Origin of the sequence: Aliidiomarina celeris (assembly GCF_003316875.1) — a bacterium.
Classification (GTDB): Bacteria; Pseudomonadota; Gammaproteobacteria; order Enterobacterales; family Alteromonadaceae; genus Aliidiomarina; species Aliidiomarina celeris.
Genome location: NZ_QMIL01000003.1, coordinates 173,015 through 265,242, shown reverse-complemented (window position 1 = coordinate 265,242; position 92,228 = coordinate 173,015). Strand labels below are relative to the sequence as shown.

99 protein-coding genes, 5 tRNA genes and 1 pseudogene (1 of these 105 cut by a window edge) are annotated in these 92,228 nt (G+C 49.0%); 43 read left to right on the top strand and 62 right to left on the bottom strand.

Going from position 1 to position 92,228, the window contains the following annotated elements:
• Positions 1-184 precede the first annotated feature (184 nt).
• From DQW12_RS08865 to DQW12_RS08820, 9 genes are all read right to left on the bottom strand, one after another.
• Positions 185-724: a hypothetical protein gene (locus DQW12_RS08865; RefSeq protein WP_113907496.1), complete on the bottom strand. Its 540-nt coding sequence runs from the start codon at positions 722-724 to the stop codon at positions 185-187.
• A gap of 108 nt (positions 725-832) precedes the next feature.
• Positions 833-1,240 carry a GFA family protein gene (locus DQW12_RS08860; protein WP_113907495.1) on the bottom strand — a complete coding sequence of 136 codons (408 nt, stop codon included), beginning with the start codon at positions 1,238-1,240 and terminating at the stop codon, positions 833-835.
• Positions 1,241-1,388: 148 nt separating this feature from the next.
• On the bottom strand, positions 1,389-3,140 hold the full coding sequence (locus DQW12_RS08855; protein ID WP_113907494.1) for a hypothetical protein: 1,752 nt from the start codon (positions 3,138-3,140) through the stop codon (positions 1,389-1,391).
• A gap of 97 nt (positions 3,141-3,237) precedes the next feature.
• Entirely contained in the window at positions 3,238-4,068 is an 831-nt protein-coding gene (locus tag DQW12_RS08850; RefSeq protein WP_113907493.1) for a hypothetical protein, read from the bottom strand.
• Positions 4,069-4,536: 468 nt separating this feature from the next.
• Positions 4,537-4,761: a hypothetical protein gene (locus DQW12_RS08840; RefSeq protein WP_113907491.1), complete on the bottom strand. Its 225-nt coding sequence runs from the start codon at positions 4,759-4,761 to the stop codon at positions 4,537-4,539.
• Between the two features lie 578 nt (positions 4,762-5,339).
• The gene (locus DQW12_RS08835; protein WP_113907490.1) at positions 5,340-6,272 is read right to left on the bottom strand and encodes a COG2958 family protein; all 933 of its coding nucleotides are present in this window, start codon (positions 6,270-6,272) and stop codon (positions 5,340-5,342) included.
• Complete coding sequence (locus DQW12_RS08830) at positions 6,269-7,642, bottom strand: restriction endonuclease subunit S (protein WP_113907489.1); 1,374 nt, start codon at positions 7,640-7,642, stop codon at positions 6,269-6,271. Before DQW12_RS08830 ends, DQW12_RS08835 begins: the two co-directional genes overlap by 4 nt.
• A complete protein-coding gene (locus DQW12_RS08825; protein ID WP_113907509.1) occupies positions 7,632-9,347 on the bottom strand; it encodes a class I SAM-dependent DNA methyltransferase in 1,716 nt (571 codons plus the stop codon). Before DQW12_RS08825 ends, DQW12_RS08830 begins: the two co-directional genes overlap by 11 nt.
• A gap of 63 nt (positions 9,348-9,410) precedes the next feature.
• Positions 9,411-10,286: a WYL domain-containing protein gene (locus DQW12_RS08820; protein ID WP_113907488.1), complete on the bottom strand. Its 876-nt coding sequence runs from the start codon at positions 10,284-10,286 to the stop codon at positions 9,411-9,413.
• A 266-nt stretch (positions 10,287-10,552) separates the two neighbouring features.
• On the opposite strand from DQW12_RS08820, the gene DQW12_RS08815 reads away from it, so the two are divergent.
• From DQW12_RS08815 to DQW12_RS08805, 3 genes are all read left to right on the top strand, one after another.
• Positions 10,553-10,918: a helix-turn-helix transcriptional regulator gene (locus tag DQW12_RS08815; RefSeq protein WP_232819934.1), complete on the top strand. Its 366-nt coding sequence runs from the start codon at positions 10,553-10,555 to the stop codon at positions 10,916-10,918.
• Positions 10,915-12,183 (top strand): type II toxin-antitoxin system HipA family toxin, encoded by a 1,269-nt coding sequence (locus DQW12_RS08810; RefSeq protein WP_113907487.1) that lies wholly within the window; start codon positions 10,915-10,917, stop codon positions 12,181-12,183. Before DQW12_RS08815 ends, DQW12_RS08810 begins: the two co-directional genes overlap by 4 nt.
• A 118-nt stretch (positions 12,184-12,301) precedes the next feature.
• Complete coding sequence (locus DQW12_RS08805; RefSeq protein ID WP_113907486.1) at positions 12,302-13,504, top strand: S41 family peptidase; 1,203 nt, start codon at positions 12,302-12,304, stop codon at positions 13,502-13,504.
• A gap of 45 nt (positions 13,505-13,549) precedes the next feature.
• Here the strand turns inward: DQW12_RS08805 and DQW12_RS08800 are convergent, their stop codons facing one another.
• Both DQW12_RS08800 and DQW12_RS08795 read right to left on the bottom strand, forming a co-directional pair.
• Positions 13,550-14,731, bottom strand: coding sequence for a thiolase family protein (locus tag DQW12_RS08800; RefSeq protein WP_113907485.1), 1,182 nt, complete (start codon positions 14,729-14,731; stop codon positions 13,550-13,552).
• Positions 14,732-14,857: 126 nt separating this feature from the next.
• Positions 14,858-15,103: a VF530 family protein gene (locus tag DQW12_RS08795; RefSeq protein ID WP_113907484.1), complete on the bottom strand. Its 246-nt coding sequence runs from the start codon at positions 15,101-15,103 to the stop codon at positions 14,858-14,860.
• A 286-nt stretch (positions 15,104-15,389) separates the two neighbouring features.
• Here DQW12_RS08795 and DQW12_RS08790 point away from each other — a divergent pair, with 286 nt between their 5' ends.
• Positions 15,390-16,487: a metal-dependent hydrolase family protein gene (locus tag DQW12_RS08790; RefSeq protein ID WP_198683935.1), complete on the top strand. Its 1,098-nt coding sequence runs from the start codon at positions 15,390-15,392 to the stop codon at positions 16,485-16,487.
• Positions 16,488-16,543: 56 nt separating this feature from the next.
• Here DQW12_RS08790 and DQW12_RS08785 read toward each other — a convergent pair whose 3' ends face one another.
• Together DQW12_RS08785 and DQW12_RS08780 are read right to left on the bottom strand one after the other, a co-directional pair.
• Complete coding sequence (locus DQW12_RS08785) at positions 16,544-17,077, bottom strand: GNAT family N-acetyltransferase (protein WP_113907482.1); 534 nt, start codon at positions 17,075-17,077, stop codon at positions 16,544-16,546.
• Entirely contained in the window at positions 17,074-17,343 is a 270-nt protein-coding gene (locus DQW12_RS08780) for a type II toxin-antitoxin system TacA family antitoxin (protein ID WP_113907481.1), read from the bottom strand. The genes DQW12_RS08785 and DQW12_RS08780 overlap by 4 nt, the downstream gene beginning before the upstream one ends.
• A gap of 253 nt (positions 17,344-17,596) precedes the next feature.
• On the opposite strand from DQW12_RS08780, the gene DQW12_RS08775 reads away from it, so the two are divergent.
• Positions 17,597-17,842, top strand: a complete 246-nt coding sequence (locus DQW12_RS08775; RefSeq protein WP_113907480.1) for a type II toxin-antitoxin system CcdA family antitoxin — start codon at positions 17,597-17,599, stop codon at positions 17,840-17,842.
• Entirely contained in the window at positions 17,842-18,159 is a 318-nt protein-coding gene (locus DQW12_RS08770) for a CcdB family protein (protein ID WP_113907479.1), read from the top strand. Before DQW12_RS08775 ends, DQW12_RS08770 begins: the two co-directional genes overlap by 1 nt.
• A gap of 7 nt (positions 18,160-18,166) precedes the next feature.
• Here DQW12_RS08770 and brnA read toward each other — a convergent pair whose 3' ends face one another.
• From brnA to DQW12_RS13825, 9 genes and pseudogenes are all read right to left on the bottom strand, one after another.
• Positions 18,167-18,436, bottom strand: a complete 270-nt coding sequence (gene brnA / locus DQW12_RS08765) for a type II toxin-antitoxin system BrnA family antitoxin (RefSeq protein WP_110076040.1) — start codon at positions 18,434-18,436, stop codon at positions 18,167-18,169.
• Positions 18,426-18,689, bottom strand: coding sequence for a BrnT family toxin (locus DQW12_RS08760; RefSeq protein ID WP_113907478.1), 264 nt, complete (start codon positions 18,687-18,689; stop codon positions 18,426-18,428). The genes brnA and DQW12_RS08760 overlap by 11 nt, the downstream gene beginning before the upstream one ends.
• Before the next feature lie 1,193 nt (positions 18,690-19,882).
• Positions 19,883-20,152 (bottom strand): DUF2442 domain-containing protein, encoded by a 270-nt coding sequence (locus tag DQW12_RS08750; protein WP_113907476.1) that lies wholly within the window; start codon positions 20,150-20,152, stop codon positions 19,883-19,885.
• 3 nt (positions 20,153-20,155) lie between these two features.
• A complete protein-coding gene (locus tag DQW12_RS08745) occupies positions 20,156-20,383 on the bottom strand; it encodes a DUF4160 domain-containing protein (RefSeq protein ID WP_306418744.1) in 228 nt (75 codons plus the stop codon).
• Between the two features lie 166 nt (positions 20,384-20,549).
• Positions 20,550-20,864, bottom strand: coding sequence for a HigA family addiction module antitoxin (locus DQW12_RS08740; RefSeq protein WP_008174257.1), 315 nt, complete (start codon positions 20,862-20,864; stop codon positions 20,550-20,552).
• 14 nt (positions 20,865-20,878) lie between these two features.
• Positions 20,879-21,160 (bottom strand): type II toxin-antitoxin system RelE/ParE family toxin, encoded by a 282-nt coding sequence (locus tag DQW12_RS08735; RefSeq protein WP_113907475.1) that lies wholly within the window; start codon positions 21,158-21,160, stop codon positions 20,879-20,881.
• A 134-nt stretch (positions 21,161-21,294) separates the two neighbouring features.
• Entirely contained in the window at positions 21,295-21,588 is a 294-nt protein-coding gene (locus DQW12_RS08730) for a type II toxin-antitoxin system RelE/ParE family toxin (RefSeq protein WP_113907474.1), read from the bottom strand.
• Complete coding sequence (locus tag DQW12_RS08725; protein WP_113907473.1) at positions 21,585-21,809, bottom strand: addiction module protein; 225 nt, start codon at positions 21,807-21,809, stop codon at positions 21,585-21,587. The genes DQW12_RS08730 and DQW12_RS08725 overlap by 4 nt, the downstream gene beginning before the upstream one ends.
• A 316-nt stretch (positions 21,810-22,125) precedes the next feature.
• Positions 22,126-22,958 (bottom strand): annotated as a pseudogene (locus tag DQW12_RS13825) (integron integrase).
• A gap of 422 nt (positions 22,959-23,380) precedes the next feature.
• Between DQW12_RS13825 and DQW12_RS08715 the strand changes: the two are divergent.
• From DQW12_RS08715 to DQW12_RS08695, 5 genes are all read left to right on the top strand, one after another.
• Entirely contained in the window at positions 23,381-23,881 is a 501-nt protein-coding gene (locus DQW12_RS08715) for a hypothetical protein (protein WP_157957887.1), read from the top strand.
• A gap of 138 nt (positions 23,882-24,019) precedes the next feature.
• The gene (locus tag DQW12_RS08710; protein ID WP_113907471.1) at positions 24,020-24,289 is read left to right on the top strand and encodes a type II toxin-antitoxin system Phd/YefM family antitoxin; all 270 of its coding nucleotides are present in this window, start codon (positions 24,020-24,022) and stop codon (positions 24,287-24,289) included.
• Between the two features lie 15 nt (positions 24,290-24,304).
• Positions 24,305-24,604 (top strand): type II toxin-antitoxin system RelE/ParE family toxin, encoded by a 300-nt coding sequence (locus tag DQW12_RS08705; RefSeq protein ID WP_113907470.1) that lies wholly within the window; start codon positions 24,305-24,307, stop codon positions 24,602-24,604.
• A gap of 139 nt (positions 24,605-24,743) precedes the next feature.
• A complete protein-coding gene (locus DQW12_RS08700) occupies positions 24,744-25,007 on the top strand; it encodes a CopG family ribbon-helix-helix protein (protein ID WP_113907469.1) in 264 nt (87 codons plus the stop codon).
• Positions 25,004-25,294 (top strand): type II toxin-antitoxin system RelE/ParE family toxin, encoded by a 291-nt coding sequence (locus tag DQW12_RS08695; protein WP_113907468.1) that lies wholly within the window; start codon positions 25,004-25,006, stop codon positions 25,292-25,294. The genes DQW12_RS08700 and DQW12_RS08695 overlap by 4 nt, the downstream gene beginning before the upstream one ends.
• Positions 25,295-25,339: 45 nt before the next feature.
• On the opposite strand, the gene DQW12_RS08690 is transcribed toward DQW12_RS08695, so the two are convergent.
• Complete coding sequence (locus tag DQW12_RS08690; protein ID WP_113907467.1) at positions 25,340-25,639, bottom strand: type II toxin-antitoxin system RelE/ParE family toxin; 300 nt, start codon at positions 25,637-25,639, stop codon at positions 25,340-25,342.
• Positions 25,636-25,878, bottom strand: coding sequence for a type II toxin-antitoxin system ParD family antitoxin (locus DQW12_RS08685; protein ID WP_113907466.1), 243 nt, complete (start codon positions 25,876-25,878; stop codon positions 25,636-25,638). Before DQW12_RS08685 ends, DQW12_RS08690 begins: the two co-directional genes overlap by 4 nt.
• A gap of 274 nt (positions 25,879-26,152) precedes the next feature.
• Between DQW12_RS08685 and DQW12_RS08680 the strand changes: the two genes are divergently transcribed.
• The 13 genes from DQW12_RS08680 (at position 26,153) to DQW12_RS08620 (ending at position 43,092) form a co-directional block, all read left to right on the top strand.
• Positions 26,153-26,665, top strand: coding sequence for a class I SAM-dependent methyltransferase (locus tag DQW12_RS08680; RefSeq protein ID WP_157957886.1), 513 nt, complete (start codon positions 26,153-26,155; stop codon positions 26,663-26,665).
• Between the two features lie 122 nt (positions 26,666-26,787).
• Positions 26,788-27,207, top strand: a complete 420-nt coding sequence (locus DQW12_RS08675) for a MerR family transcriptional regulator (protein ID WP_113907464.1) — start codon at positions 26,788-26,790, stop codon at positions 27,205-27,207.
• Between the two features lie 21 nt (positions 27,208-27,228).
• Positions 27,229-28,401 (top strand): isovaleryl-CoA dehydrogenase, encoded by a 1,173-nt coding sequence (locus tag DQW12_RS08670; protein ID WP_113907463.1) that lies wholly within the window; start codon positions 27,229-27,231, stop codon positions 28,399-28,401.
• Positions 28,402-28,426: 25 nt separating this feature from the next.
• Positions 28,427-30,034, top strand: a complete 1,608-nt coding sequence (locus tag DQW12_RS08665) for a carboxyl transferase domain-containing protein (protein ID WP_113907462.1) — start codon at positions 28,427-28,429, stop codon at positions 30,032-30,034.
• A gap of 9 nt (positions 30,035-30,043) precedes the next feature.
• Positions 30,044-30,850: an enoyl-CoA hydratase-related protein gene (locus DQW12_RS08660; protein ID WP_113907461.1), complete on the top strand. Its 807-nt coding sequence runs from the start codon at positions 30,044-30,046 to the stop codon at positions 30,848-30,850.
• Positions 30,847-32,832, top strand: a complete 1,986-nt coding sequence (locus tag DQW12_RS08655) for an acetyl/propionyl/methylcrotonyl-CoA carboxylase subunit alpha (protein ID WP_113907460.1) — start codon at positions 30,847-30,849, stop codon at positions 32,830-32,832. The genes DQW12_RS08660 and DQW12_RS08655 overlap by 4 nt, the downstream gene beginning before the upstream one ends.
• A gap of 21 nt (positions 32,833-32,853) precedes the next feature.
• Positions 32,854-33,762, top strand: coding sequence for a hydroxymethylglutaryl-CoA lyase (locus tag DQW12_RS08650; RefSeq protein WP_113907459.1), 909 nt, complete (start codon positions 32,854-32,856; stop codon positions 33,760-33,762).
• Between the two features lie 35 nt (positions 33,763-33,797).
• Positions 33,798-35,759, top strand: a complete 1,962-nt coding sequence (locus tag DQW12_RS08645) for an acetoacetate--CoA ligase (RefSeq protein ID WP_198683933.1) — start codon at positions 33,798-33,800, stop codon at positions 35,757-35,759.
• Positions 35,760-35,839: 80 nt separating this feature from the next.
• Positions 35,840-38,059, top strand: coding sequence for a putative bifunctional diguanylate cyclase/phosphodiesterase (locus DQW12_RS08640; RefSeq protein ID WP_113907458.1), 2,220 nt, complete (start codon positions 35,840-35,842; stop codon positions 38,057-38,059).
• The gene (locus DQW12_RS08635) at positions 38,032-39,729 is read left to right on the top strand and encodes an electron transfer flavoprotein-ubiquinone oxidoreductase (RefSeq protein WP_113907457.1); all 1,698 of its coding nucleotides are present in this window, start codon (positions 38,032-38,034) and stop codon (positions 39,727-39,729) included. Before DQW12_RS08640 ends, DQW12_RS08635 begins: the two co-directional genes overlap by 28 nt.
• Positions 39,730-40,164: 435 nt before the next feature.
• Positions 40,165-40,575: an H-NS family histone-like protein gene (locus DQW12_RS08630; RefSeq protein WP_113907456.1), complete on the top strand. Its 411-nt coding sequence runs from the start codon at positions 40,165-40,167 to the stop codon at positions 40,573-40,575.
• Positions 40,576-40,590: 15 nt separating this feature from the next.
• Positions 40,591-41,295 carry a tRNA (N6-threonylcarbamoyladenosine(37)-N6)-methyltransferase TrmO gene (gene tsaA / locus DQW12_RS08625; protein WP_113907455.1) on the top strand — a complete coding sequence of 235 codons (705 nt, stop codon included), beginning with the start codon at positions 40,591-40,593 and terminating at the stop codon, positions 41,293-41,295.
• 81 nt (positions 41,296-41,376) lie between these two features.
• Positions 41,377-43,092 (top strand): proline--tRNA ligase, encoded by a 1,716-nt coding sequence (locus tag DQW12_RS08620; RefSeq protein ID WP_113907454.1) that lies wholly within the window; start codon positions 41,377-41,379, stop codon positions 43,090-43,092.
• Positions 43,093-43,187: 95 nt separating this feature from the next.
• On the opposite strand, the gene DQW12_RS08615 is transcribed toward DQW12_RS08620, so the two are convergent.
• Positions 43,188-43,508 (bottom strand): 2Fe-2S iron-sulfur cluster-binding protein, encoded by a 321-nt coding sequence (locus tag DQW12_RS08615; RefSeq protein WP_113907453.1) that lies wholly within the window; start codon positions 43,506-43,508, stop codon positions 43,188-43,190.
• A 113-nt stretch (positions 43,509-43,621) separates the two neighbouring features.
• Between DQW12_RS08615 and gpt the strand changes: the two genes are divergently transcribed.
• A complete protein-coding gene (gene gpt, locus DQW12_RS08610; RefSeq protein ID WP_113907452.1) occupies positions 43,622-44,104 on the top strand; it encodes a xanthine phosphoribosyltransferase in 483 nt (160 codons plus the stop codon).
• Positions 44,105-44,125: 21 nt separating this feature from the next.
• On the opposite strand, the gene DQW12_RS08605 is transcribed toward gpt, so the two are convergent.
• The 9 genes from DQW12_RS08605 to DQW12_RS08565 form a co-directional block, all read right to left on the bottom strand.
• A complete protein-coding gene (locus DQW12_RS08605; protein ID WP_370444359.1) occupies positions 44,126-45,259 on the bottom strand; it encodes an ATP-NAD kinase family protein in 1,134 nt (377 codons plus the stop codon).
• Entirely contained in the window at positions 45,256-45,843 is a 588-nt protein-coding gene (locus tag DQW12_RS08600) for an elongation factor P hydroxylase (protein WP_113907450.1), read from the bottom strand. The genes DQW12_RS08605 and DQW12_RS08600 overlap by 4 nt, the downstream gene beginning before the upstream one ends.
• Entirely contained in the window at positions 45,836-48,622 is a 2,787-nt protein-coding gene (locus DQW12_RS08595; protein WP_157957885.1) for a S9 family peptidase, read from the bottom strand. The genes DQW12_RS08600 and DQW12_RS08595 overlap by 8 nt, the downstream gene beginning before the upstream one ends.
• Positions 48,623-48,704: 82 nt before the next feature.
• Positions 48,705-49,898, bottom strand: a complete 1,194-nt coding sequence (locus tag DQW12_RS08590; RefSeq protein WP_113907448.1) for an MFS transporter — start codon at positions 49,896-49,898, stop codon at positions 48,705-48,707.
• Complete coding sequence (gene aroC, locus DQW12_RS08585) at positions 49,898-50,992, bottom strand: chorismate synthase (RefSeq protein WP_113907447.1); 1,095 nt, start codon at positions 50,990-50,992, stop codon at positions 49,898-49,900. The genes DQW12_RS08590 and aroC overlap by 1 nt, the downstream gene beginning before the upstream one ends.
• A 4-nt stretch (positions 50,993-50,996) precedes the next feature.
• Positions 50,997-51,941: a 50S ribosomal protein L3 N(5)-glutamine methyltransferase gene (gene prmB / locus DQW12_RS08580; RefSeq protein WP_113907446.1), complete on the bottom strand. Its 945-nt coding sequence runs from the start codon at positions 51,939-51,941 to the stop codon at positions 50,997-50,999.
• Positions 51,942-51,954: 13 nt separating this feature from the next.
• Complete coding sequence (gene sixA, locus DQW12_RS08575) at positions 51,955-52,437, bottom strand: phosphohistidine phosphatase SixA (protein ID WP_113907445.1); 483 nt, start codon at positions 52,435-52,437, stop codon at positions 51,955-51,957.
• Entirely contained in the window at positions 52,434-52,805 is a 372-nt protein-coding gene (locus tag DQW12_RS08570; RefSeq protein ID WP_113907444.1) for an RnfH family protein, read from the bottom strand. Before DQW12_RS08570 ends, sixA begins: the two co-directional genes overlap by 4 nt.
• Positions 52,802-53,242 (bottom strand): type II toxin-antitoxin system RatA family toxin, encoded by a 441-nt coding sequence (locus tag DQW12_RS08565; RefSeq protein ID WP_113907443.1) that lies wholly within the window; start codon positions 53,240-53,242, stop codon positions 52,802-52,804. Before DQW12_RS08565 ends, DQW12_RS08570 begins: the two co-directional genes overlap by 4 nt.
• A 171-nt stretch (positions 53,243-53,413) precedes the next feature.
• Between DQW12_RS08565 and smpB the strand changes: the two genes are divergently transcribed.
• A complete protein-coding gene (gene smpB, locus DQW12_RS08560; protein ID WP_113907442.1) occupies positions 53,414-53,887 on the top strand; it encodes an SsrA-binding protein SmpB in 474 nt (157 codons plus the stop codon).
• Between the two features lie 52 nt (positions 53,888-53,939).
• Here smpB and DQW12_RS08555 read toward each other — a convergent pair whose 3' ends face one another.
• From DQW12_RS08555 to queE, 13 genes are all read right to left on the bottom strand, one after another.
• On the bottom strand, positions 53,940-55,418 hold the full coding sequence (locus tag DQW12_RS08555) for a hypothetical protein (RefSeq protein ID WP_113907441.1): 1,479 nt from the start codon (positions 55,416-55,418) through the stop codon (positions 53,940-53,942).
• Positions 55,415-55,858, bottom strand: a complete 444-nt coding sequence (locus tag DQW12_RS08550; protein ID WP_113907440.1) for a tetratricopeptide repeat protein — start codon at positions 55,856-55,858, stop codon at positions 55,415-55,417. The genes DQW12_RS08555 and DQW12_RS08550 overlap by 4 nt, the downstream gene beginning before the upstream one ends.
• Complete coding sequence (locus DQW12_RS13845) at positions 55,782-56,213, bottom strand: DUF192 domain-containing protein (protein ID WP_113907439.1); 432 nt, start codon at positions 56,211-56,213, stop codon at positions 55,782-55,784. Before DQW12_RS13845 ends, DQW12_RS08550 begins: the two co-directional genes overlap by 77 nt.
• Positions 56,213-57,010, bottom strand: coding sequence for a type II secretion system F family protein (locus DQW12_RS08540; protein WP_113907438.1), 798 nt, complete (start codon positions 57,008-57,010; stop codon positions 56,213-56,215). Before DQW12_RS08540 ends, DQW12_RS13845 begins: the two co-directional genes overlap by 1 nt.
• Positions 57,010-57,867: a type II secretion system F family protein gene (locus tag DQW12_RS08535; RefSeq protein WP_113907437.1), complete on the bottom strand. Its 858-nt coding sequence runs from the start codon at positions 57,865-57,867 to the stop codon at positions 57,010-57,012. Before DQW12_RS08535 ends, DQW12_RS08540 begins: the two co-directional genes overlap by 1 nt.
• Positions 57,864-59,132, bottom strand: a complete 1,269-nt coding sequence (locus DQW12_RS08530; RefSeq protein ID WP_113907436.1) for a TadA family conjugal transfer-associated ATPase — start codon at positions 59,130-59,132, stop codon at positions 57,864-57,866. The genes DQW12_RS08535 and DQW12_RS08530 overlap by 4 nt, the downstream gene beginning before the upstream one ends.
• A 13-nt stretch (positions 59,133-59,145) precedes the next feature.
• Positions 59,146-60,447, bottom strand: coding sequence for a secretin GspD/PilQ domain-containing protein (locus DQW12_RS08525; protein WP_113907435.1), 1,302 nt, complete (start codon positions 60,445-60,447; stop codon positions 59,146-59,148).
• A gap of 58 nt (positions 60,448-60,505) precedes the next feature.
• The gene (gene cpaB, locus DQW12_RS08520) at positions 60,506-61,216 is read right to left on the bottom strand and encodes a Flp pilus assembly protein CpaB (protein ID WP_113907434.1); all 711 of its coding nucleotides are present in this window, start codon (positions 61,214-61,216) and stop codon (positions 60,506-60,508) included.
• Between the two features lie 25 nt (positions 61,217-61,241).
• Complete coding sequence (locus DQW12_RS08515; RefSeq protein WP_113907433.1) at positions 61,242-61,772, bottom strand: hypothetical protein; 531 nt, start codon at positions 61,770-61,772, stop codon at positions 61,242-61,244.
• Positions 61,765-62,433 carry a hypothetical protein gene (locus DQW12_RS08510; RefSeq protein WP_113907432.1) on the bottom strand — a complete coding sequence of 223 codons (669 nt, stop codon included), beginning with the start codon at positions 62,431-62,433 and terminating at the stop codon, positions 61,765-61,767. The genes DQW12_RS08515 and DQW12_RS08510 overlap by 8 nt, the downstream gene beginning before the upstream one ends.
• Positions 62,433-63,641 (bottom strand): hypothetical protein, encoded by a 1,209-nt coding sequence (locus DQW12_RS08505; RefSeq protein ID WP_113907431.1) that lies wholly within the window; start codon positions 63,639-63,641, stop codon positions 62,433-62,435. Before DQW12_RS08505 ends, DQW12_RS08510 begins: the two co-directional genes overlap by 1 nt.
• A gap of 34 nt (positions 63,642-63,675) precedes the next feature.
• Complete coding sequence (locus DQW12_RS08500) at positions 63,676-63,942, bottom strand: Flp family type IVb pilin (protein WP_113907430.1); 267 nt, start codon at positions 63,940-63,942, stop codon at positions 63,676-63,678.
• 94 nt (positions 63,943-64,036) lie between these two features.
• Positions 64,037-64,729, bottom strand: coding sequence for a 7-carboxy-7-deazaguanine synthase QueE (queE, locus tag DQW12_RS08495; RefSeq protein WP_113907429.1), 693 nt, complete (start codon positions 64,727-64,729; stop codon positions 64,037-64,039).
• Between the two features lie 157 nt (positions 64,730-64,886).
• On the opposite strand from queE, the gene queC reads away from it, so the two are divergent.
• Positions 64,887-65,561, top strand: a complete 675-nt coding sequence (gene queC, locus DQW12_RS08490; protein ID WP_113907428.1) for a 7-cyano-7-deazaguanine synthase QueC — start codon at positions 64,887-64,889, stop codon at positions 65,559-65,561.
• On the opposite strand, the gene nagZ is transcribed toward queC, so the two are convergent.
• Positions 65,552-66,538: a beta-N-acetylhexosaminidase gene (gene nagZ / locus DQW12_RS08485; protein WP_113907427.1), complete on the bottom strand. Its 987-nt coding sequence runs from the start codon at positions 66,536-66,538 to the stop codon at positions 65,552-65,554. The genes queC and nagZ overlap by 10 nt on opposite strands.
• Positions 66,539-66,625: 87 nt before the next feature.
• Here nagZ and DQW12_RS08480 point away from each other — a divergent pair, with 87 nt between their 5' ends.
• Entirely contained in the window at positions 66,626-67,945 is a 1,320-nt protein-coding gene (locus tag DQW12_RS08480) for a S41 family peptidase (RefSeq protein WP_113907426.1), read from the top strand.
• Positions 67,946-68,011: 66 nt separating this feature from the next.
• On the opposite strand, the gene DQW12_RS08475 is transcribed toward DQW12_RS08480, so the two are convergent.
• From DQW12_RS08475 to hemA, 8 genes are all read right to left on the bottom strand, one after another.
• The gene (locus DQW12_RS08475; protein ID WP_113907425.1) at positions 68,012-70,324 is read right to left on the bottom strand and encodes an acyl-CoA dehydrogenase; all 2,313 of its coding nucleotides are present in this window, start codon (positions 70,322-70,324) and stop codon (positions 68,012-68,014) included.
• Between the two features lie 33 nt (positions 70,325-70,357).
• Positions 70,358-71,032: a TetR/AcrR family transcriptional regulator gene (locus tag DQW12_RS08470; RefSeq protein WP_113907424.1), complete on the bottom strand. Its 675-nt coding sequence runs from the start codon at positions 71,030-71,032 to the stop codon at positions 70,358-70,360.
• 108 nt (positions 71,033-71,140) lie between these two features.
• On the bottom strand, positions 71,141-71,986 hold the full coding sequence (gene kdsA, locus DQW12_RS08465) for a 3-deoxy-8-phosphooctulonate synthase (protein WP_113907423.1): 846 nt from the start codon (positions 71,984-71,986) through the stop codon (positions 71,141-71,143).
• Positions 71,987-72,001: 15 nt separating this feature from the next.
• Positions 72,002-72,397: a SirB2 family protein gene (locus DQW12_RS08460; protein ID WP_113907422.1), complete on the bottom strand. Its 396-nt coding sequence runs from the start codon at positions 72,395-72,397 to the stop codon at positions 72,002-72,004.
• 91 nt (positions 72,398-72,488) lie between these two features.
• A complete protein-coding gene (locus tag DQW12_RS08455; protein ID WP_113907421.1) occupies positions 72,489-73,988 on the bottom strand; it encodes a response regulator in 1,500 nt (499 codons plus the stop codon).
• Positions 73,989-74,133: 145 nt separating this feature from the next.
• Positions 74,134-74,994: a peptide chain release factor N(5)-glutamine methyltransferase gene (gene prmC / locus DQW12_RS08450; RefSeq protein ID WP_113907420.1), complete on the bottom strand. Its 861-nt coding sequence runs from the start codon at positions 74,992-74,994 to the stop codon at positions 74,134-74,136.
• Positions 74,991-76,079 (bottom strand): peptide chain release factor 1, encoded by a 1,089-nt coding sequence (prfA, locus tag DQW12_RS08445; RefSeq protein ID WP_113907419.1) that lies wholly within the window; start codon positions 76,077-76,079, stop codon positions 74,991-74,993. The genes prmC and prfA overlap by 4 nt, the downstream gene beginning before the upstream one ends.
• Positions 76,080-76,081: 2 nt before the next feature.
• Positions 76,082-77,341: a glutamyl-tRNA reductase gene (hemA, locus tag DQW12_RS08440; RefSeq protein WP_113907418.1), complete on the bottom strand. Its 1,260-nt coding sequence runs from the start codon at positions 77,339-77,341 to the stop codon at positions 76,082-76,084.
• 129 nt (positions 77,342-77,470) lie between these two features.
• Between hemA and lolB the strand changes: the two genes are divergently transcribed.
• The 3 genes from lolB to DQW12_RS08425 are packed head-to-tail and all read left to right on the top strand — an operon-like array spanning position 77,471 to position 80,049.
• Positions 77,471-78,157: a lipoprotein insertase outer membrane protein LolB gene (gene lolB / locus DQW12_RS08435; RefSeq protein WP_113907417.1), complete on the top strand. Its 687-nt coding sequence runs from the start codon at positions 77,471-77,473 to the stop codon at positions 78,155-78,157.
• Complete coding sequence (gene ispE / locus DQW12_RS08430; RefSeq protein ID WP_113907506.1) at positions 78,154-79,053, top strand: 4-(cytidine 5'-diphospho)-2-C-methyl-D-erythritol kinase; 900 nt, start codon at positions 78,154-78,156, stop codon at positions 79,051-79,053. Before lolB ends, ispE begins: the two co-directional genes overlap by 4 nt.
• Before the next feature lie 48 nt (positions 79,054-79,101).
• On the top strand, positions 79,102-80,049 hold the full coding sequence (locus DQW12_RS08425) for a ribose-phosphate pyrophosphokinase (protein WP_113907416.1): 948 nt from the start codon (positions 79,102-79,104) through the stop codon (positions 80,047-80,049).
• A gap of 94 nt (positions 80,050-80,143) precedes the next feature.
• Here the strand turns inward: DQW12_RS08425 and DQW12_RS08420 are convergent, their stop codons facing one another.
• Entirely contained in the window at positions 80,144-80,671 is a 528-nt protein-coding gene (locus DQW12_RS08420; RefSeq protein ID WP_113907415.1) for a DUF1543 domain-containing protein, read from the bottom strand.
• Between the two features lie 183 nt (positions 80,672-80,854).
• Between DQW12_RS08420 and DQW12_RS08415 the strand changes: the two genes are divergently transcribed.
• The 5 genes from DQW12_RS08415 (at position 80,855) to ychF (ending at position 84,833) form a co-directional block, all read left to right on the top strand.
• Positions 80,855-81,898 (top strand): alkene reductase, encoded by a 1,044-nt coding sequence (locus DQW12_RS08415; RefSeq protein ID WP_113907414.1) that lies wholly within the window; start codon positions 80,855-80,857, stop codon positions 81,896-81,898.
• Positions 81,899-82,054: 156 nt separating this feature from the next.
• Positions 82,055-82,336, top strand: a complete 282-nt coding sequence (locus DQW12_RS08410; protein WP_113907413.1) for a hypothetical protein — start codon at positions 82,055-82,057, stop codon at positions 82,334-82,336.
• 137 nt (positions 82,337-82,473) lie between these two features.
• Positions 82,474-83,106, top strand: coding sequence for a 50S ribosomal protein L25/general stress protein Ctc (locus DQW12_RS08405; protein ID WP_113907412.1), 633 nt, complete (start codon positions 82,474-82,476; stop codon positions 83,104-83,106).
• 14 nt (positions 83,107-83,120) lie between these two features.
• Positions 83,121-83,705, top strand: coding sequence for an aminoacyl-tRNA hydrolase (gene pth, locus DQW12_RS08400; protein ID WP_113907411.1), 585 nt, complete (start codon positions 83,121-83,123; stop codon positions 83,703-83,705).
• 36 nt (positions 83,706-83,741) lie between these two features.
• Positions 83,742-84,833, top strand: coding sequence for a redox-regulated ATPase YchF (gene ychF / locus DQW12_RS08395; protein WP_113907410.1), 1,092 nt, complete (start codon positions 83,742-83,744; stop codon positions 84,831-84,833).
• A 52-nt stretch (positions 84,834-84,885) separates the two neighbouring features.
• Here ychF and DQW12_RS08390 read toward each other — a convergent pair whose 3' ends face one another.
• Genes DQW12_RS08390 through DQW12_RS08375 form a run of 4 tightly spaced genes read right to left on the bottom strand, consistent with a single transcriptional unit; the run spans position 84,886 to position 89,209 of the window.
• Positions 84,886-85,302, bottom strand: coding sequence for a group I truncated hemoglobin (locus DQW12_RS08390; RefSeq protein ID WP_113907409.1), 417 nt, complete (start codon positions 85,300-85,302; stop codon positions 84,886-84,888).
• A gap of 11 nt (positions 85,303-85,313) precedes the next feature.
• Entirely contained in the window at positions 85,314-86,168 is an 855-nt protein-coding gene (locus tag DQW12_RS08385; protein ID WP_232819931.1) for a DUF3034 family protein, read from the bottom strand.
• Positions 86,169-86,211: 43 nt separating this feature from the next.
• Complete coding sequence (locus DQW12_RS08380) at positions 86,212-88,545, bottom strand: putative bifunctional diguanylate cyclase/phosphodiesterase (protein WP_113907408.1); 2,334 nt, start codon at positions 88,543-88,545, stop codon at positions 86,212-86,214.
• On the bottom strand, positions 88,532-89,209 hold the full coding sequence (locus tag DQW12_RS08375) for a methylamine utilization protein (protein ID WP_157957884.1): 678 nt from the start codon (positions 89,207-89,209) through the stop codon (positions 88,532-88,534). Before DQW12_RS08375 ends, DQW12_RS08380 begins: the two co-directional genes overlap by 14 nt.
• 186 nt (positions 89,210-89,395) lie before the next feature.
• On the opposite strand from DQW12_RS08375, the gene DQW12_RS08370 reads away from it, so the two are divergent.
• The 7 genes from DQW12_RS08370 to DQW12_RS08340 all read left to right on the top strand — a co-directional run bounded on the left by DQW12_RS08370 (position 89,396) and on the right by DQW12_RS08340 (position 92,188).
• Complete coding sequence (locus DQW12_RS08370; protein WP_113907406.1) at positions 89,396-90,781, top strand: class II fumarate hydratase; 1,386 nt, start codon at positions 89,396-89,398, stop codon at positions 90,779-90,781.
• A 12-nt stretch (positions 90,782-90,793) separates the two neighbouring features.
• Entirely contained in the window at positions 90,794-91,471 is a 678-nt protein-coding gene (locus DQW12_RS08365) for an SDR family oxidoreductase (RefSeq protein WP_113907405.1), read from the top strand.
• A 188-nt stretch (positions 91,472-91,659) separates the two neighbouring features.
• Positions 91,660-91,736 (top strand) — tRNA-Met (locus DQW12_RS08360).
• Between the two features lie 14 nt (positions 91,737-91,750).
• Positions 91,751-91,835, top strand: a tRNA-Leu gene (locus DQW12_RS08355).
• 15 nt (positions 91,836-91,850) lie between these two features.
• Positions 91,851-91,925, top strand: a tRNA-Gln gene (locus DQW12_RS08350).
• A 64-nt stretch (positions 91,926-91,989) separates the two neighbouring features.
• Positions 91,990-92,064: transfer RNA gene (locus DQW12_RS08345), tRNA-Gln, on the top strand.
• 37 nt (positions 92,065-92,101) lie between these two features.
• Positions 92,102-92,188, top strand: a tRNA-Leu gene (locus DQW12_RS08340).
• A gap of 27 nt (positions 92,189-92,215) precedes the next feature.
• On the opposite strand, the gene DQW12_RS08335 is transcribed toward DQW12_RS08340, so the two are convergent.
• Positions 92,216-92,228 carry the 3' portion of an FAD-dependent oxidoreductase gene (locus tag DQW12_RS08335; protein ID WP_157957883.1) on the bottom strand. The gene runs 1,247 nt beyond the window's last position, so the window shows 13 of its 1,260 coding nt (coding positions 1,248-1,260); the start codon falls outside the window, past its right edge; it ends in the stop codon at positions 92,216-92,218.

Below are 92,228 nucleotides of genomic sequence, written 5' to 3'. Positions count from 1 at the left end.
CAAAAGAAGACGGCTTCATTTTGGTTGTAGCTGTACTCGGTCAATCACAACTACCTGAAAATCATTTGTAATTTAATATATCACCCGAGATCTAGAGTTAGAGTAATGAGCCTTATTGGTAAGCTAACGCCCTTGTTAATGGGCTGGGCGTAAGCCGAGTCCTTTATTGAATTAATTGTTAGGGCTACTCGACCTCAACACCAACTACTTGAAGCAGGTTGTTGCGAGTACGAACCCACCACGTTTCATTGTCTATGTCTATCAGATCTAGCGCCCGAGAAAGAATTGGGAGAGCTTCTTCTTCTCTACCAAGTTTTAATAAGCACTCACCTTGCATTGCATAGGCGATATTGCGTTTCTGCTTGTAGGAGTTTGCGAGCGATTCTAGTGGTATAAGGGGTTGCAATCTCGATGTAGGAAAGTCTTGTCTGTCGTCATAGCTTGCGCTGTAGTAAGGCTCTAATGTTTGAGCAATAACATTTGCAAGCGCATTAGATTTGCGGGCGTACTCGTCCAAGACCGGAACCGCAGCTACGCAATCTCCTGAATTAAACAATTCTCTCGATCTTTCTTCTAAAGCATCAACGGCCGGCTGTTTTACGACACCAAGCTCTTCAATCTCGGATTGGCGCTCAGAGACATCGAATGGATCGTCGATTTCTCCATCTTGCGAAAGTGCCGAGATTGAAAACGTCAGCAACAAAAAGGTTGTTATTATTTTCATGATTGCCTCTGAATTATCTAAGGAGCCCTAACGCCCGGTTAAGCGGTGAGCCACGCAGTGGCGAGTCCGGCGACCAACGGAAGCGAACTTGAACCGCTTGTTATGTGTTTATTCATTGCTTTCAAAGTGAGCAAATACTTCGGCTCCAGTCATGTTTTGAGTTTCGTTTGAGAAGCTATAGTATTGAGGTTTTTCGTCAATGAAAATTTGATGACTCAGTTTGTAGTCTGAACCATCATCTAACAGCCCGATCGGAAAGTGATAATGATTAGCTGGCTTTAAAAAGTAAAATAAATGTGTGCCGCATTTAGAGCAGAAACCCCTCTCTGCCCACTCAGATGATTGATAGCGTGTTACAAGCGATTCGTTTGATATGCTTTTTAGTTCGCCGCTGTCGATAGCTAGCATTGGGCCACCAGACCATTTCCGACACATACTGCAATGACACGCAGCTACTTCAGTATTTGATAGTTCGACCTCAAGCTCAACCGCACCACATAAACATTTGCTTTTCATTTTCTCAATCTCTCACTTTTCAGACAGTTGTATGACAAGCCGCACAAGACACATAACGCCGGCTCACCGAGCAAATTTTTGATGGCGGCTTTTGTGCATCTTTTTGCACAAAAGGTGACAGCGGAAATTTGTCCGGTGCAGCCGTTTGTTATGCCATCTCACAGTTTGATATTGCAGTCTCAAGCAGCCGTTTCACGCTATCTTTGAAATCCTTGACTCGTTCAGATGTTGAAAACGGGGGGACGGAGCGTTTTAAGATCGCCTCGATATCTGCTCTACGCAATGATGTTGACCCACGCCCGCTGTAACAATACGCGGCATTCCATTCCTGGTGAGGAACCTTGATGATTTCGTGACGTGCGAAGTCGATCACCAATTTATTGAACTGCCTACGAATGCTATTTAAGCTTTCTCTTTGTAGAGTATCACTTACCTCCTGCTTCCAAGCGATAGGCTTTGCTATGAAGCTCTCCATCTCCTCATTCAATTTTTCTTCAAAATCGGTTATTGGAGTAAACATCCTAAAGCCGTCAATACCCATATCCATCCGCCGATTGAAAGCCTCAACTGTCTTCCAGTGCTGTGCGGACAACATATCGCGATACAAGTCATTAAATTTCTTTGTTGACTCAACAATGAAAGCAGAAAGCATTTCGAAATCGTAGACTGGAGCCACAAAGGATTGCCGGAAGCGCGACATCTCATGCGCCTGCTCGAAAACCTGATTTACCTGCTGCCCCCCTGCTTCATACATTCCTTCATTTTGAAGACTTCCAAGGAATAAAATCTTTTTTTCGTCTGGCTCAATATCAAGGCCATCATCCCGTAAAGAAGCCAGAACATTTGCCAAGCCATCTCTGACATCCTCAATTCGATCCTTATCAGTGGGGTCTTCCGAATCGTATGGTTCAACTTCGTCGAGCTTAGTGAAAAGCAAAAAAAGCTTGTCACCATACCCACGCTGAAAAATACTTTTCAAGGCGCTCTTCCCTCCGGCGACAAAAGGCTTTTTGCTCTCTTCAATTAAAAGAATCGCATCGGAATCATAAAAATAATCGTAGTGCCTAGAATCTAATTGCCCAGCCTCTTTCGTATCGTGACCAATACCCTCACCATCAATAACGATTGCTTCTACGCCTTCTCGTAGCCAAGGAGCCCTTAAGTTCCCACGTATCCGAGCGTATTCAATGACAGGTGATATTGAGTCGATTTCGCTTGACAGCAACTCTTTGCATTTTTTTACGAAATGCTCTCTTGTCGTTGTTTCGTACTTATAGAGCCTCCATTCTGATTCCAGCGTTTCTCCTTCACATGATGCTGCAGTAAGTCTTTGGATCTCTGTTATTACGGCATTGCGAATGTCAGAATATGGGATGCCAAGTTCTGATATTACAAATTCAACGAAGATACCGATTTCGTCATTGTCTTCCGGAAAGTCTTGTTGATAAGCTCGAACGCCATCTTCTAAAGCTGGAAGTAGGTTGGCTATTTGATCGGCTATTTGTCCTGAAAATTCCGTTGAAAGAAGATAATACAGACGGAATCTTTGGTCGCTGGTTTGACGGATATTTTTGACTATTTTCTCTTTGGCCCGATCTTTGTAAAACTTGCCAATGGCATCTTTGAGAATTTCATCTACGTAGCCCTCTATTTCCGAGAGTGGTTTCAGTACGACCGTAAGATCGAAGCCTGTTCCGTTTCGTATTACGTATTCAGTTGGTGCTACCGTTGTTCGTTTTTGACGGGTGGTTGGGAATTTATTTTCCTCTGTGCCAAGAAGCTTTCTGATGATTGTGGTCTTGCCAGCGCCGGTGTCACCAAGAAAATACAATTTTGGCAAATCAAGGGGCGCAGGACTTACCGCATTTAACTCGTTCTGGATTTCCTGGTATCGGCTCATGGTTCTACGCTCCTTTGATGCATTGTTTTTTAGGCATAACGCCAGAATAAGCCGCCGTTTGGAGCGCCAGCGCAAAACGGTCGGCTTGATTCACTGGTTAAATGTTCTCAGCTGCCACGTCCCTGAAAAATTGAATCCCCTTAGACGTGAGTAGAAAATCTCGATCTAGCACGCCCCCGTTGCGCAAGTCCTTTAGGTAGACTCTGGGCAATTCATCTTTTATCAGCATCCAACTATTATAGATATCTTCATCATCTGCCGATTCAAAATCATCGATATCGAGCAACCGCACTACTTTTCTTTGAGTATGTTTTATTGCTCTAACTAAAACCCCATTTATCGTAGCTTCTGCGTCTTCAGCGTCCCGCAATTTGTGCTGAAGCCTTCTCATCACTCGTTCAGCTCTGTTCAGCTGAGTTTCACTTTGCTGTAGCCGAGCAAACAACTCCTTCTTTTCCTCTTCCTGAAGATTTGCCCTTTCGGCTAATTCGTTTAACAGCTCTTCTTTTTCAGACTTAAGCTTGACCACCTCAGCCTTTTCATCTTCAACCTTTTCTCGCGTTTTTCCTAAATCTAAAGGTAGCTTGTCGAATTTATCCCTTAAACCAGTATACCCTTGATCCAAATGCCTAAGCTGTTCCCCAAAACCAGCCTCCATTCGACCTAATAATTCGGAGTTGTCCTTGGTGAATTTGTACATATTGTCATAAAACATGTTGCTGATCTCATTGGCTTTAACAAAGAAGGCAACTGAAAGCCCAATTGCAAATAGAGCTAGAAGAAGCGATAACAAGTCGCTAGTTCTTATATTCTCAAAGGTGAAAGAAAAGTCAGCTGTAACTATTTTCCACCCTACTATGAGTATTATCGCTATTACGGCAATGTCTTTAATCGTGCCGGTGGATACTCTGAACTCTGGTTTTCTCATAGCAACCCTTTGACATTTAACGCCCGCAGCATGCGCGGCTTTGGAATGGAGGCGAAGCCGCAATGGAAAAGACGTCGCCATGCCTGCGATTGTTAGCACAGCAGATCACTTGAACCAACGCTCGTATAATAAAGAATGGCAACGTGACGCGATGCAGCCAAAATACCATACAATAGCCGAATACCCGCCCAAGAGCAGCCATATCCCAATTGCCAGCGGAGGGAGACCATGCTCATTTGTCGCTTTCACCATATCTGGGACGACTGTCGACAACATAAGCCCCCAATAACCCGCTATAAGAAATGATCCTGAACCTATGATCGCTAGGATTCCCGAATTTAACTCAGATAATGTTTTTGCTTTTCGCCGAGTGATTATTTGAGCAAGCTTGTCCAACTGCGCCATTACCTTTCCTTTCTGATACCGTATAGCCGCGCCCGGCCTTGTTGTAAGAAGTTAACTCCAGTTTCATGCGTGACGTTCACCTACATATGGTACGACTTTCCATTCTTCCTCTTCGTTTTTGCGTGAATAAACTTCTCGGTCGGTGCCCTCTGAGTTCGGAATGCTAATACATTGCTCCGCATCATCGTCGCTGCATATCACCGGCTGGTGTTCAGCTGAAGACCCTGCATATTTATTGTTCTTCACTTTATCCCAGATTTGGCTTATTTCTTTTTGGGTATGTTTCATTGATGTAGCTCCTTGGGTGCTAACATTTGAATACTAAGCATGCACGGTGTATCAAGAACGAGACACGGCTTGTAGGGTCGATGAATACTGAGGATTTCATGAATAGCTCCCTGTGTTCGCATGGTACGAAACGCGTATGCTTGTTTGCATTCCATGCTTGCTTATTATTGATTCGTTGAAGTAAACCATAAACGGCTTTAGGCCATTGAGCAAGTTGATAGTGTGTAGTGAGTCGAGCTGATACGCAGCTGCTTGCAGCGCGCCATTAATTTTGTCTACGAGTTCATTTTATCGGCGTAGTGCAGGCGCATTATTTTCATAAAAGTGATACTTCCCAGTCACCCTCAGCAAACCAAGCCTGCCAATTAAAAACTTATGTGACTGCTGTCTAGGTTCACTTATACTTCTGACTAATACGCCCGACGCCTCTTCATTACTTCGGTAATGTACGCGTCGGCTCTCATTCCGAGTCCAAGTCGGCCAAACCTCCCCTCATTTAACCACTCCAAACTCTGCAATTCGCTAGCATTGCTTTTTGTGATTGCAGTCTCGTTGCCAGAAAACAATTTGTGAAATCCTTACTTATTCCACGCACTTTTAACCACTTTCCCGGTTTGGTTATAAATGCCGACTTGTTCGATGTAGTGATGAAAGTCGCTGTTTTCGGCGACGATTCGGTTTGCGGATTGCCAGTCGACGGTTGTGCGCTCGCGAGCAGGTATGAGTATTTGGCTATCGAAGAGCGATTCGGTGTTGAGCAGCAGAACGCCTATTCCGTGAAGGCTGGCTAACATTTGTAGTTCACCTTCTACGTCGCTGTTTAAACCAGTTGCAACGAGGTAACCAAAGTTTGCCCAGCTTGAGTTTGAAACGGCTTGGAAAAATGACTTTCGCACATTGCCTTTCGTCAGGTGCTTTTTTACTTCAAACGACCACAAACGCACAGCACTTTGGTTGCCCGTCCGCACACAATCTTTCACAACTACTTCCCAGCCCATATCTAGAGCTTCGAGGGCAACAATATCGGGGTGCAACCAATGGTTACCGCCGCTGCCGTGTACGTTTTTTGATTTCCGCTCATCGATACGTTGGCAATATAAACCATGCTCTTTATTCAAAAACTCGATGAGCAAAGGGTACAAATCATGCTCACTCAAGCCAGGTGTTGTTAACGGCGTGTCAACAACTACGTCATCAGGATCATCATCAAACTCTGTAAGTTGCTGCGCTAACTCTGGGGTTGGCTCCCAATAATAAATACGTGGGCGAGGTTTATCACGCGTCGCTACATTCGGGCATTTCTCTATAGCCTTTCTCAATCGACTCCCCCCGACTTCGGCGGCTAATTGCGCAATAAGCTTTTCTTCAGTGTTATAACGAGGGTTCTGCTGCTTCTCGGCAATCTCAGCTGGATAACGCTCTATGAAATACATCGCCAACTCACGAGCTGTGAATTTCTTCTCCGGATTCGCTTTTAGCGTTTCAATGATCATGTCGACGCGTGTTGTCATGAGCCGGTCTCCTCACCTGATTCGCATGTAGCAATGTTTAGCTCTCCAGATAATAATCTAGGCAGAAGTGCATCTCTGATTTGCTCTAATTCACAATTTGATTCGAAGTGACTTCGCAACAGTGTAAAAATTGGCTTTAACAGTTTGTAGAAGCATTCGTTAATTACCAAGGGAGCTTTAAGAAAAGGAATGCTGTTCATATTTTTCTGGTTAAGTTTTAATTGAACAGCCCCAGTGACATAAGGCGCGATATTCTGCTCTCGCAGAAATAAAAGAAGTTGTTCTGTCGAAACACCACCACGACCTTGAATTACATGAGCATGATTATTGACCCAAGATTTACCCCAAATATATTGAAGAAAAGGCGTATTGTCTGCCCTCAAAACCGAACCATCCTCACCCATCAATAAATAGATTCCATCAAAGATATGTTGATCAACATATCCCATAATAGAAGTTGCACCATAATATGGGATCGATCCTTTTCTGGCTTCTCTTTGTGCCTTTGAGAGTGGCACTCGAAGTCTGTCAAAGCATTCCGAAACAGAACCGAAATTACTCACCTCCCACCCCTCTGGTATCTCCCCTAACTCGCTGTCTTGCATGGCGGAGGGGAAGAGTTCGGCGGTGGTGCGGAGTTCGTTGTATTTCTCTGGGTTTTCGGCTTGGAGTTGGCTGAGTTGTGCTTGGTCTTTGCCTGAAATGGCTTGCATGGCCGCGGTTAGGGCGTCTTCTTTGGTGCCGCCGGCTTCTAATGCTGCAATTTTGGCTTTCACAGGCTCGAAATCAACAAACCAGCTTTTGAAAATGGCTTGCGCCATTTGTTCTAGGGTTTGGTTGATTTGTTGATTGGTTTCAATCTTTTGGTCGAGACTGCCCAGCGCAGTGGATATCCATATTTGAGCCTCATAAGGGGGAATTAAAAGCTCAAATTTTGGGATATCTGCGCATTTAAGACTGTTAAAAACAGCACCAACATTTAAATATTGATTAACTTGGACCCACCATTCTGGACCCTGTGTTAACCATCTGAGAAAAGGAGGATATATATAGGTGCCGTTCGATCTCAGTAGAACCAAGTTCTGACCCAACGCGATTTCTAATCCATTCGGAACAAACGCCGATTCTCCCGGATTACATCTCCGAGAAAGAATCACATCATGCGTTGTCGGCTTCGCTTTTCTTCTCCAATGCTCGAAATCTTCTTCGGAAATCAGCCGTGCCCCGTCTAACGATAATCTTCCTTCTTTCATCTGTGGGATACCGACATAGGGGCGCCCGGTGGTTTGAGCTTTTGGTGTTTTGTGATCACAGTCGATCAATACGACTCCAGCATCAGCTAATGAGAGCGTTGCCCAATCAGATATCATACCCCAGCCCTCCAAGATTACGCTTAATCTCAGCTTCCAACCGCTCACTCTCTGCGAACTGTTCACTCAGCTGCGCGGTGAGCCGTGCCATCTTTTCTGCGAATGGTTCGCCGTCATCCTCCTGCGCGACTGCGCCGACATAACGGCCTGGGGTTAGTACATAATCATGTTTTTTGATGTCGTCTAAGTTTGCCGATTTGCAGAAACCTGCCTCATCTTCGTAACCATCACCTCGCTGCCATGCGTGCAAGGTGTCGGCTACTTTGGCGATGTCGTCGTTGGTGAAGTCACGCAGCACGCGGTCGCGCATGTAGCCTAAATTACGGGCATCAATAAATAGGAACTCGTTGCGACGATCGCGTTTTTTCTCGCTCCGTACCATGCCGTTCGTTTTGTCTTTGGTGAAAAACCAAATACAGGCGGGTATTTGCGTATTGGTGAACAACTGCCCTGGTAAGGCCACCATGCATTCCACCAGATCTTCTTCAATAAGGCGCTTGCGAATTTCACCTTCGTTGTTGGTGTTTGAACTCATGGAGCCATTGGCCAATAAAATTGCCATGCTGCCTGTGGGTGCCAAGTGGTGCAGCATGTGTTGCACCCATGCGAAGTTGGCGTTACCTTTTGGAGGCGTGCCATATTGCCAGCGCACATCTTCAGCGAGCGATTCGCTCCACCAATCCTTCACGTTAAAAGGCGGGTTGGCCATTACGAAATCGGCGCGTAAATCTGGGTGCTGATCATCTAAAAAGGTGTCGGCGTTTTTCTTACCAAAGTTAAAGTCAATTCCGCGAATCGCCATGTTCATGGCCGCAAGCTTCCATGTGGTCGGGTTCGATTCCTGCCCATACACGGAAATATGTTTTTTCTGCTCGCTGGCGTCGTAGTGTTGCTCGCTGGCGTGCTCTTCAATGAATTTGTCGCTGGAGACGAAAAATCCGCCCGAGCCCATGGCTGGATCGTACACTCGCCCTGAATAAGGTTCGAGCATTTCCACAATGAGCGTGACGATACTTTTCGGCGTGTAATACTGACCGCCCTGCTTGCCTTCGGCTAAGGCAAATTGACCGAGGAAGTATTCGTACACATGGCCGAGAATGTCTTTGCTTTTTAATTGCAGTCGCTCGCCTTCCAACACTGGCTTGGTAAAAGAAGTGTCGGAAAAGGTGTTAATGAGGCCAATAAGTTTGTCGTTTTCAAGCTGATATTGGCTAATGCGGTTCAAAATGCCTTTCAGTTTGGCGTTGCTCTTTTCAATTTCTTCTAAAGCGTTGTCGATTAACCAGGACACTGAGCGCAACTTTACTTCACTGCCGGTACTGTCTTTCCAAAGTACAGCACCAATCGGCAACACAGCTTTCTCTTTAATGGTGTTCCAACGTGCTTCCTTCGGCACCCAAAACACATTGGCTTCGCGGTAATAATCGAGAATTTCCAGCTCTTCTTGCAATGCTTGTTGGTAGTCTTCTTCGCTATCAAAGTCGTCGCGCGGCATGAAGTACAGATTGTCGTCACTTTCCGTGCGAAACAGCTCGATGAGTTGCTCTTGGCGCTCTTCAAAAGCGTCGGAAACATACTTCAAGAAAATCAGCCCCAATACCACGTGCTTGTAGTTTGCGGCGTCTAAGTTAGCGCGCAGCTTATCTGCAGCTTTCCAAAGTTTGTCGTCTAAATCTTTTAAGAACTTTTGTTCCGTATTGTCCATTTTCTTTGTCCGTTTTTTGGTGTTCTGTTTGTTGTTTTGCATTCACGCGCGGCAGTGCCGCGCCTACATCCCCAACACCCCATACCCCGGCGCAATCGCCAAATTAGGCGTATCCACCAATGTCACGCGGTTGCGGAGCCATAATTGATACTCTGGGCCTTTTAGGTCGGCGTTTTCGGTGCAGTCGACGTTCCAGCGGCGCAGCAGGTACCCGGCCATGGCGGCGCGTACTTCTATGGTGAGCAGTCCTTTTTCCATGCCGTAGTCGCGCTCTATGGCGCTTTTGTGCTTGATATTGTGCGGGTGCGGCACCAGTTGCAGCGGAATGAGTCGCTGCCAGTCGTGATCGTTTTCGCTGCTTTCGAATTCTTCGGCGCTTTCGCCGAGCTCCACGCTTTGAACACGCGTGAGTACAAAGTCGCGAAAGCTTTGCGATTTGCGGTCGTAAGCCCGCACATGCCAACGTAAGCCGTTGTCTACTATGGCGTGCGGTACCAGCTCGCGCTCGGTGTTACCGCTGCTGAGCGAGGTGTACTCGGCGCGTATGGCTCTATTGTTTAATATGGCTTGCACTACCTTTGCCACAATAAAGATATCAGGCACGTTTAAGCGCGAACTCGACTCTACCGGGAAATGAATATCACCAATGGCATCAAACCCATCGGAAATATCATGGGCGAGTTTCACCAACGTGCGCTGTGGGTCGTGGGTAAAAATCGGCTGAAAGCTTTCGGTTTGAAAATATCGCTTTTGTTGTTGGTCGTAACGCAGGTTATTGGGTGCTAATTCTTTGTACAGGTTAAAGTCTCGCGAGCCTGCAGAGAGCCCCACTTCGAAACGGTTAATTAAATCGTTCCGATAAATAGAGCCCCGAAACAGCAAGCAAAAGTCGATGTAAGCGAGCCGCTGTTTTTGTGCGTAGGAAATGGTGTCGAGCATGTGGTGAACCCAGCTCCTTGGTTATTGTTATTTTATTGTGTTGGCCAGTGTGGTTTATTTTGGTGCGGTTGTAAAGCCCTTCACGGATTAGCAAACACCGTATGCGCGGCAGTGCCGACGCTTACAAGACCTTTGCGCGGCAATGCCGCGCATACCAAACACTAACGCTCTAAATCTCGGCTGCGCCAGCGATTAAAGCAACAGATAAATTGCTTTTATAGATTAAAGAAACTAATATGTTTCTATTTCATATAAAAGAAACATATATGTTTACTATGAAGAATTCTATACTCCAGCAAATAAAGCAGCGGCGATTAGCTCTTGAGCTCAAACAGAGCGATATGAACTTACGGGTCGGCGTATCGCGTCAGCAATATCAGCGCCTAGAATCGAAAGGAAACCCGAGGCTAGATACCTTGGAATTGATCGCCAAGGGCTTGAATAGCGAACTGATGCTCATACCAAAGGAAAAGCTTGGCGCGGTTATGGCGCTGCTTGAACAAGAGAGTTCCGAGCTTACTGCAGGTACAGGTAAAGATTATTCTTCTGCGGCGATTAACCCTGCAAAAGAAGCGGCAAACAAGAAGCTTTCCGATGATCCCTGGCAGGGCTTGCTGGGAGATGAATCATGAGCGATGGCGCTATTGATGAGATAAAAGTGCTTAAGTTAAGCCTGTACGGAAGGCTCGTGGGTTATTTGGTAGGCTTTCAAGGCGGTAAAAATGTGCTGAGTTTTGCCGAAGAGTTTAAGCATGATTCCAGCCGCCCTACTTTCAGTTTGATTACCCATCCAGCGTTTCCTCGTTCTGAGAAAATAATGGCGGAACCGTGGGCAAGAAACCAAAAATTGCATCCCACATTATCTAACTTACTTCCGGAGGGAGCCTTACGCGAGTTAATGGCGCAAGGGCTCAAAGTTCACGTTGATAATGAGTTCGATATTTTCTCCCATTTAGGTGCCGACCTTCCAGGTGCCTTGGTGGCTGAGCCGCTGGACCCAGAAAGCGTTCCCGAGAGTATTCTTAATGCTCACGGTAAAGCCCGAGCAATAAAGTTCGACAAACTATCAACGGAAAACAAATTTTCGTTGGCCGGCGTTCAGATGAAGTTTTCCATGAAGGAAAAAGATGGACGCTACACGCTTGGTAAAAACAATGTGTTGGGTGATTGGATTGTAAAAACCCCTTCCACCACACATAAAGATGTTCCGGCGAACGAATTCACCGCAATGAAACTTGCGGAACTAGTTGGCGTTAACATTCCAGACATTAAACTTGTTGAGTTGACTAAACTCGATAACCTTCCTCCGATAAATCTACCCGCTGAACAATTAGCCTTCGCCATAAAGCGTTTTGATCGCAGGAATAGCGCGCGTATTCACATGGAAGATTTTGCCCAGATTCTGGTTAAATATGCCCATGAAAAATATAACTCGGCAAACTATGAGCAAATTGGGCGTATTATTCACAGTTATTCCGGTGATGGTTTGGCCGATGTACAACAATTCGCAAGACGATTGCTCGTTAACATTCTCCTCGCCAATGGCGACGCGCATCTCAAGAATTGGAGCTTAATTTACCCAGATAGAGTTACTCCAAAACTTTCACCAGCATACGATATCGTTACCACGAGCGTATATATCGAAGGTGAACGGCGTATGGCGCTTAATCTAGCAAAAACGAAAGAGTGGTATGAGGTTTCTTTGGCTAATTTTCAGCTGTGGTCTGAGCGATCCGGCGTTCCATGGAGAGCAATCAAGCCTCACTTAGATGATGCTATGGATAAGGCGAGAGAACTTTGGCCAGAGGCACTCAACGCGCTTCCAATGAATGAGGCCCACAAACACAAACTCAAGGCGCATTGGCAAAATTTACACAAAGATTTTCAAGTTAAATAGCGTGCAGAGGCGGGCTTGGATAACTGCGCGGCAATGCACACCTACAAAACCAAATAATTCGTGCGTTTCGCCCTGAATCTGTATATATAGTAAACAAACCATTCACGGAATTTTTGCTATGAACACTTCTACTCTTGCGGCGTTAACCCTCGGCTCGGTTCTTTGTATTGCGTTAACAGGGTGTGTCGACACAAGGCCCATGCAACAGCGGGCGGCCATGCAAGCGCTGGCGAATATGGCAAACTCAAGCTCAACCTTACCCGGCGGTAAAGACCAACCTGTTTTAACGGCGGCTGAACAAGCGCAGTACCAAGCGGTGGTGGCGCACTATCGCGCTTTTGCAAATAGCAAAAACACCTTTAACACCAGCAATGCTATTCCATGCAACGTGAGCCAAAACACCGCCAATATTATTGCCCAGAATGCCCCGCTCAATGTGAGCAAAAGCCAAATGCGGTCCGACGCCATGACCACAAACCAGCGCACTACCATGTCGCCTATTACGTTTTATTTGCTGGCGGGAAACTGCAATGGCGGTAACCTTTCTGGGCCTTTCGAGGCTATTGTTCGCTATTCAACCCATACCGTGTTGCCCACCAATACCGAGCAAAATACCACCTATACCGCGCGTATTCAGGGCGATCTTGCGGGCGACACCCAGCGTGGGCAATGGCAGTCTGTTTCTATGACACAAAGCCAATCTGAGTATTTTGGCACCAACGACACCAGTTGGGCGGCGCAGCGTTATCAGTTCAGCAACGGGCAAATAAGCGGCACTCAAATGATTTATGCAGAGTTTCCGCAATTTAATAGCTTAACCGTGCGAGACAGCCCGTATGGCAATGAAATGCGACGGGTAAGAACCTTTGCGGGCTCGAACATGAGCAACATGTACACCATGTTCCAAAACGCTATTTACGGTTGGTTCTACACCTACAATAACAATCAGCTTTTGGGAACCTCGTGCATGTGGATGAACCAAACTGTGGCCCAAAACGTTTGTCAAAGCTTTTCCGCAGCGGCACCGCTGAATGAATTCGTGGGCGTGGGCATAACTTTGCCAAGAGAGGCTCGTGGGCGTTTTCAGGTGCGTGGGCTTATTCACCCCAGCGCGGCGTCTAAGGCAGGCTTAACTGTAGGCGACACCATACTGGCAATCGACGGTGTCGCGTTAACCGAACAACACGACAACGCCTTTATTATTGAGCGCTTGCGCGGCCCTGAAGGCAGCACGGTAACCCTTACCGTGCTGTTTGAAAACGCCACCCAAAGTGAAAACATAGCGCTTACCCGAACAACCGTTCGCATGCCGGGCTATTAACGCCCGGCTTACGTTTTTATTGCAGCGCCTTGCGCGGTGTTGTTTTTAAATTGCTTCCACTGCCAGAGCGACGGCTTCGCCACCACCAATGCACAATGACGTTACGCCTTTTTTCAAGCCACGGGCTTTTAGTGCGTGCAGTAAGGTTACCAACAAACGCGCGCCGGAAGCGCCGATGGGGTGGCCGAGTGCGCAAGCGCCGCCATTTACGTTTACTTTTTCTGGGTCGAGTTCCATGTCTTTAATGGCGATCATGGTAACCATGGCAAAGGCTTCGTTGATTTCCCACAAGTCCACCTCATCTTTGCTCCAGCCCGCTTTTTCAAGGGCTTTGTTCATGGCTCCAACTGGCGCCATGGTAAACTCCGACGGCAGTTGCGAATGCGTAGCATGGCTTACAATGTGCGCTAATGGCTTAAGCCCGCGCTTTTCAGCTTCCGCTTCGCTCATTACCACCAGCGCCGCCGCCCCGTCGGAAATTGAGCTCGAATTGGCCGCTGTTACTGTGCCGTCTTTTGCAAACGCTGGGCGTAGTGTAGGAATTTTGTCCAGGCGCGCTTTGCCGGGTTGTTCGTCGATAGCAACCGTTACCTCGCCCTTGCGGGTGCTATAGGTTAACGGCTCAATTTCTTCAGCAAAGGCGCCGCTTTCTATTGCGTGTTGCGCGCGCGTTAGCGAACGAATAGCAAAGTCGTCCATATTTTCCCGCGTAAAACCGTAGCTGTCGGCGGTGTCTTGAGCATAGCAACCCATGGCTTTGCCTTCGTAAGCGTCTTGCAAGCCGTCGAACATCATGTGGTCGATTACCTGCCCGTGCCCCATGCGGTAGCCACTGCGTGCTTTATCAAGCAAATACGGCGCGTTAGACATGCTTTCCATACCACCGGCAACCACTACATCGGCGCTGCCGGCTTTAATTAAGTCGTGCGCCATCATTACGGTTTTAAGCCCCGAACCACACACTTTGTTGACCGTTGTTGCCCCGGTACCGTAAGGCAAACCCGCACCGAGCATGGCTTGGCGTGCAGGTGCTTGCTTGAGCCCTGCTGGCAATACACAGCCCATGAGCACTTCGCTTACGTCGCTGCCGTTGATACCCGCGCGGGTTAACGCCGCCTTAATGGCATGCGCGCCCAATTCCGTTGCCGAAACGTCGCTTAACTCACCCTGAAAGCCACCCATAGGCGTGCGGGCTGCAGAAACAATTACAATAGCGTTTGAAGTCACGGTTTAATCCTCTTTGCTGATTTTAATCTCGCTTTTTGAATGGCGGGCATTCTCGCACATGTGCGCTTTAAAAAAAATAAGCCATCCGCCCAGCGAATAGAGGCTCACGCACACTAACTGCGTACACTAATTAAAGGTGCTGACATATAAAGCTTCAACTTTGTCACGCGCCCATTGCGTTCGTCGTAAAAACTTTAATGACGACTTAATCGACGGCTCATGGGCAAAGCAATTTACCCTCACGCGTTGGTAAAGCCCTTCCCAGCCATAATGTGCAACGAGTTCGGTGAGAATTCTTTCAAGCGTAAGGCCGTGCAGTGGATTATTAGGCTGCGTTGCGGGTCGCTTGGGTTGTAGCGGTTGTTGGGTCATTAATTCGGTCACTTTTATTAAGCCAAGAGCCTCTACTATACCGAATTATTTTTAACGATTGCATTGAGTTTATATGCCCGACGCGGTAAATGAGCCTACGGTGGAAAAATCTTATCAATATGTTTTGTTTGAAAATGTGCGAATTTTCGATGGCACCAGTTCCACGCTCTCAGCCCCGTCAAATGTGCTCGTACATAGAAATAAGATTGAGCAAATTTCAACACAGCCCATTTCACCGCCCCGTGAGGACAATACTCATGTCATTCAAGGTGAAGGTCGCACACTCATGCCAGGGCTAATCGACGTTCATGTACACATGACCTTTGGTGCATTGAGTATGGCAGAGCTTATGTCTCCTGAGCTCACACCGGCAAAAGCCGGCCAAGCAGCGGCTCGAAATGCACAAGAAACCTTATTACGAGGCTTCACCAGTGTACGCGACGCTGGTGGTCCTATTTTTGAGCTCAAAGCCGCTATAGATGCGGAACGTATTCTCGGCCCTCGAATTTGGCCGTCTGGTGCCACCGTGAGCCAAACCGCGGGCCACGGCGACTTTCGTGCTCCCAATGAGCGCTCGCGCCGCTTTTTTGGTGAGGTTTCGCGCGCCGAACAACTTGGCGCAACGTTTATTGCCGACGGGCGCGACGAGGTATTAACCGCAGTGCGGGAAAACCTGCGGTTCGGTGCTAGCCAAATTAAATTAATGGCCGGTGGCGGTACGTCTTCTGCTTACGACCCTATTGACGTAACGCAGTACACCTTCGACGAAATGCGCGCTGCAGTTGAAGCAGCCGAAGACTGGGGCACTTACGTTATGGTACACGCATACACCCCTCGAGCAGTGCAGCGCGCAATTACCGCTGGGGTGAAAGTTATCGACCATGGGCAAATGTTAGACGAAGAAACGCTCAACATGATGGTTGCAAACGATGTGTGGTTATCGACACAAGTGCTACGTGCAAGTACTCCAGACATGGACCCTCAGCGTGTGGCGAAACGCGCACCAGTGCTTGAGGGGCAAGCACGCCTTTGGCCATTAGCGAAAAGCCTTGGCGTAAAATTGGCTTGGGGAACAGACTTCTTGTTCGAGCCCGACTTGAATAAAGAGCAGAATGCATACATTCCGCCCCTTGCTGAGTGGTTCTTACCCGCAGAAATTTTGCGAATGATTACCCACGACAACGCCCAGCTTTTAGCACTCTCTGGCCTACGCAGCCCCTACCCCGGAACCCTCGGCGTAGTTAAAGAAGGCGCATTAGCCGATTTACTGCTAGTGAACGGCAACCCGCTAGCGGACATTCAGATCATCGCCGACCCCGAAAACAATTTTGTGGTGATTATGAAGAACGGCGAGATCGTAAAAAACACAGCTATGGCGCCATGAGGTCTGTGAGATGACATTGCCGCTGCGAAGTTAGGCAAAAAGTTTAACTTCGTAGCCTATTGATTAAAAAGTTGTTCTACCGTTTTTATTGGTAAGAACATACGAATACGCCCATTATGTTCACACAATACTTCAAAGCCAAACTTCGTATAGAACGCTTGAGCGGAGTCGGTAAGACAGTCCACAACAATTGCGTATGCCCGCATGTGATTATTAACTTCCCACAAGTATTTCAGGGCACGAATAAGACTAACCTTTCCGAGCCCAGAGCCATGAAACTCTTTGTGCACTGCTAATTGAGCCAAAACAAAAACAGGGATTGGATATCTAGGAAGTTTCTTTGCTAGTGGTGCCGGTAATGTCTCTCGGCTGATTGAGCTCGGTGCAACACTATAAAAGGCACAAATAGCGAATTTTTGATTTAGCATTGGCTGAGCACTAGGTAAAACCATTGTTCGGCTGATGCCTGCTTGCATGTGCTTTGCAGCTTGAGTTTTGATAAATGTGTTTACCTCTTGCTCACCACAATCAAATGAGTTGCGGTCATGCTTTGATTTACTCAGTTCTACGAACGCTTTACCCCAACTCACTTAATGCCACTTTCATCTGTCAATTTAGCAGCATCACGCAAAGCTTGATTCGGAGCTTTCGCTTTATTACACGCAGCCATAAACTCGTCAAAGACACTGTCTTTGACCATAATACTTTCATGCTCTGCAATTACATGAGTCGCATCTTCGTCCATAAGTCTCACAACATATTCAGTAAGACTTTTTAAACCAAGTAAAGCCGATGCTTTTTCGGCTTTTGCCTTGATCTCTTCTTCAAGGCGGATATCTAAACGTGCCGTTGCCATAACCCCTCCTGTGTACGGATACATTCCGTAACTCTAGAGATTATAGTGCAAACTTAAAGCACATTCAATTTGTACGGAATTTTTACGGAACGAAAAAGAATATAAGGCCCGGCTTTAGGGCGGAATTGTAGCCGCGCAGCGACGAAAAGGCCGTCGCAGCCCCGCAGGGGCGACAACAGCCGTTTGTTATATACTTTGCCCTTTACGCCATATGCGCATATGATATACGCATTGCCCGTATGGAGGAGCGACTATGAACCATGCATACAACGCCCAAGCGCCCAAAAAGCCTACTAATGTCAGTATAAACAGTGACTTACTTGAAAAAGCTCAAGGACTTAACATCAACTTGTCCGCAACACTGGAGCAAGCATTAGCCGAACAATTACGAAACGAGCAACGGGCACAATGGCTGCGCGAGAACGCCGACGCCATTAAGGCCTACAATAAATTTGTTGAATCCAGCGGCACGTTCAGTGACAGTGTAAGGAAGTTCTAATGGCACAATTTTTTGCATATAAGAACTCTAATCCCGGAACACGAAAACAATACCCCTACTTGCTGGATATTCAAAGCGATTTGCTGAGCGAGCTGAAAACGACTGTAGTCATACCGCTCTGTCCTGCTAAAGTCGCGGCACCGATGAGCCTGACAAGACTAAACCCGTCTTTCTCCCTCGATGGCGAGACGTTTATTGCAATAACCCAAGACATTGCCGGGATTGATCGCAGCCAGCTCCGGGGTCATGATTATGATCTATCAGCATATCGCTCTGAAATTATTGCCGCAGTCGATTTTGTACTCTCTGGTATATAACGCTTTGCTACTGTGCGCCGCTTGCGGTGTCACTTTTGAGCGGCTTGTTAGCAGCTTCAGCTCGCAAACGCTCCACCAGCCAAACTTTAATGATTGATTGTCGAGTAACACCAATTCGAGCAGCTTCGCGATCAAGTGACTCAACTACCCAAGCCGGAAAGTCTACGTTAATACGTTTCGCTTCCTGGTTTACCCGTCGTGCGCTCTTAACATCCAGATCATCAATGATGTCATCTGCACCTTCATCAAACTTCGTGTCAAAATCTTTAGCTTTCATACAACTCTACCTCTCTCTTACGCGAGCGTCGTACCCAAATAAGACGAATCTTCTCATCTCGATAAGTGACAACAGCAGACCAGTGCTTCATCCCTATAAGACCAATAACCAAGTAACGAGGTTCATCGGATGATTTCGCCCGAACTTCCAATAGGTCTTGGTCTTCCCATAACGCTTGGGCGTCATGGAAGTCGATTCCATGCTTATGGCGATTCGCCTGACTTTTCGCGTCATCAAACTCGAAAATATCCATGAGTATAAATTCTTCCTTTTTTTACTCATTTGGCAAGGTAGGTGGAGGGAATTGCTAACGCCCACCACACACGCGAGCAACTTGTTGAGAGTCGAAGCGCCCAACGGGTGCGTTTTTGATGGCGTTTGTTATGCATTAATTAATCTTTAACTATTCTCTATCAGAGAGAGCACACAGTATCACCTTCTTTGACGTTAACACCCTGCACATGGGCCAGTAAAACTGAGTGTCCTTCTTTGGTTTTAAAGGTTATTGAGCTGGCCCGCCCAGGCGTCATAATGCCAGGCTGATTAGTAATTGAGTTGATATGGATTTTTTCTACTTTACAGTCACAAGGCGACAAGACGTCTTTGTCAAAGCCAAACCAATCTTTATTGCTAAAGCCATCATTAACATAAGTTCTTTGAAATAATCTTTTCTCGTCTTCATACCAACCACCAATTACGCAATCAGTACCTAAAGCATCACTAGCATATTGGAACTGCCCCTCATAATGCTCTGTGCACGCAAAAGTTTCTTTATGAATGGCATGAATAAGTATTGAATTTTTCGGCTGTCGCTTTAAAGCAAAAGATTAAAGGTACTAACGATAAGAGATATTTAAATTTCATCTTGAGTTTCCATTACTGCATAACGCCAATATTCAGCGGCGCCCTGACAAGGGCGCCTGGTGGAGGCCGCAGGCCGGAACGAACTGGAATAACTGGTTATGCATGTTGAGGCGTCCTGCGGAGCAGAAGACGCCACCGAAACTGCCGATAGCGATAAAAAATATTCGCATATAGCCACACCAAAAGCGTCAGCACCCCTGCCTTAACCTCCACATCATCAGTGTACTTGCAGGTTCCACTTTGCTCAGGGGTAACCTGAATAAGGTGATTCCAAACCGGAACCAAGCCACCGCCCTCTTTGGTAAAAAGCACCCGCTTACTGTCGTCAATCTCTTGGAAGGTTATCGAGTGCCTCCACGCCGGAATAAGCCCGAAGAACATCAGACGAGTGTTTTCTGTGGAGCCCTCTCGCCACTCCGATGGAAACCGGTGTGACCCCGAAAATCCAAGAAATCCACGGGCGACGAATAGCAAGGTGTCGCTCCTTCTGACTAGAGCCCAAACCTTGTCGGCAGATGAATTAAAGGTAGTTGATACTTTTACTCGCAACTTACGATCCTTGTCAGTTTCAGTGCATAACGCTCAAAGCAGCTGCGCGGCACGCGTCGGCTGGCTTTGCTTGTTATGCAGCCCTTTGAGAAACTCTGGAGCCAGATCTGCTCCGTTCGGCCAGACAACCGTTTCAAGCTCAGGATCGACCGATACCTTCTGGAAAATAGCGATTTCTTTCAGCGGTTCAAATACCGGCCCGTGCAGCTCGCCATTTAGATCGATTTCGCCAGAGGTGCCATCATCAAATGCAACCCAAATTGTGTAATTAGCAACGTATTTTGCAGACTTAATATGCAACATAATTTACTCCAGTGGTGCTATGTAATTCAGAGGTTCCCCTGCTCTGGCTCGACGCCAGTTTTCTTCCAGCTCAATTTTGTGTATTCCTATCCACTCCCGAACAAAAGTAGTTGCTCGCTTAGGCAATTCCCCTTCCAGTATGGTTCCATCAAATGCAAATAGCGCTTCATATCCAGAATATTTTGCATGAAAATGCGGTGGATTATGATCGTTAAAATACATAGCAATCAAGATTCCCTAAAATCGGCTAATTACTGGCATAGCATTTATCTCATCGAAAAGCACAAGCTTCATCATATTGCATCAACGCGAGGAGTCAAATCCGGCATAACGCCTGCCGTCACCGGTGACAAAACCAGAGCGAAGCGGAGGTTTTGGCATCCAGTGCACGGCTTGGTTATGCAGCATGTAGCGGCTTGATTCGATCCACTTCTTCCTTGACCGACTGCGCAGCAGTCCAAAGATCAACAGACCGCTGCGCGTTCAGCCAGAATTCCGGCGAATTACCAAACAAACGCGCAAGCCGGAGCGCCATTTCAGGACTTACAGCACGACGCTCGCGCAGTAACTCATTAACTGACTGACGAGAGACGCCCAGAGATTCAGCCAACCCCGAAACGGTAAGGCCATAGTCCGGAAGAAAGTCTTCCCTCAGCATTTCGCCAGGATGAGTCGGTTTGCGCTGCATACCGGCAGTATTAAGAATAGCCATAGTCATCACCTCACTCAGTGGTAGTCACACACTTCGACTTCATACGCATCGCCATCTTCAAAACGAAAACAGATACGCCACTGATCATTGATTGAAATTGCGTGCTGCCCCTGCCTGTTTCCCGACAGTGGGTGAAGGCGGTTGCCGGGCGGCACTTTCAAATCCTCAAGCTGTACGGCCAGATCCACGTATTCAAGTTTTCTAGCGGCTCTCGGTGCAACATCCGCAAGAAATTTCTTTGACTTGCCCTTGGCGTAGAGTTCTTGGGTTCGTTTGTCAGCGAAGGATTTGATCATGAAACAAAGTGTATTGTGTCACGTGACACTTGTCAACGAGGCGTGGGAATGACTGCATAACGCCTGCATAAACGGCACCCGACTAGGGCGTCCGGTGGACGGCCGTCAGGCCGGGAACGAATTTGATGCACTTGTTAAAGCCTTGGTAGCCAATACAACGGCCTTCTACGATCATGCGCAACTGCCAACACTTGAATTACAGATTGTTTTTCTCTGTAAATTATTGAGAAAGGAAATCGTCGTAGTGGTGCTCTTCGAATATCAGGTTTTCGCTCGATTTTCCTTTGTTTTGGTGATTCACAGACTAATTTGGCAATAACCTCAAACTCGTCAATAAATGCTGAGCCTAACCCTTTAACTTTAGATTCATAGAAACCAACAGACTCTAAAAACTCTGCCTCTGCATTAGGGTGAAACTCATACTTCATTTCGCGAGTGCTCGAGCCTTTTTTAATACCTCATCACCTGAAACAAGCGTTACTAGACCGTCATCAATTTCCTTTGCTCTACTTTGTGCTTCCAGCAACCAGTCGTCTCTTAGCTCTTCAGGCGTTGGTGTATCAAAACTCAGAACCAATTTCTGAATTAATGTTGCCCGCTCACCTTTAGGTAAGTGAAGAGCTTCATTCTCAATTTTCTGGAGGTTCATAATGTATACCTATGATTATTTCTTGTTTTACATTCTGCCACAGAGTTATAAAAGATTGCCATTGGTTTGATCTATATGAGCTTTAACATTTAAATACTAAGCATGCGCGGTGTATTGACGGCGAGGAACTACGTGTGTGGTCGATGAATACTGATGATTTCATGAACGGCTCCCTGTGTTCGCGTATTACAAAATGCGCATGCTCGTTTGTGTTCGCATGCTTGCTTATTATTTATTCCATAAAGTAGACCATAAACGGCTTGTAGCCATTAAGCAAGTTGATAATGTGCGGTCCATGACGCAGATACGCGGCCGCTTACAGTGCACCTTTTATCCTGTCTAACGGGCTCATGGTACCCGCATAATGCTGTCCGAGCACGTGAGTGTATATTTGAGCGGTTTTTACGTCATTGTGGCCAAGTAGCTCTTGCACGGTTCGAATGTCACAACCATTCTGTAGTAAGTGCGTTGCGAATGAGTGCCGAAACGTATGGCAATTTACTTTCTTATGAACACCAGCTGCAGATACCGCGGGCTTTAATGCCTTTCGAACAACGCTGTCGTGCAGGTGGTGACGACAAAGTTCCCCAGTGATTGGATGCGCGCACAGGCCTGAAGATGGGAAAATGAACATCCACCCAGGGCTTTTGTAGGCACTCGGGTACTTGCGCGCTAATGTGACAGGCATCGAGGGGCCAATGCCGCGGTTATCAATTTGGTTAATGGTGCAACAAGTTGTTGGCTTAGAATACTTTGTCGGTCTTTGTTGCCTTTACCACCCCGAATGGTGACGGCAAAGGATTTCAAACAAATATCTTGCACACGTAGGGCTAAACATTCGTTTACCCGCAAGCCACTGCCATACAGCATTTCCACAATGGTCTTGTTACGACCATCCAGTTTCGCCAATATTTTCAAGACTTCTTCTGGCGTTAAAACAATCGGCAAACGGCGTTGCTTCTGAGCTAACTTAAAGTCCAATTCGCCAAGATCTTGTTTTAGTACCTTGTGATACATAAAGACCAAGGCGTTCAGGGCTACTTTTTGGGTGTTCACGGCAACGTAGCGCTCACATGCTAACCAAGATAAGAATGACTTAACGTGTTCAGCCCCCATGTCACTGGGGTGCCTCAATTTATGAAAGCGTATGTATTAGCGAATCCAGTAAAGATAAGACTTCTCGGTACGCAGCGAATTACCACGCAGGCGCATTTCTGAGCGCAGCATTTCCATAAAAGGGCTTTGCGGCATGAGCTAACATCCGTTGTTATTGGCTAGTTAAATGATCGTAGACCAAAACCACGCTAAATGAATGCTCAGTTTGCTGCACAATCGCGCATATTATCCGCTTGCCGATCGTCCTCAAGCACGCTAGAGTCGAAACATTGAACAGAAAACGAGCGACAATAATGTCGCCATCATCAGAATAAATAAGCACGCACGGTTTGTGCCATATGAATGTAGGGAGCACGTTATGACATCAGCAGTAACCATAAGCCCTCCCGCACGATTCATCCGTCCAATACACCGCGCATGCTTAGTATTCAAATGTTGTGTTTCAAGGAGAGATGGTGCGTAAGCCGCTAATATTTATACTTTTGCTTCTCCCAACGGCTGCTTACGCAAATGTTGTTTGGCCGGCACTCTATTTAGAAACACGCCTTTTTTCATGGTGGGCAATTAGCATTGGTCTGTTAGTTGAGTTTTTCTTTATAAAATGGCTTTTTACCCTTCCTACCCAAAAGGCTTCAATCGCTACCGTATCTGCAAACGCCGTTTCTGCTGTTGCGGGTATAATTTTGATTCCGTTAGCTGGCATAGCATGGGAGCTATTTCCAGGATCAGTCATAAACTGGGCCTTTAGCTGGGGCACGTTTAATCCAATTACATGGGGTGCTACCTTTGTTCTAGGCTGTTTGGTTAATGGTCTACTTGAGGGTGCGGTCTATAAAAAGTGGTTTTATCCACAGTTCAGATTTAAAAGCAAAGCATTTTTCTGGTTGCTGGTGGCTAATTCCCTCAGCGTAGGTGCTGCATTTATTAGCCTTTGGTTAAGGCCGGTGCAGCTATGAAACATAACAAGTCAATTAACTACGCGCCTTCGGCGCCGGACGCAGCAAAGCTGCGCCGGTTATTGAGGCGTTATGCTTCTTGACCGCACCTGTTAACTGGTGCTATTAATGGTACTAATTGTTGACTAGGTAACCACTATGCAAGTGAAATTTTCCGAGGATGTCATTCCTCTATCAGATCTGAAGATCAATCCCGGAAAGGTGGTTGGCCGAGCACAGGATACGCATCGCCCAATTCTGCTTACAAGTCGTGGTCGCGGCGTAGCGGTTGTTCAGGGGCTCGAGGATTATGAGAAAACCGCAGAGGAATTGCGCTTTGTAAAGGCGGTGGCGCAGGGGCTTATAGATGTTCGCGAGGGCAACACCGTATCGTTGGAGGACGCCAAGAAAACCCTCGGCATCAAATAAATGGGCATCAAGTAAATGGAATTACGCATCGCACAGTCCGCACTTGAAGACCTACAGGCTATTCAGGAGCATTACAAAGAGCAGGATGTGCCACATATCGGTGATGATTTCGTGGCTGCGATCTTGGAGCATAGCGAAATACTTCAGCTCCACCCTGATGCTGGCCGTGTTGTTCCTGAATTCAACATGGATCATATTCGCGAATTGATTCACGCGCCATTTCGAGTTGTCTATCTCAGTCAGGCTAAAGAGGTTGTGCTCATACGAGTCTGGCGGAGTGAGAGGCAGCTCGAATTACCAGCAAACGAAACATAACCAGGCCATGCACAGGATGCCAAACCCTCCGCATCGCTGCGGTTTTGTCGCCGATGATGGCGGGTGTTATAAATCACTCTAGCCTTGAGTGCTCCCATGTACTAAAATGTATTACAAACTAGTACAGGAGAGCGTTTCAATGGGTATTACAAGTATTCGGCTAGCAGATGACATAGATAAGCCACTTGAATTTTTAGCTAGCAAGCTAGATAGAAGCAAGAATTACCTTATAAATCAAGCGATTAAAGAATTCTTGGCAAGGCAGTCCGTAGAGGAGTCTCGGTGGGCAGACACTCTGGCGGCTCTAGAGTCTATTAAAGCAGGTAAATCCATTGCTGAAGCAGATGTGAATGCCTGGCTAAACAGCTGGGGCACTGGTGAGCGCAAAGAGCCACCGAAATGATAGAAGTTGAATATTCCCCAGAGTCGATGAAAGACCTTCAACGGGTTGTCGAGTTTGTTGAGGTTAAGAATCCTTACGCCGCACGAAGAATCGCAATTGATCTTCAAGAAGGAATTTTCAAACTAAAGCAATTCCCTGAAATTGGCTTGCCGGTCATAAAAGCGCCTGATCCTGAAAAAATCCGAGATCTATATATTGGTGATTACACCGTCCGGTATTTAATCACCAGTGGTATTGTTTATATTTTGAGAGTTTGGCACAGCAAGGAAAATGAGAAAAAGTTATAACAAAACAAAGTAGCGGATTCGCTATGCTCCCCGCTGTTTGTGGCGTTATGCGCCAAAGGTCGGATTAACATCCATACTCTTATGTAAAATACGGACGACTCTAATCTGTTGGCTGCCCGTTTGCTGATAAAAAATCACATGGCTACCTTGAGGAAATTTACGGTAACCATCTCTAATTTCATCACATGATTTGCCGATGTCGGGATTTTTAGCCAAAAGCCAAAATGAATCGTCAAATTGCTTTAAGTAGATGTTTCGCTGCTCTTTGCCCCAACGGCGTTGAGTAAATAAAGCGATATCAAGCAAATCGGTTTTGGCTGCAGTTGTAAGAATAAATGGTTTCAACTATTAGTTTCACTATCAAGTTCATTGATGAAACTATCAAGGTCATAATCAGCGTCACCACTTTGTTCACCTTCAACAAGTAGTTGACGGAGAGTCTGCAGTTTAGTCTCTTGGTTTTCGAGTAAACGCAAAGCTGAGCGAATAACTTCACTTGCAGAGCCATAACGCCCACTTTGAATTTGGTTTGTAATAAAACCATCAAAGTGTTCACCAAGGGTAATACTTGTGTTCTTAGCCATAAATTTCATCTCCAAAGTACCAAGAAGTACCTAATTATGGTATTAAGTAACTTCAAAGGCAAGGCGCATAACAAACGCTTCAAGAGGTACACCATGGCGGGCATTACTGCTACCGAGGCGCGCAGCAACCTCTATCGATTGATCGATACTGTTGCGGGTCAATTTCTTTTAGCATGTGCTTTGATTAGTTGAATCTAGGTTGGGCTCGTTGCTTATTACTTAGGGCGCCGCAAAACTGAAACCCCTGCTCTTGCTGGCGTACTTGGTTTTGTTCTTGGTCTTATACGCATCCGAGCCTATTATTGATGCTGGGGGCGGCGCATCGGTTCTGGTGGACCACTTGCTAGCGATGGGTCAGCGCAATATCTCTGTGCTGGATGTTTCCGGGGCTGCATTGACGGCTTCGCGCGTACGTCTTGGCTCTGAAGCCAGTACGATTGATTGGATTGAGTCCGATATTAGGGCCTTCTCACCGACTCGCCAGTATGGGCTCTGGCACGATCGCGCGGTGTTTCACTTTTTAGTGAACGCCGAAGATCGTCAAAGGTACGCAAAGGCTTTAAAAAATGCACTACCTGTAAGTGGGCACCTTATTCTTGCGTCCTTTGCTATCGGAGGACCGGAAAAGTGCAGTGGCTTGCCGGTAATTCAATATGACGCTGAGAAGTTGAAAGCTGAGCTTGGACCCGGCTTTAAGTTGCTAGAGGAACGCACTGAAGCGCACATCACTCCAGCTCAGAAGATTCAAGAATTCGCCTACTTTCGCTTTAAACGCGTGAACACTTAATCCCCCTCCCCGCAACTCGCCTACTTTACCAGCAACCTGCCGCTCGACACTTTACGTTAACGTCAACTTCAACTAAGCTAGGCTCATCGTCCGTTGGGGCTGCTTACTTGAGAGAATTCATCATGGAATTTGCCACGAACCCTGAGCGCGTGCGGCGCACACAAGACCACTTTAGCATTGGCGATTTAGCGCGTGAGTTCGACATTACCACACGTAGCATTCGCTTTTATGAAGATCAGGGTCTTCTTACCCCAGAACGGCGCGGCCAAACCCGCATTTATCACCAGAAAGATCGGGTTCGCTTAAAACTTATTCTTCGCGGTAAACGTTTAGGCTTTACCTTAGCGGAAACCCGCACCCTTTTCGACATGTATGACCGCGATGGCAGCAGCGTGAATCAGTTACAAACCATGCTAAAGCTCATTGAAGATAAAAAATCAGCCCTTCATCAACAGCTCGACGACATTAAGGTGGTCCTGCATGAACTCACTGCAGTGGAAGCCGGTTGTCGCGCTGAACTCGAATTAAAAACTTTAAAATAAGCCGTATGTTAGGAGCCAGTAATGATTAGCCAATTTAAATCTCTCAACTTCGATTTGGGTGAAACCGCAGATATGCTGCGCGAAGCCGTAAACGGGTTCGCTCGTGAAGAAATCGCCCCGCGCGCTGCTGCCATAGACGAAGCCAATGAATTCCCTGCGGATCTATGGCGCAAGTTTGGCGATATGGGCTTGCTGGGCATTACGGTTCCGGAAGAGTTTGGCGGCTCAGGCATGGGTTACCTTGAGCATGTGATTGCTATGGAAGAGATCAGTCGTGCTTCTGCTTCTGTCGGCTTGAGCTATGGCGCTCACTCCAACCTCTGCGTGAACCAAATTAAAATTAACGGCACCCAAGCACAAAAAGAAAAGTATTTACCGAAGTTGGTGACCGGCGAGCATGTGGGCGCGCTGGCCATGAGTGAGCCGAATGCAGGCTCTGATGTAGTGAGCATGAAGCTGCATGCAAAGAAAGACGGCGATCACTATATTTTGAACGGTAATAAAATGTGGATCACCAATGGTCCTGACGCTGACATTCTGGTGGTGTACGCAAAAACAGAGCCGAGCGCGGGCTCAAAAGGTATTACCGCCTTTATTATTGAAAAAGCCAACACACCGGGTTTTAGCACGGCGCAAAAGCTCGACAAACTCGGTATGCGCGGATCGAACACCTGTGAGCTAGTATTCGAAGACGCGCGCGTTCCTGCCGAGAATATTCTCGGTGGTTTAAATGAGGGCGTGAAGGTACTCATGAGCGGTTTGGACTATGAGCGTGCCGTTCTGGCTGCTGGCCCACTGGGTATTATGCAAGCCTGTATGGACATTGTGGTGCCTTATGTTCACGAGCGCACACAGTTTGGTCAAGAAATTGGCCAGTTCCAGTTGGTGCAAGGCAAACTTGCCGACATGTATACGCAAATGAACGCTGCACGCGCTTATGTATATGCGGTTGCTAAGTCTTGCGACCGTGGCGAAACCACCCGCAAAGACGCTGCCGGCGCTATTCTTTACGCAGCAGAACTTGCCACGAAAATGGCATTAGACGCAATTCAGCTGTTAGGCGGTAATGGCTACATTAACGAATACGCCACGGGCCGGTTATTGCGAGATGCTAAACTCTATGAAATTGGTGCTGGCACGTCGGAAATTCGCCGTATGTTAATTGGTCGCGAGTTGTTCAACGAAAGCAAATAACGCATACGAATAAGGGAGTAACGCAGTGGCGATTCTTCAAAGCAAAGTAAATGTACGAGACGAAGCTTTCCTTGCAAACCACGAAGCCATGAGCAAAGTGGTTGCCGACCTTAACGAGAAGGCCGAACAAATTCGTCAAGGCGGCGGTAAAAGCTACCAAGAGCGCCATGTTGCGCGCGGTAAGTTATTGGCGCGCGATCGTATTCAGCGCTTAATCGACCCTGGCTCGCCGTTTTTAGAAATCGGTCAGTTCGCTGCTTGGGACGTATACGATGACTACGTACCTGCAGCCGGTGTGGTTGCTGGTATTGGTCGAGTACAAGGCACCGAGTGCATGATTGTTGCGAACGACGCTACGGTGAAAGGCGGAACCTATTATCCGCTGACGGTGAAGAAGCATTTACGTGCACAAGAAATCGCCGAGCGTTGCCACTTGCCCTGTATTTATCTGGTCGATTCTGGTGGTGCCAACCTGCCCCGCCAAGACGATGTATTTCCTGATCGCGATCATTTTGGCAGGATTTTCTTTAACCAAGCCAATATGTCGGCCAAAGGCATTCCACAAATCGCAGTGGTAATGGGTTTATGTACCGCCGGTGGTGCCTATGTTCCTGCCATGGCCGATGAGTCCATTATTGTGAAAGAGCAAGGCACCATTTTCCTCGCTGGCCCGCCATTGGTGAAAGCCGCTACGGGTGAAGAAGTGAGCGCGGAAGAGCTCGGCGGTGCCGACGTACATACCCGCATTTCCGGTGTTGCCGACCACTTCGCTATAAACGACGAGCATGCCTTAGATTTAGCCCGTAAAGCGGTAAGCCGTTTAAACCGAGGTGAGCGTACCAAGCTGGACGAAGCGCCCGTTAAAGCGCCCCGCTATGCTCCGGAAGAAATTTACGGCATTGTTGGTACCGACCTACGCAAACCTTACGATGTACGGGAAGTGATTGCCCGCGTGGTAGACGACTCTGACTTTGACGAGTTTAAACAAAACTACGGCAACACCTTAGTCACTGGTTTTGCGCGCATTCATGGCTTCCCTGTGGGGATTGTCGCCAACAACGGTATTTTGTTCTCCGAGTCGGCGCAAAAAGGTGCGCACTTCATCGAGCTTTGTGCCCAGCGCAAAATTCCTTTGGTGTTCTTGCAGAACATCACGGGCTTTATGGTGGGTAAAAAATACGAAGCTGAAGGTATTGCAAAGCATGGCGCCAAAATGGTTACCGCGGTGAGCTGTGCCAAAGTACCGAAGTTTACCGTGTTAATTGGTGGTAGCTATGGTGCCGGTAATTACGGTATGTGTGGCCGCGCTTACGACCCTACCCTCATGTTCATGTGGCCTAACGCCCGCATTTCGGTGATGGGTGGAGAGCAGGCAGCGGGTGTAATGGCGCAAGTAACCCGCGACGGTAAAGCGCGCAAAGGTGAAGACTGGAGCGCTGAAGATGAAGCTAAATTTAAACAGCCCATTATCGACACTTATGAGCGCCAAGGGCACCCTTATTATGCGTCGGGCCGGTTATGGGACGACGGCATAATTGACCCGAAAGAAACGCGCAACGTGTTGGGTTTGAGCATTGCAGCGGCATTAAATGCACCTATTGAAGAAACACGTTTCGGCGTGTTCCGCATGTAAGGAGGCGTTATGAGCTATGTTGATTTAACTATTGACGCACGCGGTGTCGCGACCTTAACCATGAATCGTCCAGAGGTACACAATGCTTTTGACGACAGCATGATCCGCGAACTCAGAGCCGCACTTGCGCAGGTGCGCATGAAAAATCAGGCTCGAGTGTTGGTATTGCGTTCAGAAGGGAAAAGTTTTTCTGCGGGTGCCGACTTGAACTGGATGCGCTCCATGGCCAGCAAAAACTACCAAGAAAACGTGGAAGACGCGGGTGAGCTGGGTGCGCTCATGTGGGAGCTAGATCAACTGACAGTTCCCACCATCGCGTTGGTGCAAGGCGCTGCTTTTGGCGGTGCCGTTGGTCTTGCCGCCTGTTGTGACCTCGTCGTTGCTACGGAACGGGCGAGTTTTTGTTTGTCGGAAGTAAAAATTGGCTTAATTCCAGCAGTGATCAGCCCCTATGTTGTGCGTGCCATGGGCAACCCTGCAGCGCGTCGTTATATGCTTACAGCAGAGCGTTTCTCCGCCGCCGAAGCGTATCGTTTAGGCTTAGTACACGAGGTGGTAGCAGACGAAAATGCCGCGCAACAGCAAGTGGCAAACTGGTTAGACATCCTGCTGCAAAACAGCCCTGCCGCGGTCGCCGCTGCAAAAAAATTAGTGCATGACGTGACCAATCTCCCTTTGAACCAAGACACCGTTGCCGAAACGGTACGCCGTATTGCAGAAATTCGTGTGTCGCCGGAAGGCCAAGAAGGATTAGGTTCATTTTTAGAAAAGCGCACCCCAAACTGGGTAGCCAGCAAAAGCGAGCAAGGTTCATGATTAATAAAGTATTGATTGCTAACCGTGGCGAAATTGCCTGCCGGATTATTCACACGGCTAAAGAAATGGGTATTAAAACCGTTGCTGTTTATTCCGACGCCGACCGTAATGCCCAGCATGTCTTGCAAGCCGATGAAGCGGTTCATATCGGCGGCTCGGCAAGCGCCGACTCCTATTTGCGTGCTGAGCGTATTATTGAAGCTGCACAGCGCACGGGCGCAGATGCCGTTCACCCGGGCTATGGTTTTTTATCTGAAAACGAAACCTTTGCCGAAGCCCTTGCACACGCAGGACTCATTTTTGTCGGACCGCCAGTTGCAGCCATTCAAGCCATGGGCTCAAAAAGTGCAGCAAAAACCATTATGGAAAAAGCCGGTGTACCTTTGGTGCCTGGCTACCATGGTGACGACCAAAGCGATGCCCTTTTACGCGCTGAAACCGAGAAAATGGGTTACCCCGTGCTGTTAAAAGCAGCCTATGGCGGTGGTGGTAAGGGCATGCGTATTGTGAATAGCGCTGCCGAATTTGATGAAGCCCTCGCCTCGGCTCGCCGTGAAGCAAAAGCGGCTTTTAGCAACGACAAAATGCTGGTGGAAAAATACATTCGCCAACCGCGCCATGTGGAAATTCAAGTGTTCTGCGATCAACACGGCAATGCGCTGTATTTAGCAGAGCGCGACTGTTCGGTTCAACGCCGTCACCAAAAAGTGATTGAAGAAGCGCCGGCGCCAGGGCTTTCAGCTGAAACCCGTAAAGCCATGGGTGAATCGGCAGTTCGTGCAGCGCAAGCAATTGATTATGTAGGTGCAGGCACCGTGGAGTTTCTACTCGACGCGGATGAGAATTTCTACTTTATGGAAATGAACACCCGCTTACAGGTTGAACACCCAGTAACCGAACTGATTACCGGCATCGACTTAGTGGATTGGCAACTGCGCGTAGCTGGTGGTGAAGCATTACCGCTGCAGCAAGACGAAATTGAGCTTGACGGCCACGCCTTTGAAGCTCGCATTTACGCAGAAAATGCCGACGACAACTTTATGCCAAGCACGGGCGTGCTGAAGCATTTAGCGTTCCCGGCTGAATCGCCTTACGTGCGCATCGACACGGGGGTGGTGCAAGGCGACGAGGTAACCACCTATTACGATCCGATGATCGCTAAGCTAATTGTTTGGGACGAAGATCGCGACAGCGCGCTGCGCCGTTTACAGCTCGCCTTGCGTGACACTCATATTGTGGGTGTGACCACCAACACGGACTATTTGCACCGTATTGCCAGTCACCCTGAGTTTAAAAAAGCTAATGTCAGCACTCATTTTATTGAAGAATACCAAAGCGATTTAGCAACACAGCGGCATGAAGCAGAAGTTTTAGACGCGCTTGCAATTGCTGCCGTTGCGTCAGTTCAGCACGACTTAGATGTTACGGACCCTTCGCCTTGGGCAGCCTCGACAGCGCCGGGTTTAAACGGCTGGCAAATGAATTCACCTGCACAGCGTTTTGTAGCCCTCAGAAACGGCGAGGATCTGCATCAGCTAACTCTATCTGCTATGGTGCACTCGGGCTCCGCTAGCTTCATGGTTGAAGAACTGCAACGCGAGGTATCCCTCAATACGGATCAAACTGCTGTGGTTCAAGGCCGTCGCCTTGGCGCACAGACCGTGATTACCGACACTGAGGTAGTGGTGTTTACCGCCGAAGGTCGGTACGCGTTTGAGCGCTTTGACCCGCTTGCGGAACTGGCCCATGAAGAAGAAGCCGGTACTATGACAGCCCCTATGAATGGTACCATTGTTGCGGTCAACGTGGCTGCCGGCGATGCTGTGAAAGAAGGTCAAGCCTTGGTGGTTATGGAAGCCATGAAAATGGAGTACACCATACGCGCGCCTTTTGACGGTACGGTTGAACAAGTATTTTTCCAAGCCGGAGAATTGGTCAGTGACGGTGCCGAGCTGGTGTCTTTGTCTGAACATGACGCCTAAGCGAACTGTAACGAGGTAATGATGAGTCTTCCAAGTCAGGTACGCATTGTTGAAGTGGGCCCACGTGACGGCTTACAAAACGAAAAAGCAGTGTCTACCGAAGCGAAAGTAGCATTGATCAATGCCTTGTCGAAAACAGGTTTGCGCACCATTGAAGCCGGCAGCTTTGTAAGCCCCAAATGGGTGCCGCAAATGGCAGACAGTAGTGAAGTGCTGAGCCAGATTGAACGGGCTCAGGGCGTCACCTACTCAGCGCTCACACCGAACCTCAAAGGTTTCGACTTTGCCCTCGCCGCAAAAGCAGATGAAGTAGCAATTTTTGGCGCGGCCTCTGAAGCGTTCAGCCAAAAGAATATTAACTGCTCCATTGCGGAGTCCATTGAGCGTTTTGCGCCTGTGGTGGAAGCGGCCAAAGCGCAAGGCATTCCCGTGCGCGGTTATGTGTCTTGCGTGTTGGGCTGCCCCTATCAAGGCGAGGTTGACATTGCAGACGTGGTTCGCGTTTCCAAACTTTTGCATGAACTCGGCTGCTATGAAATTTCTCTTGGCGACACTATTGGTACGGGCACACCGCTAAAAGCACAACAAATGCTGAGTGCCGTTGCGGAGCAAATACCCATGGAGCAACTCGCGCTGCACTTTCATAACACCTATGGCCAAGCCCTTGCCAATATAATGGCGTGTTTGCCCTTGGGGGTAAGCGTTCTCGACAGTGCCGTAGCGGGATTAGGCGGCTGCCCTTATGCCAAAGGCGCGAGCGGCAACGTGGCGAGCGAAGACGTTCTGTACATGCTAAACGGTATGGGTATTGAAACAGGGGTTAACCTCAATGCTATGATTGAGGCCGGCCACGCCATTTGCACAGCGCTTGGGCAAAAACCGCGCTCGAACGTAAGCTTAGCCGCGCTCGCTGCCAAAACCGCTGTGTAATTCATTCATTTTTTCAACGTATAAGAATAAGAGCCATGACTGATATGTTAACGCCATTATGGTCACCCAGTGCCGAGCAAATTGCTGCTAGCCGCATGCTAGACTTTATGCACTACGTAAATGTGCAAACCGAAGGAACGCCAGAACAGCAATATAAAGCACTGCATGACTGGTCGGTAGCCAATAAGGAGCAGTTTTGGCTATCGATTTGGCGCTATTTCGACGTTATTGGGCGTATGCCAGAGCATGGCCCTGTACTTTTGCATGGCAACAAAATGCCAGGCGCAGAATGGTTTCCGGGTGCACAGCTTAATTTTGCCGAGAACTTACTGCGCTACCGCGACACCCGCCCTGCCTTAGTGTTTACCAACGAACACCAAGAACGCACCGAAATAACCTACGGCGAACTCTACTTGCAAGTGGCAAAGGTGGCTGAAGCCCTCAAACAAAATGGCGTAGTTGCAGGCGATAGGGTAGCGGGCATGCTACCAAACTGCATTGAAACCATAGTGGCTATGTTAGCAACAACAAGTTTAGGGGCGGTATGGTCGAGCTGCTCGCCAGACTTTGGCGTGCAAGGTGTGCTCGACCGCTTTGGGCAAATTGAACCCAAGGTTTTGTTTACTGTAAACGGCTATTATTACAACGGCAAAACAATTGACATCGGCGATAAAGTTGCGGCCATTCATGCGCAGTTACCAACGGTTGAAACGCTTGTAGTTGTGCCCTTTGCAAGCCTTTCAGTAAGCAATGAAATAACCAATGCCACCTTATGGGCCGATTATTGCGATAACACAGCAACGAATATTACGTTTGTACCACGCCAGTTTAATGATCCGCTCTACATTATGTTTAGCTCTGGCACTACAGGCGTGCCCAAGTGCATTGTGCATGGTATTGGCGGCACCCTACTGCAGCATTTAAAAGAGCACGCGCTGCATACCGACTTGCGCCGCGACGACACCCTTTTTTATTTCACCACCTGCGGTTGGATGATGTGGAATTGGTTAGTGTCTGGGCTTGCATTAGGCGCACGGCTTGCCTTGTTCGACGGCTCGCCCTTTTATCCCAATGAACATGCGATGGCCGACTTAATCGACAAAGAAGACATTACTGTGTTTGGCACCAGTGCGAAATATCTGTCTGCTTTAGAAAAGAGCGGTGCTAAACCGCGTGAAACACATGCGTTAACTACTTTACGCACATTGTTAACAACGGGCTCAGTATTAGCACCGGAAAGTTTCGATTATGTGTACCGCGACATTAAAGCCGACCTGTGTTTAAGCTCTATTTCAGGGGGCACCGACATTGTCAGCTGCTTTGCGCTTGGTAACCCAATTTTGCCGGTGTACCGCGGTCAATTGCAATGCAAAGGATTAGGCCTTGCCGTGAATGTTTACAACGAAAACGGTAATGCTGTAACGGGCGAAAAAGGCGAGTTAGTATGTGAACAAAGCTTCCCTTGCATGCCCACTGGCTTTTGGCACGACAAAAATGGCGAACGCTATTTCAATGCCTATTTCAATCGTTTCCCAAACATTTGGGCTCACGGCGACTATGCTGAGCTTACTGCGCAAGGCGGTGTAATTATTTATGGTCGTTCCGACGCCGTACTAAACCCCGGTGGCGTGCGTATTGGCACGGCTGAAATTTACCGCCAAGTTGAAAAAGTAGACGCTGTGCTGGAAAGTATTGCGGTGGGTCAAAAATGGCAAGACGACGAGCGCGTGGTGCTGTTTGTGCGCTTGCGCGACGGGCTCACCCTTACCGAGGAGTTAACCACCACTATAAAGAAAACCATTCGTGCCAACGCTACACCACGCCACGTGCCCGCAGTTATTGCTCAAGTGAAAGATATTCCGCGCACAATTAGCGGGAAAATTGTAGAATTAGCGGTACGCCAAGTAATTCACGGTGAAACGGTTAAAAATACAGACGCCTTAGCCAACCCAGAGGCGCTTCAATATTTTGCGAATAGAACTGAATTATCAACCTAAGTACGAAGCTTATCGGTTGCTAATAAGGGCTGTTTAGGTAATGATGAAACCTAGCGCAGCCCATAACGATTTGGATTAGAATGCAACAACTTACCCATTATCGACAGGCCATTCTCACCGCATTTTGCGGCGTGCTGCTTACCCTTGCCGTTACCATGGCACTTCGGTATGTCGACAACATGAGTATTCGCAGTAGCTTGCAAGACGAACTCAGTGCATTACAAAGCGAAATTCAACGCGAAGTACAGTCGCACATGTTTGGACTCACCTGGGTGGCTCGACAAACGCAAGCACAGTCACCTTCGTCGGGCATTACGTGGCTTCAAGACGCACAAACCATAGACGCCTACTTTCCTCACTTTCGCTTACTCGCCTGGGTAAACGAGAGCGGCGTTATTGAAGGGGTTTATCCCAACAGTTACAGCAACTCACTGGTCGGCTCTCGACTCTCGGCACATACCGGGGTTAGTGTTGCCGGATTACAACAAGGGCGGCGCTATTTAATTCCCGCCGGAAGCCTTGCTGAACATCCCGCCGACATGTTAATGGTTGTGCCACAACTTGCCCGCGAACCGCGAGGCCACTTTGTCGGTGAGCTCAATGTTCGCCAACTATTGCACGCAACTACCGGAAGTTATCTTTCTGAAGGCTCGCAATTTCAAATTACTCGCTTAAACGACAACCAAGTTATCTTTGAGTTCGCCGGAGAGCACAAACTGCAAAGAACTTGGGCAGCCAAACACGAAATAACAGTATTCGATCAGCAAATGGTACTTGAGCTTTGGCCTTCCACGGCTCGGCTCGGTAACATGCGCAGTAGTTTGCCACTCTTTGTTGTATTTGCCGGCTTTGTGTCTACCGGCCTGCTTACTTTCGTGCTCTATGTGTTGGCAGTGAGCCGTGTACGAGCGCAGGAACTAGCCGACACCAACCTCGACCTATACATAGAAATTGAAGAGCGCGAGCGCGTAGAAAAACGCATGGCTTATTTAGCCGAGCATGACTGGTTAACCGACTTAGCAAACCGAAATGCGCTTATGGAGCATTTAGAGAATGCTTTTAAACGTGCTCGTAATAGCGACCAGAAAGTGGGCGCACTCATGATCGACCTCGACAACTTCAAAGAGGTAAACGACGCGTTAGGCCATACATTGGGCGACGCATTGCTCAAACGGGTAGCAGAGCGCTTAAGCCGATTACAACCAGAGTCGGGCTTATTAGCACGCTTGGGGGGTGACGAATTTGCCATGACCCTCACCGAAATTCATTCCATTTCAGCATTAGAGTCGCTTGCCACGAAAGTGCTCGACACACTCGAGAACCCGTTTGTTATCGACGACTATGAACTTTTTATTAGCGCCAGTATTGGTATTGCCATTAGCCAAACACCAAACGATAAAGCCGAAGATATTATGCGTAATGCAGACACAGCGCTTTATCGTGCCAAAGACCGGGGCCGTGCAACTTTTCATGTATACAGCCATGTATTACACGACGAACTTAACGACCGCTTAGAGTTGGTTAAACGGCTTCGCGCGGCTATCGACAACGCGCAATTAAGTGTGTACTACCAACCCAAGGTCGACATGACCAGCCGTCGCATTATAGGTTTAGAAGCGTTGGTGCGTTGGATCGATACCGACGGCACGGTTATAGGCCCAGATCGTTTTATTCCGCTTGCCGAAGACACCGGCCTCATTATTCCTATTTCAGACTTTGTGCTTCGTGAGGCTTGCCAACAGCTCAAAATTTGGCATAACGCCGGTTTTACCGACTTACAAATGTCGGTAAACCTCTCAGGCAAACAGTTACAGCAACCCGACCTCATTCAATTTATTTTGTCTGTTATTGAAGAAACGGGTATTCCAAACAATATGCTTGAGTTGGAACTCACTGAGCAGGTTTTTATTGAGAATATTAAGTCGCATACTAACTTTATGCATGCCGTGCGCGAACATGGCATGACACTCGCTATAGACGATTTTGGTGTTGGCTATTCGTCACTGTCGTATTTAAAACATTTCCCCGTTACAGCGCTTAAGGTGGATCGATCCTTTGTACGCGATTTGCCGGAAGACAAAGACGACGCCACCATTACACAAACCATTATAAACTTAGCAAATAGCCTAGAAATTGGTCTTGTCGCTGAAGGTGTGGAAACCGAAGCTCAAGTCGACTTTTTAGTTGAGCGCGGTTGTACCATTGGCCAAGGTTATTTATTTAGCCGCCCTATTCCCGCCAACGAAATGACCCAATTACTGCAACGCTATGAATGCTTGGTTCCAATTCAAATAGATTAATACCCTCGAAGGAGTTTTCAATGCAACGCGAAAGTATGGAGTTTGACGTTCTTATAGTTGGTGCGGGGCCTGCGGGGCTCAGTGCAGCCTGTCGGTTAGCGCAATTGTCGCAAGAGCAGAATAAAGACTTACAAATTTGCGTTATTGAAAAAGGTTCTGAAGTTGGCGCACATATTTTGTCTGGCGCGGTACTTGAGCCACGTGCATTGAACGAGCTCTTTCCCGACTGGAAAGAACGCGGCGCGCCACTCAATACCCCAGTTTCCGGCGACGACATTTATATGTTCAAAAATGCAACTAGCGGGCGCAAACTGCCCAACTTTATGGTGCCAAAAACCTTCCACAACAAGGGTAACTATATTGTTAGCATGGGCAATGTTTGTCGTTGGTTAGCCGAGCAAGCTGAGCAACTCGGAGTAGAAATTTTTCCGGGCTTCTCCGCAGCAGAAGTATTATACGGCGACAGTGGCGCTGTTGAAGGCGTAGTTACGGGTGACATGGGTGTAGCTGCAAATGGGGAACAAAAAGACAGTTATATGCCAGGTATGGAGCTGCGTGCACGCTATACAGTGTTTGCTGAGGGCTGCCGTGGTCATTTAGGTAAAGAGCTGATCGAACGCTTTAACCTAAATGAAGGGCGTAGCCCCCAGCATTATGCCATTGGTTTCAAAGAAATATGGGACATTCCTGCTGAGCAGCATCAAGAGGGCTTAGTATTCCACAGTGCCGGTTGGCCACTTGAGGGCCATGCATCCGGCGGTGGGTATTTATACCATGCCGAAAACAACCAAGTATTCGTAGGCTTAATTGTTGATTTAAACTACACCAATCCGCACGTAAACCCATTTGCTGAATTTCAACGCTACAAACACCACCCTGCAATACAAAAGGTTTTAAAGGGCGGCAAGCGCGTTAGCTATGGTGCACGGGCAATTGCCAAAGGCGGTTTATTTTCATTGCCGAAAATGACGATGCCTGGCGCATTATTAGCCGGCTGCGAAGCAGGAACACTGAATTTTAGCAAAATAAAAGGCAACCATACCGCCATGAAAAGTGGAATGCTCGTTGCTGAAACTGTCTTTGAAGCGTTGGCTGCGGAGCAGTCTCACACCGACCTCACAGCACATCAACAGCGTTTTGAGTCGTCTTGGCTATTCGACGACTTGTACCGCTCACGCAATTTTGGTGCGGCCGTGCACAAGTTTGGTATGTGGCTAGGCGGCGCATACAATACTCTCGATCAGAACTGGTTTGGAGGCAAGCTCCCCTTTACGCTAAAAGACACCCGTGCCGACCATGAGGGCATGGAGTTAGCATCGAGCGCTACACAAATTGACTATCCAAAGCCCGACAACATTCTCAGTTTTGATCGGAATTCATCTGTTTATTTGTCGAATACTAACCATGAAGAAGACCAACCCTGCCACCTGCAATTAGCGAATAAAGACATTCCAATACAGGTGAATTTAGAAAAATATGCAGAGCCCGCTCAGCGTTATTGCCCCGCCGGTGTTTATGAAGTTGTAACTTCCAACAGCGGCGAAGCTCGTTTTCAAATTAACGCGCAAAACTGTATTCACTGTAAAACGTGCGACATTAAAGATCCGAGCCAAAACATTCGCTGGGTAACACCAGAAGGTACCGGCGGACCCAATTATCCAAACATGTAAGAGCAGTGTTCTAGGGCAACAGCCAGAAGCAAAGAGAGATGTAAGTTACTAATGGAGCCCAGCTTTAATACTGGGCTCTATTTGGTTTCACATGCTGGAGTTAGTGCATCATTCTTTCTGTAATTTCGCCTGAGCTAGAAAAGGTGCAGGTCAAAGTTTATCCTTTTGATTTACCGACCAAAGTGAATTGAAAGAGGAAGCACAAATAACAAAAGCCCTGCATGAAAGCAAAGCTTTATTGATTTTTTATTTCAGAGAGGCAGAGCTTGTGGAAGGTGGGACCAGAGGCAATTTTCGAAATAATGGTTTTATAACAACACTCCAAAATTATAATAAAGTCAGGTTGTTTAAAAACAGTTCATCACTCCATTTATTTGTTCTACACTATATCTGTTTGCAATTTAACTTTTAAGAGCAATTACTCAAGGGCCTAATATGAAAAACTTTACCGATATTCTTACCCACGCTCGTAGGCTAAACGCTGCAACTAAATCATTAAGTGTTGCTGAATTAAAAGAGGTGGCAATTAAGTTAGATGGAGTGATTAGCCAAAGAGAACAAGACGAAGCAGAGCTTGCTCAACAACAGGCAGCTAAGCGCGCGGAGGCTGAGCGTTTACGCAGAGAGATTGATGCTGCAGGCTTAGATTTAGCCGATATTTTTGGCGACGTTGCACCGGTAGGAAATCCTAAAGTGAAACGCAAACGCGCACCCAAACCTCCTAAATATGAATACACGGACGAAAATGGTGAACTTAAAACATGGACAGGCCAAGGAAGAACACCAAAACCGATCCAAGATGCGATAAATGCGGGCGGTAATAAAAACGACTTTCTAATTAAATAAAGTTGTTTTTACCTTATGCATTCCATTATTCCAATTGGCTATATCGAATCGCCCTATCGTCAAAAGTTTGCGATTCCGCGTCAACCCGGTTTAGTGAAGAGTGCACGAGGTGCAATACGCTTAGAAAATGAGTTTGCACACCCGGACTGTACCCGAGGACTAGAGGAATTTTCTCACTTATGGGTACAGTTTATTTTCCATGAAACACAGGCTCACGGGTGGAAGCCTTTAGTTCGTCCACCTCGCCTCGGTGGAAATGCAAAGCGCGGCGTGTTTGCCACGCGTTCCACTTTTAGACCAAACGCTATCGGCTTATCGGTGGTTGAAATTATTGGCATACGGCATGAAAAACGAAAAACGTGGATCGACATCTGTGGTCTTGATTTACTCGACCAAACGCCTGTAATAGACATCAAACCGTATCTGCCCTATTCCGACGCACACATTAGCGCCAACGCAGGCTTTGCAGACCAAAGCCCTCATGCGGATATAGCAGTTCAGTTTACTGCGGCGGCCGAACAATTTATTGCGAGCCAACGTCAATACCCTGAACTCAAACAACTCATTGTCGATGTGTTAGCACAAGATCCAAGGCCGGCTTACCACAGGACCGCAAACGCTCCGAGCGCGGCAAACCGAGTTTATGGAATTCATTTATATGAATTTAATATTAAATGGATTTTTAACGACCGTGGTATTGAAGTATTAGCATTGGATTAAATCCTTTGTACCCTTCGCCTTGCCTGTTAGAATTAGTCCTCCGTTATATTTTATTCCTTATCAGTGGCACGAGAGAACAACATGCGCACCAGTCAGTACTTGCTTAGCACTTTAAAAGAAACCCCAGCAGACGCAGAAGTTATTAGTCACCAACTCATGTTGCGTGCCGGCATGGTTCGTAAAGTGGCTTCGGGACTTTACACGTGGACCCCAACAGGGCTTAAAGTATTACGCAAAGTGGAACAAGTAGTACGTGAAGAAATGAATGCCGCTGGAGCAGTGGAAATACTCATGCCCATGGTTCAGCCCGCCGATTTATGGCAAGAGTCTGCCCGTTGGGAGGCATACGGCCCCGAATTGTTGCGTTTAAAAGACCGCCACGCGCGTGACTTTGTGCTTGGCCCTACCCACGAAGAAGTAATTAGTGAGCTCGTGCGTAAAGAGGTGAATAGCTACAAGCAACTTCCACTGAATTTATACCAAATACAAACTAAATTCCGCGACGAAATACGCCCTCGCTTTGGGGTAATGCGTTCGCGCGAGTTTATTATGAAAGACGCTTACTCATTTCATACCTCGATGGAATGCTTAGAGAGCACCTACAATAAAATGCATGAAGCCTACAGCCGTATTTTCACCCGCTTAGGCCTCGATTTCCGTCCTGTAATTGCCGACACAGGCTCCATTGGTGGCAGTGTGTCACACGAGTTCCACGTGTTAGCAAGCTCTGGTGAAGACGACATTGCATTTAGCACCGACTCGGATTACGCGGCAAACGTAGAGCTGGCCGAAGCCATAACACCACTGGTTTCAGCACCCGCTGCAACACAAGCAATGGAAAAAGTAGCAACGCCAACGGCAAAAACGATAGCAGCACTTGTTGAACAACATGGGGTCGACATTCAGTCAACAGTGAAAACGCTTATTGTTCATGGCGAGGAAGACGACAAAGGTCACTACTCATTAGTGGCGCTTATTGTGCGTGGTGACCACGAATTGAACGAAATTAAAGCAGCAAAAGTAACCGGTATCGCCAGCCCCTTGGTCTTTGCGACTGAAGAAGAAATTCGTAACGCAATTGGTGCGGGCCCGGGTTCTTTGGGGCCTGTGAATCTGCCTATTCGAACGGTTGTAGACCGGAGTGTAGCGGTAATGTCGGATTTTGTCGCTGGAGCGAACCAAGATGGTTTTCATTATTTCGGTATTAACTGGGGCCGCGATCTCGAATTACCTGAAGTAGCAGACTTACGGAATGTGGTAGTAGGTGACCCTAGCCCCTGTGGCAACGGCACCTTACAAATTGCTCGCGGTATTGAAGTGGGCCATATTTTTCAACTGGGTACAAAATACAGCGACGCAATGAAAGTAGGTGTGCTGAACGAACAAGGTAAACATGAGAACCTGATTATGGGGTGTTACGGCGTGGGTGTTTCGCGCATTGTGGCGGCAGCAATTGAACAAAATCACGACGCCAACGGCATTATTTGGCCAGACGCTATGGCTCCGTTTCAAGTTTGTGTTTTGCCCATGAATATGCACAAGTCTGCGCGTGTACAGGAGGTTGCTGAAAAGCTCTATGCCGAACTGACCGCCGCCGGCTTTGACGTTATTTTCGACGACCGTAAAGAGCGCCCCGGCGTAATGTTTGCCGATATGGAACTTATTGGCGTACCACACACTATTGTTATTGGCGAACGAAATCTCGACGAGCAAGCCGTGGAGTATAAATCACGCCGTAGTGACGATAAAACAAAGGTTGCCATAAGCGACGTTATTAAGTTTTTACAAAACTGCTAGGCGCGCATCACACCCAGACAAGGCGCGGCACCGCCGCGCACAACACCCGGCCGTAAGCGCGGCACCGCCGCGCACCCAAACGCATATAAAGATTTTTAAAATTGACTCACAGGTAACCGTAAAATAATACCGTCTAACGCTTCCGTCATCTCAATCTGGCAACTCAAACGACTGTTTTCCATCGGCTCTCGCGCCACGTCGATCATGCTTTCTTCAATATCGTCGGCAGGTGGTAGTTTAGCAAGCCATGCCTCGTCCACATACACATGGCAAGTTGCACAAGAACAAACGCCTCCACATTCACCAATAATACCGTCAATCATATTGTCGGTAGCCGCTTCCATTAAGGTTTGACCAAGGTTTACTTCTACTTCGTATTCGCCACCGTTGGCTTCAATAAAAATGGCTTTTGGCATTTGTTGTTTCCTTAGGCTACTGTTTGATTTCAGTTCAAGTGGTATTATTTACATTACGCTTAATTTTACCATAGCGGTTTACTCGCCGCAGCTTGTTCCAACAAGGAGAATGCATGAGCCAGCACGACCACAGAGAATATTTTGTGTCATGGGAAGAGTTGCACCGCGCAACACGCGAGCTTGCCCGACGGCAATTACCGGCAGAACAATGGCAAGGTGTCATCGCAGTAAGCCGAGGCGGCCTTGTGCCGGGCGCTATTATAGCTCGAGAATTAAATTTGCGGGTGGTCGACTCGGTTTGTGTTCGCTCGTATAACCATCAGAGCCAGCAAGCAGAGCCCGAAATGCTGAAAGACGTAGCGACACCCGACGGTGAAGGTTATTTGGTTGTTGATGACTTGGTCGACACAGGAAATACGCTTAAATTTTTACGAAAACGCCTACCAAAAGCCAAGTTCATCACCGTGTATGCAAAACCCCTTGGGCTCCCGTTAGTTGACGATTACGAAGCCGATATTGAACAAGAGACTTGGATTCACTTTCCTTGGGATATGCATTTGCATTACATCGACCCTCTTGCTGGGCATGAGTCGTAGCTTGGTAGTACTGGTTCATTATTAATTGGCAGAGCGAACGGCTACCATGGTTTTGTCATGGTAGCCCGTAGTAACAGTCATAAAACCCGAAAGCTGCTCGTCTAGCGCAGTGTCGCCGGTATCGGCTATTAAGGGGCGGCCCTCAAGTGCTTGCAACTTCTTCTTAGTGGCAACCACCAGAATATTTTCACGCGGAATATGTTGTATTACCGAAGGGCTTAACTGCTGATTTCCGCGCCCAAAAATATGCCCTTGGCCACCAATAAGCGTAATCACTAAATAGGTTTTGTTATAACCTGCCATGGCCTGCTCGATTTGCGCAGCAGTTACGTCGGCGGCAATCAACCGGCCGCCTGCCACTAAATCAACACCCAGCAAGGTATTTGGCAAACCGAGTTCAAACATAATCGCCTCAACTGTTGAGCCCGAACCCATTACGTAGAGCGCTTGTTCGTCCATACCTTCAACAATATCTGCTGCAATGTCACCAAGTACCAATTCGTCACTCTCCTTCCCTCCCACTTTCACCGCTTGCATGTACTCAAGCGCTCCGGGTACCGACAACTCACCATACCGCTTGGCACGCACGGTACCTACCCTAAATGCCTGCTCATCAATATCCATAACATCGGCTTGGCGCAGCGTCGTAAGTTCACCCTGTATAAGCTGCGCCACCACTTGCCCCGCGGCTTTTGGGGTAATGGCATAAACCCCCGAATGTATTTTCACCCCTGCAGGAATGCCAACTACAGGAATAACGCTGTTTCCAAGCGCTGCTACAATGTCGCGAGCCGTGCCATCACCGCCTGCAAATATAAGTAAGTCGAGTTCCTTGTTCGTTAACGCCGCCACCGCAGCTTGGGTGTCGTGCGCTTCGGTTTGCGCCGCACTCGGCCGGTACACCACGCTACAGGGCATACCTAACGCAGCCAATAAATCGGCCCCCATGGCACCCGCACAGGTAAACCATTCAATTTTGTTCGCACAGGGTAGCAGCTCCTGTAAAGCCGTTTGCGCGCGCAGTCCAGACCGTAATTGCGCGCCTCTCCGCAAGGCTTCTGCCCTAATTTCGGCACCGTCACTGCCCTTTAACGCCACTGCGCCGCCAATGCCTGAATAGGGGTTCACTACCAGCCCTAACCGAAAATTTCTCACGCTAATTCCCTCTCTAACGCGCGCAACGGCTCTAGCAAACGCTCGCCCGCAACGTGCAAACGACGTTCACAGAGGGGTGGCTGCTGGTAATGCTGTTGTAGCACCCCACAAAACTTCGCTAAACGCGCATTCAAACCGAGCGCAAACAATGCTTGCGCCTTTTCAATAACACACTCAGTAAACTGCAAACGGTCCGGCTCATAGCAACCCTGCAAATTGTCGAGGCTCACTTCAAAGCTGTGCCCGCAACTGAGCGACAACAACCATTCATAAGCCTGGGGCTTTACCTCTACCGCCTCAAAAGCAGCTTGCTGCTCAGCGTTACGACCGTCTGGTTTATACCAATATCCGTAGTCGAGAAGATAACGCCTTACCTTACCGGCCACACACCAATGCGCAATTTCATGTAGCGCAGAGCGGTAGAACCCATGTGCATACGAAATCTCGCAATGTGCTCGATGGCTCGACGCGGGTCGATAAATAGGTTCGCCATTACTCGCGACTAAGCGCGTATTATGGCTCTGCAAAAAAGCGGCATTAAACAATGCCGCTAACTCTTCAACACAAAAGTGCGTTTTAGTCATAAACTTGGAATTCTAATCCTTGCGACCACCACTGAGGTGCCGGCGCCCCTTTCAAGTGGTGATCAAAAAACTCGAGCATTTTAACCGTGTAGTCAATTTTATTGGCGTAGCGGCGTAAATGGTGCGGTTCGCCTTCATAGTGCAACATCACCACAGGCTTGTTGAGGCGACGCAACGCTAAATAGTACTCAATACCCTGCTCCCATGGAACGGCTTCGTCTTTATCGCCAAATTGAATCAACATAGGCGTATTAATTCGATCAGCAAAGAATACGGGCGAGTTTTGCAAATAAGGATCGAGGTTTTCAAACATACTCTCACCAATGCGACTTTGCCCAACTTCATATTGAAATTGGCGTGCTAAGCCAGAGCCCCAACGAATGCCACTGTAGGCGCTAGTCATATTCGACACAGGTGCACCTGCAACTGCTGCGGCAAAAAGATCAGTTTCTGTTACTACGAACGCAGTTTGGTAGCCCGACCAACTGTGACCGTGCAAGCCGATTGCGTTTTCATCGGCAATGCCCATGTCGATAAGCTTTTGCACACCCGGTACCAACGACTCCGTAGCGCTCGGGCCTGGTGCGCCCTCACGAAAGTTCACGTCGGGCAAAAACACAACATAGTCTTGGCCAACATAAAACGGGAAGTTGGGGCGATGGTTCACCTTCATTTGGTTGAATTGATACAAGCGCTGCGAGAACTTTTCGTAATAATACACCATCACCGGATAACGCCGGTTCGGATCAAAATTGTCGGGCTTAATCACAATACCTTGTAGGGTTTCGTCATTTTGCGATTGCCATTCAATTAACTGCGGGGTTCCCCACTTAAACTCATCGATTTGCGGATTTACGTTGGTTATTTGCTTTGCATTACCTAAGGCAAGGTCTGCAACCTGTACATTAGGGAACTGACGAAAATCTTGTTCGGTAAAGAATAAACGGTTTTGCTCATGAAAACGTTTCACCAACCGATAGGTTTTTTCCCCCTGTTTTAACACGGTAAGCGCGCCGCTTTGCGGATCTAAACGATGGAAACCAGACGTTTTGTTTTTTTCATGAAAGCTTCGCACGAGCAACGCGTCGTTTGCCTGCAAGTGCCCTTCCTCCGGCATTTCAATACGCAGCTGGGTGTCGTTATTGCGACCAAAATTTGCCGTAACATTCTGCACACTGCTTTGCTCAGCACCTTGTGGCGGCACCGACACAAACCAAATATCGAAGCGGTCGTACTGATAAAAACCAGAGCTGTCGGCAAGCCAACCCGCTGTACCATATGCACTGGCTTCTGTTGGACGGTCTTCAAGCTCATTCACCCAACTTACGGAAACATTTTCTGCAAGGCGTGCGCTGTTACCGGAACGGCTGTCAAATAAGTGCAGCTGCTCGTTTTCCACATAGGCCACAAAACGCCCATTTGGAGAAATTGCACCACGCTCTGAACTGGGTAAACGACTTGCAATACGCTGCTTTTCGCCCGTTTTCAAATTGACATGATAAAGATCGTGATAAAAACCCGCCCACGTAATTTCCCGCAAATAAGGTCGTGCGTCCGACGCAATGGCGTATTCCATATTGTCTTCAATACGCAGGTTGATTTCTGTACTGTCGGCAAGCGGAATCCATTTCGGCTGTTGCTCAGTGAACCATACCACAGTAGGAACAGTTGCCCGGTTGCGCTGCCGATGTGTTTCGCGCTGGTGCGGAATAATTCGGTCGTCGTTCCCATGCCACACCTGCAAGCGACGATCCGCCAATAGGCGATCAAGATCAAACAGCTCGCTTTCGCTTTCTGGCTTGGCTTGTTCTGAAGTATCAGGCGTTTGCGCTTCGCGAATACCGGCAATAAGCGCTTGATCATTAGCATGCCAGCGTAAGCGAGTATGCTCGCTCACTTCCCAACCTTCCGCGTTAAAAGCCAATTGTTCTGGGCTACGTTCGCCATAGCGCCATACATAAACAATGCGGCTCGACACATTTTTATCACTGTCGGCGGGAGCTGCGGCAATAGCAAGTGCCGATCCGGCGTCGTTGAACGACAGTACGGTACTGGCCTTACCCACATTTTCGAGCAACTGCAACCACGAATGGTTTTGCGTATTGCGGACAATAACTTGACCCGCCTGCTGGTCGGTTGCAGCAAGGTGAAATGCCACCCGAGGCCCTTTTTCGGCAACAACCACCTGTTCTACGCCTTGCACTTCTCGGTGTGCACCGGTGGCTAAGGTTCGCAATACAACCCGATGCCCGGCCGCGTCTTTTTCCTTACCATGCACCACCACTAAGGTTTCACCGTCGCCAGTGAAGTGCACACTGTCAATGTCGTTGAAAACCTGTTGTTCGCCAGTCGCCACATTCACTAAAACGGCGCGCGTGGTTAATGCTTTTTTCTCGTCGGCTGTGCTCGCCTGTTCAGTTGCCAACAAGCTTGGCGCTTGCCGAAACACAACATAGTCGCCCGCTTGGGTAATTTGTGGGTGGCTGCCACGTTCTACTTCCACGGTTGTATTGCGTTCCACGTTCACAACATAACCTGTGGGGTCGCCTAAGTCTGGCACCGCGTCGTAGGCATAAACAGCGCCGTTTTCGCTCCACACTTGGCGTTCAATTTCGCGGAACTTCATAATGTCGGTAAGCGCTAAGGGGCGGGTAGACGTTGGCTCTGCTTGCATGGCAACACTGGCCTGCCAAGGGGCAGAAACTGCGGCAACAGCAAGCAAACAAAGCGCCGCCGAAGAAAGCATGCGAAAACGCACCAACTTACGAGAATAAGGCATGTGGAACCTCTTGTTGTTATTGGCTTTAAGTTGACTTTTATTATGACCAAAAGCGTTAGGGGTAGCCATGCTGTCGGTCTAGTTAGCTGCGCTTTTCAGCGACTCCGAGCGCCGCAAAGGCCCCAATGAGTGCAGCAAGCGCGGCGAGGGAAAACGTAAGTTCAGCCCCGGCACCGTCTTGCCAGAGAATGCCCGTAACCAAAGCACCAATAGCCCCGCCGCCCGCGTAACCAATACCCAAATACAATGCCTGCCCACGGCTTTGTTGTGCTTTCGGAAAATGGCGGTGCAAAAACTTTATCGCGCAGCTGTGGTGAAGGGCAAAACTAAAAGCATGCACCAGTTGCGCAGCAACCATAACCCAGAACAATTCGGCGTAAGCTCCCATTAACCACCAACGCACTGCGCTCACAGCCATGCAAAATGCTAATACGCGCGACAACCGAAAACGCACCAAAATTTTACCGGCTAGCAAAAACATGATGACTTCTGCTGCAACGCCAAGTGCGATCATGGCGCCAACGGCCATAGGCGCATAGCCGAGTTGGCCGAGGTAAAGCGCGAAAAACGCATAAAAGGGCGCGAAACTTAACTGTAATAAAATGCTTGAAGCGATAAAGAACAGAAACTGACGTTTGAACACACTTTGCAGCATGCTTTGCCCGCTGGTTTGCTCATGGGCTATCGGCTTGGCTTCTGCTTTCGGTTCACGCAGTATCCACACGACAATGGCCAAGGGCACGAGCAACGCGGCGGCCAACCATGGGTAGCTGGTTTTGCCTCCCCATGCCATTAACTCGGCGGCGACCAAAGCCACCACAATAAAGCCGAAACTACCGCCAGATCGAATGCGACTATAGCGGTGCTGATGTTGGCCTAAAGTGTTTAAAGTCACCACCTCGAGCTGCGGTAAAATAGCCGACCAAAACAAGCTAATGAGCGCCAAAACTATCGCCACGCCAAGAAAGCTGGTGACATGATTAAGCACCATGAGCAGCGCTAGTGTGGCGAGCACACCGAGTCGAATTGCGGGTAAACGTTCTCCACGGTAATCACAAAAGGTGCCCCACAAGGGCGGCCCGACAATTCGACACAGCGTTGCAAAGGCAATGAGCTCACCAATTTGGCGCGAGTTAAAACCGAGTGCGTCTAAAAATACCGCAAGGTATGGCACAATCAGCGCCAACACGCCAAAGTAGCCAAAATAAGCCCAACTTAACCGCCGGCTGTCGCGTTGCTGTTCAGGGGTAAGTGGCGTAAGCGTGTCGATGCTCATTATAACTCAGTTGGAATATGGTACGTTGCCGCTGGCGAGCCACCATTTTGGCCCCTTTGGCGTAACCAATGGTCCATAATCACCAATGCCACCATGGCTTCTGCAATGGGAACTGCGCGAATGCCTACGCAGGGATCGTGTCGGCCTTTGGTTTGAATGTGTGCAGGCTCGCCATTTGCACGAATGGTTTGCCCCGAAATTCCAATGCTCGAGGTTGGTTTTAGCGCAATATCAGCCACAAAAGGTTGACCGCTGCTTATCCCACCGAGCACGCCACCGGCATGATTACTTAAAAAACCTTGCGGTGTTATTTGGTCGCGATGTTCGCTGCCTTTTTGTGCTGCAACCGCAAAACCGTCGCCAATACTTACAGCTTTAACGGCATTAATACTCATCAGCGCTTTTGCCATGTCCGCGTCGAAACGATCAAACACGGGTTCGCCGAGCCCCGGCGGTAACCCTGTTGCCTGCACCCGAATTCGCGCACCTACCGAGTCACCTTGTTTACGCAAATCACGAATGCTAGCGTCGAGTGCTGCAATTTTTGTTGCGTCGGTAAAAAAGAATTCGTTTGTTGTCGCGGCATTGAAGTCGAAAGATTCGGCGTAAATGTTGCCCATTTGGGTCATGCCCGCTTGCACCTGAATACCCTGCTGCGCTAAGAATTTCTTTGCAATAGCCCCAGCAGCCACGCGCATGGCTGTTTCCCGCGCAGACGAGCGCCCTCCGCCGCGATAATCGCGCACTCCATATTTTTGATCATAGGTGTAGTCGGCATGCCCTGGCCGATAAAGGTCTTTAATCTTTGAGTAGTCTTGGCTGCGTTGGTCGGTATTTTCTATCAACAGCGCAATAGGGGTGCCGGTTGTTTTTCCTTCAAAAACACCCGACAAAATGCGCACTTGATCAGGTTCACGACGCGCTGTGGTATAACGACTCGCGCCCGGCCGACGCCGATCAAGTTCGATCTGAATGTCGGCTTCGGTAATTTCAAGCCCCGGCGGGCAGCCGTCAATTATGGCGCTTAGCGCTTCACCGTGGCTCTCGCCGGCCGTAGTGACCCGAAATAAGACACCCCAGGTATTTCCTACCATGTGTTTATTTGCCTTGTGTTGAAAATTCTGCTTGGTGTGCGATTAACTCTTGCTTGGTCAGTAAAAACACGCCATCGCCGCCGTGTTCAAACGACAACCAGGTAAAGGGCACGTTTGGCCACGCTTCCACCATATTCACCCAACTGTTGCCCACTTCACAAATTAATACACCCTGCTCGGTTAAATAGTCGGGGCTGGTTTGCAAAATGTGGCGTACTAAGTCGAGCCCATCTTCGCCCGACGCCAAACCGAGTTCTGGCTCGTGATGATATTCCTCAGGTAAGTCGGCCATATCTTCAGCGTCTACATAGGGCGGATTACTTACAATTAAGTCGAACTGCTGCGGCGCTATGTCGTAAAAACCGTCGGACTGCACTAAGCTTACCCGACCTTCGAGCTCATGCTCCGCCACATTCATTTGTGCAACGTGAAGCGCGTCTTCAGAAATATCGCTCGCCACTACATCTGCTTCTGAAAAGTGGTACGCACACGCAATGGCAATACAGCCCGAACCGGTGCACAAATCGAGAATACGCTCAGGCTGCTGCACCAGCCAAGGTTCAAACTGCTGTTGAATAAGCTCGCTCAGTGGTGAACGTGGCACCAATACCCGCTCGTCTACATAAAAAGGTAAACCTGCAAACCATGCTTTATGCACCAAATATGCCGCGGGTACGCGTTCATTCAGGCGCCGCCACAGGAGTAGCGCAAGTTCCGCCTGTTCGTCTTTTGCTAAGCGGTAAGTAAGGTAGTTGGGCAAGTCTTCAAAATGCAGCTGGGTTATTTCAGAGAGCAATAAATTCGCTTCTTCCCAGCCGTTCGCAGCCCCGTGGCCAAACCATACGTTGGCTTGGTGCAACTTAGTGGCTATGTAACGTTGCCAATCGCCAATGGTTTTTAGCCCTTTGCCTAGATCTTTAGCCGCTTTTAGCTTTGTTTTATCGTTCACGTGCGTTCGGTTCCTAATTCTGAATATAAAACGCTTTCAGTTTTCCTAACATGGCAAGTGGCTCTACTTCTAAGGAAGCAATACCAGCCGTTGGAAACAGCGGAGGTTCAATAGCCGTGTCGAGATAATTCACCAAGTAACACACAAACGGCATGTGCGAAACGATTAATACGGTTTCAGCCGGCTCTACTTGTAAGCGCGCCAGCAATGCGCCAGCAAATAATTCTGGGTCGCTGTCCGGCGTTATTTCACTCGAAGTTTCCGTTACCTCAATGTGAATAGAGTCTGCAACATGCTGGAAGGTTTGTTGCGCCCGCACGTAGGGGCTTACCAACGCAAGGTCAATTGTGCGGTGCTGCGCTTTCAACCACTGCGTCGCGTCTTCTGCTTCTGCATGCCCTACAGCGGTAAGCTCGCGTTCTGCGTCGGCACCCACTTTACCCATGCCTACGGAAGGTGCAACAGCTTCACCATGCCGCATTATATATAGTTTCATTCTTGCTCTGCCTTCAGGTCACGCTGCTTGGTCTGCCTTTGTTTGTCTACTCGCCCACCCGTAACCGGGTCGGCCCGCCCTTCTTCTTTCGCTTGCTCGGCACGGCGCCGGCGCGCTTCTTTCGGATCAGCAATAAGTGGACGATAAATTTCAACGCGATCGTATTCTTTCACGATGTCGCTGAGCTTACAGGTTTTATTCCAAATGCCAACTCGGCTTGGCTCTACCACCATATTGGGAAAATAGTCTTTCATACGCGACAATGCGATAGCCTGCTCGACTGTAGTGCCGGGTGGAACCGATATATTTAAAATCATTTGCCGCTCGGGGGTGCCATACACCACCTCAATACTGATAAATTCATTCATGAAGTGGAACCATACACTTGTCGGGCACGCTGGGCAAAAGAGTCGACCATGCGCGAGGTAACCTCATTAAACACTTTCGAGAAGGCAAAATGTAGAAGCTTACTGGAAAATTCGAAATCGAGTTTTAAGGTTACTTTACAGGCATTCTCAGCAAGCGGCTTAAATTCCCACCCACCGCTGAGCGACTTAAAGGGACCCTGTGCTAACTCCATTTGAATTGCATGAGGTGCTTGCAGCTGGTTTTTCGTTGCAAAAGTATGCCGCATTCCGGCTTTGCTGATGGCTAACTCCGCAACAATTTCGTCCGCAGATTGGTGAATAATGCGCGCCGCCGCACAACCGGGCACAAATTCGGGGTAACTGGCAACATCATTCACTAAATCGAACATTTGTTGATCGCTATAGGGTACCAGAGCGCTGCGCTCAACCTTCGGCATGATCACTACTTCCTCATGGTGTTCGCCATTTTGCACCTATGTCGCAGGTGCAGAGCATCAAAAGCAAACCATCATTTTAACGCTACTCAGGGCAAGTGCCTACCCCAATAATACCCGAATGCAATAATTCTTTTTCCTTTTCTAGCGCGCTAGACTCGGTATAATAGCGCCATGACAAAGAAAAAAACTCCAAGTAGTACCATTGCCTTGAACAAAAAGGCTCGCCATGAATATTTTCTCGAAGACAAGTTCGAAGCGGGCATAGAATTACAAGGGTGGGAAGTTAAAAGTATTCGTAACGGTAAAGTGAATATTGCGGACAGTTATGTAATTGTGCGCAACGGCGAGGCGTTCCTGATCGGCGCTACAATTCAACCGCTCCACTCTGCCTCTTCTCATGTTGTGTGCGATCCTGAGCGCACCCGTAAACTGCTGTTAAAAAAGCGCGAAATTAATACCTTAATTGGTAAAACTGAGCGCGAAGGCTACGCCATGGTCGCCACTGCCATGTACTGGAAAAAGTGCTGGGTTAAAGTTGAAGTTTACCTCGCCAAAGGTAAAAAGGCCCACGACAAGCGCGACACCGTAAAAGACCGCGACTGGGCCCGAGAAAAAGAGCGCACTTTAAAACACAAGGTTCGGTAACACACAGCTCGGTAACATACAGTCTGGTAAAATAAAGCGCGGTAAATCCGCGCTAGCTGCATGCACACCCCATACGCACCTGTTGCCATTGCGCTTCATTATTGCAATGCGCACTGTACGAGCAACTCATTACCGATGTGGGTCGGCTCATATTGCAGCCGTTTTGATGAAATAAGTCTGTTACTGTTTCACCTACCCCAGCACTGGGTACTTCTATTCGAAATTCGCTGTAGGGAACCGCGTCGAGTATAGGAACCATTTGCGAAAAACTCTCACAACGGCTCAAATACCGATGCCAGTCTAACTGCATAACTCGTTGAGTATTAAATTGGGTGTCTTTCATACTTGTTGCCCGCAATGCCACCTGCACTTTACGTTCTTCACCCTCCGCAAGGGTAGCCGTTACAACACAGGTAACCCTCGCACTTTGATGCGCTGGCACCTCATTTCGATCGCAACTTATCGGTAGGCTAGGTTCAACAGTTAAGTGCAAACTACAGCCGTGCAAACAATCGCTAATATCAAACTGCAACGTCGCGGTAAAATCCGCTTGGTACTGAGCTTGCTCGCAGCCTATGCACTGCGCTGCGTTAACTTGCGGCCATTGCGGCGCTAAACACCATTGCGACACTTCAATGCAATGGCTAATTTGAGCATCTAAGGTGTTCAGTCGCTGCTGCGTTTCCGTAAAGTAATCACTGTTCGCAGTTGAAAGAATCACCGGCTGATGCACCACAACCTGCTCGCTCGTCAGTTGCTCTGTTATAAAGTTTAAGCTTGCTACCGACTCGCTCTCAATTCGCGTCGCTGCCACATGGCTAAAATCTCCCTTTGCTCCTAACAGGCTTTGGCTGTGTACTTGCGTGCTCTGCCACTCGGTGCCTGACGCCGCGGCACCTGTTAAGTTATACGCTTGTAGATTTTCGGTTTGCAGTGCGTCAGCGCTGGTGTGGGCACTCTCAGCATGCTGGGCTTGCCCGTTGGCAGCGCCTAAAAGTTGGAAGGCTGCAGTGACCGCATCAACGCTGTCTATCGTTTGAATAGCGTTATTCTCCATGCTCAAGTGTGTTTGCATGCCTGCAGGCTCAGCCCCTTCTCGCTCAATCCAACGGGAACTGTCATGTGGCGTTTGCTCTGGCAATGGCAAGTAAATGTCGCCCGCACGAGCTTGTGCCAACACCAACCGCGGTGCGAGCTCTGCGGCTAAATTCTCGTTATGAGTTACCACAATAAGGGCGACCGGCGAGTCTTCAACCCGAACCGTTAATCCCTGCTGCTGTTGCGTGTTTATCCATGCCGATACCGGCGCGCTTATTCGCCATTGTGCATCGGTTAATGGAGCTGGCTTTTCGAGCCATAGCTGAAACAATTCCATACGCAGCTCATGGCTTTTAAATTGCCACTGCTCTAGCCTAAGTTTGCGATCAGCTTCCACCCATACCCGCAACTGAACGGCCATTACGGCAAGCACACCCAGAAATACAAAGATCAGCGAGATTAGCGCGAACCCTTTATTTACTCTGCGTTTCATAAGCGTTCAGCTTGCAGTTCCATTAACCATTGCAAAACCGGGAGCTCACCTTCCCCTTGCCGCACCTCTACTTCAATGAATGCTTCCGTGGCTAAACGCAAATAGCTCACACCAAGTTGATGCCAAGCGGCAACCGATTCTGGATCACCTTCAAGGGCTCGTAAAAAAGCAAATTCTGCGGCTTTCGTATCATTCAAACGCAGCATAACTTGACCCAGTAAACGCCAGTACGCACTGTCGTTCGGGTTTCTTTTGAGCTCGGCACGCAACAGGCGCTCACTCAATACCAAGTCGCCCGCTTGATAGGCTGCTTGAATTACTTGTTCATTAGCGCTCGGCGTTGCGTTATCGGTGAACGCAGTACTAGCGCAACCGGTTGTGCCGCTCAGGCTCGTGAGTACGATTAACGTGAGCCCAGCTAACTTGAAGATCCCTTTCATGGTTTTTGTCCTTTTGTTGTTTGTTAATTTGGTACTTGTTGCTCCAACCCAATGCCTGCTCCCAGCCCTGAGTGAGTTCTAGTACACTACTCGCTTGCGCACAGCGGCGAATTTGATTTGGCCCTACCGCCCAATCAATGCGCACAACTTCGCCGCTCGTGTTCAACCACAGTAAGTCGATAGGCTCCGGCATAGCGAAGGTTTGCACACAACGACAAGGGCGTAGCCATACCCCCGCACAATTTCCTTTTGGTTTTCCCCACCAGCCGAATAATCGCCGAAAAAAGGTAAAACACAGCAACACAGTAAACGCTGTTGAACGCTCTCCTCGTGTGAGAAAAACTGTTGCGCGCATTACACTTGGTACATTACTTTTGCCGCAATTACCCCAATAAATGGAATAATGGTGGCAGGGAAAATAAATAAGGCCAAAGGCCCCAGCATGCGCACCGGTGTTTCCTGCGCTTGCTTTTCTACCGCAGCAGCGGTGAGTTCACGCCGCACAGCCGCTTGTTGCTCCAACAACGCCACCAAACTGTTACCCTGTTGGCTCGCTTGTAACAGCAAGTTAGCAAATGAGCGTATTTCCGCTCGCGGTAAACGCTCACAAAGGTTCGTTAGCGCGTCTTGAAACGACACGCCCGTGCGTACTTGATATAAAACATTGCGTAACTCACTGTACAGCGGGTTCTGTCGCTGGCCCAAGCCCTTTTGTAGGGCGGTCATTAAGGGCACGCCTGTGGCCAACAGCAATGCCAACGCGTCCATAATGATCGGTAGCCCGTAAACCGCCTGCTGCTGCCTAATTTTTGCTTGTTTTCCCGCGACCAAAAGTGGCCGTAAACAAGCAAATAAGAGTAAAAGTAGCGCAGCTTGCACCACAACAGGTGCACCTAATAAGAGGCTAAAGGTTAACAGCAGCAAAACGCACATGGTTCGAAGTAACCACCCGTGAATACTGTTCATTTGTAAGCCAGCAAGTAGAAAAGGTTGTGCTAAAGCGTGCTGCAATCCTTTAGGGAGCCGCAGCCAGAGCCATTCAGCACTGAGCTGCCAGCCACGCATAAGCCTAGCTCGACGCCGATAGAGCAGAACAACAAAAGCACTGAGGCTGGTATACACAACAACCAAAGCAACTAACAGCACTAACATTAGAGCGGCACCTCCACGTTGATCATCTTTTGAATAAGAAAATGGCCACTGCCTAAGAGAAAGGCCATAATACCCGTGAGTATCCACCCCAACGCGGAGTCGAAGAGTGCCCGCATGGCCTGCGGCTCGATAAACCACAGCACCGAGCCTAAAAATATGGGTAAGGCTGTCATTACATGCCCCTGCATACGCCCCTGTGCCGATAAGCTTCGCACCCGCTGCACCAACTGCGCTTTAATACGCAAGCTTTTGCCTATTTTTTCCATTAATACCGCCTGTTGGCCTCCCGACTCGCGACCCAGCAATAAAGCTTGAATAACACGCTCCAGCTCTTCGCTCGGCATGCGCTGATACAACCCATTAAATACATCAGGAATAGACTCGCCTAACCGCAGTTGACGCAGCATTAAGCTAAACTCTTGCGCAACCGCCCCCGTGGTATTCGCGCGAATAAATTGCAAGGCTGTGGGTAAGGTTCCGCCGGTTCTCAGCGTGTTGGCAATAAACAAGCATACGTCGGGAAGTTGCTCGACAAACTGCTCCGCGCGGCGCTTTAACAACCAGCGGTAAGCGATAGGTGGGCCTGCCAAAAGCACAGCGAGCGCTAGCAATGACACCACAATATGCAGCTTTACCCACCACATCACGAGCGCCAAACCAGCCACGCTCATTAACCAAAGGCGAATGAGATTACGAACCGGGACAAAGAGAAAAAGCGCTGTAAGTCCACGTTGTAAGCGTATTTCGTAATTCTTTTCCGCGTCCGCTACCGCGCTGCTAGCTAATTTATACAACGCTGCGGTAATTGCAGTAATGGCCGCCCATAACAATAAAAATGCAATAACAGCCAAGCTCATAGGTTGGCTCCAAACATGTGCTCACTCAAGCAGGTTAATTCATTATCAGCCACGCACACAGACAGTACGCTCGCTTTGTCTTCGCTATTGAGTTGCTCCGCAAATTTCGGAATTTCGCCGGTCGCAACATGCTGTTGACGCGACTCATTCCAGCACCAAAGTTCAGCCAACTGCACCACGTCGCCCTCCAGCCCCTGTATTTCTGTAATCGACGTAATTCTGCGCTTGCCACCGAGGGTTCGGTTCACCTGCACAATAATATTCACCGCACTTACAATTTGTTGGCGAATAGCCAGTAACGGCAGCTCCATACCCGCCATGAGTACCATGGTTTCCAAACGGCGTACGGCGTCGCGAGGCTTGTTCGCATGCAAGGTTGTCATCGACCCTGAGTGACCCGTGTTCATGGCTTGCAACATATCGAGGCTTTCCCCACTGCGGCACTCACCCACTATAATTCGATCGGGCCGCATGCGTAGGGCATTTATCACCAATTGGCGAATACTCACCTGCCCTTCTCCCTCTTGGTTCGCTGGGCGAGCTTCTAAACGTACCTGGTTCGATTGCGGAATGTTTAGCTCCGCAGCATCTTCAATAGTGATTACACGTTCGTGCTCGGTAATAGAGTCGGCAAGAATGTTCAACAGCGTGGTTTTACCACTGCCGGTGCCACCACTGATCACAATATTCATGCGCAGCCTTACGGCGAGTTGCAGAAACCCCGCCATACCTTCGGTACAACTTCCCATTTCTATCAGGTTCTGCAAATAGAGCCGTTGGCTACTGAACTTGCGAATGGTAATGCAGCTACCGTCGAGTGCTAGCGGCGGAATGACCGCATTTACACGCGAGCCACACAGCAAGCGGGCATCAACCATCGGCGAGCTTTCATCGATGCGCCGCCCCAATGGCGTAACAATGCGTTCAATAGCTCGCTTTACACTCGCCTCGTTTTGAAACTGTAAATCACTCTTGCGGAGCTGGCCGGCGCGTTCGACAAAAATTTGATCAAACCGATTCACCATAATTTCGCTTACCGCAGAGTCGCGCAGCAACGGCTCTAATGGACCAAGCCCTAGTAAGTCGTCGAGTACTGTTTCCACCAACGGCAGTGCTTGCTCTTGAACACCTAGCTCAGCTGCCGACCGCATCATCGCTTCGCCCACTAAACTCCGAACTTGCTGGTCGGAATAATTATCAATTTGCGCACGGTGCAAATCGAGCGCTGTCAGTGCTGAAGATTTCAGCTGTTGATAAACATCCATGTTCTTTCCTCCTTTAACTCACCGACACCGACACACCGCGGCATGGAGCCTTTCTTAATTGCTCTTGACGACGTTCCCTACGTTGCTGTTGTTGTTCTGCTTTTTGCTTTTCCTCCGCTAATACTCTTGGCGTAATAAAGACCATCATTTCGGTTTCTTGTCTGCCTTGCTCGGTAGCGCTTCCGAGAAAGCCAAACAATCCATTATTCGTTCCTGTTGCACCTGGCACACCGCTGCGTTGATATTGTGCTTCACGACTTTTTAAACCCGATAACACCAAGGTTTCTCCAGCTTGAATGGTTACCGTAGAGGCGCTTCTACGCGTGAGTAGGCCCGGAATACCTTGTACAGCCACCGCCGCGTCTAAACTACTCACTTCCGCTTCAATAAGAGCCTGAATTTTGCCGTTTTCTAAATACTCAGGGGTGGCCTGCACACGAATACCATAGGGGTGAAAAGCCACCTGCATTTGCCCGTCGGCATTGACCTGTGGAAGTGGTATTTCGCCTCCCGCCAAAAACTCGGTTGTTTGCCCCGAAAGCACTCTCAGCTTTGGTGTCGCGAGCAGATTGGCTTCGCCGCGCTCTTCGAGTAACCGGAGAGTAGACGTGAGGCTGGTTTGCCAACCCAAGTAGCCCCGCGTGCCTGCGCTCATACTGTCGGCGAGTTCAGCTGCGGCGGGCTGCCACACTGAGCTTAAGTCTGACATCAAGCGAAAGCTTCCGCCGCCAAGCCAGTCCGAAAGCACCCCCACTGCTGGGCCGGCCAGCGCGGGCGACCATGACAAACCGTGATTTCGTAAGAACCGGCGCCGAACTTCCACCACGTTCACCTCGAGTTCTAGCATTTGCTGTTGTGGCTGCTGAACTTCGAGTTGACTCAAATTAAGCCCTGAAAATTGCTCAGCGAGAGCCTGATAACGGCGGTAGCTTTGCGCGCTTACGGTTCCATGCAGCCAAATTTGCGCGTTGCTTTCTATTTGGTGAACCCTATTCGTTTGGGCAAATAACGTTAAGAAACCGAGCAATACGTTACGGTGAGGCGGTACCACCAAAACCTGAATTGATGCACGTTCACCCGTTTCGGTTTGCCAAAATAGTTCGGTAACGCCAGGTTGATTGGCAAACACCACTAACCTTTGCTCCGACCACTCGGTAGATATTGATTGCTCATGCGAAAGTACAAGTTCGGCAATGGGTGACGCCAACTCTGTTTGATACATTTCGCCGACTTCGAGTCGCACATGCTCGGTGGCGAATAACCATGGCGCCCAAAACAACAGTACTAGCGTAGCCAGTAGTAAGCGAATGTTCATGTTCTGTCCTTTGTTCAAAGTCCGTTTTGCCGGCTGCTTAACCACAGCGGAAGCCCAGTTAAAGTGACCCGTTCGAGGGTGTAAAAACACGCGTTACGCCTTTGGTGTTCAGTTTTTCTGCCGCCGCTTCTTGGTCGACCCCTTGCACAACAAAGCGCAACTGTTGTTGTTCATAACGTTCCGTGAGCAAGGCAATTTGCTGCTCTGGTACCGCAAAGGTAATAAAGTCGGTATGCACACGAAGTACTTCCACAGCCGGGGTAAGTTGCTGCCAGTGCTGCTCTCGCTGCTCATAGAAGTCGACCCGATCACCCACCTGCAGTTGCTGCACATGGGTCCAGTCGTTTTGTACCGCTACGGTAAATGCGCGCATTTGCGGCGCTAACTGTTGGCTTAATTGCATAGCGCTCTCGTCGACCAAATGAAGCCATTGCAAGGCTTTTCCAGCCCGCACAGGATAGGCGAGAAAGCGTTGCTGAACTTGCTCGAAGGCTTCTGGCAATATAGCGTCGGCCGGCAGCGTTCGAGCTTCTAATGAACGCGTTGCGAGTTGGTCGACAGTAAGTTCAGCGCCAGCAGATAAGTTACTGCGTGCAACAAGCACCAATTGCTCTTCAACCGGAAGCGGCGGTAGCCGCGGCTGCAAGGCAATTTGCTGGGCCAAATAGCGTTCTACCAACCACCAAGTAACAGCGGCTGCAACTAAGCCGAAAAGTAATGGCGCAACAAACCAAAGCGGTATTCTTTTAATCCATCCCTGAATGTTCATCTGTTCCCTTTCCTTGTTCCTGCTGCTACAAGTCGAGTTGGGTCATGAGCACACTCCCAGGTCGCTCTTGCCAACCCACCACAACATGCTGCTTTTCCGCTACTTGCCAATGCAACACAAAGGCACGTGCCATGCGCTGCTCGAGCATAACGACCCCGCTTGCTTGTTCAATTTGGCGCTGGTAGGAAAGAAACAGCTGATACAGTGGCCGTTGCTCCTGCCAATGTTTCACCGCCATACCCGCAACGGATACTGTACCCAACTCAACCGTTGCGTTCGGGCTAATCACCCGCTTGCTTTCACTCCATAGGCTAGGTTGGGTTGACTGATCCCAACTTAAAACTCGGTCGGCCGCTAAACATTGCCAAAGGCCAAGCTGTATCTCGGGCAATTCAACACAATCCAAGCTGTTTACCCACTCTTGCATGGCATTTTGGGCGCTTAATACATGCCAACTTGAAACAGCTAAACCCAACACTTCGGTTTCGGGCAGCACCTGCTCGCGCTGCAAATGGTCAGGCCATGTAATGAGTAATGCCACCGCTAGACTAATCATGGCCACACTCCGCTGGTTTGCATAATGCAGGCGTTGGCACCGGCTGATTGTCGACATGACCTAATACCAGCATGTGTGGTGCAAACTCACGCGCAAAAGGCAGAATACTGACCCATTGCTGTAGGTAATCCACGCCGAGATCGTTCAAATAGCTGGTGAGTGTTAGCGATCGAGGGCGCTGATTGAGGTGGGCGATCCGCCGTGGCGACCAATCGTTGTCGAGGCGCACATAGTTAAACCAATTTTGCTCTTGATCATTGTCGCCCGGCCAATACGCGCGCAACTGATAAAGGTTGCCAGTTGGTAGGGAAAAGTTCCCTTGCAGCTCTAACACAGACCACACGGGTGAAATGAGTTTGGCAAAGGAATAATCATCGTTGTGCTGCGCATCTAGGTTGGGCTTTTCCCATTCTGGATATTCGTAGAGCGCACTAATGGATTCAAAATCCTGTGCGGCTAAGTTACGATCAGCACGCATCGGTGCCTGCTCGATTAAAAGTTGTGCTTGCTCATGGGCTCTGGCGCGCTCGGTTAAGCGCTGATGAAAATTTGGCAGCGCCAGCAACACCACCAATCCAACTACCGAAAGTGCAAGCGCGAGCTCTACCAAAGCCTGCCCCTTCCCTTTTCTGCATGATTGAATGCTGCAAGATTGCTTCATTACACTTGCGCTCCTATGAGTTGCCGCTCCAATTCATTAACACTGCTCGGCTGCACACGCCAAAGCGCATTAAATAGGTTCTTTCGCTCGCGCATAAGGTCGCCACGCGGCCAGTAGCTGTTGTCGCGCTTAAAGGTTATTTTCGCCCGCCCCACACCCCAGATCATCGGTTGCTCATCGGTTTCCGGACGCCGAACCACTAGCGTAACTGACGGATACTTCTCGGCGTCGTTGAGGAGGTATTGATAGGGCACCCGGTGGCGGTGGCGTATTTGTCGAGCGCGACGGGCAGCATTGCGCGAAGCTTTAGGGTTCACTCGGTAGCTTTGCCCATAGTCGTTGTTCTTATTGCGCAGCGGTAAACGCTGACGAAGATAATAGGCACCACCCGCAAAGCGCACTTCGTCTACCCCAAAAAGGGTGTTCACATGAATGGACATGGTATCGATAGCCTGCCAAACCACTTGCCCTGAACGCTCTGAAATTTCACTGCCGCCGCCTTTATTCACCCTTAAATTGAATGCTTTAAACCAACGGTAAGTACGCTTATAGCTGAACGGATCGCGACTCTCTGACGCTAAGTCGGCATATTGTGCTTGTTGCTTTTTATTCGAGCTTCGGGTTTGGAACTTAAGCCATAGATGATTAAGGTCCAATAAGGTTTGGTGATTCAGTAACGCCACCTCGTAATCCGGATGACTGGCTTCAACAAGGTCGGTCACGGTAAACAAGGAACTGGTCCAGCTTGCCTGGTGAAAGGCAACTTGCGCCGCCTCCAACCCTTTCAGCATAGTTTGCTGTGCCAATACCGCCGCTTCAATACCGGTACTGAGGGTTTTCTCAGCTTGCTTTACAACCTGGTTCATGGCTTTAGTAATGGCATTCAAGTAGGGAACCCACGAAGTAAGCAGGGCTATATTCTGTGTAGCCTGTTGGGTCATCATGAACCAAGAATTAATGCCTAATAGCTGACCAATCGCGATTTCATTAGCCAACATTGCTCGATTGGTAATGGCTTTAAAATTCAGATCACGCGCCGCAATGGTGGCGAGCGCCTGCGCCGCGTGATCTGCAACATGCTGCACATGAAGTTGATCTTGGCTTTGCTGAGCCAAGCGCACAACAGACAAGCTACCGAGCAAAATACCGGCCAGCAAAAAACTTGCAAGTACCAAGATATAGCCGCGTTGGCGTGCATGGAGTTTCATGTTTCGTCCTTGAATAGCAGCACTGAGGGTGCGGTTAACCGCCGTTTGCTTCGTCGTATTCGCCTAAGCCGTAATCGGCATTGGCTTTACTACTTGCACTTTGCGCCGCGTTTTCTGCATTTTTAATTTGGTCTTCTGCCGAACGGCCAGAAATTTCTTGAGCGACACCGGCCACTTGGTTACGAACGGTTTTACCAAACAACGAGTACACCCCAATGGCCGACACTACCACTAGTGCGAGAATGACAATGTACTCTGTCATTCCCTGGCCTCGACAATGATTGCGTTGACGAGTATGCATAAAAGCCTCCTTGCATTTGCTCTGAATACACTCACAACGAGTGCTTTACAGGTTTAGCAAGAAGGCTTTAAGAAGGCGAGTTTTGCTGTTGAATTTAATCGATTGACAAGTATTTATGCAGTTGCACCGAAAGCCGCCAATTCCGCGCGCGGCAGGTTTCGATGGCAAGTTCCGTTGCTCGTGGCTTTTGGCTGATAGGCTGCAAGGCAATAACGACGTTCGCTTGCAACTTGTGCTCAGCCAACAACTGGTCGAGCTCGTCAATGTGCTTTTGCATGGCTATAGGGTGTTTAATTTCATTCGCACGTTGCATGGCTTGCGCCAATATTTCGGAACCGCCCGGCATGTCTATTTTCGGGCTTACAGTAACCCAGGTGTCGGCATGTACATACACAGCAAAGGTGCCGCTGGTTTCAATTTGGGTTTGGTAACCCGCACGTTGCAATAAACTGGTGAGTTCAAGCAGATCGTACATACAGGGTTCACCGCCGGTAATTACAACGTGTTTTGCCTTCCAACCGTTTTTTTGAATGGTGGTGAGTATTTGCGCTGGGGTCATCGACGCCCAACCCGCTGACGCTGAAGTTTTCACTAATACATCGCTGGCATTCAGCTGTTCGCTATCGTTTTTATGCCAAGTGTGTTGGGTATCACACCACGGACACCCCACGGGACAGCCTTGCAGGCGAAGAAAAATAGCGGGCGCGCCGGTAAATACGCCCTCACCCTGAATGGTTTCGAACAGTTCATTCACGGGCAATGCAGCACTAACAATAGGCGTTGACATGAAGCTCCTTACTGTAATTCAAATACAAGGGATATTTTAAATCGTGCATGGCCTAACGAAAAGCCTTTGCCGTGGTTGGTTTACCGAACAACAATACTTCTGTATGTGGGCAAAGTTCGCTAAAATTAAGGGTTCAAGTATACAGGAGATGCAGAACATGGCGCAAAACAACACCACGAAAATCGACGCTGTAGTGATTTACTCTGGCGGCATGGACTCATTTACCGTTCTGCATAAAGCAATAGCGCAAGGCTTAACCGTAGCTGCACTGAGCTTTAATTACGGCCAACGCCATAAAAAAGAGCTCGATTACGCAGCGCGGGTTTGCCAAGCCCTTGGTGTTGAGCACAAAGTTGTCGACATTACTGCCATTAACCAATTGCTAGCGGGTTCTGCCCTCACCGACGCAATTGAGGTGCCAGACGCAGACTACGCAGAAGCGAACATGAAGGCAACCGTAGTTCCAAACCGCAACATGATTCTACTGTCGCTGGCTATTGGTTTTGCCGCTTCGCGTGGCGCTGGTGAAGTGTGGTACGGCGCGCATTCGGGCGATCATGCTATTTATCCGGACTGCCGCCCCGAATTTGTCGACAAGATGAATGCCGTGAGTTTAATTGCAAACTACGAACCTATTGCTGTGGTTTCGCCGTTTTTACACGCCAGCAAAAGCGAAATTCTCGCCGAAGGTTTGGCGATGAACCTTAACTATGCAGACACCTGGACCTGCTACAACGGCCGTGAAAAAGCCTGTGGCCGTTGCAGCGCTTGTCGCGAGCGGTTAGCCGCTTTTGCCGCGCACCACGCCCAAGACCCACTGCCCTACGAATAGAGCGCGAGCACCGCGCGAGCGTTCTGCCAGTCTTGTTCTGTTGCCGTAAAAGGTAGACCGAGCAAACGCTCAACAACATTTCCTCGCGCATTCTGCGGCACATGAAGGTCGGCTAAAAGCTCATTAACAGCAACCCTATTGTTACACACCAACAAAAGCTCGCCACCCGCAGCAAAGGCTGCGCGCGCGCGTGCCGGCACGTCGCCAACAACGCGTGCGCCTTCCATAAGCAAGTCGTCGCTAATAATCACCCCATGATACGAAAGTTGTTCGCGCAACACGCGCTGTAACCAAAAAGGTGAAAAGCCCGCGGGTAAGGCATCTACCGCAGGATAAACCACATGTGCCGGCATAATAGCGTCGAGCTTATCGGCCAGCGCTTGAAAGGGCAGTAAATCGTGATTTTCAATTTCCGCAAAACTGCGCTCGTCTGTGGGAATATCAATGTGCGAGTCGGCCACCACCGTACCGTGGCCTGGGAAGTGTTTGCCCACACAGCGCATGCCCGCCCTCGCCATACCGGCAATAAATGCTTTGGCGAGTGCAATAATTCGCTCTGGCTCAGCGGCAAAAGCACGGTCTCCAATTACGGTACTGGGCCCAAGCACATCGAGAACTGGCGCATAACTTAAGTCGATGTCGAATTCACGTAATTCCGCCGCCATAAGGAAGCCGAGCTGCTCGGCCTCAGCGCTTGCAGCTGACAACTCGCCGTTGCGCTCAAAAATACGCACCATGGCTGGAATGGCGGAAAAACCGTCACGAAAACGTTGAACATGCCCGCCTTCATGGTCTACGGAAATAAGAAAAGGCCGCTGCACCGCTTCGCGAATACTCTTTACTAACGCTCGCAGTTGATCATGATCGCGGTAATTCCGAGTAAAAAGAATACAGCCAACAACATTTTCGTTCTGGAGCACTTCTCGGTCAGCATTGGTTAGTTCTAAACCTTCAAAATCAATGATTAATCCACTCATGGGGAATGTAATGCTCCTGTTAACTACTTGAATAATCGCGTGGGCTCACTCATTATGTTACTGATAAGTTGTTGAGAGTAGAACCGTATGAAACGAAAAATACTGCCTTTAAGTGCGCTGAGTTTACTAATAGCCGGTTGTAGCACAGAAGATTTACCGCAACTTCCCACCGTAGATGTGGGCGCAAGCCAATGTTCACAACAAGCAAAGAACGTGAACATGTTTAACTTTATGCAGTCCGACTACCTTTGGAACGACGAAATTCCGAGCGGTATTCAGCCCCGAAGCTACGCCAGCCTTAACGACCTGCTCAATGCAATGCGCAGCCCGCGCGACCGCTTTTCGTTTTTACTCACTGAACAAGAATACCTCGACCGCTATGTAAATGCGGTATTTTTTGGCTATGGCTTGTCACGCCAAGATCGCCCCGACTTAGGCGTGATGCAAATTCGTTATGTTTACGAAGACTCACCAGCCGCTGAAGTGGGCTTGAGCCGCGGCGACCAAATTATTGAAGCGAACGGCGTGGCTATGGCCGAATGGTACAGCCGTATTGAAGCAGGCTCAGCAACCATTGACGATATTTTTGGGCCTAATGAAGAAGGCGTTTCCGTTGACTTACAATGGCGTGACCCGAACGGCGTTATTAGCTCTGCAACCATTACCAAACGCGAAGTAGAAACCAATACAGTAATGCACACTCAGCGCCAAAGCGTAAATGGCAGCGAGGTTGGATATTTTGTGTTCGACACCTTTATTAACCGCTCTGAGGCAGATTTAAACCGTGCATTCGACCAACTCGACGGAGTCGACGAGCTGGTGGTTGATTTACGCTACAACGGCGGCGGTTTAATTCGGGTAGCGAACCAGTTAGCTTCGCAAGTAGCCTGGCACGAGGTGCAAAATCAAACCTTTGTGACCTACCAATACAACAGCAACTACCAGTCTAACTCTGTGCCATTTAATCTCGGCGCCGGCATCACCCGGCTCAACTTAGACCGAGTTTATGTGCTCACAACCGGCGCAAGTTGCTCGTCGTCGGAGTTAGTGATTAATAGTTTAAGCCCCTTCGTAGAGGTGATTACCATTGGAGAACCCACGTGCGGCAAACCAGTAGGACAAAGCCCACGCCAGTTCTGCGACGAAATTCTCTACTCGATTAACTTTCAAACGTTAAACGCCGACGGTTTCGGCGATTATTTTGACGGTTTACCCGTGAACTGTGCGGCGAGCGATACTATTGTTGCAGACTGGGGCGATAACGCAGATCCATTGTTAGCGACCGCTTATACCCATATTCAAACAGGCCAATGCGCTGCCGACGGTGTTGCCGCTTTGTCGCGGGCGACCAGCCGTTCAGTTGCAACGGGTAACCCAGTTATCGACAAGTTCCGTAAAGAACACTAATTCACATTGTAATTAAAACCAAAAAGGCGAAGCACTCAGCTTCGCCTTTTTTATAAATTTTCGAGTTCAGGAAACTCGGCTTTCAAATTCGCCCGTTTTGAAGTTATCAAAGGCAAAGCTGTCCACTGCTATGGCGCGTTGGCGCAACGATTCGGCAAGCTTTAATACCTCTTCTTGCTCTTGGTCGACAATACCGGCAGCGACCGCCGCCTCTACCCAAGCGTCGCCCGACAAATTGCTGTCGAGGTCGCCACGCTTTTCAGCTTTGCGTAAGTTCTTGTACACTGGTTGCAACTCATGCATAAGCTGGAACGCCGACTCCATGTGGCCTGTTGTATCGGTCGGCTCTTCTTTGTAATAACACAAAAAGGTGTGTGCATCGCGAAGCCGGCCTGGTTTCATCATGGCCTTTGCAATTGCCCGTGCGTCGTTGTCTTTCGGTGCGCGGTAGCGAATGCCTAGGGGGAAGGTCAGCGCTTTAAGCACGGGCCCAACCGCACGCGCAGGGAAGTTTTCAAAGAAGCCTTGAAACGCTCGGCCCACTTCGTATAAATGATGATCAAGGGCATAGCGCACAAACGGAAGCTCAAAGGCCAAACGCCCTTCGTCTTCAAAGCGTTTCAACACCGCAGAGGCCATATACAAATGCGATAAAACGTCACCAAGCCGGGCAGAAATCATTTCGCGGCGCTTTAAGTCGCCGCCAAGGGTAAGCATCGACACGTCTGCACACAGCGCTAGCGCACGACTCATGCGGCTCACATGTTGGTAATAGCGCACAATTTCACCACTTACGGGTGAACGCGCAAAATGCGCGCCGGTTAAGCCATGCCACAGGCTGGCGAAGGTATTACTCGCTGCAAAACCAATATGCTTTAACAACAAGCCATCGAAATCTTTCAAACCTTGCTCTTCGTCTGGGTTAGCAGCCGCTTCCATTTCCTTTAATACATAAGGGTGGCAACGGGTTGCGCCCTGACCAAAAATCATCAGGTTACGGGTTAGAATGTTCGCGCCCTCAACCGTAATCGAAATCGGCACGCCCATATACGCATTGGCCAAATAATTCAGCGGCCCCATTTGAATACCTTTGCCAGCATGCACGTCGAGCGCATCGTTAATAACGGTACGCCCCATTTCGGTCATGTGGTATTTGGTCATAGCAGTAATCACCGACGGGCTATAGCCTTCCACCAGAGCCGTTACGGTAAGCCGGCGCATCGACTCAAGGCTATAGTTCAAGCCGCCAATACGACCCATGGCCGACTGTACCCCTTCAAACAAACCAATGGGCATGCCAAATTGTTGCCGTACAAAGGCGTAGGCTCCGGTCATGCGCTCCGCAATATGGCCAGACGCGGTTGCCAGCGCGGGCAGTGAAATACCACGACCGGCTGACAAACACTCCACGAGCATACGCCAACCTTTGCCTGCGTAATCTACGCCACCAATAATCCAGTCGAGGGGAATAAACACGTCTTTACCCGACGTGGTACCGTTCATGAAGGCTTGCGCGAGAGGCATGTGACGGTCGCCAATCACTACCCCGCTGTGGGAGGTTGGGATAAGCGCACAGGTAATGCCAATCTCTTCTTTGCCTCCCAATAGCCCCTCGGGGTCATACATTTTAAAGGCAAGGCCAAGTACGGTTGCCACCGGCGCTAAGGTAATGTAGCGCTTGTCCCAATTCAGCCGAATACCAATCACTTCTTCGCCGTCGAATTCACCCTTACACACAATACCGGTGTCGGGAATGCCGCCAGCGTCGGAGCCCGCTTCTGGGCTGGTTAAGGCAAAACATGGCAGCTCTTCACCCTTTGCCAACGCAGGTAACCAACGTTGCTTTTGCGCGTCTGTACCATAATGAGTAAGCAGCTCACCTGGGCCGAGGGAGTTTGGCACCATTACTGTTACGGCAGCGCTCAAGGAACGCGTTGCAATGCGAGCAACAATGTGTGAATTGGCCGCCGCAGAAAAGTCTAGCCCGCCGAACTCTTTGCCAATGATCATGGCAAAAAAGCCTTCTTTTTTCATATAGTTCCATACATCCTCGGGCAGGTCTCGAGTGTGCACGGAAATATTGAAGTCGTTGAGCATGGCCAATAAGGTTTCGAGCTGGTTATCGATAAACGACTGTTCGTCTCGTGTGAAGGTCGGCGCTTGGGTGTCGAGTAGTTGAGACCAATTTGGCCGACCGGAAAAGAGTTCGCCGTCCCACCAAATGTCACCTGCTTCCATGGCTTCGCGCTCGGTGGTAGACATAGGCGGCAGCACGCGTTTAAAGAACTTAAACGCTGGCCGCGAAATAAGGCTGCGGCGCACGTCGGGCACGCCAAACACGATAAGCAAGGCGACAATTAATATGAATAGAATGGACATAGTTTAAACTCCAATGTAAACAGCAAGCTAACCTTATGAAAGCGCTTCAGACTTGTGCATAGAGGTTTCTGGTAAAGACATTTCGGGGGCAGAAATACCCGCGGCAATATAGGGTAAAAGACGTTGCATCATTAAATTCTCCGGTGTGGGATCAGAAAAATCCGCGCGAGCTATTTCACTCAAGGCTTTTGCCGACACTTGGGCGAAAAGCACGGTACCTAATGCAAAGTGTAGTCGCCAAAACAAGGTCTCGGCAGTTAAATGTGGGTTGGCCTGTACAAAAAGTCGAAACACATCTTGAATGACACTGCCGAACCTATTCATGGTGAAGCGGCGCAAATGCCCCTGTATTTCACTGTACGCAAAGCCGAGTAGCTTTAAATACACTTCTGCCCCATCGGCTCTTACGTCTTCTAAAGCCGTTAAAGGGCGCACGAAACAACTCAATAGAGACTCGGTTGAAATACCGCCGCGAGCAACTCTAAATTCAAGCTCCTCTTGCAGTGCAGGCATGAATACGCGTTGGTAACGCTCCATAACCGCTTGAATCAGGCCTTTTTTGGAACCGAAATGATAGTTTACCGAGGCGAGATTTACCCCAGCTTCGTGGGTAATTTCACGCAACGAGGTGCCGTCAAAGCCAAACTCAGAAAAAAGTTTTTCTGCGGCTTGTAAAATATGTTCGCGTGTTTGTGCAGACTTTTTCATAACGCCCTTGGGTAACCCTCCACTTTGGAGTTACGTTTAAAACAGCTGTTTAATTTCTGTTTCTCACTTTACCTGAGGGCGCTATGAACTACAACGGAGAAAGCGTGCTTAATTCGACGTATCCAATGGCGGGAATTGCTTTACCAAATCGTCGACCGCTTTCATTTGTTGCAAATACCCTTCTAATTTCGCCAGCGGCAAGGCACAAGGGCCGTCGCATAACGCTTCATCAGGGTTTGGGTGAGCCTCAATAAATAAACCAGCAATACCAAGAGCCATACCACTTCGCGCTAACTGTGCAGCTTGTGCACGGCGGCCGTCCGCTGAGTCCGCTCGCCCGCCTGGCCGCTGTAGTGCATGGGTTGCGTCGAAAATCACCGGCGCCATGCTCTTCATTTCGTCCATGCCGAGCATGTCGACCACCAGGTTATTGTAACCAAAGCAACTGCCGCGCTCGCACAGCAACACTTTCTCGTTCCCAGCTTCAGCAAACTTGTTAATAATATGGCGCATTTCATGCGGCGCTAAAAACTGTGGTTTCTTCACATTAACCACCGCACCGGTTTCCGCCATAGCCACTACTAAGTCCGTTTGCCGTGCCAAAAAAGCGGGTAATTGAATAATATCCGCAACTTCTGCCACCGGCGCCGCCTGATAAGGCTCGTGCACGTCGGTGATAACCGGCACACCGAAGCGCTCCTTAATAGCCGCCAGTATTTCAATGCCCTTGGCCATACCGGGGCCTCGATACGAATGCACCGACGAGCGATTGGCTTTGTCGAACGACGCCTTGAACACATAAGGAATACCGAGCTTTTTTGTTACTGTTACGTAGGCCTCGGCAATTTCCATAGCAAGGCTTTCAGATTCAAGCACATTCATGCCACCAAACAACACAAAAGGTTTGTGGTTCGCTACTTCAATTGCGCCCACCTGCACTTGTTCTATACCCATGAAAAACTGTCCTTCTTACCCGGCCATTGCCAATAACAAAGGCTGTTTTAAAAATGCCACGCGCACCAACCAGAACCAAGAAATCAAAGCCAATGCCGCAAATGGGGTTTTCAATTTCGCGGAGACACGACCTTTAATGGCCAGCACTGCTAGCACCGAAAAAGCGATATAGCAAACAAACCCAAGCAGTTTTTCGGTATGGAATGCGCTACTAAACGGATGCATACCCGAACTAACCAACAGTGCAATGATAGAAACCACCAGCAGTCCGTCGACAGCATGAGGAACTATTTTTAACCACTTTTTATTGAGGTTTTCTGCGTTCGCCCAGCCGGCAAAAATACGGTAGAGCAAAAACACTATGCTTAAAACTGCAAGTGTTGCGTGTAAGTGTTTAAACATCATATACATAGCTATTGTCCTTAGAATAAGAAAGCCGCGCTATCATAACGCGGCTTGGCTTAAATTGTTAACCATTGTTGTGTTTCAACGTTGGCGATTGCTAAGTATTGCTCAGCACCAGCTCATAAAGTGACTGGGCATTTTGCTTCACCACGTCACATAAGCTTGGGTCGTAATGTTTGCCGCGTTCGGCGTTTACTCGCGCGAGAATGTCTTCAAGCGTTAAATCCTGTTTTACCAGCTCGTAGAACATTTGCGTGAAATTAAACAACTGCGACTCAAGCGCAATTTCGTTTCCTTGTTTACCCGCTGGCAGCCCCATTCCGTCGAACCGCTCTAAGCGCTCTTCTAACGCGCGCACCGCAACTTGGGTAAGCTCGCTTTGAGCCATTTGTAACGGCCGAATAGCTCTTACTAAACGTTGTTGGCAAGGCGACACTTTGGTGGCCGGTTGTTGCTCAATTAACGAGAAAAGCTTTTCAGCACGTTCGTACAATACCGCCGCGGTTGCGGCTTTTTGCTGTTTCTCTTTTGACAAGGCGAGCAAATTCGCAATTTGCACAACCAACTTTACATACGCCGACTGTTTGTTTGGATAGAGCGCAACATGCTCGTGCTCCAGCTCCATTAACCGCGCAACTAATTCAGACAAGAGTTTGTCGGTGTCTTGCAAACAAATGACGTTATCCAACGCAATTTGAACGTTGTCTGCAAATAACTGCAGTATTTCACGCTCTTTGTCTGTTAGCGGCCGCGACAACCCTGTTAAACACAACAACGCGCCCTGCGGGCGGCATTGGCTTGGGCAGTAGGCTAGAACAAAGTCATGGCCATAATAAATACTGTGGGTTCGAATAACGCTGTCGAGCTCCATCAGCGCTTCCTTAGGGAGCGCCGATTTAATCGGTTGCCCCGCAAGTTGATCGGCGTCTTCACCGTAAGCCGCTTTAATTTTTAGCTCGCCCGTACGATTTTTCTCGTCTGCTGCCGCATACAAGGTTTGCCGTGCGCCGCCCATGAGCCAACTCAACTGTTGTACAAGACCCGCTATAAAGTTGTCCATCGACTGCAAGGCAAATAAATTACTGGTCGATGCTATTATTTTTTCTAGACCATTGCGGCTGTGCACGATGGAAATAATGTCGCGGTAGGAGCGCAAGCTCGACATGACGGCGGTGAATAGCTTTTGCGCTGTTAATTCGGTTTTTGATTTGTAGTCGTTAATGTCGTAATTAACAATCACTGTGCGCTCTGGGGCTTGGCCCGGTTGGCCGGTGCGCAAAATAATGCGGGTGTAGCGATTCCCTAAGTCTTCTCGTACATAACGCGCAACGTTAAGCCCGGCATCGTCCGTTTCCATTACCACGTCGAGCAAAATTATAGCTGCGTCGGGGTGCGCTTTTACCAGCTCTTTCGCTTCGGCGCCCGAATGCGCGCTATAAAACTCTAACCCTCTACCTAAAAACTGAAAATCACTCAACGCAAGCTTCGTTACAGCATGAACTTCAGGCTCGTCATCCACAATTAGAATTTTCCAGAACTCGTCTGGTAATTCTTGTTGATGTTCGGCCTCATCTGCGAAAAGAAACTTGGTATTCATTCGGCGCTGATTCCCTTTCTTAGCAACTTAACGTGCTAATAACGTTTAAACCCGTAACTTACCGTGGAAAACCCGTTTTTAGCAAGTGGATGTTAACAAAAACATCTAAAAACATTCAAACCTTCCGCCACAAGCATTACATTAGTTATAAAAGCTGAGCTGAGGTCACGCGGTCTAGCCTACCATAATCTTGCCGCGTTTGAATGCGACCATAGCCGTAATTGCGAAACAATTGCTGAACCTCTTTTGCTTGGTCGTAGCCATGTTCCAACGCCACCCAACCCTTGTGCGCTAAAAACTCTCGGCTTTGGCGAATAATATGCTCAATATCGGCCAAGCCATTATTTTCAGCCACGAGTGCACGTAGGGGCTCAAAACGCAAATCGCCTTGGCTTAAATGCGGGTCGTCGGCGCGAATATAGGGAGGATTAGACACAATAAGATGATAGTGAGCGGGCGTTAAATTTAGAAACCAGTCGCTCTGCACCACTTCCACCTTGGCCGCGCTTGCATGAAGTGCTTGTACCCGTTCAACATTTCGTCGTGCAAGCGCCACCGCGTCGGTAGCAATGTCTGCAGCGGTAATTTGCCAATTCGGTCGTTCAACCGCCAAGGCTAACGCAATAGCGCCGGTTCCGGTGCCCAGCTCAAGTACGTCGGCGTTGGCGGGCAAGGCCAACTGTAAGCAGTGCTCCACCAATACTTCGGTGTCGGGGCGTGGAATCAGTGTTGAACCATTTACCTCAAGCTCTAATGACCAAAACTCACGAAACCCGAGCAAGTGCGCAACTGGAGTGCCCTCTTTGCGCGCGCTCACCAGCTCTTGAAATGCTTGCTGTTGGTGTTCTAACAATCGCTGCTCTGGCCATGTATATAAATAGCTTCGAGCGCAGTCGAGTACCTTCATCAGTAACAACTGTGCGTCTAGCTCCGAGCTGTCGGAGTGGCTCAATTCAGCCCGCGCCCATTGCAGCGCATCTGCTATTGTGAGCAGGCCTACAGTCATTCTCCGCCTTCTGAAAGCGAGGCAAGCAGGTCGGCCTGATGTTCCTGCATAATTGCATCGAGAATTAAATTCAGGCTTCCTTCTAGCACTTCATCGAGCCGATAGAGCGTAAGGTTGATACGGTGATCGGTCACTCGACCTTGCGGATAATTGTAAGTACGAATACGTTCGGAGCGGTCGCCGCTGCCCACTAAGTTTCGCCGTGTCGACTGCTCTTCTGCAGCGCGTTTTGCGTCTTCTGCCGCTTGCAATCGCGAAGCAAGCACCGACATGGCTTTCGCTTTATTCTTGTGTTGCGAGCGCTCTTCTTGGCATTCCACCACTACACCCGTTGGAATGTGCGTTAATCGTACAGCGGAGTCGGTACGGTTAACGTGCTGCCCACCGGCACCCGACGCACGAAAGGTGTCAATTCGAAGGTCGGCGGGATTGATTTGAATGGCTTCTGCTTCTGGAATTTCAGGCAACACCGCAACGGTGCAGGCCGAAGTATGAATACGCCCTTGCGATTCGGTTTCCGGCACACGTTGCACACGGTGACCACCCGACTCGAACTTCATGCGGCCATAAGCACCGTCACCCGCTAAATGAGCAATCACTTCTTTAAATCCGCCGTGCTCACCTTCGTTACAGCTAATTAAACTCACGCGCCAACCATTTTGCTCTGCATAGCGGCTGTACATGCGGAATAAATCGCCGGCAAAAATAGCGGCCTCGTCGCCCCCTGCGCCAGCTCGTATTTCCAAATAGCATGGGTGCGAGTCATTCGGATCGCGCGGCAGCAACAGAATTTGTAAGTCGGCACTAAGCTGTTCTTGTGCTGCTTTAGCCGCCTCAATTTCTTCTTCAGCCATCTCTTTCAGTTCAGGATCTGCCAACATTTCTTGCGCGGTTTGCTCGTCTTGCACCGCTTGTTGCCAAGCGTGGAAACATTTTACGGTTTCTTCTAATTGAGAATACTCCCGCGACATGGCACGAAACTGGTCTTGCTTACTAATAATTTCCGGAGAACCAAGCAATACCTGCAGTTCTTCATAGCGTTCTTGGAGCGATTCTAACTTGTGAACTAAAGAAGCTTTTAACATGCTCAGGCTTCGTCCTCGTTGTGAATAAGTTTTTGATATGCCGCTAAGGCAGTTAAATCGTTTTGTCGTGCCGCCGTTTGAATGGCCACGGTAGTTTTATGCATAAAACTGTTACTTAAACGCTGCGTTAATTCCTGCAGAACTTCCGCAGGATCTTTACCCGACTGCAGTGCGTTTAGTGCACGCTCTTTCTGCTTTTCCGCAAGGCGTGCGTGGCTTTGTCGGTACTCGCGCAAGATATCCACACTGTTTAAGCTTTGCATCCAGCCTATAAATTGCTGTACATGCTTTTGTATAATATCGCGGGCTTCTTGGGCTGCTTCTTGCCGTTGCTGAAGATTTTTACTTACGATTTTCTGTAAATCGTCGACTGTATATAAATACACGTCGTTGAGCTCGCCTACTTCTTCTTCAATGTCGCGCGGTACGGCTAAGTCAATAAACAACATTGGCTTGTGGCGGCGCTGGCGAATTGCTGTTTCTACCCAACCTTTTCCAATCACCGGCACTGGGCTTGCGGTTGAAGAAATAACAATATCGGCCTTAGGTAATAAGCTCTGCAGCTGGCTGAGAGCATACGCCTCACCGCCTACCACCTTGGTTAATTCTTGCGCTCTTGCTTGCGTACGGTTTGCCACACTGAGTTTGGCAACACCTTGCTCGCGCAGGTGTCGCGCTGTGAGCTCTGCGGTTTCACCGGCACCGACAATAAGCACTTCTGCTTTTTTTAAGTCGGCGAAAATATGCTTGGCGAGATTTACTGCCGTAAAGGCCACCGAAACAGCACTTTGCCCTACTTCGGTTTCTGTTCGTACCGATTTTGCGGCCGCGAAGGTCGCTTGGAACAAACGTTCAAACAGGGTACCCACAGTGCCTGCTTGCCGAGCAGATTGATACGCGTCTTTTACTTGCCCAAGAATTTGTGGCTCGCCAAGTACGAGCGAGTCGAGACCAGAGGCGACCGCCATGAGGTGAGAAATAGCCTGATCATTCTCATGCCGATAAATATACTGGCGAAGCTGATCCATCGGAATCTGGTGAAAAGTGGCCAGCCATTGCAAAATACCCTCTATTTCACTAGGTTCCGCATGGCAATAGAGCTCCGTACGGTTACAGGTGCTCACAATAACCGACTCTTGCACGTTCCCCTGCTGCACCAACGACTGCAAGGCACGCTCTAGCTGCTCCGGTTGAAAAGCAACCTTTTCGCGCACGTCAACAGTGGCTGTGGTGTGGTTAATGCCTATGGCCAGAATGGTCATGAACGGTGTAATTACCCTAGGTTTTGTGAGTGTTTTTCGTCAGCCGCATATTGTATGCGAAGCACCTTGCTATTGAAAGCCACCCGTTAAATGTGGTGAACTTATGTTTTTCCACCATTGCTGGAAACTATGAACCTTATTCTTCGTTTAATTCTACTGAGCGCCCTACTCGGATTGCTTGCCGCCTGTAGCCTACGCCCGGACCAAAGTGAACGCTTTGAACAGGTTAACCCCCGGCTTGTCGAAGCGCATCAACAACAATTAGCAGCGATTAACGCGTGGCGCATTCGAGGCCGTATTGCCCTTATTGATACCCTCGAAAACAACCGTGATGCCGCGTCTCTGAGCTGGAGCCAAAATAGTGAGGGGCAGCAGTTACGCATTTCGCACCCACTACGCGGAACCTTAGCCCAATTGCAGGTAAGTTCGAGCAACCCAAGTTCAATGAGCAACCCAAGCCCGATGGCCAGCCTCACGCTGCCGAACGGCGAAACCCATACCGCCACAAGTGTTGAGCAGTTGCTTGCCAACCATGCCGGAATTTACATGCCTTTTGAGTTGATTCGCCAAGCGTTGGTCGGCAGCAAACCCGCACAAGGCGCTAGCGCTTTTGCGTATTATCAAGACGGCACGCTCGCTCAGTATCAATTCGCCGACTGGCGCAGCGGGCAACAATGGCAAATCGACCTCAGTCATTACCAAGCGGTAGCTCAGCCCAACAGTAATAAAACGGTATTACTGCCTCATTTAATTGAAGTAACAGAACCGGGCTTTGAATTGAAACTACAAATTAATCAGTGGAACTTAACGCCTTGACTTCGTTTGCTAAAACCCAGCCCACATTAACGCTGCCCGCACCGGCCAAGCTGAATTTGTTTTTGCACATTACCGGCCGGCGTACAGACGGTTATCATAATCTTGAGAGCGTTTTCCAATTTCTCGATCTTGCCGACCTCCTTCATGTTACGCCGAATCGCACCGGTCAGATTACTCTTGAGTGCCTGAACCTCGACAGTAAGCAGCTTGCTATTCCCGCCGCGCAAAACTTAGTTGTAAAGGCAGCACAGTTGTTACAGCAGCAACTACCAGTGGTACAACGGCAAAAGGCCGGGGTAAGCATTCAGCTGGAAAAATATTTGCCCATGGGCGGCGGGCTCGGTGGCGGCTCCTCCGACGCGGCCACCACTTTACTTGCGTTGAATCGGTTATGGCAGCTTAACTTGCCACTTGCAGAGCTCGCTACGTTAGGCTTACAGCTCGGTGCCGACGTTCCCGTATTTGTGCATGGCTTCGCCGCTTTCGCTAGGGGTGTTGGTGAACAACTCGAGCCGGTGTACCCCGACGAGTGTTTTTATGTGGTGGTACATCCCAATGTGCATATTAGTACCGCAGAAATTTTTCAGCACAAAGATTTAACAAGAAACAGCCAGCCCTTACCGCATAACGATATTGACTGGAAAACATGCCGTAATGACTGCGAACCACTGGTTCGATCCTGTTACAGGCAGGTTGCAGTAGCACTCGACTGGTTGTTACAATACGGCCCGTCCAGAATGACGGGAACTGGTGCCTGTATTTTCGCTCCTTTTGCTACAAAAGCGGCGGCAGAACATGCATTAGCTAACTTACCGAACGGTTGTCGGGGGTTTATTGCGCAAGGCCAAAACCGCTCTCCTGCACATTTGGCGTTGGCACACTGTTCGGAAGGTTAATCCTCTCGTGATTATCCGCATCCACACACAACTTGGTCGAGGTTTACCGTGCCTGACATGAAGCTTTTTGCTGGCAATGCAATACCTGAGCTCGCCCGTAAGATAGCAGATCGACTCTATATCAAACTCGGCGACGCCGATGTAGGTCGATTTAGCGACGGCGAAATTAGCGTTCAAATCAACGAGAATGTCCGAGGCTCGGACGTCTTTATTATCCAATCTACCTGTGCTCCTACCAACGACAATTTAATGGAACTTATTGTCATGGTCGATGCCTTGCGTCGTGCGTCTGCAGGTCGAATTACAGCAGTATTACCCTACTTTGGCTATGCGCGCCAAGATCGCCGTGTGCGTTCTGCGCGGGTACCTATTACCGCGAAAGTTGTCGCCGATTTTCTTTCAAGCGTTGGGGTTGATCGGGTGCTCACGGTAGACTTGCACGCCGAACAAATTCAAGGCTTCTTCGACGTGCCGGTCGACAACGTTTTTGGTAGCCCGGTATTGCTCGAACACATGAAGCAGCAAACCTTTCACGACCCAGTTATGGTGTCTCCCGATATTGGCGGTGTGGTACGTGCACGGGCCATGGCAAAGCTGATGAACGACGCGGACCTTGCCATTATCGACAAACGTCGGCCGAAGGCAAATGAGTCGCAAGTGATGCATATTATTGGTGACGTGAACGGCCGCGACTGTGTGATGGTTGACGACATGATCGACACCGGTGGTACGCTCGCCAAAGCCGCTGAAGCACTCAAGAAAAATGGTGCTCGCAGGGTGTTTGCTTACGCTACGCACCCAGTTTTTTCAGGCAATGCCGTGGAAAACTTAAAAAACTCGCAAATTGACGAAGTTATTGTGACCGACAGCATTCCACTTTCGGAAGAAATGAAAGCAACGGGTTTGGTTACTCAACTCACGCTCAGCGGTATGCTTTCCGAAGCACTGCGCCGAGTGAGCAACGAAGAGTCAATTTCGGCTATGTTCGAATACTAAACGCGTTCTTTAGCGTGTGTACAAACGGGAGCTTCGGCTCCCGTTTTCGTTGCTGCGCTTTACTGCGGCTGGCTTAGCATCAATAGCGTAAATATTAAAACGGTCGGTATCCCATCCAGTCGGGTTCGAGCGGTTGCTGAATGCCGTCGTGCTCCAAATCAATACGGTAACCGTCGATTAAATCCACAGCTAAACAGTCGTCTACCGCCAGCAAATCGTCTTTGTGGAACTGTTCAGCGCCTGCTAAACCTGCGCTGTAAACCTTTGCTTTTGCTTGTTGCTTCGCGGCATCGGGCGAGCTTGCAACCACCACAGTAAAGTCATGATACTCGGCCAATTTGCCTGGGAAGTAACCACCAAAATTCACAAAATAGAGTTTCAAACCATTATTATTCGTGGCATCAGTATCCGTACTGCGCACTACAATGCGATAACCGTCTACATGATGAAGTGCAACGTAGCTGTCCATGTGCACACTACTTTTGTTGCCAAACCATTGCTGTTTTAACGCAGGAAAGGCTTGTTCTATCTGTTCTGCGATCACAAATCGAATGTCATGCAATTCAATATTCGCACCGCTCGCTGAGCCGCCCAAGTAGACCAAAAACAACTGTTTACGCATACCCACTTGCCTTTTTTTATTACACGATAATAGTGTGCGCATAATACCGACTTCTCGCTCGTCAATACCAGAGTAGAACGATGCCTTTTCTCTGTGTCTTGAAATTGATCGTAGTGAACCCCACATTCGTAGACAACTTGCGAGCAGTTGTCTGCTCATTTCCTTTTTGCCAACGGAGTATGTATGGCCTACGACATTTTATTTGAACCCTTTTCCTTGAATGCTTCCGTTACCCTTGCAAACCGCATTGCAATGGCGCCCTTAACTCGTTGTTTTGCAGGCCCCGAACTGGTACCTACCGACGAAATGGCCGACTATTATGGGCGTCGAGCATCGGCAGGCCTTATTATTTCAGAAGCCACCATTATTCGCCCCGACGCTCAAGGTTACCCCAATGTGCCCGGAATTTTCAGCGACGCGCAAATTGAAGGGTGGAAAGGTGTGACCGAAAAAGTACATGCCAATGGCGGTAAAATATTTATGCAGCTATGGCATGTAGGGCGCGTAGCACACTCTTATTTCTCCGGTTTGCAGCCCGTTGCGCCAAGTGCCATTAAGCATGAAGGCACCCTGCCTCGCATGCGTGATTTAAGCTACGAAGTACCTAAAGCCTTAACCGCAGACGAAATTGAGCAATTGGTGAACGACTATGTTCAAGCCGCAAAAAACGCCATGGCGGCGGGTTTTGACGGTGTTGAAATTCATGGTGCGAATGGCTACTTGCTCGACCAATTCCTCCACTACAACACCAATAAACGCACCGATGAATTCGGCCAAACACCGGAGAACATGAGCCGATTCCCATTGCAGGTTGTCGACGCCGTTAGCGCCGCTGTTGGTGCAGAACGAACTGCATTGCGTATTACCCCGGGTGCGTACGCACACATTGAACCAGACGCGAAAGACCGTGAAGTATTCGACTATTTTATCGAGCAACTGAATCAACGTACGCTTGCTTATTTGCACCTTGGAATTTTTGACGACAGCCTAACCTTTGAGCATTTAGGCGGCCGTTCGAGTACCTATATTCGTGAGCGTTACCAAGGCACCTTTATGAATGTGGGTGGCCTTACCGCGGAAACCGCAGCCGAAGGCATAGCCGGTAACAAATATGATCTCGCCGCCATTGGCCGAGCGTTTATCGCCAATCCAGACTGGGTTGAACGGGTACAGAATGACCAACCGCTCGTGGAGTACGATGTTGAGATGCTCAAAACCTTAACGTGATTGCTAAAAAATACTCGTTAATTGCGTAAAAAGCGTTCTTGTGCTGTTGATAAAAGCTATTTTTGACTAAGTTTCAAGGTGTTTATCAGCAACACTATTTATCAGCAACACTATTTATCAGCAACACTCTTTATCAGCAACACAAGGACGCGATTAATGAATCTAGATATAGTGGTTAGCGAGGTTATTCACGTGGTGCACATTGCCTCTGACGAACTCGAAATTACGGCGCACCGCCAAAGCACAGAGAACGGCACCATTGAATGGGAATTACGAATTATCAATAGCTACGGCGTTGCGGCAGTTTGGACGACCACCTTTTCGTCTTCCAGCGAAGCCATTAAAGCCGGCGTTAAAGCCATTCAAACGGAGGGCGTAAAGGCATTTACCAACGCCGAGCATTTTGAGTACCTACACAGCCAACATCTCAACAGCTAGCCCGAACTGCCGTTCTTAATTGCGTCAACGTACGAGTAGTGGTAGAATGCGCCGCCCTTGGAAAAGGGGTTCTTGCAAGGCCTTGGTCGCGGGGTCTTGCTTCATCTAATGAGTACGAAAGTTTTGGAGATAAACTCATGAGTTCACCAGTTTACGAATTTAACGCTGAAGTTCGCAACGACTTGGGTAAAGGTGCGAGCCGCCGCCTACGTCACGCGAACAAAGTTCCTGCCATTCTTTATGGCGGCGACAAAGAAGCGCTATCATTAACTTTAGATCACGACAAGCTGAACAACGCTGCTGATCACGAAGGTTTCTACAGCCATATTCTTACCCTTCACATCGACGGTAAGAAGCACCAAGCTATTCTGAAAGACGTGCAACGTCACCCATATAAGCCAAAGCTTATTCACCTTGACTTCCAACGTGTAAGCGCGAAAGAAGAGTTGCACACCAATGTGCCTTTGCACTTCTTAAATGAAGAAGCAATTCAAAAGGCTGGCGGCGTAATCGTTCACCACTTAAACGACGTGGAAATTACCTGCTTACCGAAAGATCTTCCAGAGTTTATCGAAGTTGATCTAGCCGGCTTAGCTGTGGGCGACAACGTGCACTTAACTGACCTTGTTGTGCCTAAAGGTGTAACTTTGGTTGAATTAACGCGCGGTGAAAACCACGACCAAACCGTTGTTACAGTAACTGCAGCAAAAACTGAAAAAGCTGACAGTGAAGATGCCGACAGCGGTGAAGCTGAAAGCGACGCAGAATAAGCGAGTGCGTTGGCATGTCTGCTGACATTCGTTTAATCGTGGGCCTGGGAAATCCGGGCCCCGAATATGAACAAACCCGGCACAATGCCGGGTTTTGGTTCATTGAGGAGCTGGCGCGTACATTTTCGGCTACCCTTACCGCCGACTCGAAATACCAAGGCATTACCGCTCGCCTTGCTGCCCCCTATCAAGATGTTCGCTTACTTATGCCCACCACCTTTATGAATCGCAGTGGCTTTTCCGTAGGTGCTATGGCTACATTTTTCAAAGTAACGCCCGAACAAATTCTTGTGGTGCATGACGAGCTAGATTTGGCGCCTGGAGTTGCGCGTTTTAAGCAAGGCGGTGGCCATGGTGGCCACAACGGCTTGCGCGATATTATTCGAGCACTTGGCAACAACAATAATTTTCATCGTTTACGCATTGGCATTGGCCATCCCGGCCACAAAGACCGGGTGACTCCTCATGTATTGGGGAAGCCGCCAGCAACTGATCGTGAAGCGATTAACAAGAGTATCGACGACTCCGTTCGTGCCGTAGAACGAGCACTTACAGCCGGTTGGCTCGATGCTAAACAGTACTTACACTCAATTCGGTAGCCACCTAATTGGCCTTCGACACACACAGGATTCGTTATGGGCTTTAAATGCGGAATCGTTGGTTTACCCAACGTTGGAAAATCAACTCTCTTTAATGCATTAACCAAAGCTGGCATTGATGCAGCCAACTTCCCGTTCTGTACGATTGAGCCGAATACCGGTGTGGTTGCGGTTCCCGACGAACGTTTAGCGGCACTTTCAGCGATTGTAAAACCACAAAAAGTGATTCCAACAACTATGGAATTTGTGGATATCGCCGGCCTCGTAAAAGGCGCGTCAAAAGGTGAAGGCTTGGGTAATCAATTCCTTGCAAACATTCGTGAAACCGACGCCATTGGCCACGTTGTGCGCTGCTTTAACGACGAAAACATTGTGCACGTTGCGGGCCGCGTAGACCCAGCTGACGACATTGACACCATTAACACGGAGTTGGCCCTCGCCGATTTGGACTCGGTAGAAAAAGCGATTCATAGACTCGGCAAAAAAGCCAAAGGCGGCGACAAACAAGCGAAAGCAGAAATGACCGTGCTTGAGAAATTGCTGCCGGCGTTGTCGGAAGGGCAAATGGCGCGCTCGGTAGAGCTGAGTGACGACGATCGCAAAACTATTCGCTCGTTCAACCTGCTTACTTTAAAACCCACCATGTATATTTGTAACGTGGCCGAAGACGGCTTCGAGAACAACCCGTTACTCGACAAAGTGCGCGACATTGCAGCAAATGAAAATGCTATTGTGGTTCCTGTTTGTGCGGCAATAGAAGCTGAAATTGCCGAATTAGACGATGAAGAGAAAGACGAGTTTTTAGAAACCATGGGCTTAACCGAGCCAGGCTTAAACCGTGTTATTCGCGCCGGTTACGAGCTCCTCAATTTACACACCTACTTCACCGCAGGCGTAAAAGAAGTACGAGCGTGGACCATCAAGAAAAACTCCACCGCCCCCCAAGCCGCCGGCCGTATTCATACCGACTTTGAAAAAGGCTTTATTCGCGCGGAAATCGTCGGCTACGACGACTTCATTGCCAATAACGGCGAGCAAGGCGCGAAAGACGCCGGTAAATGGCGCCTCGAAGGAAAGGAATATATTGTGAAAGACGGCGATGTAATTCACTTCCGCTTTAACGTGTAATGCATAATTGCAAAGAATAGCGCCAAAGGGTTTATGCGCGGCAGTGCCGCGCTTACAACCCCACAATTTCGTGGTGCATGGGGGCTAACAGAGCTAACAATCTGTTCTGTGCGCCCACTGGAATTTCAAAGGTGTCGAGCGCCAACTGCAAGCATTCAACCAGTGCATTAAAGTCGGCTCGGGTAACTCCCATTCCGGTATGCGAGGTCACCATGTCGTCGCCAGAATACACACAAGGCCCACCAGTGAGTTCACAAATTTGTTCACTCAACATTTGGTGCACACGGGTTAAATCGGATTCCGCAAAATGATGGCGAATCCGTCGATCATCGGCAATATTAAACAATAACTCTTCGACAATATTCTCAATACCCTGCTTCTGCCCAAGTTCATCATAAAGGGTTTGGCCGACAGCCACATTTGGCATGATCAGCAAGATACAAACAACAAAAGCACTAAAACATTTCATTTTATTCACTCCTAAAAGCTAGCTTGAAGACTTAAATAAAAGCCTTCTTGACCCGCTAAACCTGCAATTTCACCTAGGTCGACATACGCGCCGGTAATGGCGACCGACTTTGACGGAAACCACGCCATAAAGAGCGAGCTCCAGTCACTTTCCTCCGCAAAGCCTAAATTGCTTGGTTTTTGCTTATACTCCACACCAAGCGCCAGCGAGCGATGTAAAAACACGCCTACTGCCACCTCTGCCAGAAGCTCATGGCTGTCGTTTAAATCGCCGCCAAAGCCAAGTAAGCCAGTTTCATTTGCACGGGTTGCCCGAACCGTACCATTCACCAGCCACGTTCGGTCAAAAGGCCCTGCCAACCAAGCTCGGCTGACAGCAAGATAGGCGTCAATATCGCTATCGCGTTGCGCACCGACCGCTTGTGGTAAGCCAAAACGCGTATTCTCTTTGTATTGCAGGCCCAAACTAATTTGCGGCATTTGACCATAAAGAATATCGCCACCGAGCCGGTACTTTGCTCCTAAAATATTTTGCGTAAGGTCGCCACCAATGGTGGTTAAGTTGAAGGTTTGCTTAGCGAAAGACAATTCCAAACGATTGCGGTAGTTCACCGACACCCCCATTACCGACAATCGAAAGTCGTTCACGTCGGCTTGGCTTACCGCCACCGTTCCACCCCATTCGTCCTCTTCAGCGTAACTGCTGAGTACCGCCCATGGCACCAAGCCACCGCCAGCAGCGCCTTCGATCATGGTTACCCCTCCCGTTGCGAGCAAACGCCCCCCCTCCGCTGATACGGGCGCAACTAAGGCGCACGAGAGTACAACTGGCAGCAGCGAAGCCAAAATCTTCATTCTTGTTTTCATACTTTTCCTTATTCTCGTTTCCAAAATTACGCTCTTTTGCCCATCAAGCTTTTGGGGATATTTCCTTCAGGTTAAAATCGGCAAACCAACGACTGAAATCGCTTTCACTCATAGGCTTCGCAATGTAATAACCTTGCAGTAGGTCACAACCGTAGTTGGCAAGTGCTTGCCAAACTTCCTCTGTTTCCACGCCCTCAGCAACCACCCGTAAACCTAACTGGTGTGCCATTTGAATCGTCGACTCTACAATGGTTTGATCGGTACTGTCGCTGCTCAGATTCATCACAAAAGCGCGGTCAATTTTAAGCTCATCAGCGGGCAAGTTACGCAGCTGAGCAAGTGACGAATAGCCCGTGCCGTAGTCGTCAATAGCAATCGCATAACCGGCGTTCTTGAAGCGTTGCAGCAAAGCTATCGATTGCTCCGGATTCTCCATTACCGCGCTTTCTGTCACTTCTAAGGTTAAATAATTCGGGGCCAGCTTCGCCTTGTTCACCTGGCTCTCCACTACAGCAAATAAGTCGCTATCGTTCAGGTCTGTCGCCGACAGATTCACCGACATCGCAATCTTCATACCTTGCTCATGCCAATACACTAATTGCTGAATTGCCTTTTTTAGCACCCAATGGGTAATGCCATTCACTACGCCACTTTGTTCAGCTAACGGAATAAACTCGACGGGGCTCACAAAGCCCAACTCTGGGTCAATCCAACGAATCAATGCTTCGACACCCGCTATACGTTGCTCGGTTAAATCGATTTGAGGTTGAAAAACTAAACTAAAGCGTTCTTCCTCGAGTGCCTGTTTTAAGGCTGCGGACACCGCTAAAGCTCTCAAATAAGGCTCTTCCTCGCCGTCTGTGTAACCGCTCAAGAACAGCTGCTCACGGCGCGCCGCTCGGCGTGCGTATTGCGCTCGGCGAAGCAAAATATCAAATTCCTCACCATGTTCGGGATAACGCGCAAACCCCGCTGAAATATCCACCGAGTAACTGACATTATTAAGCAAAATACGCGTTTGCATTTGCTCCAGCATAGCGCACAAATTCTGCTCGAAATCTAAACCTACAGACTCACTAAGAAGCACGAACTCGTCGCCATGTAAGCGCGCAACCCAATGCTCTGCCTGCGAGAGAGTACGCAACCGGCGTGCAACTTCTACCAGCAACTGGTCACACACGGTTTGCCCAAACATATTATTTAATCGGCTAAAATTGTCGAGGTTCATTAAAACCAGTACAAACGGAGTTTGAGCGGCAAACCTGCGCTGTACTTCGTCTGTTAGGTAGCGTCGATTCGGTAAATCCGTCATTGAGTCGTGGTACGACTGGTACGAAATACGCCCTTCCCGTTCAGAGATTGCCTGCTGCATGCTATTGAACGAGAGCGCCAACTGGCCAATTTCGTCTCTACTGGTTATTTCAAGGCGGCTGTCGTAACGGCCCAACGCAATTCGTTTAGCAGCGTCTGCCAGCATGCGCACAGGCTTGGTCACTTGCGCCCCTAAACCGAGAGCTAACAAAATAGCAGCTATAAGCGTAAAAAGAGCAACAAGCGTGAGTTGCTGCTGCAATTGTTTAAACTGGGCGGCTGCCTCCAGAGTTGACGCGGTAATAAGCACCTGCAGGTTTTTCTCGGTTGCGCCGTCTAAGGTTTGTTGGCCAGAAAACTCAATCCAAATTCCGCGCATTCCAAGCGACTGCAACACCGCTTGACCACTTGGGTTCGCCTCAATTTCATTCAGCAAGTTGGAACCCACAATTTGCTCAGAAGACGAAACCAAAAAAGAGTCGCCATTTGACAACAAGGCGACAAAACTCACATGGTTATTGGTTAATTGTCGAAATTGCTCGGCAAGCTGATTGTCGACCGCAAATCCCAGCACAACCACTCCAATGAGATGCGGTGCGCGCACAGGGACAGCCACTAATTGGTAAATTTCCCCCTCTGCCACAATCATACCGAAGTCATCACCGGACTGACCGGAAGCCAACTCTAAAACGCGTTCAGTTTGGGCGATGTCGTGGGTGGTAACCACTACCTCACCTTGCGGCGACAACAAGGTAATGAGGTCGGCTTGCAGGCGTTGGCCGTGATTGACCAAGGCCGATAATATGGTGCCTTCGTCTGCAGTTGCCACCGCTTCACGAAAGCCAAAATCGTCGGCTAACACCGCTGCAGCTTGCTGTAATTGTGCTTCTCGTAGTTCCAACACTTGTAAAAATACGCGTTGACTCACGCCCAGTTCGCGTTCCACGTTGCGGTCAATGCTCGCTTGCGTTGCCACATAAATAGCAAACACTAAAATAGCTAAAGCGGTGCTAACCAAGCCCGCCAACAGCAAAAGTAGCTTCGTTTGAAAGCTAATTCCCGCCACGAATCACTCTCCTACGAAACCGCTGCTCTAAGCGCGACTCATCTGCCTGCGGTGGAGCTGTCACTTGCAACTGAACGCTTTGTTGAACCTCATCTTGTAAACCATTACTTTGTTGAACAGCACCTAACGACACAGCCACAGGCGCCATTCCTTGATGCGACATCCATGGGTGCCAAACAAACCAGTTCTCAGTGGTTTGCCACGTTTCAGGGTAGGTAATAACACCGCTACTATCACTTTCCTGATAGTTCAAAGAAGCACTCACCAATATGTACCCTTCCATTTGATCGTGAATGTTACACCCAACGGCCACTACCCCTTGGCTTGGGAACGCTATGGCAGGCGAGTCGCCCGACTCAAATAAGCGCAATTCGAAAGTACGCGCTGGCGAAAATGAATACACATGATGGCGAATGTTGTCGCTATTCGGAAAAGTAACTTGATCACCAACGCCGATAACAAGCCGCTGCGGTGAAAACTGGCGATTCACTTGGTCCATAATATGAAGTTTTGGCTCTACGTCGACTTGCACCGACTCATCCAGAAATTGAACCAACACCGCGCCCACAAGTGCATTGCCGTCTGCATCAATCAGTTTTAATTCCGCTGCCTCAGGCTCCGCAGAAAACGCTATGAGCAACACACCAATAGTTATTCTCTTCATCCACACTCCGGCTTTTTGTTTGGAGAATAAAAAATACTCACTAATAGTTAAGCCTAAGCGCCGAAAAGTAAAATTTAATTTACGTATCTTTTCTCTAACACCTAAAAACATTGAAATACTGCGCCTCAGCCATCACCATGATATACATAAGCTTGTTATTGCGGTACTGCAGAAAAGGAGTAAGGCATGAGTGAATACCGAGTTGAACGCGATTCGATGGGCGACGTTGAAGTTCCCAGCGACGCTTTATATGGCGCACAAACCCAACGCGCGATTAACAATTTTAAAATAAGCGGCATTACCCTACCCTTTGCTTTTATTCGCGCGGTCGCCTTGATTAAATACTGTGCGGCGGAAGCGAACAGTCAGCTTGGTTTGTTACCGGAAAATAAAGCCGATGCCATTATGCAAGCGGCGCTTGAAGTGTTTGAGGGGCGCTGGCAGAAACAATTTCCAGTAGACGTATTTCAGACTGGCAGCGGTACAAGCACCAATATGAACGTAAACGAAGTATTGGCAACGCTTGCGAGTAAATCGTCGGGGCTCGAGATTCACCCAAACGATCATGTAAACCTCGGCCAAAGCAGCAACGATGTAATACCCACGGCAATTCAACTCAGCGCAGCGCGCCGTATTACCCGTAAGTTAATTCCTGCTTTACAAGGGTTACGCGCGGCAATTGAAAAGCGCGCGGTTGAATTCGACGACTGTGTAAAAACAGGCCGAACTCACCTCATGGACGCCATGCCACTCACCCTCGGGCAAGAACTTCGAGCGTGGGCGCATCAGTTGGAAATGGCCGAACAACGATTCAATGCCCTGTTGCCACAGCTCCGCGCGTTGCCACAAGGCGGAACCGCCATCGGCACAGGCATTAATGCGCACCCTGAATTTGCCGCACAGTTTTGTGCCTGTATGAGTGACTTTACCGACCAACCTTTTACCCCAACAGCCAATGCATTTAGCCACATTGCAGCGCAAGATATTGCGGTGGCCACCTCCGGCACTGTGAGTTCACTGGCTACGGCGATGATGAAAATTAGCAACGACTTACGGTGGATGAATAGCGGCCCACTCGCGGGGTTAGGTGAGATTCAGCTGCCCGCCTTGCAGCCGGGCTCAAGCATTATGCCTGGCAAAGTAAATCCGGTTGTTCCGGAAGCCGTGGCCATGGCCTGCGCGCAAGCTTTGGGTAACAATGCAACCATTAATATTGCCGGTCAGTCGGGTAATTTTCAGCTCAATGTTATGTTACCGGTTATTGCCTACAACTTGCTGCAAAGTATTGAATTAATGACCACCAGCGCGCAAGCACTTACCGAGCACTGTATTCTCGGTTTTACGGTAAATAGCGCACAACTCGATAAAGCCCTCACCCGTAATCCAATTTTAGTGACCGCGCTAAATCCAGTGATCGGTTACAACGAAGCGGCCCGTATAGCAAAGAAAGCTTATGCGGAAAATCGCCCTATTTTTGAGGTTGCAAAAGAAGAAACAAACCTCGACACGGCTGAGCTTGAGCGCCTCCTGAATCCATTAGCGCTCACCCAGTCGCAACACACAAAAAGTTAAAAGGAGTTCTACATGACCCAGCATGTTCTTATTACTGGAGCCAATAGAGGTATTGGCTTTGCCCTTGCGAGCCAGTACGCAGAGCAAGGCAACACGGTTTGGGCTGTGTGCCGAGAGCCGTCGGAGCAATTATCTGCGCTCGCAAAGAAGCAGTCGGTTGAGATTATTTCAGGTATTGACGTAACAGCGGCAAATGCAGGTGCGCTGGTGTCGCAAGCGCTCGGCTCAACCACCCTTAATATTTTGATTCAAAACGCAGGAATCCTAACCCGTGAGCCATTAGACAACGCGCCGAGCGATGCGATTTTGAAGCAGTTTGAAGTAAACGCATTGGCCCCGTTGCAGCTTACCATTGCGCTTCGAAAGCACTTAACCAAAGGCAGCAAAGTAGGTCTTATTACCAGCCGCATGGGTTCCATGACTGACAACGGCAGTGGCGGCTACTATGGCTACCGTATGTCCAAGGCCGCGCTAAATGCTGCAGGTGTTTCATTGTCGCACGACCTGAAAGCCGACGGTGTTGCCGTAGCCTTGTTGCACCCCGGCTTTGTACAAACCGACATGGTGAACCACGCGGGAGACATTAGCGCAGAAACGGCGGCAGAACGCTTGCGCGCACGCATTGCCGAATTAAGCTTAGAGAACAGCGGCACCTTTTGGCACAGCAACGGCGACATTTTGCCATTCTAGTTCAATTAGAATGCGGGTTGTTTTTTAGCCGCCCGCTTTCGAATTGATCACATTTGCAGCGGCAGCATCTATTTTTTGAGCAGTTGACACAATAATGCTGTTTTTTTTGTGAAAAGAGGTTGACGCGCACGGCGCGGATTCGCATAATACGCGCCGCACTGAGGTGCACAAGAAACACAATTTGGTATGGCTACGTAGCTCAGCTGGTTAGAGCACATCACTCATAATGATGGGGTCGCAGGTTCGAGTCCCGCCGTAGCCACCAACCAAACGAATGTTGCGGACGTGGTGGAATTGGTAGACACGCTGGATTTAGGTTCCAGTGCTTCACGGCGTGAGAGTTCGAGTCTCTCCGTCCGCACCAAAGTTTCTTCGCTGTTGGGGTATAGCCAAGCGGTAAGGCAGCGGGTTTTGATCCCGCCATTCCCAGGTTCGAATCCTGGTACCCCAGCCATCTTTATCATTTCCGACGCAATTGGTCAGCAAAGGTAAGTTCCAGCGAAGAGCGCTCAGGCTGCTGGGGTATAGCCAAGCGGTAAGGCAGCGGGTTTTGATCCCGCCATTCCCAGGTTCGAATCCTGGTACCCCAGCCATTCTTTGTTGGCATATTCAGTAAATAGAATTGTAGTTGCGGTGGTGGCGGAATTGGTAGACGCGCTAGCTTCAGGTGCTAGTATCCGAAAGGATGTGGGGGTTCAAGTCCCCCCCTCCGCACCAACAAAGAACACCTAGTTAATGCTCTCCTTATAGCTTCCAA

Coding starts and splice junctions, on each gene's coding strand:
- DQW12_RS08555 (WP_113907441.1), bottom strand. CDS start 55,418: ATGAAACGCAGAGTAAATAAAGGGTTCGCGCTAATCTCGCTGATCTTT.
- DQW12_RS08735 (WP_113907475.1), bottom strand. CDS start 21,160: ATGATCAAATCCTTCGCTGACAAACGAACCCAAGAACTCTACGCCAAG.
- nagZ (WP_113907427.1), bottom strand. CDS start 66,538: ATGAGTGGATTAATCATTGATTTTGAAGGTTTAGAACTAACCAATGCT.
- DQW12_RS08405 (WP_113907412.1), top strand. CDS start 82,474: ATGAGTTCACCAGTTTACGAATTTAACGCTGAAGTTCGCAACGACTTG.
- DQW12_RS08730 (WP_113907474.1), bottom strand. CDS start 21,588: ATGAAGTATGAGTTTCACCCTAATGCAGAGGCAGAGTTTTTAGAGTCT.
- DQW12_RS08570 (WP_113907444.1), bottom strand. CDS start 52,805: ATGAATGAATTTATCAGTATTGAGGTGGTGTATGGCACCCCCGAGCGG.
- gpt (WP_113907452.1), top strand. CDS start 43,622: ATGAGCCAGCACGACCACAGAGAATATTTTGTGTCATGGGAAGAGTTG.
- DQW12_RS08675 (WP_113907464.1), top strand. CDS start 26,788: ATGGAATTTGCCACGAACCCTGAGCGCGTGCGGCGCACACAAGACCAC.
- kdsA (WP_113907423.1), bottom strand. CDS start 71,986: ATGGGTATAGAACAAGTGCAGGTGGGCGCAATTGAAGTAGCGAACCAC.
- DQW12_RS08420 (WP_113907415.1), bottom strand. CDS start 80,671: ATGCGTAAACAGTTGTTTTTGGTCTACTTGGGCGGCTCAGCGAGCGGT.
- DQW12_RS08810 (WP_113907487.1), top strand. CDS start 10,915: ATGAGCGATGGCGCTATTGATGAGATAAAAGTGCTTAAGTTAAGCCTG.
- DQW12_RS08660 (WP_113907461.1), top strand. CDS start 30,044: ATGAGCTATGTTGATTTAACTATTGACGCACGCGGTGTCGCGACCTTA.
- DQW12_RS13845 (WP_113907439.1), bottom strand. CDS start 56,213: ATGCGCGCAACAGTTTTTCTCACACGAGGAGAGCGTTCAACAGCGTTT.
- DQW12_RS08710 (WP_113907471.1), top strand. CDS start 24,020: ATGCAAGTGAAATTTTCCGAGGATGTCATTCCTCTATCAGATCTGAAG.
- DQW12_RS08415 (WP_113907414.1), top strand. CDS start 80,855: ATGGCCTACGACATTTTATTTGAACCCTTTTCCTTGAATGCTTCCGTT.
- DQW12_RS08700 (WP_113907469.1), top strand. CDS start 24,744: ATGGGTATTACAAGTATTCGGCTAGCAGATGACATAGATAAGCCACTT.
- smpB (WP_113907442.1), top strand. CDS start 53,414: ATGACAAAGAAAAAAACTCCAAGTAGTACCATTGCCTTGAACAAAAAG.
- DQW12_RS08460 (WP_113907422.1), bottom strand. CDS start 72,397: ATGTATATGATGTTTAAACACTTACACGCAACACTTGCAGTTTTAAGC.
- DQW12_RS08505 (WP_113907431.1), bottom strand. CDS start 63,641: ATGAAACTCCATGCACGCCAACGCGGCTATATCTTGGTACTTGCAAGT.
- brnA (WP_110076040.1), bottom strand. CDS start 18,436: ATGAAAGCTAAAGATTTTGACACGAAGTTTGATGAAGGTGCAGATGAC.
- DQW12_RS08565 (WP_113907443.1), bottom strand. CDS start 53,242: ATGCCGAAGGTTGAGCGCAGCGCTCTGGTACCCTATAGCGATCAACAA.
- DQW12_RS08650 (WP_113907459.1), top strand. CDS start 32,854: ATGAGTCTTCCAAGTCAGGTACGCATTGTTGAAGTGGGCCCACGTGAC.
- DQW12_RS08515 (WP_113907433.1), bottom strand. CDS start 61,772: ATGATTAGTCTAGCGGTGGCATTACTCATTACATGGCCTGACCATTTG.
- DQW12_RS08820 (WP_113907488.1), bottom strand. CDS start 10,286: ATGCTCGACACCATTTCCTACGCACAAAAACAGCGGCTCGCTTACATC.
- DQW12_RS08590 (WP_113907448.1), bottom strand. CDS start 49,898: ATGAGCATCGACACGCTTACGCCACTTACCCCTGAACAGCAACGCGAC.
- DQW12_RS08860 (WP_113907495.1), bottom strand. CDS start 1,240: ATGAAAAGCAAATGTTTATGTGGTGCGGTTGAGCTTGAGGTCGAACTA.
- DQW12_RS08595 (WP_157957885.1), bottom strand. CDS start 48,622: ATGCCTTATTCTCGTAAGTTGGTGCGTTTTCGCATGCTTTCTTCGGCG.
- queC (WP_113907428.1), top strand. CDS start 64,887: ATGGCGCAAAACAACACCACGAAAATCGACGCTGTAGTGATTTACTCT.
- ychF (WP_113907410.1), top strand. CDS start 83,742: ATGGGCTTTAAATGCGGAATCGTTGGTTTACCCAACGTTGGAAAATCA.
- DQW12_RS08850 (WP_113907493.1), bottom strand. CDS start 4,068: ATGAGAAAACCAGAGTTCAGAGTATCCACCGGCACGATTAAAGACATT.
- DQW12_RS08840 (WP_113907491.1), bottom strand. CDS start 4,761: ATGAAACATACCCAAAAAGAAATAAGCCAAATCTGGGATAAAGTGAAG.
- tsaA (WP_113907455.1), top strand. CDS start 40,591: ATGCATTCCATTATTCCAATTGGCTATATCGAATCGCCCTATCGTCAA.
- DQW12_RS08370 (WP_113907406.1), top strand. CDS start 89,396: ATGAGTGAATACCGAGTTGAACGCGATTCGATGGGCGACGTTGAAGTT.
- DQW12_RS08530 (WP_113907436.1), bottom strand. CDS start 59,132: ATGGATGTTTATCAACAGCTGAAATCTTCAGCACTGACAGCGCTCGAT.
- DQW12_RS08535 (WP_113907437.1), bottom strand. CDS start 57,867: ATGAGCTTGGCTGTTATTGCATTTTTATTGTTATGGGCGGCCATTACT.
- hemA (WP_113907418.1), bottom strand. CDS start 77,341: ATGACCATTCTGGCCATAGGCATTAACCACACCACAGCCACTGTTGAC.
- DQW12_RS08640 (WP_113907458.1), top strand. CDS start 35,840: ATGCAACAACTTACCCATTATCGACAGGCCATTCTCACCGCATTTTGC.
- DQW12_RS08740 (WP_008174257.1), bottom strand. CDS start 20,864: ATGGCTATTCTTAATACTGCCGGTATGCAGCGCAAACCGACTCATCCT.
- lolB (WP_113907417.1), top strand. CDS start 77,471: ATGAACCTTATTCTTCGTTTAATTCTACTGAGCGCCCTACTCGGATTG.
- DQW12_RS08655 (WP_113907460.1), top strand. CDS start 30,847: ATGATTAATAAAGTATTGATTGCTAACCGTGGCGAAATTGCCTGCCGG.
- queE (WP_113907429.1), bottom strand. CDS start 64,729: ATGTCAACGCCTATTGTTAGTGCTGCATTGCCCGTGAATGAACTGTTC.
- DQW12_RS08825 (WP_113907509.1), bottom strand. CDS start 9,347: ATGGACAATACGGAACAAAAGTTCTTAAAAGATTTAGACGACAAACTT.
- sixA (WP_113907445.1), bottom strand. CDS start 52,437: ATGAAACTATATATAATGCGGCATGGTGAAGCTGTTGCACCTTCCGTA.
- DQW12_RS08500 (WP_113907430.1), bottom strand. CDS start 63,942: ATGCATACTCGTCAACGCAATCATTGTCGAGGCCAGGGAATGACAGAG.
- DQW12_RS08525 (WP_113907435.1), bottom strand. CDS start 60,447: ATGAACATTCGCTTACTACTGGCTACGCTAGTACTGTTGTTTTGGGCG.
- DQW12_RS08815 (WP_232819934.1), top strand. CDS start 10,553: ATGTTTACTATGAAGAATTCTATACTCCAGCAAATAAAGCAGCGGCGA.
- DQW12_RS08540 (WP_113907438.1), bottom strand. CDS start 57,010: ATGTTAGTGCTGTTAGTTGCTTTGGTTGTTGTGTATACCAGCCTCAGT.
- DQW12_RS08865 (WP_113907496.1), bottom strand. CDS start 724: ATGAAAATAATAACAACCTTTTTGTTGCTGACGTTTTCAATCTCGGCA.
- aroC (WP_113907447.1), bottom strand. CDS start 50,992: ATGGTAGGAAATACCTGGGGTGTCTTATTTCGGGTCACTACGGCCGGC.
- DQW12_RS08510 (WP_113907432.1), bottom strand. CDS start 62,433: ATGAAGCAATCTTGCAGCATTCAATCATGCAGAAAAGGGAAGGGGCAG.
- DQW12_RS08760 (WP_113907478.1), bottom strand. CDS start 18,689: ATGGATATTTTCGAGTTTGATGACGCGAAAAGTCAGGCGAATCGCCAT.
- DQW12_RS08470 (WP_113907424.1), bottom strand. CDS start 71,032: ATGAAAAAGTCTGCACAAACACGCGAACATATTTTACAAGCCGCAGAA.
- DQW12_RS08830 (WP_113907489.1), bottom strand. CDS start 7,642: ATGATATCTGATTGGGCAACGCTCTCATTAGCTGATGCTGGAGTCGTA.
- DQW12_RS08695 (WP_113907468.1), top strand. CDS start 25,004: ATGATAGAAGTTGAATATTCCCCAGAGTCGATGAAAGACCTTCAACGG.
- DQW12_RS08620 (WP_113907454.1), top strand. CDS start 41,377: ATGCGCACCAGTCAGTACTTGCTTAGCACTTTAAAAGAAACCCCAGCA.
- DQW12_RS08670 (WP_113907463.1), top strand. CDS start 27,229: ATGATTAGCCAATTTAAATCTCTCAACTTCGATTTGGGTGAAACCGCA.
- DQW12_RS08410 (WP_113907413.1), top strand. CDS start 82,055: ATGAATCTAGATATAGTGGTTAGCGAGGTTATTCACGTGGTGCACATT.
- DQW12_RS08635 (WP_113907457.1), top strand. CDS start 38,032: ATGCTTGGTTCCAATTCAAATAGATTAATACCCTCGAAGGAGTTTTCA.
- DQW12_RS08480 (WP_113907426.1), top strand. CDS start 66,626: ATGAAACGAAAAATACTGCCTTTAAGTGCGCTGAGTTTACTAATAGCC.
- DQW12_RS08475 (WP_113907425.1), bottom strand. CDS start 70,324: ATGTCCATTCTATTCATATTAATTGTCGCCTTGCTTATCGTGTTTGGC.
- DQW12_RS08805 (WP_113907486.1), top strand. CDS start 12,302: ATGAACACTTCTACTCTTGCGGCGTTAACCCTCGGCTCGGTTCTTTGT.
- DQW12_RS08645 (WP_198683933.1), top strand. CDS start 33,798: ATGACTGATATGTTAACGCCATTATGGTCACCCAGTGCCGAGCAAATT.
- cpaB (WP_113907434.1), bottom strand. CDS start 61,216: ATGAACATTCAGGGATGGATTAAAAGAATACCGCTTTGGTTTGTTGCG.
- DQW12_RS08780 (WP_113907481.1), bottom strand. CDS start 17,343: ATGGCAACGGCACGTTTAGATATCCGCCTTGAAGAAGAGATCAAGGCA.
- DQW12_RS08390 (WP_113907409.1), bottom strand. CDS start 85,302: ATGAAATGTTTTAGTGCTTTTGTTGTTTGTATCTTGCTGATCATGCCA.
- DQW12_RS08750 (WP_113907476.1), bottom strand. CDS start 20,152: ATGTTGCATATTAAGTCTGCAAAATACGTTGCTAATTACACAATTTGG.
- DQW12_RS08795 (WP_113907484.1), bottom strand. CDS start 15,103: ATGACCCAACAACCGCTACAACCCAAGCGACCCGCAACGCAGCCTAAT.
- DQW12_RS08770 (WP_113907479.1), top strand. CDS start 17,842: ATGGCACAATTTTTTGCATATAAGAACTCTAATCCCGGAACACGAAAA.
- DQW12_RS08385 (WP_232819931.1), bottom strand. CDS start 86,168: ATGAAAACAAGAATGAAGATTTTGGCTTCGCTGCTGCCAGTTGTACTC.
- DQW12_RS08855 (WP_113907494.1), bottom strand. CDS start 3,140: ATGAGCCGATACCAGGAAATCCAGAACGAGTTAAATGCGGTAAGTCCT.
- DQW12_RS08455 (WP_113907421.1), bottom strand. CDS start 73,988: ATGAATACCAAGTTTCTTTTCGCAGATGAGGCCGAACATCAACAAGAA.
- prfA (WP_113907419.1), bottom strand. CDS start 76,079: ATGTTAAAAGCTTCTTTAGTTCACAAGTTAGAATCGCTCCAAGAACGC.
- pth (WP_113907411.1), top strand. CDS start 83,121: ATGTCTGCTGACATTCGTTTAATCGTGGGCCTGGGAAATCCGGGCCCC.
- DQW12_RS08835 (WP_113907490.1), bottom strand. CDS start 6,272: ATGACAACACGCGTCGACATGATCATTGAAACGCTAAAAGCGAATCCG.
- DQW12_RS08600 (WP_113907450.1), bottom strand. CDS start 45,843: ATGACTAAAACGCACTTTTGTGTTGAAGAGTTAGCGGCATTGTTTAAT.
- DQW12_RS08630 (WP_113907456.1), top strand. CDS start 40,165: ATGAAAAACTTTACCGATATTCTTACCCACGCTCGTAGGCTAAACGCT.
- DQW12_RS08685 (WP_113907466.1), bottom strand. CDS start 25,878: ATGGCTAAGAACACAAGTATTACCCTTGGTGAACACTTTGATGGTTTT.
- DQW12_RS08550 (WP_113907440.1), bottom strand. CDS start 55,858: ATGAAAGGGATCTTCAAGTTAGCTGGGCTCACGTTAATCGTACTCACG.
- DQW12_RS08705 (WP_113907470.1), top strand. CDS start 24,305: ATGGAATTACGCATCGCACAGTCCGCACTTGAAGACCTACAGGCTATT.
- DQW12_RS08375 (WP_157957884.1), bottom strand. CDS start 89,209: ATGAAGAGAATAACTATTGGTGTGTTGCTCATAGCGTTTTCTGCGGAG.
- DQW12_RS08775 (WP_113907480.1), top strand. CDS start 17,597: ATGAACCATGCATACAACGCCCAAGCGCCCAAAAAGCCTACTAATGTC.
- DQW12_RS08365 (WP_113907405.1), top strand. CDS start 90,794: ATGACCCAGCATGTTCTTATTACTGGAGCCAATAGAGGTATTGGCTTT.
- DQW12_RS08790 (WP_198683935.1), top strand. CDS start 15,390: ATGCCAGGGCTAATCGACGTTCATGTACACATGACCTTTGGTGCATTG.
- prmC (WP_113907420.1), bottom strand. CDS start 74,994: ATGACTGTAGGCCTGCTCACAATAGCAGATGCGCTGCAATGGGCGCGG.
- DQW12_RS08615 (WP_113907453.1), bottom strand. CDS start 43,508: ATGCCAAAAGCCATTTTTATTGAAGCCAACGGTGGCGAATACGAAGTA.
- DQW12_RS08725 (WP_113907473.1), bottom strand. CDS start 21,809: ATGAACCTCCAGAAAATTGAGAATGAAGCTCTTCACTTACCTAAAGGT.